This window comes from Pleomorphochaeta naphthae, assembly GCF_055396005.1.
The window spans coordinates 3269250-3384592 of the sequence record NZ_AP042457.1 but is presented as its reverse complement, the minus strand read 5'-3'; the positions used below and the strand labels follow the sequence as shown (position 1 = coordinate 3384592).

The 115343-nt window shown below is 28.9% G+C and carries 106 protein-coding genes, 2 CRISPR repeat arrays and 1 riboswitch (2 of these 109 cut by a window edge); of the genes, 36 read left to right on the top strand and 70 right to left on the bottom strand.

Annotated features, from left to right (window positions below):
* The 6 genes in view from ACZ5SO_RS15360 to gltX are tightly spaced (at most 45 nt apart) and all read right to left on the bottom strand, a layout consistent with a single transcriptional unit that may run on beyond the window.
* A protein-coding gene (locus tag ACZ5SO_RS15360) for an ABC transporter ATP-binding protein (RefSeq protein ID WP_464625813.1) crosses the window boundary here: on the bottom strand, window positions 1-93 show its 5' portion. Its footprint begins 609 nt before the window's first position; the window shows 93 of its 702 coding nt (coding positions 1-93); the start codon lies at window positions 91-93; its stop codon lies off the left edge, out of view.
* On the bottom strand, window positions 90-875 hold the full coding sequence (locus ACZ5SO_RS15355) for an ABC transporter permease (protein WP_464625812.1): 786 nt from the start codon (window positions 873-875) through the stop codon (window positions 90-92). Before ACZ5SO_RS15355 ends, ACZ5SO_RS15360 begins: the two co-directional genes overlap by 4 nt.
* 3 nt (window positions 876-878) lie before the next feature.
* Complete coding sequence (locus ACZ5SO_RS15350) at window positions 879-1844, bottom strand: ABC transporter substrate-binding protein (RefSeq protein ID WP_464625811.1); 966 nt, start codon at window positions 1842-1844, stop codon at window positions 879-881.
* A 45-nt stretch (window positions 1845-1889) separates the two neighbouring features.
* The gene (tyrS, locus tag ACZ5SO_RS15345) at window positions 1890-3149 is read right to left on the bottom strand and encodes a tyrosine--tRNA ligase (RefSeq protein ID WP_464625810.1); all 1260 of its coding nucleotides are present in this window, start codon (window positions 3147-3149) and stop codon (window positions 1890-1892) included.
* A gap of 2 nt (window positions 3150-3151) precedes the next feature.
* A complete protein-coding gene (locus ACZ5SO_RS15340) occupies window positions 3152-4474 on the bottom strand; it encodes a glycine--tRNA ligase (protein ID WP_464625808.1) in 1323 nt (440 codons plus the stop codon).
* 1 nt (window position 4475) lies between these two features.
* On the bottom strand, window positions 4476-5957 hold the full coding sequence (gene gltX, locus ACZ5SO_RS15335) for a glutamate--tRNA ligase (protein ID WP_464625807.1): 1482 nt from the start codon (window positions 5955-5957) through the stop codon (window positions 4476-4478).
* Window positions 5958-6284: 327 nt separating this feature from the next.
* Here gltX and ACZ5SO_RS15330 point away from each other — a divergent pair, with 327 nt between their 5' ends.
* The 3 genes from ACZ5SO_RS15330 to ACZ5SO_RS15320 are packed head-to-tail and all read left to right on the top strand — an operon-like array spanning window position 6285 to window position 8942.
* Window positions 6285-7193, top strand: coding sequence for an ABC transporter substrate-binding protein (locus ACZ5SO_RS15330; protein WP_464625806.1), 909 nt, complete (start codon window positions 6285-6287; stop codon window positions 7191-7193).
* Window positions 7174-8187, top strand: coding sequence for a FecCD family ABC transporter permease (locus ACZ5SO_RS15325; protein WP_464625805.1), 1014 nt, complete (start codon window positions 7174-7176; stop codon window positions 8185-8187). Before ACZ5SO_RS15330 ends, ACZ5SO_RS15325 begins: the two co-directional genes overlap by 20 nt.
* On the top strand, window positions 8184-8942 hold the full coding sequence (locus tag ACZ5SO_RS15320) for an ABC transporter ATP-binding protein (RefSeq protein WP_464625803.1): 759 nt from the start codon (window positions 8184-8186) through the stop codon (window positions 8940-8942). Before ACZ5SO_RS15325 ends, ACZ5SO_RS15320 begins: the two co-directional genes overlap by 4 nt.
* On the opposite strand, the gene ACZ5SO_RS15315 is transcribed toward ACZ5SO_RS15320, so the two are convergent.
* From ACZ5SO_RS15315 to ACZ5SO_RS15280, 8 genes are all read right to left on the bottom strand, one after another.
* Complete coding sequence (locus ACZ5SO_RS15315; protein ID WP_464625802.1) at window positions 8932-9813, bottom strand: alpha/beta hydrolase; 882 nt, start codon at window positions 9811-9813, stop codon at window positions 8932-8934. The two genes, ACZ5SO_RS15320 and ACZ5SO_RS15315, sit on opposite strands and share 11 nt — an antisense overlap.
* Window positions 9814-9884: 71 nt before the next feature.
* Window positions 9885-10520 carry an RloB domain-containing protein gene (locus ACZ5SO_RS15310; protein ID WP_464625801.1) on the bottom strand — a complete coding sequence of 212 codons (636 nt, stop codon included), beginning with the start codon at window positions 10518-10520 and terminating at the stop codon, window positions 9885-9887.
* Between the two features lie 3 nt (window positions 10521-10523).
* Complete coding sequence (locus ACZ5SO_RS15305; RefSeq protein WP_464625800.1) at window positions 10524-11777, bottom strand: AAA family ATPase; 1254 nt, start codon at window positions 11775-11777, stop codon at window positions 10524-10526.
* A 29-nt stretch (window positions 11778-11806) separates the two neighbouring features.
* Window positions 11807-12442 (bottom strand): CpsB/CapC family capsule biosynthesis tyrosine phosphatase, encoded by a 636-nt coding sequence (locus ACZ5SO_RS15300; RefSeq protein ID WP_464625799.1) that lies wholly within the window; start codon window positions 12440-12442, stop codon window positions 11807-11809.
* 139 nt (window positions 12443-12581) lie between these two features.
* Window positions 12582-12977, bottom strand: a complete 396-nt coding sequence (locus ACZ5SO_RS15295; RefSeq protein WP_464625798.1) for a hypothetical protein — start codon at window positions 12975-12977, stop codon at window positions 12582-12584.
* Window positions 12970-14043 carry a hypothetical protein gene (locus tag ACZ5SO_RS15290; protein WP_464625797.1) on the bottom strand — a complete coding sequence of 358 codons (1074 nt, stop codon included), beginning with the start codon at window positions 14041-14043 and terminating at the stop codon, window positions 12970-12972. Before ACZ5SO_RS15290 ends, ACZ5SO_RS15295 begins: the two co-directional genes overlap by 8 nt.
* Before the next feature lie 138 nt (window positions 14044-14181).
* Entirely contained in the window at window positions 14182-15498 is a 1317-nt protein-coding gene (locus ACZ5SO_RS15285; RefSeq protein ID WP_464623959.1) for an ISL3 family transposase, read from the bottom strand.
* A 348-nt stretch (window positions 15499-15846) separates the two neighbouring features.
* Window positions 15847-16704, bottom strand: coding sequence for a hypothetical protein (locus ACZ5SO_RS15280; RefSeq protein WP_464625796.1), 858 nt, complete (start codon window positions 16702-16704; stop codon window positions 15847-15849).
* Window positions 16705-16960: 256 nt separating this feature from the next.
* Between ACZ5SO_RS15280 and ACZ5SO_RS15275 the strand changes: the two genes are divergently transcribed.
* Window positions 16961-17845, top strand: a complete 885-nt coding sequence (locus ACZ5SO_RS15275) for an effector binding domain-containing protein (protein ID WP_464625794.1) — start codon at window positions 16961-16963, stop codon at window positions 17843-17845.
* A 72-nt stretch (window positions 17846-17917) separates the two neighbouring features.
* Here ACZ5SO_RS15275 and ACZ5SO_RS15270 read toward each other — a convergent pair whose 3' ends face one another.
* Window positions 17918-19033 carry a tyrosine-protein phosphatase gene (locus ACZ5SO_RS15270; protein WP_464625793.1) on the bottom strand — a complete coding sequence of 372 codons (1116 nt, stop codon included), beginning with the start codon at window positions 19031-19033 and terminating at the stop codon, window positions 17918-17920.
* A 356-nt stretch (window positions 19034-19389) separates the two neighbouring features.
* Here ACZ5SO_RS15270 and ACZ5SO_RS15265 point away from each other — a divergent pair, with 356 nt between their 5' ends.
* The 4 genes from ACZ5SO_RS15265 (at window position 19390) to ACZ5SO_RS15250 (ending at window position 22836) form a co-directional block, all read left to right on the top strand.
* Window positions 19390-19695, top strand: a complete 306-nt coding sequence (locus tag ACZ5SO_RS15265; protein ID WP_464625792.1) for a hypothetical protein — start codon at window positions 19390-19392, stop codon at window positions 19693-19695.
* Between the two features lie 357 nt (window positions 19696-20052).
* Window positions 20053-21036, top strand: coding sequence for an ABC transporter substrate-binding protein (locus tag ACZ5SO_RS15260; protein WP_464625791.1), 984 nt, complete (start codon window positions 20053-20055; stop codon window positions 21034-21036).
* A gap of 83 nt (window positions 21037-21119) precedes the next feature.
* Window positions 21120-22055 (top strand): ABC transporter permease, encoded by a 936-nt coding sequence (locus ACZ5SO_RS15255; protein WP_464625790.1) that lies wholly within the window; start codon window positions 21120-21122, stop codon window positions 22053-22055.
* Window positions 22048-22836, top strand: a complete 789-nt coding sequence (locus tag ACZ5SO_RS15250) for an ABC transporter ATP-binding protein (RefSeq protein WP_464625789.1) — start codon at window positions 22048-22050, stop codon at window positions 22834-22836. Before ACZ5SO_RS15255 ends, ACZ5SO_RS15250 begins: the two co-directional genes overlap by 8 nt.
* Before the next feature lie 56 nt (window positions 22837-22892).
* Here ACZ5SO_RS15250 and ACZ5SO_RS15245 read toward each other — a convergent pair whose 3' ends face one another.
* The 13 genes from ACZ5SO_RS15245 to rplU form a co-directional block, all read right to left on the bottom strand.
* On the bottom strand, window positions 22893-24239 hold the full coding sequence (locus ACZ5SO_RS15245; RefSeq protein ID WP_464625788.1) for a COG3014 family protein: 1347 nt from the start codon (window positions 24237-24239) through the stop codon (window positions 22893-22895).
* On the bottom strand, window positions 24240-25166 hold the full coding sequence (locus ACZ5SO_RS15240; RefSeq protein ID WP_464625787.1) for an LPP20 family lipoprotein: 927 nt from the start codon (window positions 25164-25166) through the stop codon (window positions 24240-24242).
* 18 nt (window positions 25167-25184) lie between these two features.
* Window positions 25185-25790, bottom strand: coding sequence for a penicillin-binding protein activator LpoB (locus tag ACZ5SO_RS15235; RefSeq protein ID WP_464625785.1), 606 nt, complete (start codon window positions 25788-25790; stop codon window positions 25185-25187).
* 12 nt (window positions 25791-25802) lie between these two features.
* Complete coding sequence (locus ACZ5SO_RS15230) at window positions 25803-26531, bottom strand: hypothetical protein (RefSeq protein WP_464625784.1); 729 nt, start codon at window positions 26529-26531, stop codon at window positions 25803-25805.
* Window positions 26528-27334 carry a hypothetical protein gene (locus ACZ5SO_RS15225; protein ID WP_464625782.1) on the bottom strand — a complete coding sequence of 269 codons (807 nt, stop codon included), beginning with the start codon at window positions 27332-27334 and terminating at the stop codon, window positions 26528-26530. Before ACZ5SO_RS15225 ends, ACZ5SO_RS15230 begins: the two co-directional genes overlap by 4 nt.
* Window positions 27335-27341: 7 nt before the next feature.
* A complete protein-coding gene (locus ACZ5SO_RS15220) occupies window positions 27342-27920 on the bottom strand; it encodes a hypothetical protein (RefSeq protein WP_464625781.1) in 579 nt (192 codons plus the stop codon).
* Window positions 27921-28530: 610 nt separating this feature from the next.
* A complete protein-coding gene (rsfS, locus tag ACZ5SO_RS15215) occupies window positions 28531-28869 on the bottom strand; it encodes a ribosome silencing factor (RefSeq protein ID WP_464625780.1) in 339 nt (112 codons plus the stop codon).
* Window positions 28866-29366: a hypothetical protein gene (locus ACZ5SO_RS15210; protein ID WP_464625778.1), complete on the bottom strand. Its 501-nt coding sequence runs from the start codon at window positions 29364-29366 to the stop codon at window positions 28866-28868. Before ACZ5SO_RS15210 ends, rsfS begins: the two co-directional genes overlap by 4 nt.
* Window positions 29363-29944, bottom strand: a complete 582-nt coding sequence (gene yqeK / locus ACZ5SO_RS15205) for a bis(5'-nucleosyl)-tetraphosphatase (symmetrical) YqeK (protein WP_464625777.1) — start codon at window positions 29942-29944, stop codon at window positions 29363-29365. The genes ACZ5SO_RS15210 and yqeK overlap by 4 nt, the downstream gene beginning before the upstream one ends.
* Entirely contained in the window at window positions 29913-30515 is a 603-nt protein-coding gene (gene nadD / locus ACZ5SO_RS15200; RefSeq protein WP_464625776.1) for a nicotinate (nicotinamide) nucleotide adenylyltransferase, read from the bottom strand. The genes yqeK and nadD overlap by 32 nt, the downstream gene beginning before the upstream one ends.
* A complete protein-coding gene (gene obgE, locus ACZ5SO_RS15195; protein ID WP_464625774.1) occupies window positions 30509-31600 on the bottom strand; it encodes a GTPase ObgE in 1092 nt (363 codons plus the stop codon). The genes nadD and obgE overlap by 7 nt, the downstream gene beginning before the upstream one ends.
* A gap of 27 nt (window positions 31601-31627) precedes the next feature.
* A complete protein-coding gene (rpmA, locus tag ACZ5SO_RS15190) occupies window positions 31628-31933 on the bottom strand; it encodes a 50S ribosomal protein L27 (RefSeq protein ID WP_464625772.1) in 306 nt (101 codons plus the stop codon).
* Window positions 31934-31944: 11 nt separating this feature from the next.
* The gene (gene rplU, locus ACZ5SO_RS15185) at window positions 31945-32256 is read right to left on the bottom strand and encodes a 50S ribosomal protein L21 (protein ID WP_464625771.1); all 312 of its coding nucleotides are present in this window, start codon (window positions 32254-32256) and stop codon (window positions 31945-31947) included.
* 145 nt (window positions 32257-32401) lie between these two features.
* Between rplU and ACZ5SO_RS15180 the strand changes: the two genes are divergently transcribed.
* Window positions 32402-32995 (top strand): TetR/AcrR family transcriptional regulator, encoded by a 594-nt coding sequence (locus tag ACZ5SO_RS15180; RefSeq protein WP_464625770.1) that lies wholly within the window; start codon window positions 32402-32404, stop codon window positions 32993-32995.
* Between the two features lie 19 nt (window positions 32996-33014).
* On the opposite strand, the gene argS is transcribed toward ACZ5SO_RS15180, so the two are convergent.
* Both argS and ACZ5SO_RS15170 read right to left on the bottom strand, forming a co-directional pair.
* Window positions 33015-34778, bottom strand: a complete 1764-nt coding sequence (gene argS, locus ACZ5SO_RS15175) for an arginine--tRNA ligase (RefSeq protein WP_464625769.1) — start codon at window positions 34776-34778, stop codon at window positions 33015-33017.
* Between the two features lie 78 nt (window positions 34779-34856).
* Window positions 34857-35834 (bottom strand): biotin--[acetyl-CoA-carboxylase] ligase, encoded by a 978-nt coding sequence (locus tag ACZ5SO_RS15170; protein WP_464625767.1) that lies wholly within the window; start codon window positions 35832-35834, stop codon window positions 34857-34859.
* Window positions 35835-35957: 123 nt separating this feature from the next.
* Here ACZ5SO_RS15170 and ACZ5SO_RS15165 point away from each other — a divergent pair, with 123 nt between their 5' ends.
* The 4 genes from ACZ5SO_RS15165 to ACZ5SO_RS15150 all read left to right on the top strand — a co-directional run bounded on the left by ACZ5SO_RS15165 (window position 35958) and on the right by ACZ5SO_RS15150 (window position 39496).
* Window positions 35958-36503, top strand: coding sequence for a biotin transporter BioY (locus tag ACZ5SO_RS15165; RefSeq protein WP_464625765.1), 546 nt, complete (start codon window positions 35958-35960; stop codon window positions 36501-36503).
* A 108-nt stretch (window positions 36504-36611) separates the two neighbouring features.
* Window positions 36612-37499 carry a serine O-acetyltransferase EpsC gene (epsC, locus tag ACZ5SO_RS15160; protein ID WP_464625763.1) on the top strand — a complete coding sequence of 296 codons (888 nt, stop codon included), beginning with the start codon at window positions 36612-36614 and terminating at the stop codon, window positions 37497-37499.
* 371 nt (window positions 37500-37870) lie between these two features.
* The gene (locus ACZ5SO_RS15155; protein ID WP_464625762.1) at window positions 37871-38689 is read left to right on the top strand and encodes a DUF6544 family protein; all 819 of its coding nucleotides are present in this window, start codon (window positions 37871-37873) and stop codon (window positions 38687-38689) included.
* A 21-nt stretch (window positions 38690-38710) separates the two neighbouring features.
* Window positions 38711-39496, top strand: coding sequence for a CPBP family intramembrane glutamic endopeptidase (locus ACZ5SO_RS15150; RefSeq protein WP_464625761.1), 786 nt, complete (start codon window positions 38711-38713; stop codon window positions 39494-39496).
* A gap of 36 nt (window positions 39497-39532) precedes the next feature.
* On the opposite strand, the gene ACZ5SO_RS15145 is transcribed toward ACZ5SO_RS15150, so the two are convergent.
* Window positions 39533-40168: a peroxiredoxin-like family protein gene (locus tag ACZ5SO_RS15145; protein ID WP_464625760.1), complete on the bottom strand. Its 636-nt coding sequence runs from the start codon at window positions 40166-40168 to the stop codon at window positions 39533-39535.
* Between the two features lie 380 nt (window positions 40169-40548).
* On the opposite strand from ACZ5SO_RS15145, the gene ACZ5SO_RS15140 reads away from it, so the two are divergent.
* A complete protein-coding gene (locus ACZ5SO_RS15140; protein ID WP_464625758.1) occupies window positions 40549-41148 on the top strand; it encodes a class I SAM-dependent methyltransferase in 600 nt (199 codons plus the stop codon).
* A 3-nt stretch (window positions 41149-41151) separates the two neighbouring features.
* On the opposite strand, the gene ACZ5SO_RS15135 is transcribed toward ACZ5SO_RS15140, so the two are convergent.
* Window positions 41152-42846 carry a transporter substrate-binding domain-containing diguanylate cyclase gene (locus tag ACZ5SO_RS15135; protein ID WP_464625757.1) on the bottom strand — a complete coding sequence of 565 codons (1695 nt, stop codon included), beginning with the start codon at window positions 42844-42846 and terminating at the stop codon, window positions 41152-41154.
* 828 nt (window positions 42847-43674) lie between these two features.
* Here ACZ5SO_RS15135 and ACZ5SO_RS15130 point away from each other — a divergent pair.
* Complete coding sequence (locus ACZ5SO_RS15130; protein ID WP_464625756.1) at window positions 43675-45252, top strand: GGDEF domain-containing protein; 1578 nt, start codon at window positions 43675-43677, stop codon at window positions 45250-45252.
* Between the two features lie 128 nt (window positions 45253-45380).
* The gene (locus ACZ5SO_RS15125; protein WP_464625754.1) at window positions 45381-46583 is read left to right on the top strand and encodes an ATP-binding protein; all 1203 of its coding nucleotides are present in this window, start codon (window positions 45381-45383) and stop codon (window positions 46581-46583) included.
* 54 nt (window positions 46584-46637) lie between these two features.
* On the opposite strand, the gene ACZ5SO_RS15120 is transcribed toward ACZ5SO_RS15125, so the two are convergent.
* Window positions 46638-47141 carry a DUF4411 family protein gene (locus ACZ5SO_RS15120; protein ID WP_464625753.1) on the bottom strand — a complete coding sequence of 168 codons (504 nt, stop codon included), beginning with the start codon at window positions 47139-47141 and terminating at the stop codon, window positions 46638-46640.
* Window positions 47141-48319 (bottom strand): helix-turn-helix domain-containing protein, encoded by a 1179-nt coding sequence (locus tag ACZ5SO_RS15115; RefSeq protein WP_464625751.1) that lies wholly within the window; start codon window positions 48317-48319, stop codon window positions 47141-47143. Before ACZ5SO_RS15115 ends, ACZ5SO_RS15120 begins: the two co-directional genes overlap by 1 nt.
* Window positions 48320-48555: 236 nt before the next feature.
* Here ACZ5SO_RS15115 and ACZ5SO_RS15110 point away from each other — a divergent pair, with 236 nt between their 5' ends.
* The 4 genes from ACZ5SO_RS15110 to ACZ5SO_RS15095 all read left to right on the top strand — a co-directional run bounded on the left by ACZ5SO_RS15110 (window position 48556) and on the right by ACZ5SO_RS15095 (window position 54234).
* Window positions 48556-49668 carry a helix-turn-helix domain-containing protein gene (locus ACZ5SO_RS15110; protein ID WP_464625750.1) on the top strand — a complete coding sequence of 371 codons (1113 nt, stop codon included), beginning with the start codon at window positions 48556-48558 and terminating at the stop codon, window positions 49666-49668.
* Window positions 49669-49776: 108 nt separating this feature from the next.
* Window positions 49777-51024, top strand: coding sequence for an Lcl C-terminal domain-containing protein (locus ACZ5SO_RS15105; RefSeq protein ID WP_464625749.1), 1248 nt, complete (start codon window positions 49777-49779; stop codon window positions 51022-51024).
* A gap of 378 nt (window positions 51025-51402) precedes the next feature.
* Window positions 51403-52416, top strand: coding sequence for a sensor domain-containing diguanylate cyclase (locus tag ACZ5SO_RS15100; RefSeq protein ID WP_464625748.1), 1014 nt, complete (start codon window positions 51403-51405; stop codon window positions 52414-52416).
* Window positions 52417-52629: 213 nt separating this feature from the next.
* Window positions 52630-54234: a phytoene desaturase family protein gene (locus ACZ5SO_RS15095; RefSeq protein ID WP_464625746.1), complete on the top strand. Its 1605-nt coding sequence runs from the start codon at window positions 52630-52632 to the stop codon at window positions 54232-54234.
* A gap of 4 nt (window positions 54235-54238) precedes the next feature.
* On the opposite strand, the gene ACZ5SO_RS15090 is transcribed toward ACZ5SO_RS15095, so the two are convergent.
* The gene (locus ACZ5SO_RS15090) at window positions 54239-54865 is read right to left on the bottom strand and encodes a GyrI-like domain-containing protein (RefSeq protein WP_464625744.1); all 627 of its coding nucleotides are present in this window, start codon (window positions 54863-54865) and stop codon (window positions 54239-54241) included.
* Between the two features lie 139 nt (window positions 54866-55004).
* Here ACZ5SO_RS15090 and ACZ5SO_RS15085 point away from each other — a divergent pair, with 139 nt between their 5' ends.
* The gene (locus tag ACZ5SO_RS15085; RefSeq protein ID WP_464625742.1) at window positions 55005-55682 is read left to right on the top strand and encodes an HAD family hydrolase; all 678 of its coding nucleotides are present in this window, start codon (window positions 55005-55007) and stop codon (window positions 55680-55682) included.
* Window positions 55683-55985: 303 nt separating this feature from the next.
* A CRISPR array of direct repeats spans window positions 55986-56952; the repeat unit is 36 nt; unit sequence GTCTTAATCCCTTTTAGCAGGTCATGTCTTTCAGAC.
* 199 nt (window positions 56953-57151) lie between these two features.
* On the opposite strand, the gene cas2 (ACZ5SO_RS15080) is transcribed toward ACZ5SO_RS15085, so the two are convergent.
* The 12 genes from cas2 (ACZ5SO_RS15080) to ACZ5SO_RS15025 form a co-directional block, all read right to left on the bottom strand.
* Window positions 57152-57445 (bottom strand): CRISPR-associated endonuclease Cas2, encoded by a 294-nt coding sequence (cas2, locus tag ACZ5SO_RS15080; protein WP_464625741.1) that lies wholly within the window; start codon window positions 57443-57445, stop codon window positions 57152-57154.
* 1 nt (window position 57446) lies between these two features.
* Window positions 57447-57722 carry a CRISPR-associated endonuclease Cas2 gene (cas2, locus tag ACZ5SO_RS15075; RefSeq protein ID WP_464625740.1) on the bottom strand — a complete coding sequence of 92 codons (276 nt, stop codon included), beginning with the start codon at window positions 57720-57722 and terminating at the stop codon, window positions 57447-57449.
* Window positions 57722-58783: a CRISPR-associated endonuclease Cas1 gene (gene cas1 / locus ACZ5SO_RS15070; protein ID WP_464625739.1), complete on the bottom strand. Its 1062-nt coding sequence runs from the start codon at window positions 58781-58783 to the stop codon at window positions 57722-57724. The genes cas2 (ACZ5SO_RS15075) and cas1 overlap by 1 nt, the downstream gene beginning before the upstream one ends.
* 12 nt (window positions 58784-58795) lie before the next feature.
* Window positions 58796-60367 carry a hypothetical protein gene (locus ACZ5SO_RS15065; RefSeq protein WP_464625738.1) on the bottom strand — a complete coding sequence of 524 codons (1572 nt, stop codon included), beginning with the start codon at window positions 60365-60367 and terminating at the stop codon, window positions 58796-58798.
* Window positions 60364-61470, bottom strand: a complete 1107-nt coding sequence (csm5, locus tag ACZ5SO_RS15060) for a type III-A CRISPR-associated RAMP protein Csm5 (RefSeq protein ID WP_464625737.1) — start codon at window positions 61468-61470, stop codon at window positions 60364-60366. The genes ACZ5SO_RS15065 and csm5 overlap by 4 nt, the downstream gene beginning before the upstream one ends.
* A 10-nt stretch (window positions 61471-61480) precedes the next feature.
* Complete coding sequence (gene csm4 / locus ACZ5SO_RS15055) at window positions 61481-62389, bottom strand: type III-A CRISPR-associated RAMP protein Csm4 (RefSeq protein ID WP_464625736.1); 909 nt, start codon at window positions 62387-62389, stop codon at window positions 61481-61483.
* Between the two features lie 3 nt (window positions 62390-62392).
* A complete protein-coding gene (gene csm3, locus ACZ5SO_RS15050) occupies window positions 62393-63022 on the bottom strand; it encodes a type III-A CRISPR-associated RAMP protein Csm3 (protein WP_464625735.1) in 630 nt (209 codons plus the stop codon).
* Window positions 63023-63087: 65 nt separating this feature from the next.
* Window positions 63088-63465, bottom strand: a complete 378-nt coding sequence (gene csm2, locus ACZ5SO_RS15045) for a type III-A CRISPR-associated protein Csm2 (RefSeq protein WP_464625734.1) — start codon at window positions 63463-63465, stop codon at window positions 63088-63090.
* A gap of 13 nt (window positions 63466-63478) precedes the next feature.
* Window positions 63479-65839, bottom strand: coding sequence for a type III-A CRISPR-associated protein Cas10/Csm1 (gene cas10 / locus ACZ5SO_RS15040; RefSeq protein WP_464625732.1), 2361 nt, complete (start codon window positions 65837-65839; stop codon window positions 63479-63481).
* A gap of 1 nt (window position 65840) precedes the next feature.
* On the bottom strand, window positions 65841-66722 hold the full coding sequence (gene cas6 / locus ACZ5SO_RS15035; protein WP_464625731.1) for a CRISPR system precrRNA processing endoribonuclease RAMP protein Cas6: 882 nt from the start codon (window positions 66720-66722) through the stop codon (window positions 65841-65843).
* A 273-nt stretch (window positions 66723-66995) separates the two neighbouring features.
* Window positions 66996-67729: direct repeats of the CRISPR family, unit length 36 nt; unit sequence GTCTTAATCCCTTAAAGCAGGTCAATCCTTTCAGAC.
* A 343-nt stretch (window positions 67730-68072) separates the two neighbouring features.
* The gene (gene mtaB, locus ACZ5SO_RS15030; RefSeq protein WP_464625729.1) at window positions 68073-69368 is read right to left on the bottom strand and encodes a tRNA (N(6)-L-threonylcarbamoyladenosine(37)-C(2))-methylthiotransferase MtaB; all 1296 of its coding nucleotides are present in this window, start codon (window positions 69366-69368) and stop codon (window positions 68073-68075) included.
* Window positions 69369-70145 carry a prephenate dehydrogenase/arogenate dehydrogenase family protein gene (locus tag ACZ5SO_RS15025; protein ID WP_464625728.1) on the bottom strand — a complete coding sequence of 259 codons (777 nt, stop codon included), beginning with the start codon at window positions 70143-70145 and terminating at the stop codon, window positions 69369-69371.
* 296 nt (window positions 70146-70441) lie between these two features.
* Here ACZ5SO_RS15025 and pta point away from each other — a divergent pair, with 296 nt between their 5' ends.
* A complete protein-coding gene (gene pta / locus ACZ5SO_RS15020) occupies window positions 70442-71446 on the top strand; it encodes a phosphate acetyltransferase (protein WP_464625727.1) in 1005 nt (334 codons plus the stop codon).
* A 492-nt stretch (window positions 71447-71938) separates the two neighbouring features.
* Here the strand turns inward: pta and rsmA are convergent, their stop codons facing one another.
* From rsmA to ACZ5SO_RS14995, 5 genes are all read right to left on the bottom strand, one after another.
* On the bottom strand, window positions 71939-72817 hold the full coding sequence (gene rsmA / locus ACZ5SO_RS15015; protein WP_464625725.1) for a 16S rRNA (adenine(1518)-N(6)/adenine(1519)-N(6))-dimethyltransferase RsmA: 879 nt from the start codon (window positions 72815-72817) through the stop codon (window positions 71939-71941).
* Window position 72818: 1 nt separating this feature from the next.
* Window positions 72819-74204, bottom strand: coding sequence for a ComEC/Rec2 family competence protein (locus tag ACZ5SO_RS15010; protein ID WP_464625724.1), 1386 nt, complete (start codon window positions 74202-74204; stop codon window positions 72819-72821).
* A gap of 166 nt (window positions 74205-74370) precedes the next feature.
* Window positions 74371-75144, bottom strand: a complete 774-nt coding sequence (locus ACZ5SO_RS15005) for a hypothetical protein (RefSeq protein ID WP_464625722.1) — start codon at window positions 75142-75144, stop codon at window positions 74371-74373.
* A gap of 78 nt (window positions 75145-75222) precedes the next feature.
* Window positions 75223-76914, bottom strand: coding sequence for a phospho-sugar mutase (locus ACZ5SO_RS15000; protein ID WP_464625720.1), 1692 nt, complete (start codon window positions 76912-76914; stop codon window positions 75223-75225).
* Window positions 76904-77563: an HAD family hydrolase gene (locus ACZ5SO_RS14995; protein ID WP_464625719.1), complete on the bottom strand. Its 660-nt coding sequence runs from the start codon at window positions 77561-77563 to the stop codon at window positions 76904-76906. Before ACZ5SO_RS14995 ends, ACZ5SO_RS15000 begins: the two co-directional genes overlap by 11 nt.
* Window positions 77564-77642: 79 nt before the next feature.
* Here ACZ5SO_RS14995 and ACZ5SO_RS14990 point away from each other — a divergent pair, with 79 nt between their 5' ends.
* The 6 genes from ACZ5SO_RS14990 (at window position 77643) to thiD (ending at window position 83106) form a co-directional block, all read left to right on the top strand.
* The gene (locus ACZ5SO_RS14990; protein WP_464625718.1) at window positions 77643-78863 is read left to right on the top strand and encodes a class I SAM-dependent rRNA methyltransferase; all 1221 of its coding nucleotides are present in this window, start codon (window positions 77643-77645) and stop codon (window positions 78861-78863) included.
* A 116-nt stretch (window positions 78864-78979) separates the two neighbouring features.
* A riboswitch (TPP riboswitch) is annotated at window positions 78980-79085 on the top strand.
* Between the two features lie 38 nt (window positions 79086-79123).
* Window positions 79124-80281, top strand: a complete 1158-nt coding sequence (cytX, locus tag ACZ5SO_RS14985) for a putative hydroxymethylpyrimidine transporter CytX (protein ID WP_464625716.1) — start codon at window positions 79124-79126, stop codon at window positions 80279-80281.
* The gene (thiM, locus tag ACZ5SO_RS14980; protein WP_464625714.1) at window positions 80274-81083 is read left to right on the top strand and encodes a hydroxyethylthiazole kinase; all 810 of its coding nucleotides are present in this window, start codon (window positions 80274-80276) and stop codon (window positions 81081-81083) included. Before cytX ends, thiM begins: the two co-directional genes overlap by 8 nt.
* Window positions 81070-81705, top strand: coding sequence for a thiamine phosphate synthase (gene thiE / locus ACZ5SO_RS14975; protein ID WP_464625712.1), 636 nt, complete (start codon window positions 81070-81072; stop codon window positions 81703-81705). Before thiM ends, thiE begins: the two co-directional genes overlap by 14 nt.
* Window positions 81702-82358 carry an HAD family hydrolase gene (locus tag ACZ5SO_RS14970; RefSeq protein ID WP_464625710.1) on the top strand — a complete coding sequence of 219 codons (657 nt, stop codon included), beginning with the start codon at window positions 81702-81704 and terminating at the stop codon, window positions 82356-82358. Before thiE ends, ACZ5SO_RS14970 begins: the two co-directional genes overlap by 4 nt.
* On the top strand, window positions 82327-83106 hold the full coding sequence (thiD, locus tag ACZ5SO_RS14965; protein WP_464625709.1) for a bifunctional hydroxymethylpyrimidine kinase/phosphomethylpyrimidine kinase: 780 nt from the start codon (window positions 82327-82329) through the stop codon (window positions 83104-83106). Before ACZ5SO_RS14970 ends, thiD begins: the two co-directional genes overlap by 32 nt.
* Window positions 83107-83168: 62 nt before the next feature.
* Here thiD and ACZ5SO_RS14960 read toward each other — a convergent pair whose 3' ends face one another.
* The 3 genes from ACZ5SO_RS14960 to ACZ5SO_RS14950 all read right to left on the bottom strand — a co-directional run bounded on the left by ACZ5SO_RS14960 (window position 83169) and on the right by ACZ5SO_RS14950 (window position 87044).
* On the bottom strand, window positions 83169-84197 hold the full coding sequence (locus ACZ5SO_RS14960) for an aldose 1-epimerase family protein (RefSeq protein ID WP_464625707.1): 1029 nt from the start codon (window positions 84195-84197) through the stop codon (window positions 83169-83171).
* Window positions 84198-84327: 130 nt separating this feature from the next.
* Window positions 84328-85926 (bottom strand): xylulokinase, encoded by a 1599-nt coding sequence (locus ACZ5SO_RS14955; protein ID WP_464625705.1) that lies wholly within the window; start codon window positions 85924-85926, stop codon window positions 84328-84330.
* Window positions 85927-85967: 41 nt separating this feature from the next.
* On the bottom strand, window positions 85968-87044 hold the full coding sequence (locus ACZ5SO_RS14950) for an alcohol dehydrogenase catalytic domain-containing protein (protein ID WP_464625703.1): 1077 nt from the start codon (window positions 87042-87044) through the stop codon (window positions 85968-85970).
* Between the two features lie 202 nt (window positions 87045-87246).
* Here ACZ5SO_RS14950 and ACZ5SO_RS14945 point away from each other — a divergent pair, with 202 nt between their 5' ends.
* Complete coding sequence (locus ACZ5SO_RS14945) at window positions 87247-88230, top strand: LacI family DNA-binding transcriptional regulator (protein WP_464625701.1); 984 nt, start codon at window positions 87247-87249, stop codon at window positions 88228-88230.
* 88 nt (window positions 88231-88318) lie between these two features.
* On the opposite strand, the gene xylA is transcribed toward ACZ5SO_RS14945, so the two are convergent.
* On the bottom strand, window positions 88319-89644 hold the full coding sequence (gene xylA / locus ACZ5SO_RS14940) for a xylose isomerase (protein ID WP_464625699.1): 1326 nt from the start codon (window positions 89642-89644) through the stop codon (window positions 88319-88321).
* 257 nt (window positions 89645-89901) lie between these two features.
* Between xylA and ACZ5SO_RS14935 the strand changes: the two genes are divergently transcribed.
* A complete protein-coding gene (locus ACZ5SO_RS14935; RefSeq protein ID WP_464624806.1) occupies window positions 89902-91056 on the top strand; it encodes an IS110 family RNA-guided transposase in 1155 nt (384 codons plus the stop codon).
* A gap of 43 nt (window positions 91057-91099) precedes the next feature.
* Here ACZ5SO_RS14935 and xylB read toward each other — a convergent pair whose 3' ends face one another.
* A complete protein-coding gene (xylB, locus tag ACZ5SO_RS14930) occupies window positions 91100-92578 on the bottom strand; it encodes a xylulokinase (protein ID WP_464625698.1) in 1479 nt (492 codons plus the stop codon).
* A gap of 96 nt (window positions 92579-92674) precedes the next feature.
* Between xylB and ACZ5SO_RS14925 the strand changes: the two genes are divergently transcribed.
* Window positions 92675-93472 carry a helix-turn-helix domain-containing protein gene (locus ACZ5SO_RS14925; RefSeq protein WP_464625697.1) on the top strand — a complete coding sequence of 266 codons (798 nt, stop codon included), beginning with the start codon at window positions 92675-92677 and terminating at the stop codon, window positions 93470-93472.
* Window positions 93473-93497: 25 nt separating this feature from the next.
* On the opposite strand, the gene ACZ5SO_RS14920 is transcribed toward ACZ5SO_RS14925, so the two are convergent.
* The 9 genes from ACZ5SO_RS14920 to ACZ5SO_RS14880 all read right to left on the bottom strand — a co-directional run bounded on the left by ACZ5SO_RS14920 (window position 93498) and on the right by ACZ5SO_RS14880 (window position 106475).
* Window positions 93498-94628: a nucleoside hydrolase gene (locus ACZ5SO_RS14920; RefSeq protein WP_464625696.1), complete on the bottom strand. Its 1131-nt coding sequence runs from the start codon at window positions 94626-94628 to the stop codon at window positions 93498-93500.
* Window positions 94629-94691: 63 nt separating this feature from the next.
* A complete protein-coding gene (locus tag ACZ5SO_RS14915) occupies window positions 94692-95705 on the bottom strand; it encodes a magnesium transporter CorA family protein (protein ID WP_464625695.1) in 1014 nt (337 codons plus the stop codon).
* Window positions 95706-96140: 435 nt separating this feature from the next.
* Window positions 96141-97205, bottom strand: a complete 1065-nt coding sequence (locus tag ACZ5SO_RS14910; RefSeq protein WP_464625693.1) for an amidohydrolase family protein — start codon at window positions 97203-97205, stop codon at window positions 96141-96143.
* A 2-nt stretch (window positions 97206-97207) separates the two neighbouring features.
* The gene (locus tag ACZ5SO_RS14905) at window positions 97208-98911 is read right to left on the bottom strand and encodes a dihydroorotate dehydrogenase (RefSeq protein WP_464625692.1); all 1704 of its coding nucleotides are present in this window, start codon (window positions 98909-98911) and stop codon (window positions 97208-97210) included.
* Between the two features lie 3 nt (window positions 98912-98914).
* A complete protein-coding gene (gene pyrF, locus ACZ5SO_RS14900) occupies window positions 98915-99778 on the bottom strand; it encodes an orotidine-5'-phosphate decarboxylase (protein ID WP_464625691.1) in 864 nt (287 codons plus the stop codon).
* Between the two features lie 8 nt (window positions 99779-99786).
* Window positions 99787-100485 carry an orotate phosphoribosyltransferase gene (gene pyrE / locus ACZ5SO_RS14895; RefSeq protein WP_464625689.1) on the bottom strand — a complete coding sequence of 233 codons (699 nt, stop codon included), beginning with the start codon at window positions 100483-100485 and terminating at the stop codon, window positions 99787-99789.
* A gap of 14 nt (window positions 100486-100499) precedes the next feature.
* Complete coding sequence (locus ACZ5SO_RS14890) at window positions 100500-102086, bottom strand: bifunctional aspartate carbamoyltransferase catalytic subunit/aspartate carbamoyltransferase regulatory subunit (protein ID WP_464625688.1); 1587 nt, start codon at window positions 102084-102086, stop codon at window positions 100500-100502.
* Between the two features lie 246 nt (window positions 102087-102332).
* Window positions 102333-104882, bottom strand: a complete 2550-nt coding sequence (locus tag ACZ5SO_RS14885; RefSeq protein WP_464625686.1) for a GumC family protein — start codon at window positions 104880-104882, stop codon at window positions 102333-102335.
* Between the two features lie 9 nt (window positions 104883-104891).
* A complete protein-coding gene (locus tag ACZ5SO_RS14880; RefSeq protein WP_464625685.1) occupies window positions 104892-106475 on the bottom strand; it encodes a polysaccharide biosynthesis/export family protein in 1584 nt (527 codons plus the stop codon).
* Window positions 106476-106946: 471 nt separating this feature from the next.
* Between ACZ5SO_RS14880 and ACZ5SO_RS14875 the strand changes: the two genes are divergently transcribed.
* The 5 genes from ACZ5SO_RS14875 to ybaK all read left to right on the top strand — a co-directional run bounded on the left by ACZ5SO_RS14875 (window position 106947) and on the right by ybaK (window position 112267).
* A complete protein-coding gene (locus ACZ5SO_RS14875; RefSeq protein WP_464625683.1) occupies window positions 106947-108044 on the top strand; it encodes a BMP family ABC transporter substrate-binding protein in 1098 nt (365 codons plus the stop codon).
* A 96-nt stretch (window positions 108045-108140) separates the two neighbouring features.
* Window positions 108141-109676 (top strand): ABC transporter ATP-binding protein, encoded by a 1536-nt coding sequence (locus ACZ5SO_RS14870; protein ID WP_464625682.1) that lies wholly within the window; start codon window positions 108141-108143, stop codon window positions 109674-109676.
* Complete coding sequence (locus ACZ5SO_RS14865; protein WP_464625680.1) at window positions 109664-110728, top strand: ABC transporter permease; 1065 nt, start codon at window positions 109664-109666, stop codon at window positions 110726-110728. The genes ACZ5SO_RS14870 and ACZ5SO_RS14865 overlap by 13 nt, the downstream gene beginning before the upstream one ends.
* Window positions 110728-111699, top strand: coding sequence for an ABC transporter permease (locus tag ACZ5SO_RS14860; RefSeq protein ID WP_464625679.1), 972 nt, complete (start codon window positions 110728-110730; stop codon window positions 111697-111699). The genes ACZ5SO_RS14865 and ACZ5SO_RS14860 overlap by 1 nt, the downstream gene beginning before the upstream one ends.
* Before the next feature lie 91 nt (window positions 111700-111790).
* Window positions 111791-112267, top strand: coding sequence for a Cys-tRNA(Pro) deacylase (ybaK, locus tag ACZ5SO_RS14855; protein ID WP_464625678.1), 477 nt, complete (start codon window positions 111791-111793; stop codon window positions 112265-112267).
* A 46-nt stretch (window positions 112268-112313) separates the two neighbouring features.
* Here ybaK and ACZ5SO_RS14850 read toward each other — a convergent pair whose 3' ends face one another.
* The 4 genes in view from ACZ5SO_RS14850 to ACZ5SO_RS14835 are tightly spaced (at most 55 nt apart) and all read right to left on the bottom strand, a layout consistent with a single transcriptional unit that may run on beyond the window.
* Window positions 112314-112706: a RidA family protein gene (locus tag ACZ5SO_RS14850; RefSeq protein ID WP_464625676.1), complete on the bottom strand. Its 393-nt coding sequence runs from the start codon at window positions 112704-112706 to the stop codon at window positions 112314-112316.
* A gap of 55 nt (window positions 112707-112761) precedes the next feature.
* The gene (locus ACZ5SO_RS14845; RefSeq protein ID WP_464625674.1) at window positions 112762-113412 is read right to left on the bottom strand and encodes an HAD-IA family hydrolase; all 651 of its coding nucleotides are present in this window, start codon (window positions 113410-113412) and stop codon (window positions 112762-112764) included.
* 12 nt (window positions 113413-113424) lie between these two features.
* Window positions 113425-114213 carry an inositol monophosphatase family protein gene (locus ACZ5SO_RS14840; protein ID WP_464625672.1) on the bottom strand — a complete coding sequence of 263 codons (789 nt, stop codon included), beginning with the start codon at window positions 114211-114213 and terminating at the stop codon, window positions 113425-113427.
* Window position 114214: 1 nt separating this feature from the next.
* Window positions 114215-115343, bottom strand: partial view of a hypothetical protein gene (locus ACZ5SO_RS14835; protein ID WP_464625670.1) — the final stretch only. It continues 2333 nt past the right edge of the window; 1129 of the gene's 3462 nt are visible here — the last part of the coding sequence; its start codon lies beyond the right edge, outside the window — the gene reads right to left on this strand; it ends in the stop codon at window positions 114215-114217.

The following is a 115343-nucleotide window of genomic DNA, read 5'->3' as shown; positions in this document are numbered from 1 at the left end:
AATAGTGCAGATAGAATTTTCTTCAATATCCAAATTAAAGTTATCAAAAATTAAAGTGTCATTATAACTAAAAGATAAATTAATTATTTTCATTCTGCCTTTTTCTCCTTAATTCTTCTAACCACAAAAATAATAGTAGATTCGATTAAGTGAAAAATTAAATCACCAATGGCAGATAATAAAATGGCTATTAATGTCCAAGCTAATACCTCAGCAGTTTCTAATTGGATTTGTGCAAACTGCATTTTTGAACCAACTCCATATTTTGGTATAGTTAAAACTTCAGCTGCAACAACAACTTTCCAAACCATTGATAAAGTTTGTTTTGCACCAAGAGAAAAAGACTTAGCCAATGTGGGAATAATATAATGTCTTATTTTTTGAACAGTTGTAAAACCATAGAGATAACACATTTGATTCATTTCTTCTTCTAAATGTTCTACCGCCCCTTCCATCATCATATACATAATTGGAAAACCCATTAAAAATGCTGAAAAAATAGGGACAGTTCCTGTCTGAAACCAGATAAATGCTAATAATATTACACTCATAACCGGAGTCGTTTTTAGAACAGTAAGAACAGGTGTTAAAAACCAACTTAGCACTTTATACCTTCCGGCTAAAGTTCCAAGTATTGTTGCTAAAACAACTATTATAATAAAGCTTTCTATGGCTCGATAAACTGTTGAAAGTATATTAAAAAGAAAATCTTTACTAGAAAATAATTCAAAAAGCCTTGCTAAGACAACATTCACTCCGGGTAGTAAAATTTGAGAGTCCAATGATAGAGCTGCTATTTGCCAAATTATTAAAAATATTAATACTGAGGCAATAATAACGATTATCTTAGTTAAGGCTTTTTTACTTTTATTCATTTTCTATAAATAGAATCCTTCATCAGGTAGCTTTCCACCAACTGATTTTGGATCAAAATTAAATAGTAGTGTATAATAATTTTCAACTTCTGCTTTAACTTCATCTATACTCTTATAAGTAAGATTACAGTTAGGAATAGCAGGAGCTGCCATTGTAGCTGGCATGATGTTTATAGCTTCAATAGTTTCAGCAGCTTCTTCTGGATTTGCTAAAACAAAATCAACGCTTTCTTCATAAGCTTTTAAAATTGCTGAGACAGCCTTTGGGTTTTCTTTGTAAAAATCATTTTGAACAACTAATACTGTCATTGGATAATTACTAAATCCAGTTGTGCTTTCATAAAGCTTTTGTACATCTAATACTACTTTCATATCAGAATTTTTAGCTAAAACCATAGTTGCAAAAGGTTCTGGTAATAAAGCAGTTTCAGCTTTATTAGCAATCAACAATTGAGATAATTGAGCAGATGAAACAACACTGTAATCTAAATCAAAGTCATCAATTTTTAATCCGTTTTCACCAATTAACATATTAGCCATTTGACTTGGAGTTGCAGAAGGTCCACCTGGAATTTGAATCTTTGAATTCATCCAATTATTTTGATTTGTTGAAAGTACATTTAACATACCATTGCCAATAACAGCTACTAGTTTAATATCTACACCTTTATTGTATAGAATTGCAGCAAGATTAGTTGGTAAAGCAGCTACATCTACTTCCCCATTAGTTAATTTAGCCACAACTTCATTAGGTGAAGAATATACACTAGTATTAACTAAGACATTCGAACCAATTTTACCATTATCACGTGCAATTTTTGCACTTGAAAATCCTGTTGGACCAGCCATTACAGCAAGTTCAACATTGACTTTATTTGCTTGATCTGCTTTCTCAAATTCAGCTTGTGCAAAAAGTGAAGTAGATACAACAAAAAAGATTAAACTTAAAGTAATTATTGTTTTTTTCATAATATAACATCCTTTAAGAAACTATGGCTTAGTGTCGTAATTTCTTTATTTTACCATAATTCTGAAGAAGCGTTTTTTACCAGCTCTGAGAATTAACTCACCTTCTTCATCCAACATCTCATCAGTAACCACAAAATTTAAATCAGTTATCTTTTGATTGTTTATTGAAGCTCCACCACCTTGAACAAGACGACGTGCTTCGCTATTTGAAGAAGCTAAAGATGTCATAGCATATAAAGGAACAACTTGAATTCCTTCTTCTAATTTAGATTTTTCAATTTCTAAACTAGGCATACCTTCTCTTTGGGAAACTGTTGCTACAGCAGAAGAACTAAACATTGCCCTTGCAGCAGTTTTTGCTTTATTAGCTTCTTCTTCACCATGAACAATTTTAGTTTGCTCATAAGCTAATCTTTCTTTTGCTTCATTTATATTAACATTAGGATTATCATATCCTTTGATTTCTTCTAAAGGTAGGAAAGTAAACAATTTCATAAATTTAATTACATCAGCATCATTTACATTTCTCCAATATTGATAGAAGTCATAAGGGGAATACATTTCAGGATCAAGGAATACTGCTCCTTTTTCACTTTTACCCATTTTCTTTCCATCAGCTCTAGTGATTAAATTAAATGTTAAACCATAACATTCAGCACCTTCAATCTTTCTAATTAAATCAATTCCGCTTACAATATTTCCCCATTGATCATCACCACCAATTTGTAAACGACAATTTTCTCTTTGATATAGTGTTAAGAAATCATATGATTGTAATAATTGATAGTTAAATTCAATAAAGGAAAGACCTCTTTCAAGACGTTGTTTATATGATTCAAAAGTTAACATTCTATTAACAGAAAAGTGTCTACCAATTTCTCTTAAGAAATCAATGTAATTTAAATTTGTTAACCAATCTGCATTATTTAACATGACAGCTTGGCCTTTATCACTGTCTTTTTGTTCAGAAAAGTCAACAACAGTTCCTAGTTGTTTTTTAATACTTTCACAGTTTTTTGCAATTTGCTCTGGAGTTAACATTTTTCTCATTTCTGTTTTACCAGAAGGATCTCCAATCATACCTGTTCCTCCACCAACTAAAGCAATTGGTAGATGGCCAGCATTTTGTAGATGATGCATTGCAAAAAATGGAACCATATGACCTACATGGACACTTTTGCCGGTGGGATCTACACCGACATAAAATTTTACTTTTTCTTTATCCATTAAATCACTTAAAGCTTCAATATCAGTACAAGCTTTAATAAATCCTCTATCCTGTAATGTTTGTAAAGCGCTATTCATTTTTAGTTCCTTTTGTAATTCTTTGTTGCTTCTTTAATTGTCTTAACTAAATCTTTCTTTGCAACTCTAATTTGTTTCATAGAGTCCCTAAATCTTAATGTTACAGTATCATCTTCTTTAGTATCATAGTCGAGGGTAACACAATATGGAGTACCAATTTCATCCATTCTACGATATCTCCTTCCAATTGCACCACTTTGGTCATAGAAAGTTGTAAAGTCATCTCTCAATTCCTTTTCAAGCTCTTTAGCCATGTCAGCAATTCCATCTTTTTTAACAAGAGGAAGAATTGCAACTTGAACTGGAGCAATTGAAGGGTGGAAGTGAAGAACAGTTCTCTTATCCCCATCAACTTCTTCTTCATCATAAGCATCACAAAGAGCCATTAGAACATTCCTTGTTAATCCAGCACTTGTTTCAACTACATATGGAATATATCTTTCATTTGTTACAGGATCTAAATAATCTTGAGTTTTACCACAGAATTTAGAATGTTGAGTTAAATCATAATCAGTTCTGCTATGAACTCCTTCTAATTCTTGCCAACCCATTGGGAATAAGAATTGAATATCATAAGCATCTTTAGCATAGAAAGCTAATTCATCACTACCATGTCTATGCCATTGTAGATGTTCTTTTTTAATTCCCATCTTATCGTAGAAAGCCATTCTTTGTTCCATCCAATATTTAAACCATTTTTCATCTTCGCCAGGTTTGACAAAAAATTGCATTTCCATTTGTTCAAATTCACAAGAACGGAAAATAAAGTTTTTTGTTGTAATTTCATTCCTAAATGATTTACCAATCTGAGCTATACCAAAAGGAATTTTTACTCTTGAAGAAGCAACTACATTCTTGAAGTTTACATATATACCTTGAGCTGTTTCTGGTCTTAAATATACAGTTGAAGAAGCATCTCTATTAGCACCAATATGAGTTTCAAACATTAAATTAAAGTTTCTTGGTTCTGTAAAACTATCTTTATTTCCACAAACTGGACATGGAGCATTTAAATCAATTTGATCTGCTCTAAAACGACTCTTACATTTTTTACAGTCAACCATAGGATCACTGAAGTTAGAAACGTGTCCACTAGCTTCCCAAACTTTTGAAGCCATAAGGATTGATGCATCAATTCCTACAATATTATCGTGTAATTGAGTCATTTCTTTCCACCAGAAATCTCTAATGTTATTTTTTAATTGAACGCCTAATGGACCGTAATCATATGCACCATTCAAACCACCATAGATTTCACTAGATTGGAATATAAATCCACGTCTTCTACATAATGATACAATCTTATCCATTGTTAATTCTGCCATTTTATAATTCTCCCTTAAGCATTTCTATTGCTCTATCAATTCTTTTATAACATTCTTCTTTACCTAATAAACTGACTGTATCATTCATTGGTAAACTTACATTACTAGAAGTTAAAGCAACTCTGAGAGGGGTAAATACCGCATTAACTTTAACTTCCATTTGTGTTGCCACTTCACATATCTCGCTTTCAATCTCTTCAAATGGTTTATTACTTTCTAAACCTGCTTTTAAAATATCATAAGCTTTAATCAAAGCTGTAGTAGAAGAAGCTAAATCCATTTTTTTAGCAACAAACATTTCTTTATCAGCAACTTCTGGATTAGTAAACAAGAATTTTGATAACCCAACAACATCAGACAAAACCTTTAACCTAGGTTTAACGCAAGGAATTAATTTATTCAAAATCTCATCTTGCTCTTTAGTTATTTCTTCACTTACAAAACCTGCTTTAATAAGATAAGGTAATACTTTTTCTTTTAGCTGTTCGTCACTTAATTTTCTAATATATTGACCATTAAACCAATCAAGTTTTTTATAATCAAAAACTCCTGGTGCTTTATGAATTTTTGTAATATCAAAAATCTTTTCTAATTCTTCTTTACTAAAAAATTCACTCTTATCATCAAAAGACCAACCAACAAGAGTTACATAATTCATTAGAGCTTCAGGTAGATAACCTTTTTCTCTAAAGTCTCTAACACTTGTTGAACCATGACGTTTTGAAAGCTTTTGACCGTCTTTCCCCATTACCATAGGTAAGTGACAATATACTGGGGGTTCCCAACCAAATGCCTTATACAATATAACATGCAAAGGACCTGATGGAATCCATTCTTGAGCTCTCATTATGTGAGTTATTCCCATCAAATGATCGTCAACAACATTTGCTAAATGGTATGTAGGATAACCATCACTTTTTAGTAAAATAGGATCTGGAGAAACATCTTTATTTTTTCTAGTAATATCGCCCATCAAAATATCATGAAAAGTTGTTTTACCAGTAAGAGGAACTCTTAACCTAATAACCGGCTTAATGCCTTGTCTCTCATACTCATTTCGCTCTTCTTGAGTTAAGTTACTACAATGTCTATCATAACCTTGAGTTGAGCTCTTACTCTTTTTTTGTTCATTTCTAACTTTTTCTAATCGCTCAGGAGTACAATAACAATAGTATGCCATATCTTTTTCAACTAGCATTTTTGCATATTTTTGATATAGTTCAAAACGTTCGCTTTGAATATATGGACCGTAAGGGCCCCCTACTATAGGACCTTCATCCCATTTAATTCCTAGCCAATTTAAAGTCTCATATAAATCCTCTAATGATTCTTTACTATACCTTTCTCTATCTGTATCCTCAACTCTAAGCACAAATTTACCGCCTTGAGCTTTGGCATAAAAATAATTAAATAATGCTGTTCTAACACCACCTATATGTTGTAAACCAGTTGGAGATGGTGCATAACGTACTCTAACACTCATATAATTAAGAGCTCCTTTAATATAAAAAACGTTTAACGTAAGAGTACAAGAATTTGACAATAATGGCAACAATTTAAACTACATTCTAGAAAAAGGAAAATATAAATATTTACCTTATTAATCTAGAATTAATTATATTATCACTTTTATATTTTATTTGTTATTAAATAGCTTTATTAATGAATCATTAATTCATATACTAAAAGAGCAAAAATGAATTAGGTGAAAATCCTAACAGACCAGCTACTGTTAAAGTCAGACCATTTATTATTGCATAACCTACTGGACATGAGGCTATTGCTTAAGCCTCCTACAAGGAGCTTCTTAATGAAAAAAAAATGCATTATTCTTTTACTACTTTTCTTAAGTTTATCTTCATTATTTAGTGAAGGTATTAAAGAAGAGAATATAAATTCTGAGACTTATGAGTTTATTGATTCATATAACAGAAGTGTTCAAGTAGTAAAAAATCCACAAAGAATAATCTCCCTTGGCCCTAATATTAGTGAAATTATTAGTGCCTTGGATTTTGACAAGCTTGTTGGAAGAACTGATTATTGTGACTATCCATCACAAGTATTAGAAATAACTAGTATCGGCTCTATTACAAACCCTAATATGGAAAAAATCATTGAACTTGAACCAGATCTAGTTATTGGCTCTGTGCACTGTCCAAAAGACTTATTAGAAAATCTAACAAAACTTGGAATACCTTCTGTTGCTATTTATGACGATAATTCTCTAGACGGATCTTTCAATATTATCATGAAAATTGGTAAATTAATGAACAAAGAAGATAAGGCCAACGAGATAGTTGAAGCTAATAAAAAACAAGTAGCTCAAGTAATAGATAAAACAAAAGACTTAAAGAAAAAAACAGTATATTATGCTGTCAGCTTTGGAGAGTGGGGAGATTTCACCTCCGGCGGAAATACTTTTATTGGAAAAATGATTGATTTAGTTGGTGGCATAAATATCGCTGAAGATATCCAAGGGTGGAATTATAGTAGTGAACAATTAATAGATAAAGATCCTGAAATAATTATAGTTTCAAAATATTATGATTCAAAAAATCAATTTATTACCACAAAACCTTATTCTTCTCTTACCGCTGTAAAAGAAAATAGAGTTTTTGAAATCGATAATAACCTTTTAGATAGACAAGGAATTAGGAATGCCCAAGGGCTAGTAGAACTTGCAAAAATTATACACGGAAATGAATTTAAAATTGAATAAAAACAAAACTATTATCTTTATTTTGATACTGCTTGGAATTTGCTTAGTAGGTTTTTCCATTTCTAAAGGAAGTGTAAAAATTCCTATAAAAGAAGTCTTAGCCATTATTTTTAATCAAGACAATGTCTCTAGAACACATAAATTTATTATAATTAATTTAAGGATTCCAAGAACTATAACAGCCATCATAGTTGGTATGAGTTTAGCTATTTCAGGTGCAATATTCCAAACTTTATTTAAGAATCCTTTAACTGAACCCTATCTTTTAGGTATTTCATCCGGAGCAGCTTTAGGTGTTGCTATAGCAAGCGTATTTAATCTCTTATCAATAATACCAGGAATTTGGGGCACCTTCGTTTTTGCCTTCATATTTGCCCTTCTAACAGCTTTTATCATTTTTGCTCTTGCTGGTAAAAACCGTTCTTCCCTTCTTATACTACTATTATCTGGCTTAGCTATTAATTTCTTTTTTTCAGCGTTAAATTCCCTACTTTTATATTTTAACAAAGACAAATTAGAAAATATTATTTATTGGCAAATGGGAAGTTTTAGTTTGAGCAGTTATGAAAAAATACTTGTGACATTACCAATTATGATAATCCTTATTATCATTTTACTTTTTAAAACAAAAGAGTTAGATGTTCTCCTTTTAAGTGATGATACAGCATTTTCAATTGGACTTGATGTACATAAACAGAGAATATCCCTTTTATTAATTACAACATTATTAACTAGTATTTGTGTAGGACTAGCTGGAATTATTGGTTTTATTGGCTTAATTATTCCACATGTAGTAAAACTTCTCTTTGGAGTAAAACATAAAGTTGTTCTACCTTTATCACTTTATTTAGGAGCAATATTTACCTTACTATGTGATATTATAGCAAGAACTCTTATTCCTAATACAGAAATTCCTATCGGAATTATTACTGCATTATTTGGAGCACCATTCTTCTTATACATATTAAGAAAATCAAAGGCAAACTTATTATGAATATATTAATTAATGAATTAGACTTTTCCTACATAAATAACGAAATTTTTTCATCGTTGAATCTTAATTTTTCTAAAAGAAAATTGCATGGAATTCTAGGACCAAATGGCTGTGGAAAAACAACGCTTTTAAAAACTATCCTAAAATTATTAAAAATAAAGGATTCCTCTATTTTTATTGATGAGATAGATATAAATAGTATTAATAGAAATAAATTTGCAAAACACATTGCTTATGTAGAGCAAAGTTCAACTCAATTGCCCCAAATTATTGTTCAAGATTATATTAATTTAGCTAGGTATATATATCCAGATTACAATCAAAAACAAAATAAGGTAGTAGAAGATATAATTAATTTATTAAAAATAGATAATTTGAGACTTAAATATTTGAACCAACTAAGTGGAGGAGAATTACAAAAGGTCATATTAGCTAGAGCCCTAGCTCAAGAAACAAAAATATTAATTTTAGATGAACCTACTGCTAATTTAGATCCTCTCCATCAACTTGAAATAATGAAAATACTAAAAAAATTAGTTAAGGAAAAAAACTTAACTATCATTACAACACTTCATGATATAAACTTAGCCCTCTCCTTTTGTGATGAAATTGTTTTATTAAACAAAGACAAAAAAATTCAAGGACCTACTGATAAAATTATTAATAAAGAAAATATTAAGAGATACTTTGAATTGGACAGTAGTTTTACAATAAATCCATTTACTAATAAAGCCTATGTAATACTTAATCACTAAAAGACTTAACTATAGAGTCATTACACAAATCTCTTTTTATCTCATCATTAAAATATTGACAGAGATGATTTACTCCTTCTATTGTTTTTATTTCAAGTGGGGTGTTTAATTTGTTTTTTAATAATTTTTCTACTTTTTTACTATCTATAGAAGGATCTTTTTCTCCTAATATACAAATTGTTTTTGAACTTATTTTAGGTAAAGCTAAATTGCCTTCTTCTCTCAATTTATTTAATTCAAGAAGCTGTGAAAAAACTAACTTTGACCAATAGTTAGAACCTAAAATCCTATCATCTCTCTCTGTTCTTTCACAGATCCCCCAAAATGATGGATCTTCATTCCAAGCAATAGATATTTCTTTTTTAAACAACTTCATAAACTTAATTTTATTTTTATTAAATCCTTTTATTACAAAAGCAGGTGCAATTAAGGCCAACCTTTCAATTTGAAATTCTTTAGCAATGATTGCTGCAAGAAGTCCTCCCATTGAATGTCCAGCTACATATACATTGTCATATTCCTTTTTTAGATATCCAGTGGTTGACCGTGCTACAGACAGCCAATCTTTACTTGAAGTTTTTAGAAAATCTTCTTGATTTATTCCATGCCCAGGAAGTCTCGGACAATAAACATCAAAACCAGCTTGATATAATTTTAATCCTAAATAAGACATCTCACCAGGATATCCTTGATATCCATGTAGTAAAAGCACTGCTATTGAACTTTTATGTTGATGACTCATTTTCCAAGGGGTTGCACATAAAAGAGGAGTTGACAATTCCATATTATAAAAAGGCTCTAGCAAATCATGAAGTGGATCGAGAAAAGTTAGCCTTTTATATCCATCACAGAGTTTCACTATTTCATTCATAAAAAACCACCATATATAAAATAAAACTATTTTAGAAAAAAAACTAAAATAGTTTTATTTATTTTTTTATATTACATTCCAATTGTTCTTTGATTTTGAGTAAAATTAGCTGCACCACAATTTTCAATAATAGCTAAGTGAAGATCAATATAATTAATTGCAGGAAGTCCTAAAACTGGCTCTACAGCTTCATTATATGCTCTAGCATTTCTATTAGCCTCATTGTCTTTAACACAGATCATTTTATAAAAATCTAAGCCATCAGTTTTTAAATATTTAGCTGTATTTTTAAAATCAGGAATTTCTTTCTGAATTGCTCTATTTATACTATCCCCATCGGTAATTAAGCCATTTGCCCCTCTAAAGTGGAAAAGATACCATAAATTAATACCAGGATTACTCCAACATAATTTAACTCTTTTTCTCTTAGCTATAGGAAGGAGGCTTTTAACAATTTCCACATCAACATCAAGATCATCAAAGGAAAAGACTAACCAAACTTCATTGAATTTTCCCTGAGTTCTTTTTTTAGAAGCTAAAGAAATTAACTTTTCTAAATCCTTTTCTCCTCCAGCCCAATCTACACTGAGATTAGAATATCTTGCATCCTTTCTAACTTGAGAGAAAAATAAAGCTTCTTTTTCATCTGCCCCAACTATTAACATAGTTCTACGAGGTGGTTGATTTTTTCTTTTTCTAGTTTTCATAGCTTATTTATCCTCCTTACCATCAACAAAGAAGAAATCACTAAGTAATGGTAGAGCACCAAAGGCACCATTCATATATTGTTCACTTGTTAAATCTCTGCTTCTTGAATATCTAAATTCTGCTAAAGAGAAATAAACAGTTTCACTTTTTTCATTTTTTTGAGCAAAATAAACACCATCTCTTCTTAAAAGCCCTGGAATTAATAGTGAAGGATTACAATCAACAGCAAGCAACTGAGATCCTGTAGCTGAATTACATTCTTCAAATATTTCAATTATATGTTTCAATACATATGGATGTAATAACATTCCAAAGTCATCAATAATTAAAGTTTTTGGTTGAATAAAACTCTCAAAGAAAGCTATTCCTATCAAGCATAAACGTCTAAGTGATAAACTTTCTAAAGAATAATATGTAGCATAAGATTGCATTACATTCGTATGAGAGAATACAAGCCGATTATTTATAACTTGAATATTCTTTATATCCGTTATATCAAGAGACCATAAAAAGTTAATCAACTGTTTGACCCAATCTGGATGATTAGTTATTTGCTCAATTATATATTGCTCACTTATTGAAGAAACACCCATAGGAAGAATGTGTAAGTTTTCTTTAAACCAAGTTAAAACAGGAGTGGTTGTTTCACTACCTTTTAAAGCAGCTTGAGATAGGAAGGCATGTTTCTCATCAATTTTCTTAACTAATCTCTTTTTTTCACCTCTATACATTTTACCAAAACGGTATTTATATGTAATTGGAGAGTCTTCATCAGCTAATGGATCTACTTGTTCAGTTCTTTCAAACATTAATTTTTTACTTCGATTAAAAACAAAATACAGAGATTCGTGTGTTATTTTTTTATTATTAGCTGAAAATGAATAAATTCCAATTACAGAAGGTTCTTCTTCAAGGTTATCTACATTTCCCTTCTCCAACAAAAATCTAAGAGTTATTGTACAAGGAGTATTTCTCTCTTTTGTATATGCAAAACTAGTTCCTGAAAGGATCTGCAATGGATTTTCCACATCTTGTGAAGAACAGAGAATACTTTTTAGCGATTCAAGTGCACGTACAAATGAACTTTTACCAGCTCCGTTAGGTCCAATGATAGCTGCACTTTTAATTAAGTTTAACTTATCATTTACTTGAACGGTCTTCGATTTTGGAAATCTATTATCCTTAATTGCCTCAAACGATATTGTTTGAGGATCCTTAACGGATTTAAAATTCGCAATGGTCATATCTAATAACATGCGACATTCCTCCCTTAGCTACTAACTATTTATAAATATATTTTTTCCATTCTCTCTATCAGATATGGATATTTCCCAATTTGTTCCAAATAAACTAAAGGCAATTTAAAATTACCATGATTATCTGTGGCAATTAAATCTGCAACTTTATTTTCAACAAACTCCGTAGCAGAACCATTAGCAATAGCTGAAGCATTTACCTGAATTAATACTCCCATATCAATTAATTTTTCAAGATATGGAGATCCAACTCTCAAATAAGGATATCTCTCTACATGCGCCAATATAATTTGAAGCCCACTATCGAGAACATCTTTAAACTTATCTATAAAATCAAGTGGAGCTAATGTTGTAGGCAACTCAATCAACTGATATGTAGATTGAATCGGAATACCAACAATCTGAGCCTGATTTTTATAGTAATACTCTGACCCCAATATGAGTTCAATATTATACCCTAAAGCAATATCTCTCACTTTATTGTATGTTTCCTTAATTTCAGAAATATTAGTTCTTACATAAGGATTATACAAATGTGGTGTACAAACAATTTTAGAAAACCCAGCTTTTGAATAGACGTCTAACATTTTATCAAGTTCATTCAATTTTAAAGCGCCATCATCAATATTTGGTAATATGTGGGTATGCACATCTATGTAACTCATAACGAAAGTATACCCTAATTAGTTAATAAAGTGAAGAAAAAAAGTCAATAACCACAAAAATAGGCTACTGTTATTAAATAATAGCCTATTTTTATAATAGAAATAGATTTTTTGTACTAAAAGAAGGAAAATATTACCATCATTTGCTATATTTAGCATCTAACTCGCTCCAAAAAGGAGGAATTTTTTTTCCAGAAATAATTAAATTGGGAAAACCATTTTTTGATTTATGATCAAAAATCCATTCAAAAACTAAATTTTCCTCTAAAACATCTAAGCCTCCTAAGATAAAAACTTGATCAAAGGCTTCACTACTTACCCATCGTTTAAATTGAGAGAAGGCATTTTCACTCTTAGTTGACTTATATCTTTTGTAAACAACGGGACTGTTTGGCAAGATAACTAAAGAAGAAGCAAAATCTATCACACCAATTTTTCCATCTATCTTATAAGAGGAAAAGACCTCTTTCCCATCACCATTTTCTACTACAATAATTTCTTTTTTTTCTGTTGCTTCCATATTGTTCCTAATCATTTATTTGTTCTTGAGCAATACTTGTATTATCTCTATATTCTTTCATTCTTGAAATTTGTTGAAATGAATCTGCGTCATCATATTGCTCATATACTTCAGTCATTCTTTCAATTGCTAAATCTCTTTCTCCAAGAGCTTCCAAAACTATTGCTGAATTATAACCTGCGGCATATAATTTAGATTCACTCCAAGCTTTGTCAAAATTATCATAAGCTATTTGTAACCTACTTTTTTTTGTTGCTTCAATTCCTGCGTCAAAATAAGGATTATTACTTTTATCAGTTTTTAATTTAACATTTGTTGAAATATACTGAGGAGAAATATCTTCAATTATTTCTTCTTCTCCTTCTAATAGAGCACTCTCATAGAGGGTTTCCATTGAAGGAAGAGAAATTAAATCATCATCATATTCAACATCATTTGTTACAGTCTTACTAAATGAATCTGAAGCTAAAATAGAGCCATCATTTAAATCTATTATTCTAAAGCTATATTTTATAGTAGCTTGTTGTACAATTTTAACTTTTCTCTCTGTTGATTCAATATATTCATCTTCTGATGAATCCGTATAATAATCTGGATTTCTTTCGATTTTATAATTCCCGATTATTGGATATTCTTTATAATCTATATAATCAATTTGACTAATCAATAAGGCTTGAGCTCCTAATTTCTGTAGATTTTCGACAGCTTTAACTCCATATTGAATATTATTTATATACTCATCAGTTATTGCCGGTTTGATTAATTTAAAATAAGAAGTTCTATATAAATCATCATATAAAGTATCAGTAAATGTCTCAGCAACATCATATACTATACTTCTATCATATCCTGAAAAAACGGTATCCTCAAAATCATCATATTCTACAGAAACCACAGAACTAGCAAATGGCGGATCAGTTGAAACTATCATAGAAGCAATTGCTAAATTTTGATATTTTGATAAATCATATTTTGCAGGTTGCAAATAAGAGACGGTAACTGTTGTTGCACATGCACTAAGTAAAATTAAAGAGACAAACAATAGAACAAAATAAGATATTGACTTCTTCAATCTAGCCATAACTAACTCCTAAAATGAATGAGGTATAAAAATAATACCAATATATAAGAAAAAAATTACAAAAAATAAAGGCTCTTCTAAACTATTTGTGGGTTAGATTCTATTAATTCTCTTGTTAAGTCCCTTTGTTAACTGATTTTATCTATTAGCTAAAGAGATTTTTATGTTACTACAAACCAAAAGTACAGAATTGAGTAAATTATTTATGTTTCTAAACCCGTAAGCTCTTCTAATACAGAGTTTTATTTTGTTATTTAAAGCCTCAGTTTTTGCATTGCTAATATTGTATGTTCTAGTTGCCATAATAGCATCATAGTGTCGTTTTATTTTTCTTCCAAGATCTATAAAACTTGGTATTCTGCATCTTCTAGCCCAAGATAACCATGAATCTAAATGTTCTTTAACTTCATCCATATCATCAAGCTTGAATATAAATCTAAGCTCTTCTTTTAGCCTATATGCTCTATATAATTGATTATCATTAAGCTTTATCATTTCCAATTTTTCTCTCTGATTTTTTGTTAAGTTTTCAGGGTTCTTGCGTAAGGCAAATTTAGAATTTTTTATAATCTTTGATTCATCTATTGGTTTCTCATCTCCTTTCTTAGGTCGTCCTCTACCTCTCTTCTTTGGTTTTCCTTCCTTCTGTTCAAGTATTGCTCTTGCTCTTTGGGAGGCAGCTTTTCTTACATCATCTAAAGCAACTTGTGCCCATCCAATTGCATGAAAAGGATCAATACAACGCTCTGCATTAGGAATATATTTATCTAGACAAGCCTTTATCCATCTAGCTCCATCACCACTAACAGTCTTAATAGAGGCTCTCTGTTCTGGACTTAAATATTCAAAGAATTTAGATAAAGTTTTTTGATTATGTCCTTCCTCTGCCCATATAACTGTACTATCATCGTTATTTACAACTGTTGTAATATAATTATGTCCTTTTTTATAGCTAGTTTCATCAATTCCAATATTAACTAAATTGTTAAACCTATCTTCATAATTAGGAGCAATATCCCATAATACTCTATTAATAATATCACCAACAGTATTCCAAGAAACACCCATAAACTCTGATAATGTTTTCTTGCTTAAATTAAAAGCTAACCAGGCTACTTGATTTTCAAAATCTTTAGTAAATCTAGAGTTATGCCTAGCCCAAGGAACTGCTGCAGTTATAACACCATGATCTGGACAAGTTACTCGATTAGTACTTGCTAAAACATATACAGCAATAGTTCCAACATCTAAAGATCTCCATTTTCGTAAAGTATTATTTTTGTCGTATCCTGGTAATTTTTTTCCACAGATTGGGCATCTGTTCTGCTCTCTTTTATATGATTCCACATGAATATAAAGCTCTTTAATATTTTTAGAATTATTAATTAAATTCCAATTTAAAACTTTTACATTATTGACACCAATTAATTGTTTTAATAAGCTCTTGATAGTCACTGGTTATACCTCTTTTGTTGGTTTGTGGTAAAACTACAATAGACGATAACTGGTGACTTTTTCAATTATATTTCTGAAATTTAAATTTATTTATTTCCAACTCCAATTTACTGATATAAATTAACTCCAATTTTTTAAATTTTACCCACATTTACTGATGAAGCCTCAAAATAAAAATTAATTTCTAAAAAATCTCATTTTACATTCATAAGTATATAATATAGTAAAACAAATTATGAAAATTTAAAATACTACTTGATTTGAATCTTATCTTGGATTCAAAAATAATAAAACAACCACTTACTAAAGTAGTTGTTAAAAACACAATAATATATATTGCTATATTAATTATCTAATTGTAAATCCTATTGTCGTAGAAAAAGTTGCAAGATTATTTTGTCCATATCTTCCATCTGATGAAGCAACTGACCAATTAGATCCATCATAAGCGCTTGTACCTTTAGAAGTTCCACCTAAGAAACGGAAATTAGCATATATTTCCATATTATTTTTTAAATTATATCCTGCTCTCAAAGAAGCATCTAAGATTGATCCTTCAAATTCAAAATCAGCCCCATTTATAATAGCAGAAGAAGCATAAAGTCCTGTTATATCAGCTGTTAAATTTATATCATATGGAGTTTCCCATCTAGCATAAAGATAAAGAGCTGGGACAGGACCAACATTTTGAGAAACAGCTACTTCATCTCCATTAACTTCCTTAAATACAATAGATGCGTTTCTAATTTGCAAAGCGCCTCCAATAGCTAAAGTTAAATCAGGCTCTTTTAAGATATCATATCCATAAGAAACTCTCCAAAATGGGAAACTATATTTTAATTCCATAGAAGTATCATCAAAAGTTGTATTATCGATTTTTACTTCATCTTCAAATGGCACTACTGTATTTATTTCAAATGGTTGGTAGAGAAAAGTTACTCTATGCCTTTTATTAATTACTGCTCCAACTTGAATCCTTTCAGTTGGGAAAAGAATATCTTGTCCACCTTGAGTTACATAATTAAACAAAGTCCCAGTATCCCCAATCTTAATTGTATGACTTAGAACATCTAAAAAACCTTGTTCATACTCTACAAAAAACTGAATTGGAGAATCCTCTTTATTAATTAAAGATGAATCATTTGCAAAAAGTGAAGAAACCACACTAGTGCTAACAATAACAAAAATAATTATAGCCTTTCTCATCTTTTACTCCTCTTTTAATCACAATCTTTCTAAAAAGATTATTTTTCTAATGAATAAATTATATTTTCCTAATTATTTAATTGTCAACATAAATTACTAAGTAATATCGATATAAGAGTTTAAATGATATTATTCATACTATTTTTGCTTTATAAAAATAAAATTTTATAACTAGCACCTAAAAGCACAAAATGTTAGGAATTATAACTTATGATATACTATCCTTGATATTGAAAAGAGGGAGTTAGAAAAATAAATGGATTGGATTAAAAGTTTACAAAATGCAATTGATTATATTGAAAACCATTTAACAGAGGAAATTGAGATTGAAGAAGTAGCAAAAATTGCAAACTCATCACCGTTCAATTTTCAAAGAGTGTTTTCAATATTATGTAACCTTACTTTAGGTGAGTATATAAGAAATAGACGTCTTTCTTTAGCTGGAAGTGAATTAGCTTCAACTGACCAAAAAGTAATAGATATTGCACTGAAATATGGCTATGAATCTCCGGAGAGTTTTACACGAGCTTTTGTCCGTTTCCACAAGATAACACCATCCCAAGTAAAAAAGAATGGGGGTGCTCTTAAAAGTTTTTCAAAACTTTCTGTCAAATTAATATTAGATGGAGGAAGCTATATGGATTATCGCATCGAAAAGCATGATGAATTTAAAATCATTTCAAAGAAAAAATATTTCCCTATTGTTGATATGGGAGAAACACAGAAGGAAATTCCGAAGTTTTGGGATAAGTGTAATAAAGATAACACTGTAAATACTTTACTAAACAAATATTTAGATAAAAATAGTATTTTTAAAGATGCAATTATTGGAATTTGTTTTGAAACTTCTGATAAAAAAAATGAATTTCCTTATGGAATTGGTGTAGGTTATAATGGAAATAAAGTAGAAAATAATTTTGAAATTGATACTATTCCAGCTCTTAATTGGGCAAAATTTAAATGTATTGGGCCAATGCCTACTGCATTACAAACTTTATTAAAAAATATATATTCAGAATTCTTTCCTTCAAGTGAATACAAACCAAGTGGTGGTTATTACTTAGAAGTGTACCCAGAAGGCGATATATCAGCTAACGAATATGAAAGTGAGATTTGGATATCAGTAGAAAAAAAAGATTAATATGAAAGATTAGGATACAAAATATAGAACAAAGCTATGTTTTGTATCCTTTAATATTAATAAAACAAATTTCTATTTCAAATTATTTTTTATTGCCATAATATCTTCATCACTTAAGCCAATTTTTTTCATATAATTAGCAGCTATTAAAGATAAATTTTCATCAGTAACTTCTACTTCACCAGCTATTGTTTTCAACATATTATAAGGAGTATCAGCGATATAATCATATTGCATAGTACCTTCTTCTACGCCATAATAATTAGCATAACTCAACATATAATCTGCTTTAATTTCTTCCAAGGTAGAATCCATAAGAGCTTCTAAAATAACTGAAGCAAATCCAGCTCTATCTTTACCTTCATTACAATGAATTAAATAAGGACCTTCATTTTCTCCTAAGAATTCAAAACCTTTAGCTAATTTTTTACCAAAATCTTCAGAAGAATAATCTACATCCATATCTAATAAAATAACATTACCTTCATTGTACATATCTTTATACCAAGTTATAGTATCAAAATTTTCTTTTAAGCTTTCTTCGTTATCAGCTAGATTAATAATAGTTTTGATTCCTGCTTCTTTAGCTAACTCTTCAGCATAAGGAGCTCTTGAATCACCTAAAGCTGGATTACAAGATCTATAAACAATCCCAGGTTCGATAGATCCTGCATTGATTGTTCTAAAGTTTGCAAAGACTTCGTCACTTGCATAATCACTTCTTTCTTCTGACTTAGTTAAATGTCTTGTTTTATATTCTAAAAGATAAGCTCCCTTTTCAGCCATTGATAAAGTTAATTGAGTTCCTTCCACCGCCCCTGTCTTTTTTAAACAGTTTCCATAATTAATAGCAAAATAAACATTATCATCTTTTATTCTAAGTAGAAAATTTCCAACATCTACATCACTATAGGTAGAAACAATCGGTGCACTATAAACATCCTCTCCAATTTTAATATTTACCATGTCACCATACTCATAGCCAGCTGCCATCAAAGAAGTAGCTGATAAATCTGTTTCCAAATTTCCATACTTATCTGCTGCTACAATTGAAGTTGTAACTTCACTGTAAACAACAGATGTTTTTTCCATAGTTTCCCCACCCATAGTTTTTGTAGTCGTACAACTAGGGAACAATAGTAAAAATGATACAAACACCAAAAGAATAGTTTTATTTATTTTTTTCATTTTTGACTCCTCTTAAAATATGATAATTAATTATCTATGTAATTTGTAGAGAATGCAATATACTTCAAAAAAAAATTTTTTATATCTTAAATCGAACCTTATATTTTAAGCACAAAAACAAAACTATTTTCACAAAAATGTATTTAAAAAATCTCAGAAAATAAATTTTTTAATAAACAATATTTATCATCGAAATAAAAGATAATTAACAAATTTTTAGATAATATGTTTTTTTTAGAAATTATTGTAAAATTAATCTATAAGAAACGATAAAATATTCAATTATTTATTGACGAGTTAACTGTACTATTCTATCATAATTTTAGATATAAAAGAAAATTAGTGGAGATATTGTTATGAAACGAAATGATATCGATGATGAATTGGATCTTGAAGAAGAAAGATATTTTAATGATCTTGATTTTGATGAAGAAGAATTCATCGATGATTTAGAAGCTCCCCCAGTTGGAGACTTTGACGATGACGAATTATTAGATGATATAACCGATGATGACGAGTTAATCAGTGATAATTTTTTATTTGGAGATGACGAATCTTATGAAGATGAAATCAGTGAAATAGAAGTTGATGTTGATGATTCTGAAGATTTTGATGATGATTTTGAAAATGATTTCTTTTCAAAAGAAACTGATTGGGAATAGAGTCTAATTTTAATGATAGATTGATGATACGAGATAAGTATAAAACGTATCAATTTCAAAAGCAGAATGTTTTCTATAATTAATTATAGAGCACATTCTGTTTTTTTATTTTTAATTATTTTAATAAATATAATATGTTGTAAAACATATATTAGATTCAAATAACAATTATTCTCTTTAATACAATTTAAATTAAAAATAATCTATAGTAAACTATATTTCAGAAAATATTATACTGCTACTTTATGGAAACAAAAGACTGTATATTGTTTGAATATTTTTACATTTCGTGTATATATTAATTTACAAAGTTAGATATATATAGTATATTAGCACTCATAATCGTAGGAGAGAAATATGAAAAATCACAAATTATTATCAATAATACTTATTTTAGGAATGGTCACATCTAGTCTTTTTGCACAAGGCACTACTGAAGAATCTAGTGCAATGAAAATTGGTGTTTCAAAATTATTACCACATCCAGCTTTAGATGCTGTTGAACAAGGACTTCAAGATTATTTAGCTACCACAGACTTAGAAGTCGAATATAATTTCCAAAACGCTAATGGTGATATTTCAACTGCTTCTTCAATTGCTCAACAATTAAAAAGCTCTGATTTAGATTTAGTTGTTGGAATTGCAACTCCTTCAGCTCAATCTTTAGCAAATGTATTTACAGATATTCCTGTAGTTTTTGCTGCAGTTACTGACCCTGAAAGTGCTTCATTAGTTGGAGGTAACATTTGTGGTGTTTCCGATGCAAACCCTGTAGCTGCTCAAATTAAATTATTAGTTGAATTAACCGGAGCAAAAACTATTGGTAATGTTTATGCTAGTGGTGAAGCAAACGGTGTAGTATTAATGGAAATGGCTAAAGCTGCTTGTGAAGATTTAGGAGTAGAATTTGTAAGTTCTGCAGTATCTAACACTAGCGAAGTAAAAATGGCTGCTCAATCTATAATAAATAGAGTTGATGCTATATATGTTGCTACCGATAACACTGTTATTTCAGCTGTTGCAAGTATTGATGATGTTTGTAACAAAGCTGGAAAACCATATTTAAGTTCTGATCCAACTAGTACAGGAGACCTTGATTGTCTTGTATCATGGGGATTTAACTACTATAATCTAGGATTAGCAACAGGTAAAGTTATAGAATCTTGTTTAACAGGTACTGCACCTAGTGAAATTGGTTCTGTTTTCCTTACCGATCCATCTGATTTTGAACTTTGGTTCAATTTAGACGTAGCTGAAAAATTAAATATCACAATTAGTGATGACCTATTGAATTCTGCTTCTGTCATTATTAAAGATGGAGTTAAAACAAACAAAGAATAAATATTTTTTATTTATCTTTTATTATTTTTCTTAGGATGCCACCCAGGTGGCATCCTGTCATTGTTCTTATATAGAGGTATTTTATGATTGAAGGGATTTTTGTAGATGGATTAATATTTTCCATTATGGTTTTAGGAATTTTGATTTCCTTTAGAGTTCTCGATTTTGCTGATTTGACTTGTGATGGCTCATTGGCAACAGGAGCCGCTGTTGCAACTATGCATATCATAAGTGGTGGAAGTATATTTTTTGCCTTAATTTTAGCATTCTTAGCTGGAACACTTGCTGGTATGGTCACAGCTACAATACATAACACATTTAAAATCCCAGGTTTGCTTGCTGGTATTTTAACTATGACAATGCTCTATTCCATAAACTTAAGAATTTTAGGGAACAAAGCAAATGTCCCTTTATTAAGAATTGAGACTTTCTACACTGTAATCCCAGAGAAATTTAGTTCAGTATCTTCTTCTGTAGCAGTATTAATTGGAACTCTTTTAGTCGTTCTATTTATCAAAACCATTGTCGATGTATTTTTTAGAACAGATTTAGGATTGGCAGTTGGTGCATTAGGTGGAAATGAACAAATGGTTATTTCTCAAGGAATGAATCCAGATTATCTTAAACTTCTTGGAATCGGAGTTTCAAATGGTTTAATTGCTCTATCCGGTGGTCTGTTAGCTCAATATCAAGGATTTGCTGATGCAAACTTAGGTCAAGGAATGGTTGTTCAAGGTCTTGCTGCTATAATGATTGGTGAGTTCTTATTTAGTAGTAACAGAATTTCCTTAATTACTCTAAGAGCTATTCTCGGTGCTATTATTTATAAAACATTAATGTTCTTCGGTAGAAAATATGGATATTTGATAAATATAACACCAAATGATTTTAAATTATTAACAGGTATCTTAGTTATTGCTTCTCTTTGGATTGCCAAAAGTAGAACTTCAGCAAGTGTTAGAGCTGCAAAAAAACATGCCATAGAGAGAACTCAACAAGGAGAAAAAACTGATGATTAAATTAGAAAATCTGACAAAAGTTTTTTACCCTGGAACTGTAAATGAAAAAATTGCAATAAATGGGGTAAGTTTAGATATAGAAGAAGGAGAAATTGTATGTATTATTGGATCAAATGGATCTGGTAAATCTACACTTTTTAACTTAATTAGTGGCACTTACCCTCTCACAAACGGTAAAATTTCTTTTAATGACCACGATATTACAAAAACTCCTGAATACAAAAGAGCCAAATACATTGGAAGAATTTTCCAAGACCCAACAATGGGAACAGCAGCGAATATGAGTATCGAAGATAATATGATTACTGCATCAACTAAGGGGATGAAAGGACTTAAAATTAGTCTGAACAATGATAAAAGAAAACAATTTAGTGAATTGTTAATACCTATTGGATTAGAAAATAGACTTAAAGATAATGTAGGTTTATTATCAGGTGGTCAAAGACAGGCTTTAACTTTATTAATGACTGTAATGAGTAATCCTAAACTTATTTTACTAGACGAACATACAGCAGCTCTAGACCCTAGAAATGCTGATATTGTAATGGAGTTAACGGAAAAATATATTGTTGAAAAGAATTTAACAGCTATGATGATAACCCATAACATGAAATTTGCTATAGAATTTGGTACTAGATTAATCATGATGGATGAAGGGAAAATCATTTTAGATGTTCAAGGGGAAGAAAAGAAAAAATTGACAGTTGATAAACTTGTTGAAATCTTTAGAAATATCAAGAATGAAGAATTTAGTGCTGATGAAGAATTACTGAACGTTTAATAATATTTTTAATATTATTTTTGACGGCTCTTGAAAGTTTTTAAGAGTCGTCTTTGTTATTTAGCACTTAAGACTTCTACTAAATTAGCCTTGTTTTTTTCCACTTTGAAATCTTTTATCTTTTCTTGATAAACTACATTATTATTACTATTTAAATAATTTACTTGAATATCATATTTTCCAGGTTCAAATACAAATGAGCCTATCCATGACATTGATGGAAAGAAATGAGAACTTCTTAAATCACCAGAGCCTTCTGCTACGTATGAAAAAATAGTAAATAAACTACTAAATAGTGAACTTTGAACTTCTGTTTCTCCTTCTTCAAGCGCAGAAGAATCTACTGCAGCTTTTGCTATCTCCCTAGAAATAGCTCTAAAATAAGCTCTAAAATATTCCCCACTACAAGTTTGTTCCATTGTTTCAAATGCAATTTTCTCAAGATTTTCAAAAGGTTCTAATTCATATTTTTTCCCATCAATTATAACTTCAATTTTCTTAACAATTGAACCTCTAGCTTTAGGAACAGAATATACTACATTAGTATGATAGGCTTTATGATAAATACCATCATCATCAACATATTCATCTAAAATCAAGACATTTCTATCAACCTTTGTTTGCTTGATTGGTGCTAAGCCTGAGAAAGCTATGAAATTAATTACACTTTTATTTTTATCTAAGGTCTCTAAAACATCAAAAGCTTCGTATTTATCTTTCATATAGTAAGCAGATAATAGCTTAGAAGTTGCTTGTGCTTTTTCCCTAGATATTCTAAATGTATCTAAGTCTCCATATTCAAATGCAAATAAACTAGAAAGATAATAACTTAATGCAGAGGAATGGAAAGACGAGTCAAAAGATTTTAATTTATCGTCAACATCCTTTACATCCTTTTGCGCTAATTGATTCTCTAGTTCAGCTTTTAATTTTGGAAGAGTTTGTTCTCTAAGTTGTAACTTTTCCAAACTACGTCGGACTTCAACCATAGCATCTTCAATATTGTTAAGATGATAATAATTCAATGATAAAAAAATATTTGTGTAAATATTTTCATAAAAAGGGCTATCATAATCTCGAACACTCTCATTTAAGAGATAAGAGCCAACTGAGGCAGAAATACTTTTAGTAAAACTATCCTCAATTGCTTTCTCAGCTTGGCTTAAACTATTAATTGAAAGTTTATAATCATTAGAGGCATGAGTAATTATCCCTTGGTCCAAATTATATATTATAGTCCCCTGGGCTTTTTGAACTTTATCTGAATTTAAAAGAAGATATCCATACGCCTTTTCATAATCTCCTTGATAATAAGAGGCTTCTATATCACTATAATCAAAAAAAGTACTACAACTTGTTAAAGTTATTGAAATAATTAATAAACGCAATATTACCTTTCGCATTTATAAAAGTTCTCCCTGAATAATTTCAACTACCTTCTCAATAGCCTTCTCTTGAGCATTTGAATCACTTATACCAATAGCTTTTCCGTTTTTATCATAAGATATAACAACAACGGAATTCTCTATAACTTGTACTTTTAAAGTAAAATTACATTGATAAAGCCCATCTTTTGGAGGTGCATTACTACTATTATAGTCAAGTGTTAGGATTGCTTTTCCCTCGTTGATGGAGATACCATTATCTAACAACATTGTCTCGACAGCTTTTTGCAATTGTTCTCTCGCAAAAGAGTTTTCACTTTCAACATTTAATGAGAGACTTAACTCTTGTTTTAAAGCTGTTATCTTTTTTTCAATTGATAATAAAGGAGAGGTAACAGTTGACTGCTCTAAAACAGAAAGTTGATCAAAGTAAGATTGTATTGACATAGCTAATTTTCTAGCTCTCAATAAATCTTGTAAATATTCAAAATCACTTTCTTTTAGCTGCATTAGACTTGTTATCTCATTATTGGTTGGAGTAATTTTCTCTCTAATCTTATTGATAGCGATTTTTTTATCTAATGCTACTCTTACAAAAAATGTTCCTTCATTATTAACATAAGTATTAACTACTTTAAGTCCCATCAAATCGTCGACTGATGTATCTATATATCCACGAGAGGACATAGAAGAAGTTGTATCATTATCAAAAGTTACCAAAGCATTTTTTATACTTGTATTAAAAATCTGCGATATTGTAACACTTGCATTTTCTTGAGCTTCTTCTTTAGTAGATCCGGAACCAACTGCACAAATATAATCTGTCTTTGTATATGTAGCATCATATTGATTTATAAACCAACTTGGTACGTTACTACTATTTGTGGTTTCACAAGATATTAGAATTATACTTATTAGTATAAGTAAACCAACTTTAGTTTTCACAATATTTTCCTTTATTTATTAGAAACGATAAGAACTTCTTTGTACTTTCTTTTTAACTGTATCTTGTCCTAGCCAAACTTTTTCACCAGTTTCAATATTAATTAGTTCCATATCTACATAATATGTTCGAATTGCAGTTTTTGAAACTTGATCTAAATTAAATTTTACACTTCCTTGAAGCATAAAATCAGCTCCAACTTCTGCACCCAATTGTGCAGCAGTATCACTACTTGCATTATATTGTTGATCTAATTTTTCCTCTCTAACATCATCTCTAAATTCAAAGTCGGCTACTGTTTTAACCTTTCCTGAGTTAACCAAGGCCATTTCGAATTTTTTACTTATTATGGTAGTATCCATATGCTCGCTTGATCTATTTTGAATATTACCTACTATAACTGTTGGCTTAATATTGTCATTTTCCATTAGGTAATCTAAAATCCAAGGGGCTGTTAAGCATTCATTAACTAGATTTTCGCTTACAATTCTAATATCAGTGTCATTCCAATAACCAGATAAATCTTCATTATATTCATCATCTAATCTACTAACTCCTGTAGTTGCACAAGAAGTTAAAACCAATGCACTGACAATTAAAATTATTAATAACTTTATTTTTTTCATATATTATCCTCATTATTCTTCATTTAATATTTTTGATAGACTATCTACCATTTCATCAACATCTATATCCTCTAATTGTTTTTCTAACAATGCAATTTCATTGTTTTTTTCTTCAATTACAGTTTCCATAGCTTGAGATAAAGCTTCTAATTGATCTTCTTTATTCTCACTATTAGCTAAATTTATTTGTTCTAAGGCTTGAGTGTTTCTCTCTTTTGCTAGAGCTAAAGCTTCAACAGCTGCAATCTTTCTTTTTTCTAAATCGCGTTTGAGATTCTCAGCCTCTGCTTTATATGCATCTTGTAAATATTTCTTTTCAAATGAGGCAATTACCCAAATTGCATTCGAGTTCGGATCTTGATAAACATCTTCAATAATCACATTTCTGAGGGTAGTATTTGCAACCTGTAACGAAATGTTTTCAAAAGCTGTTAACTCTTGTGTGTTATTTAGAAAACCAGCTTCATTAGTATAATTTTTTACTGCAGTATTAATTAGAACAGAAACTTGTCTTGCTATCTCATCTCTTGCCTGAGCTTCAGCTCTCATCTTACTGTTTACAGGATTCGAAAGCTGTCCCATACCAACTCCGTAAAATCTCCATTTATCTACTGGTGTTACAACAGTCCAATATGGAGCTCCATCTTCTGTAAATTCAGGGTGATCTTTTAAATATGGAGATTTTGATACACAACTTACTAATAATAAAGTCGTAAATAATAAAATTATAATTCTCTTCACTTATCACTCCTAGTGTCTTTCATAATGATTAGACTATAGAATATGTTATTTTGTTTATCATACCAATAATCTATATTCGTCAATTCTGATACAACTGCTAATTCTTTTTGTATTTTACTTTCTTTCGATAAAGTATATAAATCATTTTGTTTTAAATAATAATAATTCTTTATATATGAATCTATATTTCCAAATTGAGAGGAAATATCATAAATTGCTTCATGATCCGCGGCTAAAAGTGAATCGCCTATAAGTCGGTAACCTAAGGTAGAGCCAACACCAACTATGTATCCATCGATTTCCGGTCGATCGTAAACCCAAGTTGGAACACCGCTTTCATTATATTCAGGTTTATAGACTCTCTCTTTTCCTTCTTCTCGTGTATCTCTAGCAATTACTATGCAACCAGCCTCTTTATCAAAATATATTTCTAAAATTTCTAGAGATTTTATTATCTCTGGGAGATGTTCATCTTGATATACAAATAATTCATCTGTATCAAAATACGTATAATTAAAATCTGATGAATTTTCACTAATCAATAATTTGCTTAGTACAAGAAACTCATCTATCAAAATATCTTGTGCAACATTCAATATTGCAACTTCAAGCATTTTTTCCTGAGTTACATAGGGGTTAGAAACACCTACATAAACATTATCTTCATAAGAAGATAAACTAACTAAAGATAAAATATCTTGAGTAGTTGACTTATTAACTTGTTGTGTTTCCTCTACTGTCGAAGAAACACAACTAGTAAATAAAATTATTAATGAAAATAAGTATACTAAATACTTTTTCATTATTTTATTAAATTTCACCATTTAACAATTTTGCAAAAGCTTCAGTCATTTTTTTATTTGCTTCTTCTGCAGCTTCATTTTGTTCAAATTTATTTGTGATAGCTTCTGAAGCAGGTTCGAAAGCCTTTTCAACATTACTTAATGGAATTCCCATCAATACATAAACTGTTCCATCATCACCTTGGTATAACTTTTCTCTAGTTACTCCATTTAAGGTACTTTCTGAAACTTGTACTGAGATAGCTTCAAAAGCATCAATATTTTGTCTATTATCTCCAGATCCAGCGTCATTTACGTAAGTTTTTATGACTTCTTTTACACTAGTTTGAACCCATTCAGAAATTGCAGTTCTACCTTCAGCTTCTGCTCTCTTAATAGCTGTTTGAAGATTTGCAGCTTTTGCTGTTCCAATAGCATAATGCATATCTGCAGAGTTTGGTGTACTTAAAATCCAGTCTGGTAAATTATCTAAAGCAGAATTTGTCTTTTCTGGGGCAACTACAGGTGCAGCTTCTTTAGTAGTTGAACAACTTGTGAAACCAAAAACAGAGGCTACAACCAACACGATTAATAATAATTTTCTCATATATTACTCCTATTATTATATAAATTATAAACTATATAAATTAAAAAAGCAAAAGAAATCAAAATTTTCAAATGTAAAATAATACCTATTACACAAATATTTATTGAGCAAATAGAAAACAATTTTTTTTTTGTAATTAAATTAAAAAATTATCAAGTATACAAATATTTGGGCACTAGTTATTTCAAAAAACATATTAAAACATTTGTTCTAAATTATATTTTAAATTATTTTTTTTATTTAAAACTTGTAAATCATAGTTATGTATCATAAAAATTTTTTAACTAATCGACAATTATATCAATTAGATAAATAATAATTAAATATTTTTTTGCACAAAATATTTATTAACATAGAATTTAATTAAGAATATACCTTACCATTTACTTAAATATAAGTAAAATTAATTTGACATGATAAAATATTTTATATTTACTCAATAAAAATATTTTATATTTATATAATATTTTGCTATTCATATTATTATAAAAAAGCCCATATAAATAAGAATTATAAAATGAGCTAATCGTTTAAGCTTTAAACTTACTTATATGGATTTTTGAATAAAATTTATAGTCTACTTAATTATCAAAATATTATTTGTTAGATTTTAATTTTCTGTTTCTTTCCATAGTTTTTCTAATGAATAAAAATCTCTTAATTCTTCACTCATTAAATGAATAACAATAGAATTACAATCAATTAACTCCCATCCATCTCCAGCTGGAGTTTTATGTCTATCATTAACTTCTAGACCTAAATCATTTAAAACAGACCATAATTGGTGAGAAACACCTCTTAAATGCCCAACACTTGTTACAGTTGCTATAATTAAGGCATCTGCCCAAGAACAACGATTCTCAACATCAATTACATTAACATCTTTACACTTTTGGTCTTCTAAATATTCTACAATCTTATCTACATCATTCTTGATTTCGCTTTTCATAAATCCTTCCTTGTTGATAGTTTTCTTACTTGATCTAGCCACAATGCTAAATGATTTGCACTATCTTTTATTTCATCTATATCATCAAAATAATAAACTGTTTGTTTATTTAATTTATCAGTAAATTCTTTAATATCAAGACCCTTTGCTTGATACAACAAATTTTCTATTTTAGGCTCTAAACTCTTTTTATTTTCAATAAAAACTTGTGTTAGAGATTCTTCATCACTTCTATATTTACTTACTATATCTATGATATTAGTTACTACATCTTCTTCAAGTAGAATTACTTTATTCACTTGTAAATTTAAAATTGATAGCAACTTATCCTTATCTATTACTCTATTATCATATTTAATTATAACGCACGACTCATCATTTAAAATAAATAAATAATTCTCTATTGTTCCTTCCACTTGTAAAGTATAATCAAGAGTTTCTTGTTTGGTGCAAGAGACTAAAAGAAAGAATAACAAAAGAATTAATATCTTTTTCAAAAGGTACCACCTTCTTTTAAATAATCATAAAGCCCCTGCGTTGATTTAGCAAAACTTAAAGCATTATCTTTAAAGTGGTGTTTCATCTGTTTTAATACATTTAAACAAATTACTTCTAATGACTCCATTTTAATATATGAGACTCTTTGCTCATCTGTTAAAAATCCACGTCGAGGCTCTAGATAATCAGCTAAATAAATTATTGCTCCTAACTTCCCCATATCTTTATTTCCAAGAGTATGCCATCTAATAGCTGTTTCATATTCTTCAAAGCCCATGTGTTTTACAATTGATGCACCAACTGGAGCATGAAGTAACACAGGATGATGAACTTCTTCCTTTTCTAAAGTGATTGAATGTTCTTTAGTATATAACAACAAGTCACCAGCTTGCCAATTTCGAGCTATATCATGCAAAAGCCCACACTTATAACAATCATCCTTATCTAGTCCTGTGTTAAATCTAGAATTTAGATAAACAGCTGTTTGAGCAACTGAAACACAATGTAAAAATCTTTTTGGTTTAACTTTACTTTTTACGTATCGTTCAACTTCTGTACAACTCATGTTGTTTGACATAATCCAATACTCCTGGGGAAACTAAAGACGAAATATCTCTATTTTCTTTAACTAAAGCCCTAATTGTTGAAGAGGCATCTTCAAAAGCTAAATTATCAACACTTTCAAAATCTATATTTTCTATATTTAATTGTTTATTACTTCTATTACAAATAACAAACTTTACCATTTCTTTTAATTTATCAAAATTATACCATTTTGTTAATGAACCTACTAAGTCATCTCCCATTACCAAACCTAATTTTGAATTAAATTCATAATTTTCATATATATATTTTACAGTATCATATGTATAGGAATAGCCTTTTCTTTCAATCTCACAAGTTTCTACAATTATATCTATATTTTTGTCCTCAGGATATATCTTTTTATAATCTTCCAAGGCTAAGGTGATCATATTTAGTCTATCTTGAGAATTTGTAGCTTTATAACCTGCTTTAAATTTATTAGCAAATAAAGGCACAAGAATGAATTTCTTGTACCTTGTTTTTTGAAATACATTATGAATCAAGTGGAGATGTCCTAAATGAATAGGATCAAAACTACCACCAAACATTGCAGTATCTACCATGAAAAGTCCTCATCTTGGCTTTCAGGGTAATAAGCGTCTTTATCTACAACGGTAGTAAAACCACCCTCGACTTCTTCGCTTCTAAGCTTAGCAAGTTTTTCATCATTATCACTTACAATTTTAATAAATGCTTGTTTAACTTCTTCTACCCCAATATCAAAATAAACACATAATCCAATTACTTGTTTATCACTATATTTCTTCTTTAATTCAGAAAGTCTCTCTTCAGTTCCTTCTTCATCAATATGTGTTCCAATAATAACACTTGGTTTTTTAACTAATTCAGGACTATATTCTTTTAATTCTTCATACAATTTTTCATATGCAGTTAAATATCTATCATCAGATAAGTCAATTAAAAAAGCTAAACCAGTTGTTCTACTTATATGTCTTAAGAATTTATAGCCCATTCCTGAGCCTTTACTTGCACCTTCAATAATACCTGGGATATCTGCTAAAACTAAATCATTATCTCCATATCTCATCATTCCAAGTTGTGGAATTTTTGTTGTAAATGGATATCTTGCAACTTTACTTCTAGCATTTGTTAAAGCATTAAGTAAGGAAGATTTACCAGCATTTGGATAACCTACAAATCCAATATCTGCGATAACTAGTAATTCAACACCAATTCTTAAAGCCTTACCTGGTTCCCCAGTTTGAGCAAATTTGGGAGCTTGTCTTGTTGAGGATCTAAAGTGCCAGTTTCCTAAACCACCTCTTCCACCTTCTAAGAAAGTCCATCTATCCACACCAGTTAAATCTTTTATGATTTCACCAGTTTCTGCATTTTTTATAACTGTACCAGGAGGTACTGGAATTTCAATATCGTTGCCATTTGCACCATAACATCTTCTTGAAGATCCATTTTTACCATGTTCTGCTCTAAATACTCTAGTCATCTTAAGATGAGCTAAAGTTCTAAGATTGTTTTTGACTACAAATACTACATCACCCCCACGGCCGCCATCGCCACCGTCAGGACCACCTTTTTGAACGTATTTTTCACGTCTAAAAGATACACAACCGTTGCCCCCGTTTCCAGAGGCAACGTCTAAATAGGTTTCGTCGGAAAATCCAAACATATGAACCCTTTACCGTATTTTGTACTCTTATTCACTTACAAGGCATTTGCGGTTAGTGAAATCATTAACCACTACTTTACCTTCTACAGCTTCAATAGTAACGTATTTTCTATTTTTTCTTTCAATAAATTTTACTTTACCATCAATTTTTGCAAATAGAGTATAATCTGAACCACAACCTACGTTTTCACCAGGGTGGAACTTTGTTCCATGTTGACGTACTAAAACTTCACCAGCAGTAACTAGCTGTCCGCCAAAACGTTTAACGCCTAAGCGTTGTGAGTTAGAATCGCGACCATTCTTAGAGGAGCCGCCACCTTTCTTATGTGCCATTTCTTCTCTCCTTACTTAGCGATTTGTTCAATCTTGATCAATGAGTATTTTTCGCGATGACCTTGAGTCCTACGATACCCTTTTCTACGATGGAACTTATAAACTTTAATTTTTTCACCCTTAATGTCTTCTACAACTGTTGCAACAACCTTTGCACCTTCAACATAAGGAGCACCAAACTTAGCACCATCTTCGCCAACTAGAGCCAAAACGGAGTTGTATTCAAGCTTTGAACCTGCTTCTTGATTTACTAAATCAACTTGAACGGTATCGCCTTCAACAACTTTGTACTGTTTTCCGAGAATTTCAACGAGTGCGTACATGTTCTCTTTACATCCTTGTTTAATTAATTTCTTCCCAATTTATATCAATTAATTAAATTAACTACAAGTAAATTTTTTAAATAAAACATTAAAAGTTAAGAAATTAATCATTGATTAACTACCGAACGGTCGTTATAGTATATTTATGACAAATAATAAAACAGCTTTAAATATTTTAAAGACTATGATAAGTGAAGGATCTAAGAAAGGGTTAGATAATGTTTCATTATCTATTCTTGCAACTAAGTTAAGCATTGCAAAAAGCACTATATTTTCTCATTTTAAAAGCAAAAATGATATTATTGATGAAATGTATAAATATGGGAAAAAACTTTCTAGCAAAAATAAAGTTACTTTCTCTTTTGAAGGAGAAAGTAAAGATGTGCTAATAAAAGTTGTAGATCATTGGCATAGTATTTATTCTAATAAAACCCTATTTGATTTTTATAGAATTGTTGAAATGCAAAAATTTATCGATCCAAGAGCTAAAGAAATTTCTTTAGCAATTGATAGTATGATTGTATCCCAAACTAGAGTTGTTTTAGAAGTTTTAAATGAAACTGATAGACTTAATATTAGTGAACTTGATTTAGCTATAGAAAGCTTTGCCTCTACTTTTATCAAATATTTAAAAAATGAACTCTTTTTAGAAAACGGGGATTTGATTTGGGAAGAAGAAAGATATGTTGCAAGATTTGTAAAGCAATATGAAAAGACACCTCAAACTGAGGTGTCCTAGATAAAAAGTAATAATTAAATTACATAGTTTCTAAATAAGTTATTCCAATTAAGGCAAATGAATTTTTAATTACTTGTAAAATCATTTTTGCTAATGTGATTCTTGCAACTACTAATTTTTTATCCTCAGCCATTAAAATCTTATTATCATGATACCACTTGCTAAACATTTTAGAAATGTCATAAAGGTTTGAACAAACAATAGCTGGATTAAAATTAGCACCGGCTTTTTCAACTATTTCAGGGAAAGATGCAACCATTTTTACAAGCTCTCTTTCTTCTTCATTTTTCAAAAGAGATGGATCAAATTCAACATCTTTATATTCATCTTTTTTCTCTTCAAATTTTCGAAGCATTGAAGAAATTCTAGCACCCATGTATTGTAAATAAGGACCTGTGTTACCATTGAAAGAAATACTTTTTTCTGGATCAAAAGTCATATCTTTTGTTGGATCTACTTGTAATAGGTAATAATTTAAAGCACCTAAAGCAATAGCATTAGCTGTTTTATCTAAACCATCAACTAGACCTTCTCTCTCTTTATTTTGGATTTCTTTCTTTGCTAAATCAGCAAGATTATCAAATAAATCATCTGCATCAACTACTGTTCCTTCACGACTTTTCATCTTACCGTTTGGCAAGTTAACCATACCATATGATAGGTGATGTAAATCTTTAGCCCAAGAATATCCTAGTTTTTCTAAAATATAGAAAAGGACTTTAAAGTGATATTGTTGTTCACTTGCTACAACATAAATCAATGATTCAAATGGCCAGTCATCATGTCTAGAAATAGCGGTTCCAATATCTTGGGTCATGTATAAAGAAGTCCCATCACTTCTAAGTAAGACCTTTTTATCTAAACCAATTTCTTCTAAATCAATCCAAACAGAGCCATCTTCTTCTTTATAAAAAACACCATCTTCTAAACCTTTTAGAACTTTGTCTTTTCCAAGTTTATATGTTTCACTCTCATAATAATACTTATCGAAATGGACACCTGTTTTTTCATATGTTTGAGCTAATCCATCTAAAGTCCAACCATTCATTTTATTCCAAAGATCAATAGTCTCTTTATCTCCTTCTTCCCATTTAACAAGCATTTCTTTTGCTTGCTCTACAGCAGTTGGATCTTCTTTTTCCCATTTTGCAAACTCAACATAGTATTTACCAACTAAGTGATCACCTTTAATACCGGAAGACTCTGGAGTTTCTCCGTTTCCAAACTTCTTATAAGCAAGCATACTTTTACATATATGTACACCACGGTTATTAATTAAATTAACTTTTTTAACATCAGCACCATTTGCTTTAAGAATAGCAGATACACTCTCACCTAAACTATCATTTCTCATATGGCCTAAATGAAGAGGTTTATTTGTATTTGGACAACTAAATTCAATCATTACCTTCTTGTTTTTAAAGAGATCACTATTTCCATAAGAATCTTTATCTGTAAAAACTTTATCTTTTAAATCTTTTATCAAAGAGGTAAAATCTAATCTGATATTTAAATAAGGACCAGCAAGGATTAATTCTCCTGAAGGTCTATTTTCAAGTTTTTCAATTCTTTCTTTTATAGTTTGAGCAATTTTTGCAGGAGCCATTCTAAATTGCTTTGCATAAGCAAATAAAGGGAAAGCAATATCTCCTAATTCTGGTTTAGGTGGAACTTGTATTGTTAAAGGGGCTAATGTGACATCTTCATTAACTATTTCTTTAGCACAAGCTTGTAATTGATTTTCAATTATACCTTTCCACTGCTCTTTTATTTCTTGTAACATTATTCTGTCCTTATTTCTATTATTTTTTTAATCGCTTTATGATACTAATAACATTTATTCTATTCAAGATAAAACTACCTATTTTGTGACTCTTAATGTAACTTCTCCAGTTCCAAGTTCTATCTCTCTTCCATCTTCTACTTCAACTATTAAATGAGCATTATCATTTATTGTTTTTGCAATACCTGTTTGAGTTGTATTATCTTTATTATATATGATAACACTTTTCCCAATTACATTAGATTTTTCACGATATTCATTTAAAAAAGTTTTATCTGGTAATTGATTCCAAATTTTATATATTTCGTTAACAATTTCTTTAACTAAACGTGTTCTACTTACGTTATTTGGAATAGCTTGCTCATTTTTATAAATACTAGTGACAATATCTTTAACATCAGGTGGAAAATCTTCCATTGGAGTTGAGAAATTTATACCAATTCCAACTACCATGGATTTAATTTTGCCAACTTCCATATCTATTATACCTTCACTTAAGATACCACAAACTTTCTTATCATCGATAAAAATATCATTAACCCACTTTATCTTACACTCTCTATCACAAACTTTTTTAATAGCACGAGCTATTGCTACAGCTGCAATACTCGTTATTAATAAATTATCCTCATTATTATTATGAGAATCAATTAGAAGACTAAAATAAACACCACCATTTGGAGATATAAAAGTTCTACCTCTTCTTCCTCTACCACTAGTTTGTTTAGAGGCGACAACTAATGTATTATTAGTTTTTCCCTCACTACTTAGTTTTTTACAATAAGAATTAGTTGAATCAATTTCATCAAAGTAATATATGTCGAAATTAGGTAGTTCTTTTTTTAAGCCATCTAATGAAAGTTTTTGAGATTCTCTAACTAAATAATATCCCTTGTTAGTTACAGCATTTATTAAAGCACCTTCTTTTCTTAACTCAGAAATAGCTTTCCAAATTGCGGTTCTACTAACATTAAAATAATCAGCTAATTGTTGTCCAGAAACAAATTCTTCACTTCTTGTCTCTAAATAATTTAATACTTTGTTTTTTAAATTCATAATTGCTCATAGAATATATTGATTTAAGTGTTTTTTCAATGATAGATTAATTAAGATTTTAATTGTTAACCTTTTTTAAAAAATTATGTTTACAATTATTTTATCTTTTGCTATATTAGAGCCATGAATACTCGACGAACTTTAATAACAGCATTATTTACAGGATTAATTATTGTTGGAACTTTTATAAAAGTTCCAATCCCACCAGTTCCAATTACCTTACAAACTTTATTTGTAATTTTAGGTGCTCTTTTAGGTGGCCTTCATATTGGATTAGTTTCCTTCATTATTTATCTAGTTTTAGGAACTTTAGGCCTACCAATTTTTTCTAGTGGTGGTGGCATAGGAGCTCTAATAGGTCCAACTGGTGGCTATTTATTTGGAATGCTACTTGCAACAATTATTGCTGGCATCTTCTCTGATTTATCTTTAAAAAAAGAAAACAAGCTTCCTTATTTTATTATTGGTGGCTTTTTAGCAACATTAGCTATATATATTATAGGGGTACCTTGGCTAAAAATAGCTACAAGTATGGATTGGTCAAAATCAATTGAACTAGGTCTTTTTCCTTTTATTATAGGGGATACAATCAAATTAGTAATAGTCATTCTAGTAACAACTAAGTTTTTTGATAGAGTTAAGTCTCTAGTTAACCAAGATCAAAATTAATGTCTATATCCCTTATAATTTTTATTTTACATCAATAACTGGTACATCAGTATCAGTTTTGTTGTGTATTTGAAATATTTTTTGTATATTTTAACGAGGAGATTATAAATGAATGAAAATTACAAAAAATATTTAGATAGCTTTGAAAGGCTTAATGACCATAGTGCTAACTTCATAGGTCTCAAACCCCTTCCAAGTAGTTTATGCGTTGAACAATGTGCCAATCAACTTTTAGAACTTATGTTTCCAGGTAGATGTGAAGGAACAGCAGGCCAATCTTTTCAAGATATAATTATTCATCAACTAAATACTGTAAAATGGACATTAGCTAATTTAATTTATCTCTCATATAATAACGAATGTGATTTAACATGTGAAAATTCCAAAGAAAGCAGAATAAAAACAGATCAAGCCTTAAATAATTTTTTTGAAGAACTCCCAACTATTAGAAAAAAAATAAAGGAAGATGCTCAAGCTGGTTTTGATAATGACCCCGCTGCAACTAATTTGCATGAGGTTATTTTATCTTACCCTTTTATAAAAGCTTTAACAATTTATAGAGTAGCTCATTGTTTATATAAATCTAAAGTACCAATTCTTCCTAGAATGTTAACAGAATGGGCTCATAAAGAAACTGGAATTGATATTCACCCTGGGGCTACTATTGGTCATAGCTTTTTTATTGACCATGGTACTGGTGTTGTTATTGGTGAAACTTCTGTTATTGGCGATAATGTTAAAATTTATCAAGGTGTGACTCTCGGTGCTCTAAGTTTTCCAAAGGATGGAGATGGTAAAATCATAAAAGGGGCGAAACGTCATCCAACTATCGAAGATAATGTTACAATATATGCTAATGCTACTATTTTAGGTGATATCACTATTGGTAAAAATTGTATAATTGGCTCATCTGTATGGATTAAAGAAGATGTTCCATCTTCTACAAGAGTATTGATTCAAGAGCCTAAAACCAACCATAGAGAGATTAAGAAATAATTTTAATTTTATATTTATTATGAATAAGGTAGAAAGATATTTAAAAATTTTTCTACCTTATTTTTGTAAATATATTCCAAAATTCTTCAACCTTTTTGATAGTACTAAATTTATATTTATAAGCATTCTAAGTTGAATAGAGGTTTATAATAATTATATTTAGTGCAATTTTGTTTTTAGATTTTTTTTGATAAAGTATCACTTCTTTGTAATTTGTTTTTTTGAAACAATAATAAGAAAAATGATATTCTTTATTAGACAGAACGGATAAGCACATGTTAAAATTTTAGAAAAATGGAATTTTTTCTTCTTGAATCCTGATCTTATATAAATCCATCTATACAAAAATCAAATTTTCACTAGGGGACAAAATGAAATTAAATAAAATTTCTATATTTACGATAATTATTTTCCTAATTATCTTAAGCTTAGTTTATATTAGCACAAGAGTAATAATAAATAATCAAACTAAAAAAGAACTAAAAATAATGATGGATAATATGCAAGATTTATCAAAAAAGCAATATAACTCTAATCAAATTAAAGACCTACCAGGACCTGTTCAAAAATATTTTAAATATGCATTAAAAGAGGGACAACCTTATATTAGCTCTGTACATTTAGAACACGATGGACAATTTAAGACTGATTTAGATAAAGATTGGATAGACATAAAAGGCGAACAATATTTCACCTCTTTTACTCCAAGTTTCCTTTGGAAAGGTAAAACTTCTCTTTTTTCTGTTAAAGATATGTTTATCTCAGGAAAGGGCAAAATTAATGTTAAGCTTCTTAATCTCTTTACTGTTGTAAAGGGTGAAGGGCCTAAATATGATCAAGGGGAACTTCTTAGATGGTTAGGTGAAAGTGTATGGTTTCCAACAAATCTTCTACCAAGTGACAATTTAAAGTGGTCTAAAATTGATGAAACGAGTGCAAATCTAACTTTTTATTACAACAACCAAGAACTGAATTATAAGGTAAGTTTTAATGAAGTTGGAGAAATTACACAACTTGAAACTGAGAGATATATGGGTGAAGAGAATAAAGAAACTTGGATTGGTCGCTTAAGTGATTATAAAGAGATTAATAGAATGAAAATTCCTATGAAAATTGAAGCAATTTGGAAATTAGCTGACAAAGAACATAGCTATGCAAAATTCAATGTCTTAAACATACAGCATAACTAACTATTGGAAGGGAGGGAATTTGTGAATAATTTTATGTCTAAAAAACCTATAATTGCTTTTTTTTCTTTAACTTTTTTTATTTCTTGGACTTTTTGGTCTTTACAAATTATTTTTGATAAAGAAGTTTTTATATTAAAACTTTTAGGAACTTATGGACCTTCTCTATCAGCTATCCTTGTTTCATTTAAACAAGGTGGAAAATATAAAATTAAAAAACTTTTAAAACCTTTTACTTATTTAAATGTTAATATTGTATGGTATATATTTTGCTTTTGTGCAACTGCGATTCTCGTTTTCACTTCTATTGGAATTTCCTTTGCACTAAGCATAACTAATTTCGATTTTTTAGAACTAGATAAAATATACCTTGTAATCCCTATCTTTTTTTATGTGTTATTTTTCAGTGTTCTCGGAGAAGAGCTAGGCTGGAGAGGTTTTGTCTTACCACTTCTACAAAAAAATATTGGATCTTTTCTAGCAAGTATTATAATAGGTGCTATTTGGGGTGTATGGCATCTACCCCTATTTTTTATTCCGGGAAACTTTCACCAACATATACCTTTTTGGATCTTTATTTTGCAAGATATAGCATTATCAATTGTTCTAACTTGGATATATAATAACACAAAAAAAAGCCTAATTTTAGTTCATATATTTCATACTTCAAGCAATATAACTTTAGGATTATTACCAATTCTACCTATGAATACAGGAGGAAATATTATTCCCTTATATATAGCTGTTATACTTTTAGTAATCTTTTCAATTTGTATTATATTGTCTAATACAATGAGGGAGACTAAGTAAAACTCAATCTCCCTAAAATTTTATTTATTCTCTATGCTAAAGACTTCTATATAAATCAAGAACTTCGCTAGGCTCAGCTCTTTTTGTATAGTCAGCATCTATCCAAGCTTTTACTATTTTATGATTGCCATCAATTACATATGTTGCAGGCAATGGTAAAGCATGTTCTTTTGAACCTGTCGATTTTACAACTTTATGACCATATAATGCTTGAATTGTTTTTGGTAGTTGAAACACAATTCTCAATTTAATTGCTAATTTGTTCTCTACATCACTTAAGACGGTAAAATTTAACTTACTTACATCTTGTTCTACGCTAGTTACATCTGGCTTTTCTGGAGAAATAGCAATCATATGGACATCTTTGTTCTCTTTAGCATTAAGTAATTCTTCATAGGCTCTCAGTTCTAAATTACAATAGGGACACCAAGATCCTCTATAAAAACTAATTATTGCGGGTTTTCCATCTAATACCTTATATAAATCGACTTCCTTTGACTCTAAATCTAAAAGAGAAGCATTATCAAAAACATCTCCTTCTTTTTTAGCAACATCTTCAATACCTGTTTCTTTTAATTTTACAGTTGCTTTATCCATTTGGTTTGTAATAATCTGAGGATGTTTTTCTCTAGAGCGTTTTTGATTTTCTAATAATTGTTCACTTAATTTCATTTAATATCCTTTCCACAATTTTTATAATTTTAATTATAAAAATTGTAGTTAATACCTAAATGTAAAGTCTAATCTATCTCAAGTCAATAATGTTACCTTACTTACTTTCATTTAAACACCTAAAATACACATAAATAATAATAAATAGTAAATATTTTGAATATTTTTTATAGTTTATTCAAGAATAAATAATACTCAAATTTAAATAATACTGTAAACATCTTCAACTTTCTTGTAAACTTAAACTATTTCTGTTACATTTTTATATAGGAATAGTCTTTAATTTATAAAGGCTTATTGAAACTGTAGACATACTCTTTGATGAGGGAATAAATCGAAATTAAATTGCTTTATTCCAAAAATAAATTAGGACAATAAAAATGTTTTTGGCTTGTAAATTATATAAAATATTTATTGATCCACTACTAAATAATTTGCGTCATAAAGTTGCTTCCCTAATACCTAATGATAGTAGCGTTGTTGAAATTGCATCAGGGACTGGTGCTCAATCTCTTCTTTTAGCTCGAACAGGGCGTAGAGTTGTAGCAATAGATATTAATGAGGTAATGACTTCTTGTGCTTCTAAAAGTGCAAAGACTCTAAACCTTAATAATATTACATATCACACCGCTGATGGTAGTGATTTAAAATTTATTAAAGATAAAGAATTTGATTACACAACTATAACTTTAGCATTACATGAATTACCTGATTCACTACGAAAACAAATTCTCACGGAGATGAAAAGAATCTCTAAACATATGATAATTGCTGATTATAACACACCTCTTCCAAAAACTATCTCCGGTTGGGGATCTAAACATATTGAAATGTTAGCTGGAGGAAGTCATTATGCTGGTTTCAAAAATTACATGGAAAGAGGTGGAATTGTATCAATACTTAATGAAATAGGATTAAAAATAACTTCTCAACATTCTGCATTAAACTCAGCTATTTTAATTATTGAAGTAACATTATAAATCTTAAAAACCTCTAACTTTTGCTCCACCTAATTTTTTAACTTCATATAATGCTTTATCGGCATTATTTAATAATTGCTCATACGTTTTTTCATCTTTTAAAAGTTTTATACCAATACTAAAAGTAAAATTATAAACGTTGCTCATAGATTTAATTTGAGGAATTAGTTTTTCAGCTTTTTTGATAACACTCTCAAGAGAAGTTACATCTTTCATATAAACACAAAACTCATCTCCTCCGATTCTCCCTATAATATCATCTTTCTTAAAATTATTTTTTAAAACATAACTTACATTTTTTAAAGCTTTATCACCTTCTAAATGTCCAAAATTATCATTGATTAATTTAAATTTATCACAATCAATTAAAAGAAAAGCATCTAATGATCTTGTCTTTTTCAATCTTTCGTTTATAAGTTTTTTAGTAGTAGAACTATTATAGATATTAGTTAAACCATCTATTTCAGATTTTACAATTAACTTATTTTTCTCTTCAACTTCTTCACTAATATCTATTATCTTTCCAATAATATATTGTTTTTTTCCTTTATTATCAAAAACTTCAGATTTTACTACTTTAAACGTGCTCAACTTACCTTCTTGTAGTTGAATAGGCATTATTTCAACATTATCATTTTTGGAAGTTGATAAAACCATTTGATTTAAAATTTGTTTAAAATATCTTATATTTTCAGCAGAACCAAATACAGCTTCACACTTTTCAGATAAGGTAATCTTTTTAGATTGCACATTATATTCAAAAAGGCACTCATTTGAAATACTAGCTAATAATTTATATCTTTTATTCTGTAATCTAAATTCTTTTTTAGCTTTAATATTTGCTCTTGCTATCGATATTAAAATTAAAAGTACTAAAAATATTATTGCAAAAATTATTGGCCCATAAGCTCTAAATATCATTGAAAGCGTGACTTTGCTTTCAACATTGGAAGAAACATCAAAAATGATTTCACTCATTTTTGCATCATCAATTTGACTAATAGCTTTATTTATAATTGAAAGCAAGATTCCATCTTCATAAGTTAAACCTATAGAATACTCTCTAGTTTCTATAACTTTTGGGATAGTGATTATATTATCATATCCATTTTTAATTCTATAATATGCAACAGAATACTCATTAGCATACCCATAACCTGCATCTCCCTTCTCTACTGCATTTAAAGCATCCTCTCTTGTATTACAATATAGAACTTTATCAGCAGGAATATTATCTAAAATAGCTCCACCTTCTATCGTAGCAAATAATTCATTTTCTAATTCATCAACTGCTAATTTCTTATTCATAAACAATATAGTTTTTGTTTTCATATAAGGGGAAGATAATGTGATAGAATCTCTAGCATAGGAGGGAGAAACCCCAAATATAATATCAGGATTACTATCATAAGCCTCATCTATGGTATCATATAAATGATATTCAAATTCTAAACCTGTCATAGTCGAAATTGTTTCTAGAACTTTAACAGCTACTCCTGTTATCTCACCTTTTGAAGTTTTAAAATGAAGCGGAGCGCCTCCATCTAATGAAGCGGCAACTATAACGCCCCTTGAATTAACATAAGCTTTTTCAGCTTCGGTTAAATCAATTGAGGTAGCTAATATTTGAAATTCTCCAACTAAAAGAATTATAAAAAATATTATTGTAAAATTATTTCTAAAACTTATTTTTCTCACTGCATATTCCTTAGCATAATATAAACAACTATTTGATATAGATAAACACTTTGCATCTGAAATTTCAAATATCTAATAGAAAACAAACTAAAAAATGTAAACTTTTTTCTTATTTTTGAAATTTAAGCTCTTCAACTTGTTATAATATTTTATATTTATTTTTTAAATTTATGACATATTTATTTAAAAAATAAGTTATTTAGCAAAAAGATTTTAAATAAAAAGTAGAAAAAGTTTAATAAATTATCTTAAAATATAGGGATAAGTAAAAATCTTAAAATTATAATAGAATCCTAGAACTCTAATTTAACTTATGTGCTTTAACTCTCCTTTTATAATAAAATTTTTTAAACAAAATATTTTTGTATATGAAATATACTAACAAAAAAGATAACAATACAAAAACTCAAAACTTTAGTTAAACTGACTTATGTTTTTATTAAAAAATTTAAATTAGTTAAATTTTTACTCTAAATTATCCCAAATTATTGTTTTAATAGCTTAAAATCTTAAAATTATGATGAATTGTTTATGTTAAATCGCTCTACTATATTGAATATTCACTATACACTAAGTTATTCTATAGAAGCTTTTATTATTTAAAATGAATAAACATCCAACTAATAATGGCAATATTGGATTTGATAATTTTATAAATATTCTTTAATTACTTAAAACTTTTTCATCCAAATAACTTACTTAAATAATTAAAAAGGGAAAAGCATGCCTACAAAAAAAACTAATATCATTTCTATAATAAACATAATATTATTAGTTATATATTTTTTTACTATTTTATTTTTTAGCTTTAATGATGACTCATCTAACATGAATTTTAACAGCGACAAGATTTCAAATTTCAACGAAGGATGGACTATTTCATATAATGATATAGTAGAAGAAACAACAATTTTACCTATAAACTACCATCTAGAGCCAGGAACAAAATATTCCATAGAAAGAGTTATAAATGAAGAAGATTTTATTTATCCAGTAATTAGAATTCGATCATCCATGATGGATGTATATGCTTACATTGATGATGAACTTATATACTCATTTGAGGTTAATAAAAATTTTAACAATTTTCAGGAACCTTATCCAGCATCATGGCAATTAATAGACATACCAGTGGGCATGTCTATAGGGAAAACATTAAAGATTGTTTTTTCATCCCCCACCACTCAATTCTCCGGTTTACTAAATTCAATTGTAATTGGAAGGGGTGAGGCGATAATACTAGATTTATTACATGAAAATTTTCTTAATTTTATTATTTCATGTTTAATTATACTCCTAAGTATTTTTGCTCTTACAACTTTATTCTGGACAAAAAAACTCGAAATTTCTAAACATATTTTTTATTTAGCATCTTTTGGAATAGCAGCAGGATTTTGGATTATTTCAGAGTCTACTCTACTTCAAATTTTCTTACCTAATAGGTTTTTGGTTTCAAGTACGAGCTATATATTAAATCTAATATTACCTTTAATAATTGCCTTATTTTTTAGGGATATTGTTTTAGAAGGATTTCATAAATTGATGACTATTTTAGCATCATCATTTTTTTATTTATTAGTTATAGAATTTATTCTCCAATTAACTGGAACTGTATCATTTATTGATTCAACAATATTATCAATAATTTTAATTTTTATTAATGCTACTATATTAATATTTTGTTTGATAAATGAAGGTTATAAAAAAAACAATGCTAGAGCAAGACATTATATTTTCATATTTTTTACTTTATTCATTTTTGTAGCAATTATAATGGGATTATTTATTTTTGGAATCTACCAGGATTTAGGCAAATATCTTGCTTCTGGAGTTTTTATATTCTATTTGCTAGTTATGAGTGATACAATAAAGTCTATCAATGGTTTATTAGAAACTAGAAATAAATCTTTAATTTATAAACAACTAGCATATGAGGATTACCTAACTAAAGGATGGAATAGAACAGCCTTTGAACAAGATATCGAAAATCTAATCACAAAAGGTGAAGCTTTTAGATTAGTCCTTCTAGATTTAAATCATTTGAAACAAATTAACGATACATATGGCCATATAGAAGGAGATTATGCAATTAAGTCATCATACAATTCAATAAAAACAAATGCAAAAGATAATGGTAAAAGTTATAGAATTAGTGGTGATGAATTTGCTTGTATTTTTTATGATATTAGTGATGAGACATTTGAAACTTTCAAAGAAAATATAAATAAAACTCTGAAAGTAAGCTCAAAAGCCAAACCATATAAGATTGTTCTTGCCTCAGGTACAAAAGTATATAATAAAAATGAAAATTTCACTGATTTCTATAAAAAAGTTGATATTGAAATGTATAAAAACAAAAAAATTCTTAAAGCTATGGAATCCTCACTTTTTTCTGATACTAAATAGACATATTTTATAATTTTATCGATTATAGTCGAAATTACTTAAAAATTTTATAACTTTATCGATTATAATCGAAATTAACATTGTTTTTTAAAATTCTATCGATTATAATCGAAATTAGAGGTGACTTTATGAATTATGTAAATAGACCTAAATATATTGATAAAATAAAACCGTTTATTAATAAACCAATTATTAAAATTATTATAGGAATGAGAAGAGTTGGAAAATCTACCATTCTGTCTATGATAAGAGATCAAATTTTAACATCAATAAAAGATGAAAACAAAATATATTTGAATTTTGAATCAATCGAATTACTAAATATTAATGATTATAATTCATTAATCAATTATTTAAAGCCCATAATAAAAAATTTAGAAGGCAGGATATATTTTTTCTTTGATGAAATTCAAATCATAAAAGGTTGGGAAAAAGTTATTAATGGATTAAGAGTTGATTACGATTGTGATATATATATTACTGGATCAAATTCATCATTACTTTCAGGAGATTTAGCAACATTATTAGCAGGAAGATATATTGAATTTGAAATTCAACCTTTTACTTTTGGCGAATTTGTTGCCTCTTATAATCAATTGAATTTATCAAAAGAAAGTTTATTTAATAAATATATACAATTAGGGGGAATGCCATTTTTAAAATATTTTAATCTTGATTACATTCCAAGTACTAAATATTTAGAAGATGTCTTTAATACTGCATTAGTAAAAGATATTTTACAATATAATAATATAAGAGATGTGGATATATTTAATCGAATTCTCTCTTATGTAATTGAAAATATTGGTCATACTTTTTCTGCAAATAGTATTAAAAAATTTTTAAAAAATGAACATAGAAATGTAACAGTAGACACAATATTAAATTATTTAAATTTTTGTACTAAAGCCTTTATAATTAAAAAAGTTCCTCGTTTTGATACTGTAGGAAAAAAATTATTAAAAGTCGATGAAAAATATTATTTAACTGACCATGGATTTAGACAAGCAAGAGGTTATTCAAATATAACTGATATAGAAAGGACTTTAGAAAATATAGTGTATATCGAATTAATTTCTAGGGGGTACAAGGTAAATATTGGTAAAATCAATAATAAAGAAATTGATTTTATCGCAACAAATGGTAATGAAATTAATTATTTTCAAGTTTCTTATTTAATGACTGATGAAGCAACTAGAAATAGAGAATTTGAAGCTTTACTTAATTTAAGCGACAATTTCCCAAAATATGTTTTATCTTTAGATAACTTTGACTTTAGCAAAAATGGAGTAATTCATAAAAATTTAATTGATTTCTTACTTGATATATAGCTACAATAATTAATTATCAAACATAAAAATAAAATATTTTAAAAACCTAATTATTTATGATATCAAATTAAACTGAACTTTAAATAGCCTAAGCAAATCTATTGTATTTATATAATTTACATGAAAAACATTACAAACATTAGGAATTTCAATCTTCTTGCTAATATTAGGGTCAAATTTCTCTAAAGTGACAATTGAACAATTAGTCACCATGGCTTTTGCAATAAGCCATGGATCTGCAACAGAAAGAAACTCTTTTTTTGCATATTCCATAAACTTAGAATCTGAAGAATAAACCCAATTAACTATATTACGATATGCTGTTTGCGTTTCTTCATCATCAACTCTTAAAAAACAACCAGAATCTTTATATTTTGATACCCAGTCTTTTAATTCATCATTCCCTCTCATTAATTCATTAAATACAGGTTCAATTGAATGTATTAAACCACGTTGCATATCTCTTTCTAACCACTGCCAAAATCCAGGAAATATATCGAAAGGATATTGAACATTTTTTGCTTGTATAAAAATATTACTGTCTAATAAGTAATTCATTAAAGCACTCCAAACTCATTAGAATATTTGGCTAATGTTGCTGGAGTTAAACCTAATAACCTAGCTCCATCTCTCATTAATATTTGCTGAGAATATACATTTTGTATAACATCATATAAAAATTTATTTCCGTTTTTTTGAGGAATAGATTGATAAAAAGAAAGTCCACCTTTCTCTCTTTTTTGTTTTTCTTTATTTTTTTGCCAAAGGATAACTAAACGATCATAATAATTAAAAAATTCATATTTATTTATTATATTTAATTCAAAAGCTCTTCTTGCTATTACAATACTGCTTACTTTAAAATATTTACAAAGTATTTCTGCGTTTGTATCTACGGATAAGCTTTTATCCCATTTCTCAAATATATAATTCTTAGGAACTAATATTTCTGCAGCAATTTCATTACATTTTTTCTCAAATTTATTATAAAAGCTCATTTTATCAATTCTTAAATCTATATTAGAAACACCACTCTTGTTGAACCATAAATGAACAATTTCATGAATAAGAGTAAATATTCTTGCTGCTTTAGTATCAGCACCATTAATAAAAATTGCCGGAGCTAAAGTATCAGAAATTACAAAACCTCTAAACTCTTCTACATCAAGGATTCTATGAGTATTATTGCCTACCATACTAGATTGCAGAACCCAAAGTCCTAGATTTTCACACTTTTCTATTAATTTTTTGTAAAAATATTCCCAATTTTTAGAATTTACTCTATCAGATATACTTAAATTTAACGTATGCGTAATATCATTGGCAATTATATTAGAATCATCACTAAAACTATATTTACCAATAAAAGAAAGTTCAGAATCTCCTCTGTCTTTTTTAAATTCTCTATACCAATTCTGTTTAAACTGAACATCAGATATAACATCTTGCAAATCAACACTAAAATTGTCAAAAGGAAAATCTGTAACAGTTCTTAAATCAGGCAAAACCTGTTTTTCTAAAGGAGGTTCGTCTAAAAAAAGAAAGCCAAAAGGAATATGTAAAACTTTTGCTAATTGTTGAGCCTGCTTAAAAGTAGGTTTTAGATTTCCTTCTTCCCACTTAGAAAGCTTTTCAACATTAACATTAATTTTCTTTGATACCTGATCTAAGTTAAAATTTGAGCGCAACCTAGCCCATTTTAAGACTTTCGGACTAATTATTGCCTGATTGCTCATTTTCTTGTCCTCTATATTTATTATATCTAAAATACTACAAAATTCCATTTATTTTTTACTAATTTACCAAAATTTGAAACCAAAAAGCTTGTAACATTACACAATTTACTAAATAAAATTATATTCAATTAAATTATCTGTTTTTTTCAACACCTATTTTCACTTTGAGTGCTTTTAAAATTTTATTAATGCTCATTTACTTGATATATCTAATCTATTTATTATACTCTTCATATATGTGGGAAATAAGTATTATAGGGTTATCGCAAATTGTTTTTGGTATTATTTTAATATTATCAAAAAAAAAAGTTAAATCTGATTACATATTAATCTGTTGGTTAGTAATACTTTCTTTGCCTTTTTTACAATCTGTTAATATTGTTTTAAATCTATCTTGGCCTATTTTTTCAAAAATTGTTAACCAATCTTTTACTTTATTACATGGACCTTTTCTTTATTTATATCTAAGAGAAGTAATAAAAGAAAAAGATGAAAAGATCAAATATTGGCCACATTTTATTATCTTCGCTATTTTTTATATAATCTTTTTATTTAATCCTGTCCCTCTCCATCCAGGAGGACCTCTAGAAGTTGTAGAGAGCACCTTCCCTCTTTTAACTCATTTTGGATTAATTAATGTTATAATTTTTATAATATATGGGATTTTTTCATTAAAATCTATTTATCTACATAGAATTAAATTGAAAGAAACTTTTGCTTACGAAAATAGTGAAATCACACTATTTTGGCTTTCTCTTCTACCTATAATTTTTGTATTTTTTATAGTTCTAATATTAATAATTGAAAATACTTTTCTCAGAAACATAATTGAAATTGATATTATTCACTTAATCTTGTTTCTCTTTTTCACTCTATATTTAATATTCTTTGGACTTAGACAAAAACAAGTTTATCTAAAAGAAAGTAAAGAAATACCTCAAAATCAAAGAAAGGCCATAAAACAACCAAATATTAAAGAAGAACAAGAGAAAGAAACTAATATAGAGCTTCTATCAGAAATGGACAAGATTATGAAAGAGGAGAAATTATATTTAAATCCAATGCTATCAGTTTATGACTTAGCTAATTCTATCAATGTATCAAGACATCAAATATCTTCTTTATTAAATAAAGATCTCTCAATGAATTTTTACCAATATGTAAACAAATATAGGCTTGAAGAGTTTTGTAAACGACTTGAAGATGATAATGAAAATAAATTTAATATAATAGATCATGCATTTGATTCGGGTTTTAATTCCAAATCAAGTTTTAATAGTCTCTTTAAATCTCACTTTAACATGACTCCTAGCCAATACAGAAAGTCTTTAAAAAGTACAAATAAGTAAAAAAGGTATTAATTTTGGACAAATTAGTCCAAACTGCACAATTTGGACGATAAAAAAACTTTAAACTTCTATATTTGAGACAACATAAACCAATATAGAGGTAAGCAAATGAAAAAAATATCATTTATAATAATAGGCATTGTAGCAATGCTTACAAGTTGTGCTTCAAACAATCAAACAACAGAAAGCACAAAAGAAGAGAACTCAGTTGAAATAACAAGTATTACAGAATACAAACTTCCAGATACTGGACAGTCTTTTACATATGATGAAAATGGCCTGTTAGTAGAAAATGTCGATGAGTCTAGTCCTTACTGGGGTTCTGATGCTACAGTTGAAGGAAATGAGTTATCATATCAAGATAATGGAGATGGGACTGTAACAGATTTAAACACAGGTTTAATGTGGCAAAAAACCCCTGACTTTACTAGATACACTTATGATGAGGCCCTCGAATATGTAGAGAACCTTGAAATTGGAGGATATGATGATTGGAGACTTCCAACCATTAAGGAACTATATTCTCTTGCATACTTCAATGGTGAAATTATTCCAGAAGGAGAAAGTACTCCTTATATTGATACGGATTATTTTGATTTCCAATATGATCATTTATTATTTGCAGGACAATATTGGTCTTCAACAACTTATGTAAAAAATGGTGTTCAAAACTATGATGAACATGGCTCTTTATTAGGTGGATTTGGATTTAACTTTGCCGATGGTCATATCAAATCATATGAGACTGGTTATTATTTTGATGGCACTGAAATCAGTGAAGATGATGGAATTATGATTCCAGGTTGTTATGTAAGAGCTGTTAGAGGAACAACTACCCTATATGATATGGATTATGTAGATAATGGGGATGGAACAGTTACAGATCAATCTACTAATCTAATGTGGGCTCAAAATGATAGTGGAACTACAATGGATTGGCTTGAAGCTCTAGAGTATGCCAATGAATCTAAACTTGCAGGTTATGATGATTGGAGACTTCCTAACTCTAAAGAATTAGAAAGTTTAGTTGATTATGAAAAGACAGACTTCCCTGCTATAAATACTGATTTCTTTAATACGAGTGTAACAGAATTTAATTCCACAGATGATGCATACTATGTTTGGACAAGTACAACCCAAGGTGATTTTAAATATAGTGCATGCTATGTAGCTTTTGGCCAAGCTTGGAGTAAAAAGAATAGCGAAGCTACTACCTATTATGATTGGCATGGGGCTGGAGCTCAAAGATCTGATCCTAAAACTGGGAATCCTGAGGACTATGAGTTAGCTTCAGAAATGGCAAGCGATTATATCTCAATCAACAACTATGTTAGATTAGTTAGAGATGCAAATTAATAAAACATTCAAAGGATAATCTAAGTTAATACTATTATTAGGATCTTTGGTTTTAAGCCAAAGATCCTTTACTTTTCTCAATAATAAAATTAAAGCTCTGTAAATTTATAACATATGTTAAATATTTTTATTGAAGATATGAAGAAATTCTAATAAAGTATTATTTATATTTGATAGTTTTAATTAATTAAATTTGATCTATACTTACTATACAAAAATTAAGATTTTTATTAAATATTAATTTATTTTATCTAAAATAAATATTTATTCTTAGCAATTAGAAGTCATATTATTGAGTAATTAAAACTTAAGTAGTAAACTACACAAAATTTTAATAAAATAATTTATATAATGAATTTATTATTTAAGAGGGTAGACATGAAAAGCTTAGAAATGCTTTCAAAAATAGCATTATTAGCTGTTAACACTGAAGATTTCGATAATCAAATGAATAAAATCCTTCAAATAATTGGTAAGTATACTAATGTTTCTAGAACATACATCTTTATTGATAATGAAGATGGGACCTCTTGTAGAAATGAATTTGAATGGTGCAATGAAGGAATAACTCCTCAAATAAATTCATTACAAAATTTAAAATATAGTGATATGCCCTCTCTTGCTTCTATATTGGAAAAAGAAGGTCGTCTTTATAGTGAAAATATCAAAAACCTTCCTCCTGATATTTACAATCTATTAGAGTTTCAAGGTATCCTTTCTGTTATTATTTATCCGCTTATTATCAATAATAAGGTAAAAGGATATATAGGTTTTGATGAATGTATAAAACACAGAAAATGGAAAGAACAAGATCTAAATATTTTAGCTACAATTTCTGGTATTATTTCTAATATTTATAGCAACAGATATAATTTAATGAAAATAACAGAACTATCTAGTCGCGATGCTCTAACTAATGTGTTTAATAGAAGATATATACTAAACACCTTAGAAAAAGACATCGATAGGTATAAAGAAAAAGAAAAAACGTTCTCAGTATCAATTATAGATATCGACTACTTTAAAAAGATTAATGATAATTATGGACACCAAGCTGGTGATTATATTTTACAAGAATTTACAAAAACAATTCTTGTAAATATTAGAAAAACAGACTTGCTAGGTCGCTATGGTGGTGAAGAATTTATTATAGTAACCTATGATTCAGCCAAAGAAAATACTGTAAAACGAATTAGTGAATTGCTTGAAATAATTCGAAATACAAATTTTGTTTATAAAAATCAATCTATTAATTTTACCTTTAGTGCAGGAATTTGTGATGTTTCAGATTTAGATAAAGATAATATTTATTTTGAAAAAATAATTTCCCTAGCAGACAAAAGATTATATGCAGCTAAGGATGCAGGAAGAAATTGCATTAAATATAGTTAGTAAAATATTTCATATTTGAAATTTTCCTAAATTCAATAAGCAAATATACCCAATTAATTAATTTGGTTAAAATCTCAAAATTAAATTAGAACAAAAATTTTAAAGTTTAAAAGTTCCTTATTCTATCATTAAATCAAATAAAGTTGTTAATTTACTCTTTCGCAATATTTTCATGATATACTAGTAGAAAACTATCTAAGGAGATTTCCTATTATGAAATTCCACAACCAAATTATAATAGTCGGAGCTGGGATATCAGGGTTAACCGCTGCAACCTCTTTGGCTATAAAAAAACATCAAGTTCTAGTTTTAGAAAAAAACAATACATGCGGTGGATTAGTTAACTCTTTCAAAAGAAATGGATTCCTTTTTGATGGTGGAATTAGAGCTGTAGAAAATGCTGGTATGGTTAAACCAATGTTGGAAGAACTTAAAATTGATTTACCACTATTAAAAAGTAAAGTCTCTCTAGGAATTGAAGATAAAATATTTAGTACAGCTACTGAAGAAAGTCTTTCCAAATATGAAAAAATTTTAAAAGAATTATATCCTAATAGTATTAAAGATGTTGAAAGAGTTATTAAGGTTATTGCAAAATTTGATGTTTATATGCAGGTTTTATTTGGTAATAATAGTCCCTTTTTTAAAGATGGTAAACGTAATCTCAAATATTACTTTACAACATTTCCTATTTGGTTGATTAAATTTTTAATCACAGGAATAGCAATTGTAAAAATGCAAATGCCTATGGAAAAATTCCTTAATAAAATAATAAAAGATGATTCATTAAGAGATATTATCTCCCAACACTTTTTCAAACAAACCCCAGCTTTTTTTGCTATGAGTTACTTTTCTCTATATCCAGATTATTATTATCCTAAAGGAGGCGTTGGTAGTATTCCAGAAGCCTTAAGTAAAAGACTATTAGAGCTTGGCTCTAAAATTGAAACTAATACAGAAATAGTAAAACTAGATGCATTTAATAAACAACTAACAGATGATAAAGGAAATGAATACACATATGAGAAACTAATTTGGTGTGCAGATATGAAGACTCTATATAACATGATTTCACCCCAGGGATTTCCAATTAAAATTCAAAATAAAATTAAAGATGAAAAAGATTCTATTTTAGCAAGTAAGGGAGCTGAATCTGTGTTTACCATTTTTTTAGCTATTGATTTACCTCCTGAATATTTTAGATCAATATCTGAGAGTCATTTTTTCTACACACCTTCAAAAGAAGGTCTTAAAGAAACACATTTATCAAAACTTACAAACATTTTGGCTAATTGGGAATCATTAAATAGAGAAACATTTTATTCATGGCTGAGAGATTTCTGTTATTTGAATACATATGAAATTTCAATCCCAGTTCTTACAGATAGAGATGCAGCACCAAACGGAAAAACAGGATTAATTGCAAGTTTCCTTTTTGACTATGAGTTAACTAAAAGAATTAAAAAAGATGGATGGTATAATGAATTTGAAAGTAAAATTCAAGAATTTATGATCGATTCCCTTGCTAATTCAGTTTATTCTAAATTAAAAGATAATATTATTTTTAGTTTCACAGCTAGCCCACTAAGCATAGCTAATAAAGTAGGCTGTTCTGAGGGAGCAATTGTAGGTTGGTCTTTTGAACAAAAAGTACCTATTTCTGCAGGTATGTTAAACATGAAAAAAGCTGTACTAACATCTGTTCCTGATCTTTATAGAGCAGGACAATGGACGGTAAGTCCAGCAGGGCTTCCTACTTGCATTATGACAGCAAAAATGGCTTCTGATTTAGTTCATAAAGAGATAAATTCAATTTAATGAATCATTTAATTGGATGTCTAATCACAGTTTTCCACTTTAATGGATCAACTTTTCTGATATCAGATAAATAAACTTCATGATGTCTTCTTTGATCTGAAAAATCTAATTCATACCCTTGTTGTTTTATATAATCGTGCATCTTATTAACAGATTCAATCTCTGTGTCAAAAGGACCAATATGCATAATTTGAACGCATAAGCCTTCTTGTATTGTTAAAAACTCCACCTTAGTGCAATCAAGTTTTTTCTTAGTTGTTACTTTCTCTTTTGCCCATAAAAAATGTTCTTTTTTTATAAAATCTGGTAATCTCAGTACTGAAATCCAACTAAATGAATCTTTGTTTGATAAATCCACACCTTTTATATTTTCTTGCCACCAAAATCCTTCTAGAGGTGGAACTACATATTCAAAAAAGCCTTCAATTTTATAATCGGTTTTATAACTCATTTTAAGTGCATAAGCAATTGGATATAATAGACCTAAGGCCTTTTGATATTCTCCATCTTCTTGATTAGGATTTCCTTTTCCTCTAACAGCTAAATAATTAATCTTATCAATTTTAATAATTGAAGGTATTTTCTTTGGTCTATATAAATCTTTATATTCTTTCTTAAAATCAAAGGCCATAATTTATCTCCTACTTTCTATTAAATATATAATAGCACATATTTATTTAATCAAGAAAAACAAAAAATAGAGCTATCCTAATTTATAAAATAATAAATTTTGTTTATTATAGGCTATAAAACAAAAATAGGATAATATTGTGAAAGAACTAGCTGTAATATTTGATTTTAACGGAACACTATTTTGGGACTCTGAAATAAACTATAGAGCATGGTATAATTTTATTAAGAAAAAATTAAATAAAGAATACACTAGAGAAGAATATGCTCATTTAAATGGTAGAACTACTGTTGAAACTTTAGAAAAAGTTTATAACAAAAAATTAGATAAAAAGATTACCACTCAATTAGTTTACGAAAAAGATCAAGAATATTTAAAAATAATGGAAGAAGAAAAAGATTCAATTTCTCTTGCTCCAGGCGTTGAAGATTTAATAACAAAACTTAAAAACAATAATATTAAAATTGCTATTGCAACTAGTGCTCATCCGTCTTTAATGATAGAGTATGAAAAAATTTTCACTCTTTCTAAATTTTTCAAAAAAGAATATATTATTGCAAATGATGGGACTTTGCCAAGTAAACCCAATCCTGCAATTTACAATAAAACTATTGAAATCTTAAAGATTAGTCCTAATAATTGCATTGTATTTGAAGATACAAAAAGCGGAATTATAAGTGCTTCAAGAGCTAATGTAGGCAAAATTATAGCTGTTAACAGTATAGGGGCAGATACTGAAACAATAAATAACTTAAAAGAAACTTCTTTTTCAATAACTTCATTTACAGAAATCAATCTAAAAAAATTGTTAAATTAAAAAATAACTTTTATAACTAATTCAAAGTAAAGATAAGTACTAACATAATAAATACTAATATGTAATTAATAATTTAGATTATTTATCTCATTCAATTTTTTTTGATTGAATTTTTGGTCTTTATTTGAATAAAATTTTTCACAAATACTATTTTTGTATATCGTAAATTGAACTTTAAATTCATAGTCCGAAAAAATGACATACAAACAATTAAAAAATAGTAGCGCACCTTCTTCTTTTTTAAAAGGTCATAGCTTTCATACTTATATTAATAGAAGAGAAGAAATCTTAGAAGCAGAAGCAGTCTTAACCCCTTTTAGCAGATCATGTCTTTCAGACAATTATGTAACAAAAGAAGAAGCTAAAATGCTTCTTAATGCGTCTTAATCCCTTTTAGCAGGTCATGTCTTTCAGACAAAATTTTGATGAAGTATTTGCGTTAACTGTAGATTATGGTCTTAATCCCTTTTAGCAGGTCATGTCTTTCAGACATTAATTAGCATAAAGAAAAATTTAACAACAGTTAAAAAAGTGTCTTAATCCCTTTTAGCAGGTCATGTCTTTCAGACGCTATAGAGCCTTTATCAAATTTAGACAATGTTGAAATATGTCTTAATCCCTTTTAGCAGGGCATGTCTTTCAGACTTAGATGAGGCTATTACTAAATTAGTTTCTAGTGATGATCGTCTTAATCCCTTTTAGCAGGTCATGTCTTTCAGACGTTTTTATAGGGAACATTAACTTAGGTAGAATTAAAATACTAGTCTTAATCCCTTTTAGCAGGTCATGTCTTTCAGACAAGAAAGCAAGAACAAGAAAAAATTTATCGTGTTGTATTAGATGGTCTTAATCCCTTTTAGCAGGTCATGTCTTTCAGACATTAACAGGCGATAAGGTGGAAGTTAAATATTTTGCTTTAAGCAGTCTTAATCCCTTTTAGCAGGTCATGTCTTTCAGACTTTAACTGAAAACGAGAAAAAAGTGATAAATTGTGCAATTCAGTCTTAATCCCTTTTAGCAGGTCATGTCTTTCAGACTTTAAAAGGGGAATTTATGATAATTAATATTTTAAAAGCGTGTCTTAATCCCTTTTAGCAGGTCATGTCTTTCAGACGTAAAAGAGTATGTTAAAAAAAATTTTTAAAGGGTAAAATTATGGTCTTAATCCCTTTTAGCAGGTCATGTCTTTCAGACTGTTGAAAAATTTAACTCTCTTGTTAAGTCTTTTGAAGAAGTCTTAATCCCTTTTAGCAGGTCATGTCTTTCAGACTCCTTACGATATTATTCCTTATACAGTAATAAATTACAATAGTCAAATCGCGAACCTAAATTTGTTTGCTAGAAAGCAAATTATATTTTCTCTTGAATAAAACTTTAATTTCTGATTATTTTCTTATTACACAAAGAATTACAACTTTGCGCGAACCTACGCTAAAAATGGCAAAAATCTCCGATTTTATAACTTCGCGCTATAAGATTACGAAGGCTTTTTTTTCAATTCCTTTTTTCTTTTCAACTCCATACATTTCTACACTATTCCAATCATCTTGACACAAAGGAATAATTAATAATTTATCCTGCTCTTGATCAATAATTTTTTTCAATCTCTTTGATAATTTTAAAATCTCTTTTTTCTCTTCTTGAATAAAAAATACTGACTTCTGAATCCTTTTAATATTATATTTTTTCAATAATTTATATATTCTGTTATATTTAGTCATTTTATTTTTTACGTCATATATTATTAGATAATTCTCAATCATACTATAACACCACAAAATCAGGTAAAATAAAACTTTCATCACACCCAACAAAAATAATTTTTTTCAAACAACTATCACAAATCGGTATAAAACATATTTTATCGTATTCTTCATCGATTAAACTAATCATATCTTTTTTTATTTTAGCCAAATCTTTAGAATCGACTTCACAAGAAAAAAAAGAATATTGCATTCTAACACCTTTACGCTCTAAATACTTTGCAACCTTTGATAATCTTTTTGGACTAGTTATATCATAGCAAACTAAATATAACATTACTTTATTACCATAGATAAATAATGGTTTCGATTATTATTAATAACAGATTTATATAATAATATTTGTTCTCTAAAAATACGGTCATATGGTATAGTTTTTTCTAATTCAGGATAAAAATGTGTATCTTTTAATTTTTTTTCAAAAGCATTAACAGCCTTTTTCATCCCATTTTCAGTCAAATAAACACCTACTTTTACATCATTTTCTATCTGTACCAATTGTTCTATATCTTCAGATTCACTATTTTCATATTTCTCGCCAACTCTGAAATCATCTTTTTTTAATGTACCTTGATTAAATAAAGAACATGTTAAAGTGTTAGCAATTGGTGTTCTATATTCTTCAATCAAATCGAAAACTAAAGATTTTCTACCATATGTAAGAGCATGTAAAGTACCTATAGAATCATCTAATCCTTCAGAAATTATGATTGAATCTATTCGAATCGCAATTAAAGTATATAAAAAACTCAATACAGAGTTCACTTCATCTCGAGGTGGATTTTTATTTCTACCTTTAAAGCTTGCCCATTTAGGTGCTATATTATAACCAAATATATTATAATAAGCTTTTGCTGCTTCACCTTCTATTCCCCTAATTTCAGAAATATTTGAAGCTAAATCAATATTATTTAAACATGTCTTAATTATATGAATATTATATAAAATATCTTCTTTATTATTAAACTTTCTATTTATTCGCTGTGCAAAATGTAGTTGATTATAAATTTTACCTCTTACAAGATCTTTAGCAATAGATAAGCTTTTTATTGAATCATCGTAAATTTGATGTTGTTTATGTCTCAAAAATGTATTTTTTGAATCTTCAAATATAAATTTTCCATTAAACTTACCATTCTTATGAATAAAATTAACTTGAATTTTATGATTCATTATAGAATTTATAGCAGACCCTGTAAGTTCAAGTTTACCTATTACTATAATCTGAGTTAATTTTTTAGGTATAAATTTAGTAATATTTCCCAAATAATCACTGTAAACCAATAAACCTGAATCTGATTTTAACTTCCCATTATTAGATACTAAATAAGCTATCATATCAATTTTTACCTATAAAATTAACTTCTTTATTATAGAAATAAATTTATCACTGTCTAAATAATAAGGAGCATAAATCTTACTAATTGCAAAACTATCTTCTACTAGATTATATAGTTCTTCAATTAATCCAAAAATATTATAAGCAGTATTGTTCTTATTATCATTTAAAGCCATATTAATAGCCTCCAAAGAAATACCTTTAACACTATGGGCAATTGGTAACTTATTCCTCAAACTTGCAAAAGGTATGAAAGCTTTATATTTAGAATCAAGCTTAAAATACATTTGAACAAACTCAGGGACATTGTCTTTATTGCTAACAACCCAATGGATTAATTGACGCCTCGTAGAAAAGTTAGCAACAAAATGAATTCCTTCAGGTTTGCTTATTGCTAAAATCAGTTTATCATATTTATTTTTTGATAAATTTTCTAATTTAATATTATCTCTAATATATTCATTTACTTCCTCAAAAATACCTTTTTTAAATGTTAGAGACTCTAAACCTAAGGCTTTCAACATAACATAATTACCTAAAACATCTAAAAATGAAATTAACAACGCCATAGTATTAAAATAATCTTTTTTATTTAAACTGAGCTGAATATTAGCTAAAGACTCTAATAAAAGAAAAGGACATTTTGGATTTGAATAATTAAAATTCTCTGGATCTGCTTGAATTATATATTCTAAATTTAATTTTATAGGTTTAATTATTTCATCAAAACTATGATTTTTTTCAGATAATGAATTTAATTTATCTAAAGCTTCTTTAAATTGATAATTCTTTCTATAAATAAAATAATCTAAAATATCTAATATATAAGGAAATGTAGATAGATAGCTATTTTCAACTTTAGCTTTAGCTATATCATAATTGCCATTTTTTAAATCAACAGCTAATTGATTTATTGAATTTAATTTTTCTTCCTTTGAAAAAATATCTAACTTTTTAATTGTTGCTTTATCTGTTTCATGGCTATTAGAAGCATAATATTGATTAATATCAGGTTTTACTCTGGCACAACTTTGAGATAAACCAAGACACATTGCAGGAGTTCCCTGTGCTATGGATATAACTGTATCATCTAAGTTAATTTTAGAAATAAATTTACTATATAATGGAAGAATTATACTATAATCTGCAGGATTAACCGTTATTGTTGCAAATTTGAATTCTATATTTGGAAATACTATTTTCCCATAGGTTCCTAATAAAATTTCTTTTAATAAAAAAGTATCAGTATTTTTAGATTCTTTCTGTTTCGTAATAAAGCAAAGAACTTCAGTAATTTTCCTTTTCTCTAATTCCTCAATTTTCTTTATTTCATCTTTCAAAATTGGAAATTCTATTCGTTCTAATTCATCTTCTTTTGTTTCATTATTTTCGTTTATCTTAATAAAAGCTTTAGTTAAAACATTGCCATTAGAATCAAATTTAACATCATATTTTTTTATAGAATCAACTAAATCAGATAAACTAGAAAAATATTTTTCTCTTTTCCTAAATACATAGGCATCACCAGAATTTTTACAAAATAATTTTAAATCACTATTACCAAAATTAACTATTAGCCTCATTCTCTAACCTCTGTTATTAAGCAATATCCAGGAAGAAATTTATTCTCAATTAGAGGATAACTTTCTCCTCCTTCAATATTTATATCTTCATTATATATCTTTGTATTTATAGACATATCTTGTTGGATATTATATGTAATATTTTCAATTCCTGAAAATCTGCCAATTCTGATCAAACCTTTTGTAGAAGTTACATTATCTTCTATAATTTTAACCATAAGATTTCTAGGTCCAATCGGAAGCTGTTTTGCTTTATTATTAAAATTATCTATATAATAATCATTAAGTGCATCAATTATATTATTAATATTTGTAAATTGTTCTAATGAATAAATCTTTTTTAATTTTGTTGAAATTGAAATAGTACCTGTTAATGTAATTTTACTATCTGAATAACAAGATGCCTCAGTCATAGTAGTATAAACAGGTAAGGGATCTTTTTTTGTACTAATTAAAATTTCACCTAATATATTAACACTTGATTTAGACTCAAATTCAAAATCACTAACTTTTATATATTTAAAAGGATCATCTGTAACTTTATCTGACACTTTCATTATTTTAGATTCAAACTTTTTAGTTTGTACATACTTTCTTTTAAAACCAGTTGAATCAATATAATCATTTTTAGAAATTGTTTGATGATTTAATAAAGACTGTATTATAGCTGTTCTTAAAGAACCTTTTATTGAAGAGCCTGGGATATATGGTTTATCATTAATTTTTTTTATACAATTTTTATCAATTATTTGAAAAGGTTTATTCTCTATTAAATTTTTTCCACTTTGAAGATATCCCATTGGTCGTGAAAAAATTAAAGAAATTTTATCATTATTTTCTCTTAGAGTTTTTAAAACCAAAGCTTTAGCAGCTTTATCATATTTTTTATCTCTTGAAGAAATTCCTTTTGTAACAGTTTCGATATATTCAGTGCGTGTTTGCAAATCCATAATCTTTAAAAGATTATTCAAATTCACTTTATATAATTTATCTCCTAATAAAAACAACTCTCCATATTCATAATATTCACCAGTATTAATAATAACAGGAGTCAGAATTTCAATTTGAATTTTATGATTAATCCATTGTTCTTTATTACCCATGCAACACTCCTTATTTAAAATAAATGGGGAAAGAATATCCATAACTACAAATTTTAGAATCAGTATGTACGTTATGAAGGATACAACCATTGCCATTCTTAAAAACGGATCCTGGTTCAAAATATACAACAGGGTATTTATTGAATGTTTTTCTTTCTCCAATTGAACTACCAACTATCCCAAAATAATAATTCATTTGATAGTACATAGGTTCTAAATCTTTTCCACTACATCTACTAATTGTCATATATAAATCACTATCTTTAAATGAAAATAATTTATTTTCATTTTCATTTAACTCTTCAAGTAAAATTTCAAAATTACCTTTTCCGACATTTCTATCTCCTCCTAATCCTACAAGATTTAGGTAAGAGACAATATCTTTAATTGTACAGATTGTTCCTGGACTATCATTAATAATTTTCAAATATATAACAAAAGGATGAGCAGAATATAAGAATGTTTGATTAAATACTCCACCTTCAATAGGTCTACCAGACATTCTATCAATAGAACTTCTAACCTCATTTAATGAATAAATTTCTGGAGATTTATCAATTATTGCTAATTTTAATTTATCTATATCCTTTTGATATTTTAAAAAGACTTCAATAGGAATATAAGTTCTTTTTTTATTTTTTTTAGCTAAAGCTCTATTTTTTTTCTCATCTTGTAAAGATATCTTTTCATTTTGATTTCTTTTAAATGGTGGTAATATAATTCTAGGGAGATATCCTTCTGGAAACATATTACTTATTAAAAATGGAGGATTTTTATCAAACTGATCAATAAACTTAGAAACTTCTGTAGGACCTTTTAAAGCTGAAATAGCACATACCATTTGGCCCCAAATTTGATCTGCTGTAAATAAATTAGAAAATCCAGACTTTGTTTTTAACTTCAATTTTAAATATTTCATTTATTACTCCAGATTAAAAGCTTTATCACCCCATACCAAATCTTTAAATTTTATCTTCCCATATCCTCTACTTCCATTACCACCTAGAGAATCTTGTTCCATTAAAAATAACCCTTGTTTTATAATTTTTTTAAATTCATCTTCATTATCTTCATCTAGAATTCTTAAATTCATTGAAAAATCAAAAGATAATCCAGGAATAACTCTCTCAATATTTCTTGGAGAATTAGCAGTTCCTGAAATCCTATCAATACTATTTTCAGATTTTTCTTCAGTAGGTAGGATATTTTTAGCTTTTAATTTATCTTTAGATTCTTCTGAAATAAAACAATCTCTAAAAATAATTCGAGTCATTCCTTTTTCAGATGTATCACCAAAAATTGTTGGAACTATATGATTATTATTATTTCTTGAGGAAGGTTTTCCATCTAAGGATAAGCCATAATATAACTCTAATAATGATCTCATTTTCCCTTTAAGTGAAGATCCTGGAATATATGGGTAATTATCTAAAGGATTCTTAATAACTGAAGAATCAATTCCTCCAATATGAACCTCAGAATCTCCAGCACCTATATGCAAACCTGTAATAATTTCAATTTTACCTTTTATCTCAACAATATGAATAGACATTTATTTATACCTCCAATAATTTACTACTGTATTATATACTTTCTCTAAATTCAAAACTTTAAGTTTTATCTAAAATTTTTTTCATAATATTTTGTATAACCAATTAAAGCTTGATAAAATAAAATAAAATTATCAAAATCTTTTCGTGTTTGTATTTGATTTACTTTCTTTTCAATTTGATCTTTAAAATTTTTATGAATAATACCTCTTCCCATACTATATGCAAGTTTCGCTTTAGAAAAAGCAATTAAAGGTAATATTTCATTTTTAAAATCTTCTTCGGAAAAACCATCCCTATGAGACTTAGAATGCAGTAAAAGAAAATCATCATAAAACTTTCTAATTTGAGTAGATGATGCTTTTCTTTGTCTATTTTTAATCATCTCATTTTTTGCAATATTTTCTGGTTCTTCAGTTAACAATTCTTTTGTTAATTTAAGCATTTTTAGCCTCCAATTAATTTTTTCTAAGTCCATACATTGTATGTACTAATGCAACTCTAAATCTTTCTAATTCTAAAGAATCTTTATAATTATCTATATGATTTAAAAAGAAATTATAAATTTCAGCTTTATATTTTTCATCTTTAATGTTTACATTTCTAACTAAATCATATCTTAATTTTGAATATACTGACCATTTTCTTTGTTTTTCTTTTAATAATGCATCATCACTAATAGGTAAACTCAAAGACTTCTTTTTTCTATCAGTCTCTACTAATAAATCATTTACATAATTATAAATTCTATATATAAATGATGAAGAAATTGATTCATTACTTATATATTTAGTTAAAATATTAGAGTCTTCTATTAATTTTCTTAATTCCACTTCATCAAAAAGAACATTAAAATACGAAGTACAATTTTTACCTTCTTTTTCTTTTGCTCTATCATCTAACTGATAATTAGCTTTTTCATTTAAAAGAGCAAAAGGTTCTTTTGCATGTCCTACTACTATTCCTGCAGAAAAATGTATTTGATTGTTATTACAACAGAATATTCTAAATTTTAATTTTAGTTCTTGAATAAACTCTAAGGCTTGATTCCATGGTAATATAATAAATACATCATCTCCTCCAGAGATAACAGTATATGCTTCAGGGTAATTTTTTTCTAAAATATGTTTAACAATAACATTGAAAAAATGATTTAATAATCTTGATAAAGTTATATATCTAGAAATAGAATAGATTTCTTTTGGAAATCCACTAATAAAGATTTCTCCTAGATTATCAACGTCAATTTTTACATAAGCTAAATAATTTTTTCCCATTCCATTTTCATCAATACCTGTTTTTGCAATATCCTCAAATGTTTTATCTGGACTGTGAGTATTTAATCGCCAAATTGGATATTTATAATCATTCGAAGTTAAACTATATGTAAAATAATTATTAATTAATACTTCATCTTCAAGAGAGATAAATACATCTTTTACAATTTCATATCCCTTTTGTGAATTATAATTAATATACTTTTTAGTTAAAACATTTGCTCCTAATTTTTGTATAGTTTCACAATTTTTACAAATGTTATTTTCTTTATTAGTTATTATATTTTTACCACAAACTGAACACCTAGTACCTTCAATATCTGTATTATTAATTACATACCCAATCTCATTAATACAATGCTCAAATTTCCTATTTTTCTTAGAATTAAGTCTATATCCAACTTCTTTTTGTGTATTTACAAATTCATTTTTAGAAAAAGCATCTATACTAGCTAATAGAGAATAATCTGTTAAAACACATAAAGTCCCTTGATATTTTTTAAAGAAAAATAAATCCTGATCTTTAACAAAGTCATCTATTTTAGAAATAAGAGCTTCATCTGGGGGCAAAATTATAGTAAATTTTCCACCTGCATCTATTAAATCAGTAAATGGTATAATTCCTAGTTTCTGAGACAAAGCAACCCGATATGAATTACTGATAGAACTGATAATAAATGATCTACCTCTAAAAGTTTTAGCTGCACCTTTAAAAGAACTATATTTGCTTTGGAAAATAAACTGTTGAATACCAGATACGTCTGCGGCAAAAATTCTAAATTGTTCTTTCTGATCTGAATTAGCCATAGCTATAGCAAAAGCCATAGTAGTAACACTATGATCATATAATGAAATATCATTTAATAAATCATTTGTTGATGAAGGGATACACCATGTATATTGATATAGCAAATCTTTTAATTTCATTAATAATTCAACTACTGTCATTTTATTGGGTAATTTTTGTAAACTTTGAATAAAATTTTCCCATAGATTTTGATAATCTAATTCAATGTTTTCTTTATCACTGGTGGGATAGCTATATTTTTCAGAAAGTGACAAATTATAATAATAATCACTTTTCTTTGCTTTATTATCTTTTTCAGTATCTATATTTGAAAATATAGAACGTAAAGGCTTTTTATAATAATCCCCTCTTTTATATGAATCTTGTGCATCTGTTCTATCATTATTAGAAGAAATAGAATCTGCTAATTGTATAATTTTTGAATAATCACCTTCCCCAGGACTATGATGAGATGCACTAGATCTATAAACTTGTTCCCATTTTAAATTAATATCAAAATCAATATTATCAATTATTGGCTTAAAATCAGTTATAAAAAAATCATATGTCCATAAGGCATGTCGATGAGTATATAACTGAGTTTTACTATTTAACTTTGCTATATACCCTTCCATTTTTAAAGTGGTATTACTAATTTTTGTCTCATCACCTTTATATGCTCGTTGTTTAAATTTCCCAATATCATGTAATAATGCAGCAATAGCAACTTCATACTGAGATTTTATATCAATCACTTCAAATCTCCTCCTCTGACAAAGCTATTTTACCTAAGCCCATACTTATATTTTTTCCAACATTAAAAATTTCAGCAGCTTTTAGAAGTTGGAATGTATATTCATCTAGACCATCTATAATTAATAATTCTCCAATAACTCCACCTATTTTTAATGCCTCTTTTTGTCGGCTTGAATAATAATTAAAATCAACCCACTTTTGATCTATTGAATGACTTTTTAAAGAAAAAGGCTCATTTTTAATTTTAAAAGTTCCATCTCCATAAATTTGATCTAAAATAAAAATGCGTCTTTCAATTGCTTTAAAGAAATCATTTGCAGTTATTTTATTTAAATAATGACCTTGTTTTTTAATTCTACAAGGTGTTAGAAATTTAACTGAATTAAATTTTAAATTTATATCTTCAACTGGCCACTTTTTTGAAACTTCTGGAAAAGTATTAACATCAAAGCTATAAGATAAATTATTGCATAAAACATCTACAAGATCATAATGTGTTCTAGATTTTGAAATTCCTAATTCTCCAGCTTTTTGCAAAGCTAAAGTTATATATGGGATATAATTTCTACTTTTTCCTATGAACAAAATTTTAATATCAGCCTTATCTTCGTCAATAAGTTTAACATCCAAAGTAAAAGGGTGTGGCGACCTATTCCTTCCTAATAACACTTTTTTATCTTTTTCTATAGGAGATTCAAAAAAACATGCATAAACACAACTACTATTTAATATGCAAGACTCACACTCATTTTGTTTTAATACACAAGTAAGTTTCTTTAATTGAGCTCCTAACACACTTCGAAAAATAATAGATGGTGATTTATTCCATTTAACTTTAGTTTCAAATCTTATCCTATATTTTAACACAATATAATCAAGCATAAACCCTACTGTAAAAAATAATTTAATATAATAATAACATGGTTACTAACAATATTAAAGAAAAATATTTTACAAATAAAACATCATTTATGCCAATTTGGTAAGAATTAAAGGAAATATAGCATCAAATTATGGTATTAATTCTTTATTTTCTTAATTTGATTATCTACATAGAAAAAATCAATCAATGTTTAATATTTCATATTTTTATAAAACTTTCTCATTTCATTTTTAAATTTTCGAACTCTTTAGACTTCAGTTTAAAGTATAAAACCTATAATCCCTTAAAGCAGGTCAATCCTTTCAGACCTTATTTCTGAGCTTAATGACAGTTTAGCTGAGAAAGTAGTTGTCTTAATCCCTTAAAGCAGGTCAATCCTTTCAGACATAACCACGAGTCAATTTATAACTTAAAAAAAGTTGGTAAAGCGTCTTAATCCCTTAAAGCAGGTCAATCCTTTCGGACATCGAAAAAGAGTTTGATAAAGTAGTAAACGAGGCTCTAGGTCTTAATCCCTTAAAGCAGGTCAATCCTTTCAGACCATATTAATGTATTTTAAAAAACACAAACCTACTATCTGTGAGGTCTTAATCCCTTAAAGCAGGTCAATCCTTTCAGACGAAGCACAGATAAGAGAGATTATTCAAAACCCAAATGGTCTTAATCCCTTAAAGCAGGTCAATCCTTTCAGACAAAAATGTTAGTAAATTTGACACCACATGCTGTTACAATTTTGTCTTAATCCCTTAAAGCAGGTCAATCCTTTCAGACGCAGATTTACAAGCAAAGATAATATGAGGTATTATCTAACGTCTTAATCCCTTAAAGCAGGTCAATCCTTTCAGACTATTAAAAAGATTTAATGAATGGTTAAAAAGAAATTTTGATTTTGTCTTAATCCCTTAAAGCAGGTCAATCCTTTCAGACGTTGATAAAAAAGATTTAAAAGGTTTTCAACTTCGTTATCAATGTCTTAATCCCTTAAAGCAGGTCAATCCTTTCAGACTCCTACCATTATTATTCCTTACAATGAAAGAAATTACAATAGGCAAATAGCGAACCTTCGGATATTTTACAGTTAACAAATATATTTTTTCATTACTTTTCTATCTATAGAAACATATATTTTATTATATTATAAAGAATTACTTAAAATCGCGAACCTACCCCTAAAAACAGCAAAATATCAAATTTTTGAGGTTCGCGTTTTATTAAATAATTTTTTTTAATTTATTAATATTATCTCTTTTTATTTACTTGCACGCTTTTGTAAAAAAAATACCTTCAAAATAGTAAAATATTTAATTTTACTGCTAAGAAGGCTAAAAATTTCTTTAATGATTATATTATTAAATTATTTCTGCTTTAGGTTTGTCACCATCAATATCTATAATCTTTGCTTTAAATAGCATACCAGAAGCTGCAAATGGTGGAGTATTTTCAACCACTACATCTATATAATTACCGGTAACTCCAGTGAATTTACCGCCTTTTCTTGTTTGTAGTATTACTTCACATTCCTTATTTAGCTGCCTTTCTAAATATGCATTATGAAGGTCGCTAGATAATTCTCTAAGAGCCTTAGCTCGTTCATCCCTAAGATATTCAGGAACTTTATCTTTAGCTTTATATAAGGCTGTGTTAGGTCGTGGAGAAAAAGGAAATACATGAAGCTGACTAAAACCATAATCCTTTAAAAATTCATATGTTTCTTTGAACTCACTATCCCCTTCTCCAGGAAGACCTGCAATAATATCAGCTGCAATAAAAGGATCATCTTTAATTTCTTTTAATCTATTAACGATATAAATTAAATGAGCTTTATCATATTTTCTATTTACTCTTTTCAATACATCATCATTAGCACTTTGAACTGGGATATGGAAATGTGGTTGCATTCTATAATCTTTAAGTGCATTCAATAATCTATCATCAACGTGATCTGCTTCCATTGAAGATAATCTAAGCCTTATATTTGGACCTAATGCATCTAGGAGTTTTTCGATTAGCCCACCAAGGCCATCATTTTCATGATCATACATTGTTAAATTTACACCAGTTAGCATTATCTCACTAAAGCCTTCTTTTTCTAAGGCTAAAGCTCTCTCAACAACTACATCACTATCTAGGCTAACAGCCTTACCACGTGCTATGTGAACTCTACAAAATGCACAATTATTATCACAGCCATCTTGAACTTTTAAATAAGCTCTATGGTGGTATGAAAATGATGCTGCAGCATAATCAAATACAGAAGCGTCTTCATCTACAAAGGTTTTTATTGAATCTTGTAAGTTCATACCACTTTGAAGTGCTGCATTTATATGTTTTGGTAATTTTAATAAATGAGCTTTTTTCGATAAAGGTACTACAATGATATTCTCATGTAGTGCTCTTATATCTTCAGCGTTTAATTGTGCATAACATCCTGTTACAACACAAATACCAACTTGAGCAAACTTTCGAATCATTCTTCTAGCTTTTTGCTCTGCTTTACTTGTAACTGTACAAGTATTAACTATATATATTTCAGCATTTTCTTTGTCTTTGACAATAGAAAATCCTTCTGAAACGAAGGCATCTGCTATTCCTTCACTCTCACATTGGTTTAATCTACATCCCAATGTGTAAACACAAACATTCACCTAGTCCTCCTGGGATACTAAGTCCTGCATGACATAATCTAAAGCACCCTTTAATCCCATTCGCATTTGTTTTGCATAAGGATTGTATTTCTGTAAGTCGTGAAATAGTTGGATGGGGTCATTACAGGTTTGTTCAACAATAGACATCAACCTTCTATAACCTGTCGTTGCAAGTTCTGTAGGTTGAAGGGCAAGTTCATCTAATACTCTTCCAACAAAGTGAGTAATACCTTGCGACCAAGCAGCTTCTCTATCATGAGAATCGGGGGACATCTCTAAAATATCTAGCTGCCAAGATTTAAAATCTTCTAAGATATTATTATAAATATCTTTAGGGCAAGATATAGGAAAAATGACAAGAGGTAAACCCTTAACCCCATTTTTTCCTGAATCTGGTCCAAACATTGGGTGTGAAGCAATCGAATATACTCCATCTGGAAGATTTTCTTTCATAACTTTAGCAGGATAAACTTTTACAGAACATGTATCTATAACTACTGCACCCTTTTTTAATCTGTCTTTTACTGATTTAATAACTGTTTCAAAAGAACTTATTGCAACACAGAAATATATAATATCACTTGAACTTAAAAGTGTGTCTTCGTCTACTTGCTTAACACCCTCAATTTTCTCTTTTTTATGTCTACTATATCCAAAAATTTCATTATTATTATGTTTAGCTAATTCTTTTGCCCAGAATGCTCCAAATCTTCCTAACCCATATACACCAATATTCATAATACTTATTACAACCTCAGTACTGAAAAGATACATCATTAAAAACAACTCATTCAAGATAAAAACGAAAATAAAGATATACTTTTTAAATAATTAACTATTTTTTTTGAAATTACTTGAATTTACGTTTTTATCCAAATTTATTTATTATTGTTAAGCATATTAAAACTATATTACAATAATATTATAGTTTTTATTTCACCCTATTTAAAATGACTATTATTTCTTAATTTTTTTTGAAAAAAATTATAATAAGGTTTGCTAAAGCAATTTATCAATAATTTTCCTTGTGATAGTATAAAAATAATGAACTGTTAAATCTTAGGAGAAATATAATGACATTCGCACAAAAAATGAAAATGCAAGCTGTAAAAGCTCAAAAGAAGTTGGTACTTCCTGAAGGCTGTGAAGAAAGAACTCTACAAGCTGCAGTAAAAGTAATGGAAGAAAAATTAGCTAAATCAGTTACTTTATTAGGGAAAGTTAACGAAATTGAAGCTAAGGCAAAAGAACTAGGTGTTGATTTATCATCTCTAACTCTTTTAGACCCAGAAGAATCTGATAAAAGAGAACTTTATGCAAATGAGTATTATGAGCTTAGAAAACATAAAGGAATGACTAAAGAAGATGCTTTTGCCCAAATTATTGACCCTCTAAAATGGGGTGCAATGATGACTAGACTAAAAGATGCTGATGCCATGGTAGCTGGTGCTCTAAACACTACTGGTGATGTTTTAAGAGCTTGTTTTACTATTATCAAATGTAAACCTGGTATTAAAAGCGCATCAAGCTGTTTTGTAATGGCTACTGATAAAACTGAATTAGGTGCTAATGGTTCTTTCATTTTTGGTGATTGTGCAACTATTCCTAATCCTACAGCTGAACAATTAGCTTCTATAGCTGAAGCTTCTGCTGAATCATGTAAAACTTTCTTAGAAGCTGAACCTAAAGTAGCTCTTTTATCTTACTCAACAAAAGGCTCTGCTAAAGGTGATTTAGTTGAAAAAGTTCAACAAGCAACTAAAATGGTCCAAGAAAAATGTCCTGAATTAGCTGTTGATGGTGAATTACAACTTGATGCTGCAATTATTGACAGTGTTGGTAAATTTAAAGCTAAAGGTTCTCCTGTTGCAGGAAGTGCAAACACTCTAATCTTCCCTGACCTTCAAGCAGGTAATATCGGTTATAAACTTGTTCAACGCCTTGCTGGCGCTGAAGCATATGGCCCAATTCTTCAAGGATTCGCTAGACCTGTTTCAGACTTATCAAGAGGTTGTAGTGTAGAGGATATCGTAGTTACTAGTGCTATTACTTTAGCTCAAGCAGCTACTCTAAATTAATAATAATTTCATATATTTAATTTATTATTCTCTCATTAAATTAAGACTGTATTTCTTTAATAAGAATACAGTCTTATTTTTGAATAAAAAATTCGAGAATAATTATTTACTCTCGAACCTATATATTTTTCTTAATTATTTTTTTTAATTGTACGCCATCTTATTATAAACAATAATACTTTGTATTTTTTGTTTAATTAATAGGATTCTTTCTCAATACTTAAACTAAACAGGAATTATTCCTGTAGCTAATAATATAGCTGGTGCTATTATCAATAAAGAAGCCATTAAAGTTGTAATCTTTCTCACTTTAGTCTCCTTGTTACTTTTATCTTTTTTCAAATAAGTAAATATAGTATAGCACCTTTTGTTATTTATGACAATAGTCTTACAGAATCCATTACAATGCTATATAATTAATATCGAATTACAATATATTTCTTTACTATATATATAATTAAATATAATGAAAGTAATGTCATAAGATATTTTTTAGGCTTTTGAAAGTAAAATAACTTGCTCACTAATTTTTATAAATTCATTAATACTTAATTTTTCAGCTCTAGCCTGAGGTGAAACGCCTGATTTTTCTAGAGCTTTTAGTAACAGCTCTTTTTCATATAACTTTCCACATTTTCCACTTATTAAATTATTTTTAATAGTTTTTCTTCTCTTTGAGAATAAATCCCTGACAACCATTATAAAAGTATCTCTAAGGTCTTCAGAAACTAAAGAAGTTTTTCTTTTGTTCATTACAATTACACTGCTTACAACATTTGGTACAGGATAGAATGCCTGACTATTTATATCCATAACAATAGAGAGATCATAATCGATTTGAGCTAAAACAGAAAATGAGGAATATAATTTTGAACCACTTGGAGCACAAAGTCTTTGAGCAACTTCTTTTTGAAGGGTATAGACCATTTTTTTAGGATGACATTTATTTTCTAGTAATTTAGCTATACAGACACTTCCAACATTGTAAGGTAAATTACCACAGATTACATCAGGAACACCTTGAGTTCTAAACGTTTCTAAAGTAGTTTTTAGAGCATCTCCTTCAACTAATGTAAACTTCCCCTCATCTTCAAATGCTTCATTTGCTAAAATTTTACAAAATCCATAATCAATTTCGAAAGCTGTTAAATTAACTTTTTTTTCTAATATTAAAGAAGTTATTGAACCGATACCAGGACCAATTTCCCAAACATTCATGTCTTCAGAAAGTTCCATAAAATTAACAATCCGATTTCTAACATCAGCTGAAAGCAAAAAATTCTGTCCAAATTTTTTACTCATTGCCAATTCTTTTCTTTCTAATAAATCCATTATTGATGTAATGCTTTCATAGGGAAAATTCCAACTCATTTTATTCGTAGCTCCTAAATTTAAAACTGTGTGTAGCATACAGATACACAGCTAATGAGGTCAATACTATAGTAGCAAAGATAAGATACCCTTTTGTACTTATTAAATCTTTTGGGACTTTATTATTAAGATAGTCCCCTTTTTCAAATATTATTGTTATTATTCTTTCTATATATCTTGCTAATTTATGCAAATAAAAATTAACTTCCTTTTCTATATTCAATATTAATCTAATAATTGCCTCAGTAATACCAACTCCTATTTTATCTATTAAATAATAATTAAAATCTACAAAAATGGAATTTATTAAAATGCTTAAAGCTAAAATCATTTCAACTGTAATAAAAACAGTAAGACAAGGTGCTAATATTATTGATAATATACACCAAGATCCACCTAGTGAAATTGAGAGAGGATATGTAATTAAAATAGCAAATACTGTCGTTAAAATTGAAGAAAGCACTATATTAACATCTTTAAATATTGACGAATATAGAAATATAGCACATAAAGCACCATAGCTAAACAAACACCCCGCACTTATAAACGTTGAAGGGAATATAATTGCTTGTATAATTGCCGATAAAAGCAAAACAATTTCACTTTTCAACTCTCCCTTTATTTTAAATAAATTTAAAACATACATTATTAAGGCTCTAAGTAAACTTGGAATTGGGGCTGTGATGTATATAAAATAAGTTATAAAAATGAGGGAAAAGTACTTTGTTAAATTTTTATTTATAAAAAGGCCTAAAAGAAAGGAACAAAATAAGGCTATTATTGATAAGTGCATACCTGACAAAGCTAAAAGATGTGCACAACCTAATTTTAGGGCGTATTCTTTAAAGACAAAGCCTTCTTGATCACATCTACCTAGCAATAACATTCTAGCTAATGCAATATGTACATATGATTTAATTTTTTTTAATAAAAATATCCTATTATCTCGAACTGAAAAAATTAATTTATTCAAAAATGAGCCATATTTAGGATTTTTACAAAGGACAGTTACATCCTTTGCTTTAAATATTTTAATGTCCTCACTATATTCTACCGTTGCTCTAAGAGGAGTAAACATTAATAAATCATAATCTTTATTAAAGAGTATGGGAATTTGTCCTTTTAAAGAAACACTTGTTCCATCTTTCAAAAACCCTTTATAACAATCTACAACCAAATAATAATAACCTGATTGAGTTTCGCTTTGATCTTTTACAACAATTCCTTCAATTTCTTTTATCCGACTTTCTTCAGTGCCAGCTTTAAAAATCTTATTTGAATTAACATTTAAGGCTAATAAATAAAAAATAAATACTAAAATAATAATTACTTGAGAAAATAGATTATTACTTAAAACAATAAAGATAGAAGATATAATAAATCCCAAAATTATAAAAAGAATCGGTTTATATAATAAAGGTTTGTCATTATAACTTAAATAAAAAATGAAAGTTATATTAAATAAGATATATAACCGTAATGTTAGTTTTTCATAAAAAAAGTAATTAGTTTGTTTGATAATATCCATCAATATAACTAATTACTTTATACTATTAATTGCCCTTATTTTCTTCTATTGCAACTAAAAGACTTAAAAGCAATAAATAAAATTTATTCTCACGACCAAATTCAATCAGTCTTGAGCTTAAAGCTTCGTCTTTTATATTAGCTTCTCTAACTTTTACGACTTTATTATAATAATTTTTAAATTTTGAGTTACTTAAAAGTTTCTTTTTAAGAAGGGCAATAAACTCTTTAGATAATAAATCTTCATCATCATCAAATTTAATAGGATCAACACTACCCTCAACATTTGTTAGAGCATCAGCGATATCTAAATTATCATATGAATTTAGATTATATACATACTCTTCAATTTGTTTAAGAAATTTCACTTCTTTATATGAGGCTTGATTTACATGTCTTTTTATCTCAAGTTTCTTCTTATTTGCTATAGCACTTTTTTTATCACGTTTAGCAAAAAATCTCCAAGTTATTATAGCGAAAAGAAGACTACCACCCATTTCATCTACTAATGGGATTGGATCTCTTATTACCAAAGATAAAAAGAAATACATTATAAAAAAAGCTAAAGTTGATGCAAACAATCTAAGATAATACCTCTTCTCTTGTATCCATAAGTTAACACTATTATCAATTTCATTAAAAGTTGTTTGATTAACAAATTCTGAATCATCTTTTGTTAGAGTATTAGCACTAACAATAGTAATTTCTTCTTCACTATCTAAGTTACCAATATCTTTATTTTTATCAAAAGGATTCAACAATATAGGTTTTAAACTTTTAAAATAATAAATGTACACCACTATCTTGCCTCCATATATCAATAGTATATGCAAGTTCTTAATTTTAAAAGATAAAAGTGTACATTTTTCAATTTTTATCTATAAAGAAGTTTTAAACTCACTAATTATACCATCCATCTTATCTAAAAGAGTTTTTTTCTCACCTGTTAAAAATATGTAATATTTAATTTTTGGTTCAGTTCCACTTGGTCTAACTATTAACTTTTCTCCAGTTTCAAATTTAATAATAACCACATTAGCTTTTGGAAAACCTGATCCTTCATTTAATAAATCTTGAACACTTTCAATCTTTCTATTTACTAAAGAATCTCCTGCTTTTAAGGAATGGAAAGATTCCATAATTTTATCCATTTTAGCTTTTCCACTTGCTCCCTCATAATCACGAGCAAATACGATTTCAGTACTAAACCCATATTTTTCATATATAGCTTCTAACTTATCTTGAAGAGTTAAGCCAAGACTTTCTAAATAACACATCATTTCAACTGCCAAAACAGCAGATGAAACTGCATCCTTATCCCTTACAGATGGAACACTTAAAAAACCATAACTTTCTTCACAGCCGAATAAGAAATATTTATCACTATTATTTTCTAAATTCTTAATCTGCTCAGCTATATACTTAAAACCAGTTAAGACATCTTTACACTCACCACCATAAGATTCAGTTATTTTCTTAACTAAATCAGTAGTTACTAAACTTTTTGCAACAAATGGAACACCTTTTCTATTCATTTCTTTACTTGTTTCTAATAAATAATCACAAAGTAAAGTTGCAATTTGGTTTCCACTTAAAAGTTGATATTCACTTTTCTCTTTATTTTTAGGTATAGCAATACCTAATCTATCAGCATCAGGATCTGTTCCAAGAACAATATCAGCTTTTTCTTTTATAGCTAATTCAATTACTTTTTCCATAGCTTGTGAACTTTCTGGATTAGGTAGTTTTACTGTTGGAAAATTTCCATCTGGAAGTTCTTGCTCTTTAACAACAACTGTATTAATTCCAAGTTTATTTAACATAGATCTTACAGGAATATTTCCAGAGCCATGTAAAGGTGTATAAGCTACTGTGATTTTAGATTCTTTAACTAAATCTTTTCTCCTAATAGAGTTTATAACCATATCATAATAAGCTTCATCAACTGATGAGGGCACACTATTTAGATATCCATTTTCTAAAGCTGTTTTTTCATCAATTTCTTTTATATCTTTTAAAACAACACTATTAGCTTTTTTTGCAATTTCAATATCATGAGGAGGTGTAACTTGCCCACCATCACTCCAATACACTTTATATCCATTATATTTACTTGGATTATGACTTGCAGTAATTACAATACCAGCACTGGCTTTTAATTCTCTTAGTGCAAAAGACAACATTGGAACAGGTCTTAAACTATCATATAAATAAACCTTAACTTTATTTGCAGCTAAAACTAAGGCTGCTGCTAAAGCAAATTCACTACTATAATTTCTAGAGTCATAAGCAATAACAATAGAGGGAGAATCGATATTGCTTGTTAAATAAGAGGCTAAGCCTTGTGATACTTTTTTTACCATAAAGGTATTAATTCGATTAGTACCTCCTCCAATAACACCTCTCATACCAGCTGTGCCAAAAGCAAGAGTTGTATAGAATCTATCATACAAATCATCTATCTGATTATTATCTAATGCATATTGTACTTCTTTTTTAAATACTTCAGTTTTTTCTGAAGCAATATACTCATTGGCTCTTTTAAGAATTTCTTCATTACTAATTTGCATTAATCATCCTCCATAATTCATCAACTGTATCTACCATTGGCACATTAAACTTTACCAATTCTTCTTTATCTCTATAACCCCAAGTAACTAGAGCTACTTGAGATGTTGCATTTATAGCAGTTTTATAATCTACTTCACTATCACCAACATATAAGACTTCTAAAGGCTCTAAATTATATCGTTGGCAAAATTCAATTATCCTAAGACCGCTAGGTTTAAGTATCCCATCTTTAGCACCACATACATAATCAAATTTTATACCACTAAAAACTTCAGGAACAATTTGTTTTACAATTTGATCATCTTTATTAGATAATACCCCAAAAGGAATCTTAAACTTTGTTAAAAATTCATTAATTTTATCGTAAGGTTTACAATATTTAGTTGGATTTGCTTTATAATAAGTTTGAAGTTCCACTAAAGCTATATCAACTTCTTCTTCACTAGCTATATACCCTCGTCTAGTAAAACTAGTTTCTATTGCATTTCTAAGTCCATGTCCTACAATTTCTCTACATTCACTAATTGATATAGGAGAGAGGCCTCTATTGATTAAAGGAACATTCACAGAAGCTTTAATATCTTCTAAGGTATATAATAGAGTTCCATCTAAATCAAATAACACTGCTTTTATTGGCTTTTTTTTCATGAATTTAATTATTAACAACTATAGGTATTTAATCAACCTTTGTTTTGACAATTAAAAGAAAAAACTCTATTGTTGTATTATGAATATAATAAGTATTAAATCGGGTAAAGAAAAACAAATTAAAAACCATCACCCTTGGGTTTTTTCAGGAGCAATTAATAAGGTTAATTGCACATCTCCTTGTGTTTGCAAGGTAGTAGATTCAAATAATAATTTTATTGCACTAGGGTATTATGATAAATTGTCACATATTCCAATTCATCTTTTAAGTTGGAAAGAAAATGATATTATAGATGATAAATGGTGGGAAACAAAAGTTAAAGAATCAATTTTAAGGAGAAAGAGAATTTTATTAGAAGCTAATAAAACAAATGCTTTCCGTCTAATTTTCTCAGAAGCTGATTTTATTCCTGGCATTGTTGCAGACTACTATAATGGGTTCATACGTGTTATTGCTAGTTCAAGAGTTGCTTTTGAAATTAAAGATATAGTAGTTAAAACTTTATATAATATATTAAAACCTAACTTGATTATTTTAAGCACAGATCCAAACTTTTGTGGACTTGAAGGCTTAAAAGAAATAACTCTTTACTACAATGAAACTGGATATTTCAAACCAGAAACTAAATTTGACCCTATACAATTTAAAGAGGAAAATATTTTATATGAGATAATTCCTGGAACTGGTCAAAAAAGTGGTTTTTTCTGTGATCAAAAAGATAACAGAGTAAAAATAGAAAAGTATTGTAAGGATAAAGTTATCTTAGATGCTTTCTCTTACACAGGGGGTTTTACTCTTCATGCTCTAAAAGCTGGAGCTACGAAAATTCATGCACTTGATGCTTCTAACACTGCTCTAAAATCTCTTTTAAAAAATATCCATATCAATATTAATAATAAAATACTTGAAGAAGATGCAAGAGAAAAAGTTACTACAAAAGTTTGCAATATCTTTGAAGAAATGAGAAATATTGAAGATAATTATTATGATATGATGATATTAGATCCACCTAAACTTGCTAAGAAAAAAAGCCAAGTCGAGGGAGCTTCAAGAGCTTATAAAGACTTAAATAGAATGGCTATGAAAAAAATTAAAAATGGTGGAATTATTGCAACTTTCTCTTGTTCTGGTGGGATTAGCTTAGAAAAATTTAAAACTATTTTATCTTGGGCAGCTATTGATAATAATATGGAAATCCAAGTTTTAGAAACCTTAACAGCTTCTAGTGATCACCCAACTAGATTAGCTTTCCCAGAAAGTGAATATCTCTGCGGATATATCTTAAAAGTAATTAAATAATTGTCTATATTATTTAATAAAAAGCTTTGTTTCATCTAGTGTGAAATAAGGCTTTTTTCTTTTTTGAAATAACTCTTGTCCCTATCCTTTTTAAGTGCTAAGATAAAATAAATTTAAAGAAGAACCAGGGGAGCTTGTAGGCAAGCTGAGAGGAAGTAATTAACTTCGACCCTTTAACCTGATCTGGATAATACCAGCGGAGGGAGTTTCAAAAGAACATCTTTCTATATTATCAGTGTATTGGTTCGAAGGATGTTTAGTTGCTATATCTCAATTCAATTCTCCTTTGGTTTGGTGCCGCAATTTCTATAGCTGAAATTTTTACAGGTACTCTATTTGCTCCACTAGGTTTAAAACTCGGTATTACGATAATTATCATAGGACACCTAATCGGCTGTTTCCTTATGTATCTTGTTGGTCTAATTTCATCTAAATTAAAGCTATCTGCTATGGAAAGTACTTCTATATCTTTTGGAAAAAAAGGAAGTTACTTTTTTGCTACTTTAAATGGATTACAACTTATAGGTTGGACAGCTGTAATGATATATTCAGCTGCTAATGCTGTTCAGATTCTAACTCCAAATATCAAATCCGTTTATTGGTCAATTCTCATTGCTATTTTAATTTGTATTTGGTTGTTAATAAAATTTAGAGAGTTAAAAATTCTACCAATTATTGTAATGACTCTCTTATTTATTCTATCAATTTTAGCTAGCAAAAAAATATTTTCTCCAACTAATTATACAGCTATGCCATCTACTTTAAATATTTTTACAGCACTAGAATTATCTATTGCTATGCCTTTATCATGGCTTCCTTTAATAGGTGACTACACAAAAGAGGAAGGAGATCATAAAAATATACCACTAGTTAGTTCTGTTGTTTATTTTTTAGCAAGTTCTTGGATGTACATAGTTGGCTTAGCCTGTGCTCTATTTTTTAGAGAAAGTGATTTTACTTTAATACTATTGAAATCAAATATGGGAACTATTGGCTTATTAATAATAATATTATCTACAGTTACAACTACATTTTTAGATGCATTTTCCTGCGGGGTAAGTTTTTCTATTTTTAAAGTTAATGAAAAGATAGTTTCTATTCTATGTGTTGCTATAGGTTTACTAATTTCTATCTTTTGGAATCAAGGAAGTTTAGAAAGTTTTCTGTACTTAATAAGTTCTGTATTTGTTCCTATGGTAGCTATAGAAATCACTGATTTCTTTTTCATAAATAAAGATATTAGCAGTTCAAATTTAAATCTTCCAAATTTTATTATTTTTATAATTGGCTTTATTCTTTATAGACTTTTATTAAACTATAATTTCCCTCTTGGAATCTCAATACCTGTTTTAATAACTACTTCTCTTTTAGTAATAATATATAATTTTTTAATCAAAAAAGGAAAAAATAATGATTAATAACAATGTTAAAAACACTCATCCCTTAATTCACTGTATCACTAACTATGTAACTGTTAATGATGTCGCAAATATTTTACTTTCTAGTGGAGCCTCCCCTGCTATGGCAGATTGTATAGAGGAAGTAAGAGATTTAGCTTCTATTGCTTCTGCTCTATATCTGAATATTGGCACTCCTAATAAAAGGACTCTAGAGAGTATGATAGTAGCTGCAAAAACTGCTAATGAAAAAAATATTCCAGTTGTACTAGATCCAGTAGCAGTTGGTGTATCTGCTTTTAGAAAGTTATGTGTTTCAAGAATTCTTAATGAAACTAAAGTTGATGTTATTAGAGGTAATATTAGTGAAATTAAAGCAATTGCTTTAAACCAAAAATCAACTAGTGGTGTTGATGCACAAATTGAGGACCAAATTTCTAGTGAAAATATAACAGATATCATTTCTCTTGCTAAAAATTTAAGCAAACAAACAAACGCAATTATTGCAATCAGTGGGAAACAAGACATTATTTGTGATGCTAGTAAATATATAATTTTAAATAACGGGAATAGTATGATGGCAAATATTACAGGTGCCGGGTGTATGTTAACTGCTTTAATTACAGCCCATGTTGCTTCATCTGATGATAAATTCAGTGCAACTGTTACTGCTATGGCCCAAATGGGTATTGCTGGTGAAATAGCAAGAGAATTGTTAAAAGAAAATGAAGGTAATAGCACATACAGAAATCATCTAATTGATACTATTAGCTTTTTAGACACTGAAACAATAAAAGATAGAGTAAAATATGGAATTTTATAGTGACCAGTTAAAATTATATGCTATAACAGATAGAAGCTGGCTAAAAGCAAATCAAAGTATTTATGATATTGTTGAGATGGCTTTAGATGGTGGGGCAACTATGATTCAAGTTAGAGAAAAAAATCTTGATGAAAGCTCTTTTATTAAAGAAGTTAAAGATATTATACCTCTCTGCCATAGATATGGAGTACCTGTTATTGTAAACGATAAAATATCGGTTGCACTAAAAAGTAATGCCGATGGCATTCATCTTGGTCAAGATGATTTGTCTTCAGCCATTAATTCAATTCCATCTTCTATGATTTTAGGAATCTCTGCTCAAACTATAGATCAAGCTTTAAATGCTGAAAAATTAGGAGCATCTTATCTAGGTGTTGGAGCAATATTTAAAACTAATACTAAAAGCGATGCTCATACATTAAATATTAAAATTCTCAAAGACATTGCTGAAAGTGTTAAAATTCCAACTGTTGCTATTGGCGGTATAACAAAAGATAATATTTCTCTTTTAGAAAATACCTCTATAAAAGGAATTTCTTTAATAAGTGCTATCTTTGCACAAAATAATATAACAAAGGCCACTTCTAATATGTTAGAATTAATAAGAGGAACTAAGTTTTGAACAAAAAAACTATCATTTTTGATGCAGATGGTACACTTCTTAACTCTCTTTGGGTTTGGGACAACCTTGTGCTATCATTTTTAAAAGAAAGAAATCTAGCTATCCAAAGTAATTTACATAAAACACTTTGGTCTATGAGTTATGAGGATGGAATACATTACATTAAGTATAAATATAATTTAAAAGAAAGTTTTGAGGAAATAAGAGAGATTTTACAATCAAGATTAAAAATTTCTTATGAGAATTTCGTCACTCCTTTTGAGAATGTAGATTCACTCTTATGTAATTTAAAATCTAAAAATTATTATATTTTAGTAGCTAGTGCTAGTGACAAAGAGTTATTAAAACTTTGTTTTAAAAATAATAAAATCTTACAGTATTTTGATTCTGTAATTACTGAAAGAGATTATAACAAGTCTAAAGCAAATAAAGCTTTTTTCACAAGGTTAATTGAAGATTATAAGTTAAATCCTTCTAATACTATTTTAATTGATGATGCTCTTCATTCCTTAAAAAGTGCTAAAAAATCTAATATTAAAACTATAGGTATTGTAAATGGAAAGAATAAAGAGTTGTTTATTAAATATTGCGATCTCGCAGTGGATTCTATTGGAGAGTTAAATGAAGAAAGTATTAACAATTGCTGGAAGTGATTGCAGTGGAGGAGCTGGAATTCAAGCTGATATAAAAACGATGATGGCTCATAATGTATATGCTATGAGCGTTATCACTGCAATTACGGCTCAAAATACTATCGGTGTACAAAATGTATTAAATATAGATAAAAAAATGGTAGCAGATCAATTAGATTCAATTTTCACAGACATTACTCCAGATGCAATAAAAATTGGAATGGTATCTAATAGGGAAAATATCTCAACTATTGCTGAGAAATTACAATTTTACAAGGCAAAAAATATTGTTTTAGATCCTGTTATGATTGCAACTAGTAAAGGTAAATTAATTGATGAAAATGCAGTTTCCTCTTTAATTAATGAATTAATCCCCATAGCTACTCTTGTAACTCCTAATTTATTTGAAGCTGAAATTTTATCTGGCTATAAAATATTTAACAAAAAAGATATGGAAAAAGTTGGATTTTATCTTTATGAAAAATATAAAGTTGGATTTTTAATTAAAGGTGGTCATTTAGTAGAAAGTGCTGACGATTTCTTAATTAGTGATGAGGGACCTAGATGGTATGAAAATCCTCTAATCGATAATAAAAACACCCATGGTACTGGCTGTACCCTCTCTTCAGCAATAGCCTCTAATCTTGCTAAAGGAGAAGTCTTACCTCAAGCTGTTTTTAATGCAAAAAAATATTTAACGAAAGCTATAAATTACAAACTTAACCTTGGAAAAGGAAGAGGTCCTTTATATCATAATGTATGTTTATAAAATTAATATCTCCATAAGATAATTTACTATCTTTGGAGATATTTTTTAATTTAAAGACTTATTTATGAATTAAATATTCTATCAAAATCTTTATATTCTTTTATAATTTCAACTTCAATATGATATTTAACCTTCTTACCAGCTTCTAAATATTTTAACAACCCTTTCTCTTTCAAATCGGGTAAACCATCGATTAAATTACTAGTAGGTTCAAGCCCTAAAACATAATCTTTTTTCTTCATAAGCTTCCATTCAACTAAATGCTCGAGTGTTGAACAATCAATCTTTATTGCCACTCCCATATTAAGTTTTGGGTTATAAACGCCAGTTATAGCTTCACCTTTTTTATTTCTCTTAAGACTGTGATAATAACAAGCTTCTTCATATTCACAACTAGCTTCTTCTATTACATTATATAAATCTAATAAATCTTCAGCCCTTTTTGTTCTAGGAGTTATTTTCTCGCTTTCAATATACATTTTACTATCTTTAGAAAGGAGAGGATATCCAAAATTCATATGGTACAAGATATTATGTATAGCTTTTGAATAGCCTTCATTTGTAACTATGTCATCAATAATTATTTTATTTTCTTTATAATAACACTTAATTTTTCTATCGAGACGTAATTTATCTTCAAAGATTCCTGAATCATATAAAGTTGAATTTAATTCAACAAAAGGACCTTTTTCATCATCTTCAATTTTATAATAATAATGTTCACTAGGAGTATTAGAAATATTGCCATGAAGACCATAATTTTTACCTTCAAATGAACTTGGAATTCCAATAGATTTAAGTCCACATGTTGTCAAAAAGCCGACTGTAAAGTTTTTTAAAAATCCTAAGCCTTTATCATCAAAAAAAGAAGGAGCAGCATCCCCACATTGAGATCTATATCCACAGTTTATTCCATTATATTTTAAAACTGGGATATCAAAACCTCTGTCTACATTCACTTCGAAATATAGACCTGAGCCATTATCTACTTCAATTAATCTAACACCTTTAGATCTTCCTTCTACTAAATTAACTTCTCTAACCTTAAATAATTGGTCAATATTTCCAACATATTGCATTTCATCAAACATAAAATAATCCTTTTGTTTACACTTTTTATAACTACTAAGAGCAGCTACTCCTCTCCTTTTTATTTTATGTTTGCTAAGGAGAGAAAAATTTCCTTAGCAAAACAATAACGAATATAATTTTAATCTTAGCTTATGCTAAAATATCAACAGCAGCTCTCTCAATAGGTAATCCTTTAATAAATCTTTTAAAGAATTCATTAAAGCCATCAACGTCTTCTTTTTCAGGTTTTATGATATCAATTTTAGAATTATTAAAGACTTTTTTATCTAAAAAAACAGGGAGTTCTAAATTTTCACTATTTGCAACATATGAGGCTAATATAGCAATACCCCAAGCTCCACCTTCACCTGCAGTAGAGAGAATTGCACAAGGACAATTAAATGCACTTGCCATTATTTTTTGTCCAACTTTAGCTGTTTTAAAAAAGCCGCCATGTCCGTTAATATAATCTAATTTAACTTTTTCATCTTCAAATAAAATATTTAATCCAACTTTCATCGAACAAAGAGAAGAATAAAGTTGACATCTCATAAAGTTTGCTAAATTAAAATTAGAATTTGCAGTTTTTACAAATAATGGAGCACCTTTAGAAAAACCAGTAACATGTTCGCCTGAAACGTAGTTATATGATAATAACCCACCACATTCTTTATCACCTTCAAGAGCTAAATTTAAAAGATCATCATATAACTTACTTGTAGCAATAGATCCTCCTGTTGCTTCAATCACTTGCTTAAATAATTTAACCCAAGAGTCATATTCACTAGTACAATTATTAGTATGTGCCATAGCAACTAATTTGCCATCTGGAGTAGTAACCAAATCTAATTCTTCATAAACTTTAGATAATTCTTTTTCTAGAACTACCATTGAAAAAACTGATGTTCCAGCAGAAACATTTCCTGTTCTAGGGAGCACACTATTTGTTGCAACCATTCCAGTTTCAGCATCACCTTCTGGAGGACACATTAGTGATCCACTTAATAAATCACCATCTTTATCTAATAAAGCAGCTCCTTCATCAGTTAATCTTCCAGCTTCTTCTCCGGCTAATAAAACTTTTGGGAAGACATCTCTAAGGTTCCAAGAGTACTTATCTTTAAGAAATTCATTATCGAATTTATCTATCATTTCTTGATTATAATCACTTGTTTTAATGTCAATTGGGAACATTCCAGAAGCATCACCAATTCCAATAACTTTTTCACCACTTAAAAGTCTATGAACATAACCTGCTAAAGTTGATACAAAATCTAATTTTTCTAAATATTTTTCATCTTTGTCTATAGAATATAGTAAATGAGAAATAGTCCATCTTTGAGGAATAGGGAAATTAAATAAGTTGATTAACTTTGTACATTGTTCTTTTGTTATATTATTTCTCCAAGTTCTAAAAGGAGTTAATAGATTTTGATCTTTATCTACAGCAATAAAACCATGCATCATAGCACTAATTCCTATAGATTTAATCTTTTTAATTGTTGTTCCATATTTTTCTAAAACATCTTTTTTCAATGCACTATAACAAGAGGCTAAACCTAAACTAACCTCTTCTAAAGAATATGTCCAAATTCCATCTATTAATGAATTTTCCCAATCGAAATTTCCACTAGCAATCGGATGGTGTTTATCATCAATTAAAATAGCTTTAATTCTTGTTGAACCTAGTTCAATCCCTAAAACAGCATTACCTTCATCTATAACTTGTTTTATTCTTTTATTATCCATGATTACTCCTTTATTTTAGCTTAGATATTTATATATTTTTTTTATTTGAAAGAAAACACAACCTTGTAATCACCATATTTTCCAGTTGCATATTCAAAAGCCTTTTCCCATTCTTCAAGTTTAAAGACAGAACTAACAACACCATCAGTTTTTAAAGTCCCATCATCGATTTTTTCAATTACATAATCAAAACAATATGGACTTAAGTGAGAACCTAATACATCTAGTTCTTTCCTATCTCCAATAATCGACCAATCAAGAGTTGTTTCTTTTCCAAAAACTGAAAATTCAACAAACCTTCCTAATTTCCTAATCATCTGCATTCCTTGGACTACTGAAGCAGGGTTCCCAGTTGCCTCTATGTAAATATCACAACCATAGCCATCTGTTAATTTTAAAATTTCATTAACAACATTTACTTTAGAAGGATTTAAAACAATATCTGCTCCCATATCTTTAGCAAGAGATAATCTATCTTCTTTAAGGTCTAAGACTACCAAAGTTTTAGGATTTTTTTGTTTAGCATAAGTTATCATACCCAAGCCTAACGTACCAGCTCCTGATATTACAACAAAATCCTCACATTGAATCTGTGCTCTATCTACACAATGTTTTGAACATGAATAAGGTTCTACTAAAATAGCCTTTTCCATCTCTAGTGTTTTAGGAATTTTATGAATTATTGAGCCTTTTGGTAATCTTACATATTCTGCCATTCCGCCATTTTCACTATTAAAAAAACCAAAAATATGATGTTTCTGACACATCCAATAATGGCCTGTCTTACAAAATCTACACTCTCCACAAGGTATAATTTGATCTGGTGCGACTCTATCTCCAATTTGGAAATCTTTTATATTTTTACCGATTTCTACTATTGTGCCAATAAATTCATGGCCTGGAATAAAAGGCGGTTCAACCCATGAAGGTTGCGTTTCATCACCCCAAAACATAGCAGCCCCATGTTTGCATTTTAAATCACCTGCACAAATTCCACAGGCCTCTGTTATAATTATGACATCATCATCCCCACATGTAGGAGTTGGATAATCATTTACTAACTTATATTCAGTTTTACTATAAGCAACTAGAGCTTTCATAAGTTTTGGTATACTCATCAGTTTCTCCTTATCAAACTAATTATCCCTTAATGTATTAATTTTAATGCTACTTTGTTTTGCTAGGTGGACATAATTAACGATATAATGAGATTAATTATATGTCAAGAAATTTTTTACGCAAAATTTACGTAAATTTTTCCTTGATTTAATTTGTAATCCATTGATATAATTTAAACAGAGTAAATTATGAGGTTAAAAAATGAAAAAAAAGAAAAAAGTTCGCTTACAAGATATCGCTGACAAAACAGGATACTCTATTGCAACAATTTCTCATTTTATTAATAAAACTAGAAAAATTGAAGAATCTACTCAAAAGATTATTATTGATGCCATTAATGAATTAGGCTATAAAATGCCATCAAATAGAAGTTACACAAAAGGTGCTCTAACTATTGGAGTTATAATTTCAGATATTAGAGTAGACTTTTTCACTGATCTAATTAGAGAGATAGAAGACTTCGCTTATGATAATGATATTAATATAATCTTTATGGATAGTGAAGAAAATTCAGAGAAAGAACTTCAGTGTATTGAATATATGATTAGTAATGGAGTAGCTGGAATTATCTTAGCCCCAAATAATACTAAAGCTGATTATTCAAAATATTCCACCTTCCCTATAGTTCAAGTAGACAGGAGACTAGACTCAGACATATTTGATTTTGTCGGTATTGATAATTTAACTACTTGCTACATAATGACTAGAAAATTATTTGAAGCAAATTACAAAAATGTCGGTTTTATAACTTTCAACGAGGACAATTATTGTGCTCGAGAGAGAAATAGAGGCTATAAACTCGCTTGTATTGATTTTAATAAATATAATCCCTCTCATATTCTAACAATACCTTTTGATGCAGGTATTAATGGTAAAGACATTAAAACTTTTCTTGTAGAAAATAGTAATTTAGAGGCTATTGTTTGCACTTCCACTAATATTACTAATGAAGTAATTGATGCTATTTATAAGCTACAGGATAAAATAAATATCAAAAAAATAAGTACTTTTGATAATAATAAATGGCTTGATTTATTAAAAATTCCTGTTGATTCTATTGTTCAACCTATAAATGCAATTGCCACTACCTCTGTTAATTTACTTTTAAATAAGATTCAAAATAAAGAATATTCAAAAGAAACAAAAAAAATTTTCTTAAACTGTGAAACGATTGAAAGAAGTTGAGTAAAAATATCCTCCAAAGTAGTTTTTAAATCTAATTTTTCTACTTGGAGGATTTTATATATAAAATTTATATGTTTTACTTTTCTACTTAAAACATATATGAATTAAACAAGTTCTTTAAATATTCTTGTTTACCTGATGTCTTTTTACATTTTGCACTTTCACCAAGTTTAGCTAATGAAGTTAAATCTAACTTACCATCTTCAAAGTCTTTACCTTTTCCACTATCAAAAGATGAATATCTTTCTTTAACAAAATTATCAATTTTTCCATCTTTTATAATTTTATCAGCTATTTCTAAACCCAATGCAAAACTATCCATACCACCAATGTGAGCTATAAATAAATCTTCTAAATCAGTACTATTTCTTCTAATCTTAGCATCAAAGTTTAATCCACCTGAATGTAGTCCACCATTTTTAAGAATTACCATCATAGCTCTAGTTGTTTCATAAACATCAGTTGGGAATTCATCTGTATCCCATCCATTTTGGGCATCACCTTGGTTAGCATCTACACTACCTAACATATTATTATCAGCACAAACTTGTAAGTCATGGGCAAAAGTATGTCCTGCTAAAGTTGCATGGTTTGCTTCAATATTACATTTAAAATCATTTTCTAGTCCAAATTCTTTGATAAAGGCTATAGCTGATTGTGCATCATAATCATACTGATGTTTTGTTGGTTCCATTGGTTTTGGTTCAATTAAGAATGTACCTTTAAACCCTTGTGCTCTAGCATAATCTCTAACTAAATTATAGAACTTACCTAAATGCTCTCTTTCTCTCTTCATATCAGTATTTAGAAGATACATGTAACCTTCTCTACCACCCCAAAATACGTAATTTTCACCACCTAATTTAACATTTACATCAACACATGTTTTAATTTGTAAAGCAGCTCTTGTTAAAATATCAAAATCTGGGTTTGTGATTGCACCATTCATATATCTTGGATTTGAAAAAACATTTGCAGTATTCCATAACAATTTAACACCTGTAGCTTTTTGTCTTTCTAAAAGAAGATCTGCTATTTCTAAATAGTTTTTAACATACTCTGTTGAATTGTTTCCTTCTGGTGCAACATCTGCATCATGAAAACAATAATAAGGTGTTCCTATTTTTGTGAAGAATTCAAAAGCTGCATCTGCTTTATTTTTAGCATTTTGCATCGGATCTTTATCAGTAAATGGGAAATCAATAGTTGCTTGACCAAATGGATCTGTTCCATTAGCACAGAAACTATGCCAATATGCTGTAGCAAATCTTAGATGCTCTTTCATTGTCTTTCCATTAATTTTCTTTTCTGCATCATAATATTTAAAGGCTAAAGGATTATCACTTCCTTTCCCTTCAAATTTAATTTTACCAATGTTTTTAAAATATTCTTTGTTTCCTACAAAATAATCCATTCTCTTTATCTCCTAATAATAACTGGTCTATAATACCAGTATAATTTCTATTGTTTATTACCATCTATAAATAAATAGATGATATGTTTTTATAAGTGATATAATTGTGGACAGAGGGCCTCTTTTTATCTAAACTTTTAAGTTTTTATAGGAGTCTGTCCTCGGTCCCAGTTTTCCCTATCGGTTGATTAAATCCTTGAGTTTCATTCATGCGGGAGATTGGAAAATGGAACCTATTTTTAACCTTGGAGGTTAGTATGAGTATCGTTGGTATCGACATTTCAAGTACTTCGGCTACATTTTGTATTCTTGGCAATACTGGTGTTATCGCACAAGATGAGTTTCCACTAAATAAAACTGGTTTTAACAAATTATTATCTACTCCCGGAATTAACAAAGATACTACATTTGTCATGGAATCCACTGGGAAATATCACTTAACTTGCTATCATTATCTACTAAATCACAACATGATAGCTTATGTTGTAAATCCGTTGCTTATTAAGCAATACAAGGATACAATTACATTAAGGAAAACTAAGACTGATAAGTCTGATGCTCTCCTTATTGCAGGGTATGCAAATAACCCTAGTATTCAACTTGAAGGGAGAAAAACAGAATTGGAATCTGAAAGTAAACTTCTCTCTAGAGATAGGATTGCTAATAGCGATCAACTTGCAAAAGCTAAGACTAGATTGAAGGGAGATATAGCTGTAGCCTTCCCTGAATTGCATAATGTTAACGTTTTTACTGATTCTTGGCTCAATTTGTTGTCTGTGTATGGTTCTGCTAAACAAGTAGCTTCTGCCTCTACTGTACAACTTGCTAAAGCTATTAGGGGGACTAGAGCAAAAAGTACAGAGCGAGATAAAAAACTTGCTAAACAAGCCAAAGAATTGGCTAAAGACTCTGTAGGTGTAGATCTTCATGCAGCTATTACCAAGCATCAAGCTAAAACTGTTCTTTATCTTAAAAAGGAAGACAAAGAACTTACAAAAGCTCTCATAGATATGGAAAAAGAAATTCATCCACAAGAGATAGAGATTATTACTTCTTTCCCTGGTATTAGTGATACAACTGCTGCACATTTTATGGCAGAAATTCAAGATATTCACCGATTTAGTCGCTACCAAAAATTGATAGCTTTCATAGGAACTGATCCAACAATCTATCAATCTGGAAATGAAGATAGACATGGTAAAATTTCCAAACGAGGGAATAGAGTCTTGAGAAAATATTGCTACCTTATGGCTACCAATAGTCTTAGAAGTAATCCTGTTCTGGCTGAATATTATTCCAGGAAAAGAGAACAAGGATTCCCTCATAGAAAGGCTATGATTGCTACGACAAATAAACTTATTAGGGCTATTTACGCCCTTTTGATTAGAGGCGAAAAAGCTAGTATTCAATAATTTAAAATCTTTTTCCTTAATCATAATTGTTTATAGTTGACTCCTATTTAAATAATTTACTTAATGCTAAATCATATTTTTTGTATTTTTCATACCCAGTCTCATATAGTTTGTAGTTAGCTTCATTCGGAGTAAAAATTCTATCTTCATTAAATTGAGTATGCTTATCTGTTATTTCCTTAACGCTTTTTTTCTCTAAAGTTGCTAAACTTTGTAAAGCTCCACCAAAAGCTGCTGTTTCACTAATTTTAGGTGTCATTACTTTAAGTTTGAACATATCACTAACAATCTGTGCCCAGACTTTAGACTTTGAACCTCCACCAATTAAAATTATTTTATTTGGTTTAAAACCTTGTTCTTTAAAAGCTTCTAATCCAACTTGCATTGAATAAATTGCACTCTCTAATGAAGCTCTAGCAATATTGCTTCTATTTGTATTTGTTGCATTCATTCCAGCGATTACAGCTTCTGCTTTTGGATAGTTAGGAGTTCTCTCTCCATTAAAATAAGGAAGAAAAATTATGCCATTAGCTCCTGGTTGGCTTTGGCTAGCTATCTCATCTAATTCTTTAACACCTAGCTCTAAGAGTTCTCTAAGTTGCTCTGTAGCTACTGTACAGTTCATAGTACAAAGTAATGGTAAATATCCTCCACTACTTGAAATAAAGGCGGCTAGTCGATTTTTTGAATCAGCTATTAATTTCTCACTGTATCCAAAAAGTGTTCCACTAGTTCCAAGGCTCATTACTAAGTCTCCATCGCTAGTACAACCTGCACCTATGGCCCCCATCATATTATCTCCACCACCTGGAGATACAATTGCAGATGGATTTATCTTAAGTTCTTTTGCTACATCTTCTCTAATTGTGCCAATTACATCTGTACATTTTACTAGTCTTGGAAGGGTTTCTTTTAAGTCTCTTTCATCATCAATAGCATTTAAAACTTCATCAGACCAACGTCTATTTTTAACATCGAAGAAAGCTGTACCACTAGTATCACCTTCTTCCATTACATATTCACCTGTCAAATAATAGTTAATATAATCATGCGGGAGTAAAATATGTGCTAATTTATCATATGCTTCTCTTTGATTTTCTTTTAGATATAAAACTTTACTTGCTGTATAACCAGCTAAGATTTGATTACTTATCAAAGAAAAAACTTTATCTTCTCCACCTAATTTTTCTGTTAATTGATCACAATATTTAGCTGTTGATGTATCGCACCATAATTTGACATTATAGAGAGGTTTTCCATCTTTATCTAAAGGTACAAATCCATGTTGTTGACCTGATACCCCAATTGCTTCTATCTTTTCTTTAATCTCAGTTGGAATTTGATTAAAACAATCTTTAATGGCATCAATATACCAAGTTGCTTTTTGCTCCCTTGTTCCATCTTCTTTTGAAATAAGTTGATGAGATGATGTAGTAACAATTAATACGTCTTTTGTATTTGAATCATAGCACAAAACCTTCGTACTTTGCGTTCCACAATCAATTCCTGCTGTTATTGCCATACCTATCTCCTGTTTGTTTTTTATATTATTAATCTAAACATGGAAATATAAATAAAAACATGGACAAAATTTATTTTACATATATAATATTAACTTATGGATATTTTAGATTGTGTATTTGTATTACAGCTTCATGAAGAAGAGGAATTAGCTTGGCACCAAAGATTACACTCGCATAAAAAAAAGCAATTCGAGGTTCATTATTTTTTAGAAGGGGAAGGAACTTTTTTAACAAACCAAAAAAAATATAGTATTAGAGAAAACCAAGTTTTTGTCACTTCAGACTTAATCCCTCATAAAATTACGGCTAATAAGGATTCATATATTTCATACTATGCTGTACTAATGGAATTTGATAATGCTGATAGAGAATTAATTGAACGTTTAAACGAAAAAGGCCCTATTACTTTAAATGAAAATAAAAGGTTTTTCTTTGAATGGATTAAAGATAATGGTATGAGTAAAAATATTAACCTTAGGCTTTCTAGTTGTCATAAATTATTAGGGTTTCTATATAGTCTAAATCAAGATTTCATTGAAGAAGAAAGTATAAATATTGCTGTTGAAAAAGCCTTGAAATATATGAGACTTCACTTATTTGAAAGTATTAGCTTAGATGAATTAGCTAACTATGTTTCTTTAAATCCTATTTACTTTAATAGACTATTTTGCAAAAAAATGGGTTTTCCTCCTATTAAATATTTCTCAATGCTAAAATTAGAAGCTTCTAGATCACTTTTAGCTACTACTTCTCTAAGTATTAAAGAGATTGCTGCAAAACTAAATTATAATAGTCAATTCCATTTTTCTAAATGTTTTAAGGATAATACTGGACTCTCTCCCTCCCTTTATAGAAAAACTCATTATCAACTAATTGGGGAGAAAAAAGAATAAAATTAAACTGTGTTTATGTTTTGAATTATTTTTTTAATAAGGGATATAATAACTTATTGAATAATATATCCTCATCAACATAATTTGCTATTAAAGCTTTGTTTACTTTTGAATTATCTTTTTTAGTAGTAACAAAAGATTTTCCAAAGTTTTTATCTAAATTTGTATTTATATCAACATAAACACCATTTTCTTTACTTTCTAAAGTTTTTCCATTGTTTGCTGCAATTAAAATATCAGTATCAATTACATAAGCTGCTGCAAATATATCCCAAATGTTTTTAGGTGCTTTTTCTCCTGTGTTTTTTAAAAGAATTTCTCTAAATTCTTTGTATGTTGTATTTAATATCTTATCGTAAATAATTTGAGGAATTGATGAAGTGTGCTGTGTTACATCGAGGGAAAATATTATTTGATTATTAAAGTTATTTCCTTCTTTTGTTTTTTGATTTCCCCATTTTGAATTTATACATATTTTTGCAGCATGAGGATCAACCCACCAATTAAACTCTGAAGTTTTAGTTGCATTACCACTACAATAAAAAGCACCTCCCATATATACTATTCTTTTTACTTTTGATGAAAAAGTTTTATCTTTTTCTATGGCTTTAGCTATATTTGTTAAGGGGCCTATTGCTATTATCGTTATTTCATTTGGATATTTATTAACTTGAGATATCATAAAGTCAATGGCTGAACTATTTCCTTCTTTATCTTTGTTGTTTTCATGAAAAACGTTATTGTAAGTACACTCTTTGTTATATGTTGCTTCATAAACTTCTTTATAATCTTCAATCGAATTAATATTTTTGGTTTTAAGTAAAGGTGAATTTATATATTTTTTCAAATACCCCGCATAGTTTATTTTAAGCCCAAGTTCTTCTTCTCTTTTAAAATGTTCTTTTCTATATCGACTTTCTAAAAGAGGCTCTCCACTTCCTATGTAAATTGGAGTTTTAGAATTTATTATTTCTAATTGTCTTATTGCTGAAGCTGTTGCTCTTTCTATTGATGTATTTCCTGCAACTATTGAAATTCCAAGTAATTCTATATTATTAGCTTTCTCTAACATCAATAGAGCTACACCATCATCAAAGCCATCAACCATATCTGTGTCTAATATAACTTTTTCCATAATATCTTCTTTTTTTTTCAATTATTTTTCTTCATCTACTCTTAAATTAATAATGGCAATTTCAGAGAAATTGCCATTTGCATTTCATGATAAATATTTTTTCTTTTTTTTCTTTTTTTCTTTTTGTTTATCTTCAAGAGAATTTACTTTTTGAAGTACATTGTTATTTCTCTTATCAGAGATAACCCAAGCTCCAACTACTGCAGAAATTATACAAGCAAATAACAACCAAGCCCAAATAAAAGGTATTGATGCAAATGGAAGTTTTACGTTCATGCCATAATAACTTACTATAAAGGTTGGAAACATAAGTGCAATTGAAAGGACTGTTAATCTCTTCATTATAATATTCATATTATTACTAATTACTGATCCAAAAACATCCATTGTTCCATGAAGTAAATCAGAATATATATTAGCCATAGAAATAGCCTGCTTATTATCTGTAATAGTATCTTCAAGAAAATCCACTTCTTCTTCACTTGAAAGTGTGAAATATGGTGATTTTTGAAGCTTTTCTAACAATAGTTCATTTGTGGTTAGACTTGTTTTAAAGAAAACCAAACTTTTTTGAATTTGCATCAATTGAAGCAATTCTCTATTCATAACAACGCCACTTAGTTTTTCTTCTACTTGATTTTTTTGTCTATTAATATATTTCAATAATCTAATATAAACTAAAGCAGCTCTCTCCATAATTGATATTACAAAACCTTCTTTAGTTTCGACAGGATATTGTCTAAATCTTTTTTTAGCAAAATCTTCAAGTACAACTGAATCACTTTGGCATATTGTTATAACCATATTTTTATATAGAACTATACCTAAAGGAATGGCATATTGATTTACACCTTCACAATCATCATCTTTAGCAGGTAGACGAACAATTAAAGCTGTATAATCATCTTCTTTTTCTATACGTGCTTGTTCATCCGGGTCCATTATATCAGCTAAAAGTTCACTATCAATTGCATATTCTTCTTCAAGTATTGCTATATCATCTCTGTTAATGTCTCTTGCATCAACCCATACGTAATCTGTATTACGTGGTGTATCACCTGGAACTCGTGATACTACATTATTTCTTAATGTAATCATAATTGTCCTCCAAGAAGTTTCCTCTCAAAGCACAAAGCAATACTTTTTAGCTATTAAGGGAGGAAACTGGTAAGTTTTTTTCTAAAGGCTTAGGCAAAGGACTGCCACTATCATCTGACATTTAATTTCCTCCTCTACAATTTTTATTTTAAGATTTTATTTTTATTAATTACTTTCTTCCTAAATATATTATAAAGTATCTATAGTTTCAACCTCAAATAAATTAAGTTAAGACTACTTTTCTTCATTATTGTTATCTATAAACTCTTTAAGTGTTAACTGTGAGAATGAACATCTTTTTTGATTTTTTAATTTATTTTCCATTTACTTAAATGAATGTATTTTTTTCTCATTAAACTTATTTTATAAAATGTATGAATATAATAAAAAAGGTCCTAATTTAAGACCTTTTTTTAAAAAATAATAAGATAACTTTTATCTCAAAGAAATAAAAGCATCAAATGGATACTCTTTAGCTATTTTATTGGAAATATCTTTTAATTTACTTACATTTTTAATATTAAAATTAACTCCATCTGTATCAAGACCAAAGACTTTATAAACATTTCTTCCCATTAAATCTTTAATTCTATCTCTTGAAATATTGTTATCTATTAATTCTTTTATTAAAAGCAAAGTTCCCGAAAATCCTGGAACACCACTTGCTCCTGCCTCTTTATCTTCTAAGGTATGGGGAGCATGATCACTTTCTATAAAATCAACGCCACCTCTTAACAAAGCATTAAATAAAGCTGCTCTGTCTTCTTTTTCCCTTAAAGGGGGATTCATTTTTGCATATGATCTATTATTAGCTGCTTCTTTTGTTAAAAGTGCATGATGAGCTGTAACTCCACAACTTATTAAAAATGGATTATCACTATTTTTTGCCTCATTTATTAAACTCAATCCTTCTTTAGTACTTAAATGTGCTATGTGAATTGTGCCTTCAAAATTTGTTTTTCTTCCTATACTTAATATATCCTTAATGCTCTCAATTTCAGCTTCCTTAGGTCTAGCTACACTTTGAGAAGAAAAATCTCTTTTATTAAATTTCGAATTATCTAATAAACTTTCTTTTTCACAATGAACTACAATCACACCTTTATATTTTTCTTTAACTAGTGTTTTAAAAACTTCTTCTTGATCTTTATAACTTATAATCCCCATTCCACCTGTAGAGTGGCCTGCAAACAATTTTAAGCCTATTACTAAAGGAAATAACTCATTATATGCACTAACAACTTGTTCAATTTGCTTTTTATCTTTTGTAAGTCCTGCATAAACATGATAATAAATATCTTTCTTTTTCAACTTTAAAATTGCTTCGTTAGCACTTGAGATTCTATCTAAAATTGCATCCCTACTTATTAAAGGAGGATTTGTATTTGGCATATCAAAAACTTCATTTATACCACACTCATAAGCAACTTTTAAACCATGATAAATTGTCTCTTTTTTTAAGTCATTCCAATCTCTTAAATGAACATGGGGATCAACCATAATTACCTCTCTATTGTTTCTGGGGAAAATTCTTCAATATATTCATACTTTAAAAAAGTTCCATTTTGGCAAGTTAAAACTTCACCACAAACGCACTCTCCACACATTCCAACACCACAACGAGTACTTTTTTCCATAGATAAATATATATTTTCTTTTAAAAAGCCTCTATCTATAAGTTTCTTAGCAGCTGTTGCCATAAATATCTCAGGTCCTATTATGTAAGCATTTGTGTCATCTAATATTTCTATATCATCTAATTCATTTAAGACTCTAGCAACAACACCTTCATCATAGACACATTTAAAGTCCCCCATTGGAGAAAGTGCATATTCTAATAGTGCATCTTTAGATTTCTCTTCACTAGTGCCTACTAAGATTTTAAGATTAGTATCTTCAGCTTTTAATTTACGGCATAAAGAAGGAAGCACTGCAACACCTGTTCCTCCAGCAATTAATAAAGCATTTTTACTTTTTCTATTCTCAAGTTCTTTTCCATAAATTCCTCTAACATAAAGAGTGTCACCTACTTCTAATGACCAAAGGGCGTTAGTGAATTCTCCTCTTCTTTTAATTACAAAAGTTACAGGTTCATCATTAGCTAAGGTAAAGGGTTTTTCTCCTATTCCAGGCATCCATAAAAAAGCAAATTCACCTGCTTCACAGCGTAGGTTTTTATCTAACTCTATTATAATAGTATCTTTAGAATGATATTTAATAGAAATTATTTTCATAGCTTTATATGCCATCTGTCTTTCTTTTATAAGGAAAGCATCAGATTCTAAACTACCTGTTTCATATTCTTTTTTAATAGTTGAAAAATAGCTATTCCAATTTGGTTGTTTTACTCTAGCAAATGCTGAGCCAATCCCTATTGCATCACAACCTGCTTCAACCATCTCCCTAGCTTTAAGTCCATTGTCTATTCCCCCCATTCCTATTAAAATTGGTTCATCGCCAATAGCTTCTCTAATTTCTTTTACGCACTCAAGTGCTCTTTTATATACCCAATTTCCACTTTTACCACCTTTACCTCCTAATTTATTTTGTAAAATAGGAGTCTTAGATACTGGATCTATATGTACAACTGGTCCTACTGTATTGATTGCAACTATACCATCTGCACCATTGTTAATACACTCTTTTGCAATCTCACCTATGTTATCTACATTAGGAGTCAATTTTATAAAAAGAAGGCTTTTAAAATCAACGTTATTTTTAATTTCTCTTACATATTCACTAGCAATATTTAAATCGCAACCTATCGAAGAACCAAACCCTTTTGAGGCATGTGGACATGAAAAATTTAATTCAATTGAAGAAGAGAGACCATTAAAAGCTTTACAAAGGGTTATAAAATCTTCAATAGTATTTGCAGATACGCTTACATTTAAAAATGCATCAATCTTATCTTCTCTAAGTTGCTTAATATCTACTATTGCTTTCTCTAATCCTGGATTTCTAAGCCCAACTGAATTACCAAAATTACCTGTCTCAGTTTCACATACTATTGGCTCTCGATTCCCTAAATTTGGTTTTACTTGATAGCTTTTTGTTGTGATAATATCTATTGACTTAACTTTCTTATCAATATAGTTGATAAGATTTCTATTTGTTGTAACAACACCACTTACTGTAGAAAGGTATAAATGAGGATTTTCTTTACAATGGTTTTTATATAATGTTTCTAATAATGTTTTTTTCATATTTTAAATTGCTGTCTCTTCTAATAAATCTTTTATTTGCTTAATGCACAAATCTAACCAATCATCTGGTGCATTACCACTTTTCCATGGATGAGTTAGTCCACTTGAGCTATTTATTCTTGCTAGATATAAAGGGTAATTAGCTTTAGTTAAATTATTTATTACTTCAGTAGCACTACCACCTTGTGAGCCAACTCCTGGAATTAACATTGGAATTTGTTTATCACTGTAATATTGTGCTATATCATATAATTCTTTCATTGATGTTGCTCCAACTACTGCACCAATACCACTTTCTTTTTCACTCCATTCAACTATTTTTTGACTTACTTCTAAGTATAAGGGAGTATTATCTGAACAAAGTAAGTTTTGTAAATCCTTACCGCCTGGATTGCTAGTTCGATTTAAAACATAAAGCCCTTTATTTTTTACTTGGAAGGGAGAAACAGAATCACTACCCATATATGGGGAGACTGTTGTAGCATCACAATTCCAACATTCAAAAGCTTCAAGTGCATAATTTAAACTACTTCTTGCAATATCTCCTCTTTTTGAATCTAAAATTATTGGGATTGAAGGGAAAAAGTTTTCAACCATGTCTAAGATATCACCTAAAGCTAATGATCCTTCAAAATTCTCATCTCTAGGTTTATCTAATGATTGATAGTAACCAATATTTGGTTTAAAAGCTGAAGGTATTAAGCCTGTTAAACTCATTCTTCTAAAAAGTTGATAAAAATAATCATTTAATAATTCTCTTAAATTCTTATCAGACTTCGGAAGAACTTCTACTTTTGGATCTAAACCCATACATGCTATGTTCTTTACTCGCTTAGCACTCTCTTCTAATTTCTCAATATAATTCATTACTTTTTCTACTCCTCAACTTTTGCAAATCCACGCTTAATTCCCCAATTAAATGGATCTTCTCTCCACTCTCTTAAGGCTATTGCTTCTTCTTCATCTATGTACTTTATTTCTAAAGCTCTTTTAACCATTGTATCATAGTCTAAAATTGTATATGACTCACATTTTGGATCTAATGAATCAAAGGCTTTTTTAGAAGCTTCAAGTCCATATGTAAATATGGCTAAGGTATAAGGACATATTCCATCAGCTTCAACTATAGCTTTCACAGCTTTTATAGAAGAGCCTCCAGTTGAAATTAAATCTTCAATTAATAAAACTTTCTTACCTTCATATGAGCGTGAAGAACCAAGCCCCTCTATTTTTTGATTTAGCCCATGACTTTTTGAAGAAGATCTTACATAACTTAAGCTTTTTTTAAGTTTGTCTGCTAATGTAGTTGCATGAGGAATTCCAGCTGTTGCTGTACCTGCTATATTATCAGGATCAAAATCTAATGCTTCACACATTTTTTCAAAAGCTGTAGCTATTAGTAGTCTTGCATCAGCATTAGCTAATAACTTTCTATTATCATTGTATATAGGCATTCTATATCCGCTAGCCCAAGTAAAAGGATTGTTTACTTGTAATTTAATTGCCCCTAGTTCTAAAGCGATATCCGCTAATTGATTTCCGAATTCATTTTTAATTTCTTCAACTTTTTTCATATCTCAAATCCTTACTAATTTGTTTTAAATATTTCTTTAAAGCTATGAGCTTTACCACAATAACTACATATGAATTTATGATCTTTAGTCCTAAAGAACATGGCCTCTACTCCTTCGCCTTGTGCGGGGTTGGAAATACAAGCTTCATTTTTGCAACATAAATTCTCAAAATTATATATTCTTGGTGGCATTGTTGTTCTATATTTCTCAACTACTATGTGATCTTTAATTATATTCAATGTACAACCTGGTGCTATAGCTGCTAACCTTTTCAATTCTTTTCTTGTAAAAGTCTTATTACCAGGTCTAAATATAATGCCTTTGAATTTATTGTCAGAACCACAACTTACCCATTCACCACCTCTCTCATCATCTAGTTCGATAATCTTACTAATTAAAGCCATATGTTCTCTAATTTCTCTTGGACTATCGCCTTTACAAATATGATCGATTACTACTCCATTATCAATTGGATTGACACCTTCACTATAGTCTTTTCGCTTTTTCTTGTTACTAGGCTCTACTCTAAAGATGTATTCTTCATCTTTATATTTATCTTCAACTTCTAGTTTAGGAGTAAAATCTTTTCCTAAAGATCCACCTAACATAGCTAGTAGGACTATTCTAACATACATACCATTTATAGATTGTTTTTCCCAACCATTTAGAGAGGTTTTATCTAAAAAAGTTGGTATTGTTGGAGTTAATTTATGTCTTGGTAGTGGATGATAGAATTTTGTTCCTTGTGGTAATTTATTCAAAAACTCTTTTCTAAATGTAATAGCTGATCTAAGTTCTGCTTGCCTCTTTAAAATTTGTTCACCCATTCTCTCTAGCTGTGGCCTTGTAAAATACCATTGAGGTGCGATTTTACCACTTTCTAAATACTCTTCAATTGATGTGTAAATTGTTACATCAAAACCGTTTTCCTTCATTGTATTTAAATAAGTCTCAGGCATAGCTAATTCTACAGGTGCTACTAAATCAATTTTAACATTCTTAAATAATTTTAATCCATTTGCTTTAGAATGGACTGTTCTACCATGAAATAAATCACCGACTAAGGCAACATGAATATTATCAAAATTGAAATTATTATCTTCTAAAAAGGTATATTCATCTAATAACTCTTGAGTTGGATGTTCATGTTTTCCATCTCCTGCATTAATAAATGAGGGTTTTCTAACTAAACTGTTTCGCTTTGCAAATTCTGAACATTTTTTTTCTAGATGTGCACAAACTCCTTCTACCTTACTTCTTATAATAAATATTGAATTTGAATAACCTGCTAGTGTATTAAAGGTATCACTAAAGCTTTCACCTTTATTAAAGGATGATGTTGATGCAGATAGCTCACTTACTTTTGTAAGGTGGAATTTTGCTGCATTTTTAAAGGATTCTTTTGTTCTAGTTGAATCTTCAAGAAAAACTTCATATATACCAAAATCAGGATCATTGATTCTAAAAGTATCTAACTTTTGCTTATCATTTTCTGCCATAGCTTTTTTTAAATCTCTAACTTTATTGAATAAATAAGCTCTTTCCTCAATGTTAAAATCATCAATAACACACAAAGATCTTCCTACAAAGAAATTATCCATATTCTCTCCTTACAAAAAAAAATCAGTCTAAAAAAGACTGATTTTATATAATAAATAAATAAATAATAGAAGTAGCTAAACTCTTATATTTTCTGAGATATAATCGCTCTATTATGTTCATAAACTACTCCTAAAATGTTCTTAACCCAAATTTTTTAAATTCTATAAAAATATAAAACAAATTTCAAGAGTCAAAAAGCTTCTAAGCTATATTTTTTTTGATTATATTTGTATTTAGACACTCTCCTAAGCTTTTCCTTTATCATCCTTATCGTTAATAGATTCATTTTTGTTAGAAGATTTTTCTTTAGATTTACCTTTAGCTAAAGGATCTTTTTCTAACAAATCAAGAATTTCATCATAATTTTGTTCTTTATTATTAACTGTTTTCTTTGCAGAAAATTCAAATGGTTTACTTTCACCTTTTTTTGTTAAAACTGCAATTGGAGCAGAGGCTCTATTTTTTTGCCATTCAGTGTCTCTTATCTTTCTATAACGCAAACTAGCTTTATAAAGTCTAATTGCTTTATGTCTTGAAGTAATTGCTCTGTTATTCTTATTTTTCTCAGAACCATAGAAATATTTACTTCCATATTTACTGCCATAACCATAACCATATTTACTGCTTACATTTGCTGTGGTTTCAGCATCTTTTGGTAAACAAGCATTTAAAACAACACCGGAAATCTTATTTTGAACTCTATCTAAAGATTGCAACAATGTTTTTAATGCTGGTTTTGTTGTAACATTAGCTCTAATATTAATTACTAAAGAATCGAATCTTTCCCCAAAAGTCATAACCTCTGATGCATATTCTAATGGTGGAGCATCTATTAAAATATAATCATAATAAGGGCCTATTAAAGACTTTAATATATCCATTTTTGGGTTAGATAGCACAGCTATTGGAACTAAAGGAAATCTACCTGGTGGTAAAATATGAAGGAAAGGCATATCTTCAATCGGTTGTAATATTATATCTTCTAAACTGACATTGTCTTCTTGAATTAGATTAACCAAACCAACTTTAGCTCTAGAATAACCAAATTTTGCTTCAATTGAAGGCATTCTAAAGTCCCCATCAACTAATAAAACTCTATTTCCCATATTTGCTAAACAAAGGGCCATGTTAGCAACTAGAGAACTCTTACCTTCACTAACATCACAAGAAGTTACTGTTATACTTTTGTTTTTCCCAAATTCGCCAGAATAAATTATGTTAGATACAATAGACATGTATTTTTCACTTTCAAAAGCTAACGGATCTTCATAAACTGATAGATTTTGATATCCAATATTTGTTTTACCTAATGGGTTTAAAGTCTTGCCTTTTACTAAGGGAATCCAACCTAATAAAGGTATTGTAGTATTTTTTAAAATTTTTCTAACTTGCTCTGTTGTTTTAATAGTATTGTCAGTCATATCAATTACTAAGGCTAACAAGAATCCTAAAGCAGCCCCTAAAAGAATAGAAACGGCTAATATTAATAATTTATTTGGACTAACTGGTCTATTTGGGATAACAGCTTTATCTACTAAAGTTACATTTCCTGTAACAGCAGCTTCAACTAATTTAACTTCTTCTAACATTGTTCGAAGCTGAACACCAATTTGTTGTAAGACGGTAACATCTCTTTGAAGCTCTGTGACTTTCCTCTCTATAATTGGTAATTGATCTAACTCTTGACTAAACTGTTCTGCCCTTTCGTCTAAAACCGATAAAGCGATATCACAAAGTTGATTTGTTAATACAGCCCTACTATATTCATTTAACAAGGCAGTTGTATAAACATCTCCATTTGAATATTTTTTCATCTTTAGATTTAAATTATCCAACATCTTTTTTGAAATGGAAGATAAAGTACTTGTTAATTCACTTACTCTTGATTCAAAACTAATAGCTGATTCATCTGAACTAGTAGAAGAATTTACAGCTTCATACATTATAAGTTCAGATTCATTTATTGAATAATTTTCAACAAAATCTTGGAATGTTTTATCGCTTGTCAATTCACTTGGCGATGGTAAATTAATATTTTGCTCTTTCAAGCTCTCTGTTATATCATCAATTTTACTATTTGCTTCTATTTTTTGTAAATTAAGAGGTTCTTTCCTAAGCTCATAATAAGAAATTTGATTAACTAACATTGAAGATTTTTCAGTAAGTTGTAGAACTCCAGATTCTTCTTTGTAATCACTTAATTTATCAGAAGCTTCTTTTAATTCCTTTTCATTGATTGGAATTTGGGTCTCTAAAAATTCTCTTTGAGTAGTTTTGGAATTTTTTGCTATTTTAGTTAATAAATTATCATAGCTTACAGATAATGCATTTGCAAAATCAGCAGCAAATTGAGGATTTTCATCTGTAACAGAAATAGATACTAACTTTGTATCTTTGACTGAAGATACAGAGATTTTATCACTGTCAGGACTAATTTCATAAAATTCACTGTATGGAATACCAACTGAATCTTTATATTGACTCAAATCCAATAATTCTAAGGCTGCATCGATATTTGCCCTACTCTTTAATAATTCAATTTCTGTAGAAATTTTTGAAGAGCTAGAACTTAAATTTGTCAACATTAAGTCATCTAAGGAAGAGGAAGTAGTTATAGGTTCTACTAGCACAGTTACTGTTGAAGAGTATTGCGGAATTACATATTGCAGATAAACAATCGCTCCAAGAACTACTAATACAAGAGTAACTATAAACCAAGTAAATCTAGCTTTAAAAATTCCCCATAGCTCACTTATACTTATACCTTCTTCGTTTATATTATTTTCTAAATCCACAATTTTCTCCTAATTAGCACCAAAGATATCAAGTGATAAATTAATTATATAAACAGAATAATATATTATTGATACTATTGAGGCTACAGTAGCAATATTAGTTTTAAATTTATCTTCTTCTATATATATTGTTGCCCCTGAAGGGATATAATCATCAGAATCTAATATATTGCCATTTGAATCAATAATTTTTATTTTGTTAGATGCATCCTTCGTTTTACCACCAGCTAAAGCGATATAATAGTTCACTTTTTTATTTGGCTCATAAGCATAAGCATTAGCTCTCTCAACTTCACCTTGTACATTTACATATTTTTGGCCAAACGGAATAATTATCCTATCACCAGATTGAAGAATAATATCATCATCCTCTACATCACTTGTTAAATAATAAAGGATATTTATTGGTATTCTCTTACTATCTCTAAGAAGATAGGAATGCTCTAAATCACTAGAATTTGTAAATCTAAATGATATAGTATCAAGCATCTCTTTTAAAGTCTCACCGGGGAAGAATTTATAAATTATTGAGCCTCTAGCCATTCCTAATGTTGAAGCTGTTGTTGAACTATTAGTATTAACATCAACAATAGCACCTTCGACAGTAATACTATTTTTAGCAATTTTGATACTTGGAACTATTATCTTATCTAAATTATTTATTTCGATATCACTTTCATAATCAACTTTTATTTGATCAAAGCTATTATTTTCAGAATCATAGCGATTAATTACTATTTTATTTTTATCAGCGCTTGATAATAAGCCACCACAATAATAATCAATAATATCTTTTAAACTTTCAGTTTCTTTTGGTTGATATGTGCCAGGTTTATATACATTACCATATATATTAACAATTTTTTTGGCAGGCTCTAATATTACAGTATCACCAGCTTTAAGAAGAGGATTTTGATCAATTTCACCTTTTTTCAAAGCCAAATATAAATCGTAATGTTTAATATTTCCATTTTTATCTTTAACTAAAATATCTCTCGTATTTGCATAAGTACTTGCAACTGTTACAACTTCACTTAATCTAGTTAATCCATTTGCAGTAAATGTAGTAGAAGTTACTACTTCACCAATTACTTGAACAGAAAAAACCCCTATAGAAACTAAAGTAACTTGAGGGGAAGAAAATGCATAATATGTGGAAATATTATTTTTAATTGCTTCTATCAATTGAGGCAAAACCATGTTTTCAGCATCGATTATTCCAATTTGCGGAATATTCACTTTATATTCGCTATTAACTTGAAGCAATAATTGTTTTTGGTCATTCCCTTCTAAATAATCTATTTGAAAGGTATCGCCAGGAGTTATTGGGTACTGGGAATCACTGATGGCCCTAAGCAACATTAGAGAACTATCAATAGGTTCTAGTCCATCTAATAATCCTAACTGCTCGTTGAAGGATTGCTGTTCAATATTAAGAGCATCTAATTCATCTATTTCTAAGTTATTGTAAATTGGAGAACTAACAACAAAGCCAGAAATATCTTGTTCATTATCAATAGCAAATAACTGTAAATTTAATAATAATCCTAATACTAAAACAACAATTATAGGTTTACTTGTCTTAAGTCGCACAATTATCTCCTTTTTGTGTTTTAAGTGCTTATATATTGACTCATAAATCTTTAAAAGTCTAGTACTACTTGTTACTAAACAAATGCCTAAAAAATAAAAAAGTTACACTTTAAAACAAAGAAAAATAGAAATATTCTTATAATACTACACAAAAAGTAAGTTAAAAAAAATACTCCAAAATTAATTTAGAAAGTTTAAGTAGTAATTAAATAAAAAAAAATACAACTTTTTTTAAACAATTAGACTTATTTATGCAACTACATTCAGCAAAAATGTTGCATTTTTAAATAAAATAATATTTATTTTCCTTCTTTCTGTTGCCTTTTTTTTCAAAATTAATAAAAATAACAACATGATAATTTGTCAAAAATTTAAATTACAATTAAACTTTTTTGACAACGCTTAAGTAGTACCCTATACTTAAATGTGATTTAATTATCACGATTAATTCATTAGATAAGGAGAGAAATAATGAAAAAATTATCTATTTTATTGGCTTGTGCTCTAGTCACTCTTTCACCAATTTTTGCAAGTGGTGCAAAAGAAACAGCTGAAGTTAGTGATGATGCACCTATGAAAGTTGGTGTTATTTACATCTCAGCTCCTGGCGACTTTGGTTATTCTTACATGCATGATCAAGGAACAATTGCTGCTGAAGAATATTTTGGTGACAAAATTGAAGTTATCAGAATGGAAAACATTCCTGAAAACGAAGAAAGTGAAAGAGCAATGGAAGCTTTAATTGATGAAGGTTGTAAAATTATCTTTGCTAATTCTTATAACTATCAAGAATATATGCAAAATGTTGCTAAAGAACACCCAGATGTTTATTTTGAACATTGTTCAGGTTATTTAGATAATGAAAACATGTCTAACTATTTTGGACGTATGTATCAAATGCGTTACCTCTCTGGTGTTATCGCAGGTAAAATGAGTGAATCTGGCAAAATCGGTTATGTTGGAGCTTTCAATACTCCTGAAGTTATTCGTGGTATAAATGCATTCACATTAGGTGTAAAAAGCGAAAATCCTGATGCAACTGTAACTGTTGTTTGGACTAATACTTGGTTCGATCCTTCTAAAGAAAGACAAGCAGCTGAATCTCTATTAGATGGTGGTTGTGATGTTATTGCTCAACACCAAGATACTACTGAACCAGCTAAAGCTGCTATCGATAGAGGCGCATATGCTATTGGATATAACGCAAACTTTATGGAATTAACAGGTAGCGATCACGTTCTTGTTTCACCAATGTGGAACTGGGGTAGCTACATGATTCCTCAAATCCAAAAAGCAATGGATGGAACTTGGACTTCTCAATCTTATTGGGGTGGTCTTGATGATGAAATGATTTTACTTTCACCTATCTCAGATTTAGTTCCTCAAGAAACTGTTGATAAAGTAATGGCTATTGAAGATGAAATGAGAGCTAATACTTTTGACGTATTCTGGGGTGAATTAGTTGATAACGAAGGAACTCAAAGACAAGCTGCTGGCGAGAAAATGAGTGACGGAGATATGTTAACAATGGATTGGTTTGTTGAAGGCGTCATCGGTTCAACTAAATAACATTTAAACTATCAACCAAAATTAGTTGGTTAATAGGGGTAGGATTTTCTACCCCTATTTTTGAAACTAGATTAAAATCATGTATAGGGATAAAAAATGGAAAAAACTCTCGTAGTTGAGATGAAAAATATTACCAAGCGCTTTCCAGGAGTAGTTGCAAATGAAGATGTTAACCTGCAGTTGCATAAAGGTGAAGTTCTAGCTTTACTTGGCGAAAATGGTGCTGGAAAAAGCACTTTAATGAATATGCTCGTTGGTTTATATAGACCTGATGAAGGAGAAATCTATGTAAATGGAAAGCATGTTATCATAAATTCACCTCAAGACTCCATGGCTTTAGGTATTGGTATGATTCACCAAGAATTTATGTTAGTAGGAAATCTAACTGTAGCTGAAAATATTATTTTGGGGTTGAAAGATTTACCTACAGTTCCTCCTATAGCTGAAATAAATAAAAAAATAATAGAGTTAAGTGAAAAATATGACTTAAAAGTTGATCCAACAAGACTTGTTGAAACTTTAACTGTTGGAGAACAACAAAGAGTTGAAATCTTAAAACTTTTATATCGTGGTGCCGATATTTTAATTTTAGATGAACCAACTGCTGTTTTAACACCTAAAGAATCAAAAGAGTTAAATAAAATTCTAAAAAAAATGCTCAGTGAAGGTAAAAGTGCAATTTTTATTACTCATAAAATGGTTGAAGTATTAGAATTTTCTGAAACTCTTATGGTCTTAAGAAAAGGTAAATGCGTTGGTGTAAAACCTACCTCATCAATTAAAGAACTTTCTGAAATTGCTAATCTAATGGTAGGTAGACCTGTATTATTCAAACTTGAAAAAGGTCCTTTCAAACCTGGTAAAGTTCGTGTTGAATTAAAAAATGTAACTGTTAATTCAAAAACTCATAATAAAAAAGTTTTAGATAATATCTCATTTACTATTCGTAGTGGTGAAATACTAGGAATTGCAGGAGTTGCAGGTAATGGACAACAACCTCTAAGTGAGGTTATTACCGGTTTATTAAAAGTAAACTCAGGCTCTATTTTAATCGATGGAGAAGATTATACAAACAAAACACCTCTTCAAATAATTAAAGCAGGAGTTAGCCATATCCCTGCAGATAGGGGAAGAATGGGTATTGTTGGAGATATGAGTGTTGGTGAAAACTTGAGTATGAAAAAATATCGTACTTCTGAATTATCTAATCACCATATGATAAATAAATTTAAAGTTAGAGAATTTGCTTCTAGACTAATTCAAAAATTTGTTATAAAAACTCCGAATCAATTTACTAGTGCAAAATTCCTCTCAGGAGGTAATATCCAAAAAACTATATTAGCACGTGAGATTAATTCTTGTAAGGGAATCTTGATTGCAGTATACCCTTCAAGAGGTCTTGATGTTGGAGCTATTGAATCTGTTAGACAGAATATAATTGCTCAAAGAGATAGTGGCTCAGCTGTACTTTTAGTCAGCGAAGAGCTAGATGAACTCAAAACAGTATGTGATCGAATTGCTGTAATGTTTGAAGGTAAAATTATGGACATTATGGATGCTCAAAATGCATCAACTGAAGAGATTGGTTTATTAATGGCAGGTGTTGAAAGGAGTGAAGAATGCGATTCATAATTGAAAAAAGAAATGAAAAATCAAAAAAGATGCAAATCTTAATTCCCATTTACTCTCTTTTGATATCGTTTGTTTTAGGAGCTTTTGTTCTTTTACTCTCTAAAGCTAATCCTATCCAAACCTATGCTGCTATTTTCAAAGGAGCTTTCGGTTCTAGTACTAAAATCCAATATACTTTAGTAAAGATGATACCACTTTTAATGTGTGGATTGGCTGTAGGTATTGCTTTTAGACTAAGATTCTGGAATATCGGAGCTGAAGGCCAATATGTAATGGGTGTTATTGGTATAACTTGGGTAATGCAATTTTGGACTTGGTTACCTAGTTATTTATTACTTCCAGTTGGAATCCTAATGGCTATAATATTTGGTGGTATTTGGGGTGGAATTCCTGGTGCACTTAAAGCTCAATGGAAAGTCGATGAAACTCTAACAACATTAATGATGAATTATATTGCAATTGGTTTTGCTGAATATCTTTATATTTCAGCTTGGAAAGCTCCTAAAAATAATATGGGAACTGTAAAATATCCTGAAATTGCATGGATTCAACGATTCTGGGGAAAAGTTCATTACGGAATTTTTATCGCTTTAATTCTAGTAGTAATTCTTTATTTTGTTTTATACAAAACTCGTTGGGGTTTTGAGTTAAATATGATTGGTAAAAATAGTGAAGCTGCTAGATGCCAAGGTGTCTCTATTAAAAGAAATATTATTTTAGCAATGCTTCTTTCTGGAGGAATTGCGGGTTTAGCAGGTGGTATTGATGCTGCAGCAGTTACTCACTGCCTAACAAAAGGCGTTGATGGGGGATATGGATTCTCTGGTATCATTGTAGCTTGGATGAGTGGATTAAATCCTTTTGTTTCAATTATTATTGCTCTATTCTTAGCGGCTCTGGAAACTGGAGCGGATGCTCTACAAATTACAATGCGTTTACCATCCTCTATGGGTGATGTACTACAAGGCTTAATACTAATTCCATTATTGGCTGGAAGTATTTTCATTGATCATAAAATCAAGCCTGCTAGAAAAGCTAAGGGAGATAAATAATGAACACATTAGATTTAATAACAAAATTATTAGCTGCTACTTTAGCTATGGGTACTAGCTTAACATATGCTACTTTAGGTGAGGTATTCACTGAAAAATCTGGAGTTTTAAATCTAGGTTTAGAAGGTACCATGCTAATGGGAGCACTTTCTGGTTTTGCTGTTACCTACCATACAGAGAGTTTATTCCTAGGACTTTTAATTGCTATGTTAGCTGGTGGTTTATTTAGTTTTATCCATGCTTTTTTAACAATTTCTCTTAGATCAAACCAAGTTGTTACAGGTTTAGCTATTACAATGTTTGGTACTGGGCTCGCTAACTTTTTAGGAAAACGTTTAGGACCAGTTGAAAATTCTTTGAACTTAGTTGGTTTAAATATCGCATCTAAATTTGAAAACATTCAAATACCACTAATCCATAAAATTCCTATAATTGGAGCTTTTTTTGATGTTTCAATACTGACTTACTTTTTATATATTTTACTACCTTTATCTTGGTATTTCATGTATAAAACTAAATATGGATTAGCTCTCAGAAGTGTTGGAGAAGCACCTAGAACAGCTGCAGCTATGGGAATAAACGTTAATAGAACTAGATATATTTATACAGTTTTAGGTGGTTTTTTCGCAGGAATTGGTGGAGCAGCACTATCTCTATCTTTCACCCCTTCTTGGAATGATGGTATGACAGGTGGTATCGGTTGGATTGCCATAGCACTTGTAATCTTCAGTGCGTGGAACCCAGCTAGAGTTGCAATAGGGACTTTAGTTTTTGGAGGAATAACCAGCCTACAATTCTTCTTGCAAGCTGCTGGTTTTAAAATGTGGATTCCTGTACAATTCTTAGCAATAGCCCCCTATTTTATTACTGTTCTTACTTTAATTATTATGACTATAAATAGTATTAAAAATAAAGGTAGCTTTGCTTCTCCTTCAGCTTTAGGTACTCCTTTTGCAATTGATGAAAAATAATATTTTAAAATTTCTCTAGGCTAATTTATATTAGCCTAGTTTTTTTTATATCCAACTTTACTAAATTTTTGACAAATAGTATTTTATAGCTATGAGTTCTTTAAAAAAAACTAATGCAATGAGAATTTTAGAAAAAGAAAAAATACCTTATCAAGTAAAAGCTTATGAGGTTGATGAAAATAATCTAGATGCTGTTCATGTTGCAAAACAAGCTAATTTAAATATTGATTTAGTTTATAAAACTATCGTAATGATAAATGAAAGAAAAGAAATTTATGTATTTTGTTTACCTGCTGAATTCGATGTCAGTTTAAAAAAGGCTAAAGCCTTAACTTCTTCAAGTAAAATTGAATTATTAAAATTGGATTTGTTAAAAAAAACCACTGGCTATATCAGAGGAGGTTGCTCTCCTATCGGGATGATTAAACATTATAAGACTTTCATTTCAGACTTTGCTCTCCTAGAAGAAAAAATTTATGTTAGCGCTGGTGTAAGAGGCCTTCAATTAATTATTAATCCAAAAGATTTAGCTAAATGTACAAATGCAACTTTTGAAGAAATTATTTAGCACAAAAAAACCCACTAATAAGTGGGCTCTTTTTAGATTAAGCAAATTATTTAACTAATGCAATTGCTTCAATTTCAACTAATACATCTTTTGGTAGCTTAGCAACCTCAACAGCTGATCTTGCAGGTTTAATTCCTTCGCTAAAGAATTTTGAATATACTTCATTCATTGCAGCAAAATCATCCATATTCTTTAGAAAGACTGTAGTTTTTATAACATGCTCCATATCACTACCACCAGCTTCTACTACAGCTTTAAGGTTAGTGAGAGATTGAAAAGTCTGTTCTGCAATGCCACCTGTAATCTCACCTGTTTTAGGATCTGCTGGGATTTGTCCAGAAGAATACACAAAAGGGCCAGCAACAATACCTTGACTATATGGTCCAATAGCTGAAGGAGCTTCACTTGTTTTAATTTCTGTTTTATTTAGTTTATCCATAATTTTCTCCTATTATTTTTAATAATAATTATTTTTTTTATATTTTTTTTTATATTTATAGTATATATGATAATATATCTTTAGGACTAGTTGCAAGACCTATCATTGGAGGAGACATTTTAGTATTCTTATCAAAGCCAAAACCATAACTAACAGCTAAAAAGTCAATTTCAGCTTCTTTAGCAGCATTTTGATCATGAATTGTATCTCCAATCAATATTGCATCATTTTTTTCAACATTAAAATGCTCAACTATCTCATCTAAAATTGCGGCTTTATATTTCGTCCCTTCTATATTTGTTCCATCGATATATTCAAAATAATTAGCTAAATTAAGATGTTCTAACATACTAAATACTATCTCTCTATATTTCATTGTCGCAACAGCTAAAATATAATTTTTAGATTTTAATTGATTTAGAAGATTTTCAATTCCATCGAAAGTTTCAACTTCATATTGACCTTTTTTTTCATATTGGTGTCGATATATATCACAAGCTTTATCTAATAAACTATCATCTAAATTATATGTTAACTTAAAGCAATCTTTTAAAGGAGGTCCAATAAACTTATTTAATTGTTCTATATCATTTACTTCTTCTAAACCTAACTGTTTAATTGTCCAATTCGCAGTGTTATAAATCCCTGGGGATGAATTTACCAAAGTACCATCAAAATCAAAAATAATTAATTTATACTTCTTCATGTTTCCTCATATTTATTTTTTTAATATTTCTTCTTCAAACCAATTATGTAGTTTTCCATTTGTCGCTAGTATATCAAAATGTTTATTTTTATTCTCATAATCTATACCAATTGCTGAAAATTTTCCACCAGCTTCTTCTAAAATGATTTTACCTGCTGCTATATCATAATAGCCTAAACCTAACTCATAATACCCATCTAAATATCCACAAGCGATATATGACAACTCTAAAGCACATGAACCAAAAGATCTTAAATCACTTGAATTCACTCCTATTTTTATCATATTTTCTACATATAGATTATATTTTTCTTTAATTCTATGTGGGGGAACACAAACATTAATAGCTTGGTCTATACTACTAACAGTGGAAACTTGAATTTTCATATTATTTTTAAATGCCCCATACCCTTTAGCAGCATAAAACAATTCATTTAAACAAGGAGCATATATTACACCTAAAAGAGGGTGATTAAATTCTTTTTCATAAGCTATACTAATAGCCCATGTTGGTAAATTTCTAAAATAGTTTGTAGTTCCATCAATTGGGTCTACAACCCATCTTCCATTACCAAATTGCTCCTCGCCTTCTTCTCCATAAAAACCATCATCCTTAAAAGCTTCATGCAATTTAGAATATATATATTTTTCTGTTTCTTTGTCTGCTGTAGTTACAAAATCATTTAAACTTTTTTGAGAAATTGTAAAATCTTGATTATCTCTTTTTAATAGTGCAAAATCTCCAGCTTCCTTTGCAATAACTTTTGCAAATTCTAATCTCTTCTCTAATTCTTTATCCATTTTAACCTTTTTTTAATCTATTTCCTGTTGATATAACAAACTTCCAATCTACTGAGTCAAAATCATCTTTCTTTAATTCTATTTGTTTAGCATCAACCAAATTATCATCATTATCATATCTTAAAATCAGAGCATTCCACTTTTCTTTGTTTTGTGAATACATAACTGCTCCTAAATTAGTCTTTCTCTCCCATAGTTTTAATTTATCATTTTGCCCTGTGGCCAAAACTAAGGTTAAATCATAACCTGGAATAGTAAACATTTTTTCCTTTTTATCTTGTCTCTGTTTTTGCAAGGTCTTATCAATTAGATAGTCTATTCCTTCTAATAAATCTCTATCCTCTGCTTTGCATATTTCAAAAAATGTATTGTCTTCATTTTCTAATATATTTAAAATTTCTATTACTCTTTTAGGCCAAATTTCTGTTATTGAAGGAATTTCAGTTTCTATAATCCTATTTTCATTTATAGCATTATATTCTTTTAAATCAACTTTAATAACTTCCTTGTCAATATATTTTTCTTCAATCGAAGCATCAGAATTAGACCTAGATTGCATCTCTGTATTATTATTAAAAGTTTCTTTATCGTCAAAGTCTTGTGTATCTTCAAAGTCTTGTGTATCGTCTAAAGCTTGTGTATCGTCAAAGTCTTGTGTATCTTCAAAGTCTTGTGTATCTTCAAAGTCTTGTGTATCGTCAAAGTCTTGTGTATCGTCAAAGTCTTGTGTATCGTCAAAGTCTTGTGTATCGTCAAAAGCTTGTGTATCGTCAAAAGCTTGTGTATCGTCAAAAGCTTGTGTATCGTCAAAAGCTTGTGTATCGTCAAAAAGCTCTTCATTTTCATCATCTAAAAAAGAGCCATAATTTTCTAGGTCACTATCATCTGAGTCAATTTTGGCTAACTCTTCTTGATAAGATTCAATGAAGGTTGGGGTAATTTTAGGTTTTTTTAATATTTCTTTATCTTGAGGGATAAATTCTTCCTCTTTTGCTAGTGGATCTTTTCCACTTGCTACATTATTTAAAACATCAAAAAAGGAAAATCCTTTTTTGGGGTTTTCTTCAACTTGCTTTTTAGTATCCTTATTATGTTCTTCCTTTTCTATTATTTCTTCTTCTTTCTTATCT

Bases quoted from the DNA above. Each gene is read 5' to 3' on its own strand.
- ACZ5SO_RS15355 (WP_464625812.1), bottom strand. From the start codon at position 875: ATGAATAAAAGTAAAAAAGCCTTAACTAAGATAATCGTTATTATTGCC.
- ACZ5SO_RS15350 (WP_464625811.1), bottom strand. From the start codon at position 1,844: ATGAAAAAAACAATAATTACTTTAAGTTTAATCTTTTTTGTTGTATCT.
- tyrS (WP_464625810.1), bottom strand. From the start codon at position 3,149: ATGAATAGCGCTTTACAAACATTACAGGATAGAGGATTTATTAAAGCT.
- ACZ5SO_RS15340 (WP_464625808.1), bottom strand. From the start codon at position 4,474: ATGGCAGAATTAACAATGGATAAGATTGTATCATTATGTAGAAGACGT.
- gltX (WP_464625807.1), bottom strand. From the start codon at position 5,957: ATGAGTGTTAGAGTACGTTATGCACCATCTCCAACTGGTTTACAACAT.
- ACZ5SO_RS15330 (WP_464625806.1), top strand. From the start codon at position 6,285: ATGAAAAAAAAATGCATTATTCTTTTACTACTTTTCTTAAGTTTATCT.
- ACZ5SO_RS15325 (WP_464625805.1), top strand. From the start codon at position 7,174: ATGAATTTAAAATTGAATAAAAACAAAACTATTATCTTTATTTTGATA.
- ACZ5SO_RS15320 (WP_464625803.1), top strand. From the start codon at position 8,184: ATGAATATATTAATTAATGAATTAGACTTTTCCTACATAAATAACGAA.
- ACZ5SO_RS15315 (WP_464625802.1), bottom strand. From the start codon at position 9,813: ATGAATGAAATAGTGAAACTCTGTGATGGATATAAAAGGCTAACTTTT.
- ACZ5SO_RS15310 (WP_464625801.1), bottom strand. From the start codon at position 10,520: ATGAAAACTAGAAAAAGAAAAAATCAACCACCTCGTAGAACTATGTTA.
- ACZ5SO_RS15305 (WP_464625800.1), bottom strand. From the start codon at position 11,777: ATGTTATTAGATATGACCATTGCGAATTTTAAATCCGTTAAGGATCCT.
- ACZ5SO_RS15300 (WP_464625799.1), bottom strand. From the start codon at position 12,442: ATGAGTTACATAGATGTGCATACCCACATATTACCAAATATTGATGAT.
- ACZ5SO_RS15295 (WP_464625798.1), bottom strand. From the start codon at position 12,977: ATGATTAGGAACAATATGGAAGCAACAGAAAAAAAAGAAATTATTGTA.
- ACZ5SO_RS15290 (WP_464625797.1), bottom strand. From the start codon at position 14,043: ATGGCTAGATTGAAGAAGTCAATATCTTATTTTGTTCTATTGTTTGTC.
- ACZ5SO_RS15280 (WP_464625796.1), bottom strand. From the start codon at position 16,704: ATGAGAAAGGCTATAATTATTTTTGTTATTGTTAGCACTAGTGTGGTT.
- ACZ5SO_RS15275 (WP_464625794.1), top strand. From the start codon at position 16,961: ATGGATTGGATTAAAAGTTTACAAAATGCAATTGATTATATTGAAAAC.
- ACZ5SO_RS15270 (WP_464625793.1), bottom strand. From the start codon at position 19,033: ATGAAAAAAATAAATAAAACTATTCTTTTGGTGTTTGTATCATTTTTA.
- ACZ5SO_RS15265 (WP_464625792.1), top strand. From the start codon at position 19,390: ATGAAACGAAATGATATCGATGATGAATTGGATCTTGAAGAAGAAAGA.
- ACZ5SO_RS15260 (WP_464625791.1), top strand. From the start codon at position 20,053: ATGAAAAATCACAAATTATTATCAATAATACTTATTTTAGGAATGGTC.
- ACZ5SO_RS15255 (WP_464625790.1), top strand. From the start codon at position 21,120: ATGATTGAAGGGATTTTTGTAGATGGATTAATATTTTCCATTATGGTT.
- ACZ5SO_RS15250 (WP_464625789.1), top strand. From the start codon at position 22,048: ATGATTAAATTAGAAAATCTGACAAAAGTTTTTTACCCTGGAACTGTA.
- ACZ5SO_RS15245 (WP_464625788.1), bottom strand. From the start codon at position 24,239: ATGCGAAAGGTAATATTGCGTTTATTAATTATTTCAATAACTTTAACA.
- ACZ5SO_RS15235 (WP_464625785.1), bottom strand. From the start codon at position 25,790: ATGAAAAAAATAAAGTTATTAATAATTTTAATTGTCAGTGCATTGGTT.
- ACZ5SO_RS15225 (WP_464625782.1), bottom strand. From the start codon at position 27,334: ATGAAAAAGTATTTAGTATACTTATTTTCATTAATAATTTTATTTACT.
- ACZ5SO_RS15220 (WP_464625781.1), bottom strand. From the start codon at position 27,920: ATGAGAAAATTATTATTAATCGTGTTGGTTGTAGCCTCTGTTTTTGGT.
- rsfS (WP_464625780.1), bottom strand. From the start codon at position 28,869: ATGAAAAGCGAAATCAAGAATGATGTAGATAAGATTGTAGAATATTTA.
- yqeK (WP_464625777.1), bottom strand. From the start codon at position 29,944: ATGTCAAACAACATGAGTTGTACAGAAGTTGAACGATACGTAAAAAGT.
- nadD (WP_464625776.1), bottom strand. From the start codon at position 30,515: ATGGTAGATACTGCAATGTTTGGTGGTAGTTTTGATCCTATTCATTTA.
- obgE (WP_464625774.1), bottom strand. From the start codon at position 31,600: ATGTTTGGATTTTCCGACGAAACCTATTTAGACGTTGCCTCTGGAAAC.
- rpmA (WP_464625772.1), bottom strand. From the start codon at position 31,933: ATGGCACATAAGAAAGGTGGCGGCTCCTCTAAGAATGGTCGCGATTCT.
- rplU (WP_464625771.1), bottom strand. From the start codon at position 32,256: ATGTACGCACTCGTTGAAATTCTCGGAAAACAGTACAAAGTTGTTGAA.
- ACZ5SO_RS15180 (WP_464625770.1), top strand. From the start codon at position 32,402: ATGACAAATAATAAAACAGCTTTAAATATTTTAAAGACTATGATAAGT.
- argS (WP_464625769.1), bottom strand. From the start codon at position 34,778: ATGTTACAAGAAATAAAAGAGCAGTGGAAAGGTATAATTGAAAATCAA.
- ACZ5SO_RS15170 (WP_464625767.1), bottom strand. From the start codon at position 35,834: ATGAATTTAAAAAACAAAGTATTAAATTATTTAGAGACAAGAAGTGAA.
- ACZ5SO_RS15165 (WP_464625765.1), top strand. From the start codon at position 35,958: ATGAATACTCGACGAACTTTAATAACAGCATTATTTACAGGATTAATT.
- epsC (WP_464625763.1), top strand. From the start codon at position 36,612: ATGAATGAAAATTACAAAAAATATTTAGATAGCTTTGAAAGGCTTAAT.
- ACZ5SO_RS15155 (WP_464625762.1), top strand. From the start codon at position 37,871: ATGAAATTAAATAAAATTTCTATATTTACGATAATTATTTTCCTAATT.
- ACZ5SO_RS15145 (WP_464625760.1), bottom strand. From the start codon at position 40,168: ATGAAATTAAGTGAACAATTATTAGAAAATCAAAAACGCTCTAGAGAA.
- ACZ5SO_RS15140 (WP_464625758.1), top strand. From the start codon at position 40,549: ATGTTTTTGGCTTGTAAATTATATAAAATATTTATTGATCCACTACTA.
- ACZ5SO_RS15130 (WP_464625756.1), top strand. From the start codon at position 43,675: ATGAATTTTAACAGCGACAAGATTTCAAATTTCAACGAAGGATGGACT.
- ACZ5SO_RS15125 (WP_464625754.1), top strand. From the start codon at position 45,381: ATGAATTATGTAAATAGACCTAAATATATTGATAAAATAAAACCGTTT.
- ACZ5SO_RS15120 (WP_464625753.1), bottom strand. From the start codon at position 47,141: ATGAATTACTTATTAGACAGTAATATTTTTATACAAGCAAAAAATGTT.
- ACZ5SO_RS15115 (WP_464625751.1), bottom strand. From the start codon at position 48,319: ATGAGCAATCAGGCAATAATTAGTCCGAAAGTCTTAAAATGGGCTAGG.
- ACZ5SO_RS15110 (WP_464625750.1), top strand. From the start codon at position 48,556: ATGTGGGAAATAAGTATTATAGGGTTATCGCAAATTGTTTTTGGTATT.
- ACZ5SO_RS15105 (WP_464625749.1), top strand. From the start codon at position 49,777: ATGAAAAAAATATCATTTATAATAATAGGCATTGTAGCAATGCTTACA.
- ACZ5SO_RS15100 (WP_464625748.1), top strand. From the start codon at position 51,403: ATGAAAAGCTTAGAAATGCTTTCAAAAATAGCATTATTAGCTGTTAAC.
- ACZ5SO_RS15095 (WP_464625746.1), top strand. From the start codon at position 52,630: ATGAAATTCCACAACCAAATTATAATAGTCGGAGCTGGGATATCAGGG.
- ACZ5SO_RS15090 (WP_464625744.1), bottom strand. From the start codon at position 54,865: ATGGCCTTTGATTTTAAGAAAGAATATAAAGATTTATATAGACCAAAG.
- cas2 (WP_464625741.1), bottom strand. From the start codon at position 57,445: ATGATTGAGAATTATCTAATAATATATGACGTAAAAAATAAAATGACT.
- cas2 (WP_464625740.1), bottom strand. From the start codon at position 57,722: ATGTTATATTTAGTTTGCTATGATATAACTAGTCCAAAAAGATTATCA.
- cas1 (WP_464625739.1), bottom strand. From the start codon at position 58,783: ATGATAGCTTATTTAGTATCTAATAATGGGAAGTTAAAATCAGATTCA.
- ACZ5SO_RS15065 (WP_464625738.1), bottom strand. From the start codon at position 60,367: ATGAGGCTAATAGTTAATTTTGGTAATAGTGATTTAAAATTATTTTGT.
- csm5 (WP_464625737.1), bottom strand. From the start codon at position 61,470: ATGGGTAATAAAGAACAATGGATTAATCATAAAATTCAAATTGAAATT.
- csm4 (WP_464625736.1), bottom strand. From the start codon at position 62,389: ATGAAATATTTAAAATTGAAGTTAAAAACAAAGTCTGGATTTTCTAAT.
- csm3 (WP_464625735.1), bottom strand. From the start codon at position 63,022: ATGTCTATTCATATTGTTGAGATAAAAGGTAAAATTGAAATTATTACA.
- csm2 (WP_464625734.1), bottom strand. From the start codon at position 63,465: ATGCTTAAATTAACAAAAGAATTGTTAACTGAAGAACCAGAAAATATT.
- cas6 (WP_464625731.1), bottom strand. From the start codon at position 66,722: ATGCTTGATTATATTGTGTTAAAATATAGGATAAGATTTGAAACTAAA.
- ACZ5SO_RS15025 (WP_464625728.1), bottom strand. From the start codon at position 70,145: ATGATGTATCTTTTCAGTACTGAGGTTGTAATAAGTATTATGAATATT.
- pta (WP_464625727.1), top strand. From the start codon at position 70,442: ATGACATTCGCACAAAAAATGAAAATGCAAGCTGTAAAAGCTCAAAAG.
- rsmA (WP_464625725.1), bottom strand. From the start codon at position 72,817: ATGAGTTGGAATTTTCCCTATGAAAGCATTACATCAATAATGGATTTA.
- ACZ5SO_RS15000 (WP_464625720.1), bottom strand. From the start codon at position 76,914: ATGCAAATTAGTAATGAAGAAATTCTTAAAAGAGCCAATGAGTATATT.
- ACZ5SO_RS14995 (WP_464625719.1), bottom strand. From the start codon at position 77,563: ATGAAAAAAAAGCCAATAAAAGCAGTGTTATTTGATTTAGATGGAACT.
- ACZ5SO_RS14990 (WP_464625718.1), top strand. From the start codon at position 77,643: ATGAATATAATAAGTATTAAATCGGGTAAAGAAAAACAAATTAAAAAC.
- thiM (WP_464625714.1), top strand. From the start codon at position 80,274: ATGATTAATAACAATGTTAAAAACACTCATCCCTTAATTCACTGTATC.
- thiE (WP_464625712.1), top strand. From the start codon at position 81,070: ATGGAATTTTATAGTGACCAGTTAAAATTATATGCTATAACAGATAGA.
- thiD (WP_464625709.1), top strand. From the start codon at position 82,327: ATGAAGAAAGTATTAACAATTGCTGGAAGTGATTGCAGTGGAGGAGCT.
- ACZ5SO_RS14960 (WP_464625707.1), bottom strand. From the start codon at position 84,197: ATGTTTGATGAAATGCAATATGTTGGAAATATTGACCAATTATTTAAG.
- ACZ5SO_RS14955 (WP_464625705.1), bottom strand. From the start codon at position 85,926: ATGGATAATAAAAGAATAAAACAAGTTATAGATGAAGGTAATGCTGTT.
- ACZ5SO_RS14950 (WP_464625703.1), bottom strand. From the start codon at position 87,044: ATGAGTATACCAAAACTTATGAAAGCTCTAGTTGCTTATAGTAAAACT.
- ACZ5SO_RS14945 (WP_464625701.1), top strand. From the start codon at position 87,247: ATGAAAAAAAAGAAAAAAGTTCGCTTACAAGATATCGCTGACAAAACA.
- xylA (WP_464625699.1), bottom strand. From the start codon at position 89,644: ATGGATTATTTTGTAGGAAACAAAGAATATTTTAAAAACATTGGTAAA.
- ACZ5SO_RS14935 (WP_464624806.1), top strand. From the start codon at position 89,902: ATGAGTATCGTTGGTATCGACATTTCAAGTACTTCGGCTACATTTTGT.
- xylB (WP_464625698.1), bottom strand. From the start codon at position 92,578: ATGGCAATAACAGCAGGAATTGATTGTGGAACGCAAAGTACGAAGGTT.
- ACZ5SO_RS14925 (WP_464625697.1), top strand. From the start codon at position 92,675: ATGGATATTTTAGATTGTGTATTTGTATTACAGCTTCATGAAGAAGAG.
- ACZ5SO_RS14915 (WP_464625695.1), bottom strand. From the start codon at position 95,705: ATGATTACATTAAGAAATAATGTAGTATCACGAGTTCCAGGTGATACA.
- ACZ5SO_RS14910 (WP_464625693.1), bottom strand. From the start codon at position 97,205: ATGGTTGATCCCCATGTTCATTTAAGAGATTGGAATGACTTAAAAAAA.
- ACZ5SO_RS14905 (WP_464625692.1), bottom strand. From the start codon at position 98,911: ATGAAAAAAACATTATTAGAAACATTATATAAAAACCATTGTAAAGAA.
- pyrF (WP_464625691.1), bottom strand. From the start codon at position 99,778: ATGAATTATATTGAGAAATTAGAAGAGAGTGCTAAGCGAGTAAAGAAC.
- pyrE (WP_464625689.1), bottom strand. From the start codon at position 100,485: ATGAAAAAAGTTGAAGAAATTAAAAATGAATTCGGAAATCAATTAGCG.
- ACZ5SO_RS14890 (WP_464625688.1), bottom strand. From the start codon at position 102,086: ATGGATAATTTCTTTGTAGGAAGATCTTTGTGTGTTATTGATGATTTT.
- ACZ5SO_RS14875 (WP_464625683.1), top strand. From the start codon at position 106,947: ATGAAAAAATTATCTATTTTATTGGCTTGTGCTCTAGTCACTCTTTCA.
- ACZ5SO_RS14870 (WP_464625682.1), top strand. From the start codon at position 108,141: ATGGAAAAAACTCTCGTAGTTGAGATGAAAAATATTACCAAGCGCTTT.
- ACZ5SO_RS14865 (WP_464625680.1), top strand. From the start codon at position 109,664: ATGCGATTCATAATTGAAAAAAGAAATGAAAAATCAAAAAAGATGCAA.
- ACZ5SO_RS14860 (WP_464625679.1), top strand. From the start codon at position 110,728: ATGAACACATTAGATTTAATAACAAAATTATTAGCTGCTACTTTAGCT.
- ybaK (WP_464625678.1), top strand. From the start codon at position 111,791: ATGAGTTCTTTAAAAAAAACTAATGCAATGAGAATTTTAGAAAAAGAA.
- ACZ5SO_RS14850 (WP_464625676.1), bottom strand. From the start codon at position 112,706: ATGGATAAACTAAATAAAACAGAAATTAAAACAAGTGAAGCTCCTTCA.
- ACZ5SO_RS14845 (WP_464625674.1), bottom strand. From the start codon at position 113,412: ATGAAGAAGTATAAATTAATTATTTTTGATTTTGATGGTACTTTGGTA.
- ACZ5SO_RS14840 (WP_464625672.1), bottom strand. From the start codon at position 114,213: ATGGATAAAGAATTAGAGAAGAGATTAGAATTTGCAAAAGTTATTGCA.